Source organism: Lentilactobacillus buchneri, assembly GCF_018314255.1.
GTDB classification, from domain to species: domain Bacteria; phylum Bacillota; class Bacilli; order Lactobacillales; family Lactobacillaceae; genus Lentilactobacillus; species Lentilactobacillus buchneri.
Genome location: NZ_CP073066.1, coordinates 115,343 through 230,685, shown reverse-complemented (window position 1 = coordinate 230,685; position 115,343 = coordinate 115,343). Strand labels below are relative to the sequence as shown.

Annotated in this window: 113 protein-coding genes, 3 tRNA genes, 1 other RNA gene, 1 riboswitch and 1 other annotated feature (2 of these 119 running past the window's edge); of the genes, 94 read left to right on the top strand and 23 right to left on the bottom strand. The window is 44.3% G+C overall.

Going from position 1 to position 115,343, the window contains the following annotated elements; genetic code table 11:
* Together nrdE and nrdH are read right to left on the bottom strand one after the other, a co-directional pair.
* Positions 1–1,000 carry the 5' portion of a class 1b ribonucleoside-diphosphate reductase subunit alpha gene (gene nrdE / locus KE627_RS01225; protein WP_056939122.1) on the bottom strand. It extends 1,166 nt beyond the left edge of the window, so 1,000 of the gene's 2,166 nt are visible here — the first part of the coding sequence; it begins with the start codon at positions 998–1,000; the stop codon falls past the left edge of the window.
* Positions 1,001–1,102: 102 nt separating this feature from the next.
* Positions 1,103–1,333 (bottom strand): glutaredoxin-like protein NrdH, encoded by a 231-nt coding sequence (gene nrdH / locus KE627_RS01220; protein WP_013728176.1) that lies wholly within the window; start codon positions 1,331–1,333, stop codon positions 1,103–1,105.
* A 159-nt stretch (positions 1,334–1,492) separates the two neighbouring features.
* On the opposite strand from nrdH, the gene KE627_RS01215 reads away from it, so the two are divergent.
* The 17 genes from KE627_RS01215 (at position 1,493) to KE627_RS01135 (ending at position 13,874) form a co-directional block, all read left to right on the top strand.
* Positions 1,493–2,104, top strand: a complete 612-nt coding sequence (locus KE627_RS01215; RefSeq protein ID WP_013728175.1) for a class I SAM-dependent methyltransferase — start codon at positions 1,493–1,495, stop codon at positions 2,102–2,104.
* 9 nt (positions 2,105–2,113) lie between these two features.
* On the top strand, positions 2,114–2,611 hold the full coding sequence (tadA, locus tag KE627_RS01210) for a tRNA adenosine(34) deaminase TadA (protein WP_013728174.1): 498 nt from the start codon (positions 2,114–2,116) through the stop codon (positions 2,609–2,611).
* Between the two features lie 16 nt (positions 2,612–2,627).
* Positions 2,628–2,714, top strand: an RNA gene (ffs, locus tag KE627_RS01205) — signal recognition particle sRNA small type.
* Between the two features lie 164 nt (positions 2,715–2,878).
* Complete coding sequence (dnaX, locus tag KE627_RS01200; RefSeq protein WP_013728173.1) at positions 2,879–4,681, top strand: DNA polymerase III subunit gamma/tau; 1,803 nt, start codon at positions 2,879–2,881, stop codon at positions 4,679–4,681.
* A gap of 15 nt (positions 4,682–4,696) precedes the next feature.
* Positions 4,697–5,008, top strand: coding sequence for a YbaB/EbfC family nucleoid-associated protein (locus KE627_RS01195; RefSeq protein WP_013728172.1), 312 nt, complete (start codon positions 4,697–4,699; stop codon positions 5,006–5,008).
* A 24-nt stretch (positions 5,009–5,032) separates the two neighbouring features.
* Positions 5,033–5,632, top strand: coding sequence for a recombination mediator RecR (gene recR / locus KE627_RS01190; protein ID WP_013728171.1), 600 nt, complete (start codon positions 5,033–5,035; stop codon positions 5,630–5,632).
* Positions 5,633–5,655: 23 nt separating this feature from the next.
* Positions 5,656–5,922: a YaaL family protein gene (locus KE627_RS01185; protein ID WP_013728170.1), complete on the top strand. Its 267-nt coding sequence runs from the start codon at positions 5,656–5,658 to the stop codon at positions 5,920–5,922.
* 84 nt (positions 5,923–6,006) lie between these two features.
* Positions 6,007–6,657 carry a dTMP kinase gene (gene tmk / locus KE627_RS01180; RefSeq protein ID WP_013728169.1) on the top strand — a complete coding sequence of 217 codons (651 nt, stop codon included), beginning with the start codon at positions 6,007–6,009 and terminating at the stop codon, positions 6,655–6,657.
* 2 nt (positions 6,658–6,659) lie between these two features.
* Entirely contained in the window at positions 6,660–6,986 is a 327-nt protein-coding gene (locus KE627_RS01175) for a cyclic-di-AMP receptor (protein WP_013728168.1), read from the top strand.
* Between the two features lie 11 nt (positions 6,987–6,997).
* Positions 6,998–8,008 (top strand): DNA polymerase III subunit delta', encoded by a 1,011-nt coding sequence (holB, locus tag KE627_RS01170; protein ID WP_014940152.1) that lies wholly within the window; start codon positions 6,998–7,000, stop codon positions 8,006–8,008.
* Between the two features lie 22 nt (positions 8,009–8,030).
* A complete protein-coding gene (locus tag KE627_RS01165; RefSeq protein WP_013728166.1) occupies positions 8,031–8,363 on the top strand; it encodes a DNA replication initiation control protein YabA in 333 nt (110 codons plus the stop codon).
* A gap of 10 nt (positions 8,364–8,373) precedes the next feature.
* Positions 8,374–9,249 carry a 16S rRNA (cytidine(1402)-2'-O)-methyltransferase gene (rsmI, locus tag KE627_RS01160; RefSeq protein ID WP_013728165.1) on the top strand — a complete coding sequence of 292 codons (876 nt, stop codon included), beginning with the start codon at positions 8,374–8,376 and terminating at the stop codon, positions 9,247–9,249.
* A gap of 15 nt (positions 9,250–9,264) precedes the next feature.
* Positions 9,265–10,038: an acyl-[acyl-carrier-protein] thioesterase gene (locus KE627_RS01155; RefSeq protein WP_013728164.1), complete on the top strand. Its 774-nt coding sequence runs from the start codon at positions 9,265–9,267 to the stop codon at positions 10,036–10,038.
* A 2-nt stretch (positions 10,039–10,040) separates the two neighbouring features.
* Entirely contained in the window at positions 10,041–10,763 is a 723-nt protein-coding gene (tsaB, locus tag KE627_RS01150; RefSeq protein WP_014940149.1) for a tRNA (adenosine(37)-N6)-threonylcarbamoyltransferase complex dimerization subunit type 1 TsaB, read from the top strand.
* Entirely contained in the window at positions 10,747–11,322 is a 576-nt protein-coding gene (gene rimI / locus KE627_RS01145; protein ID WP_041805912.1) for a ribosomal protein S18-alanine N-acetyltransferase, read from the top strand. Before tsaB ends, rimI begins: the two co-directional genes overlap by 17 nt.
* A 19-nt stretch (positions 11,323–11,341) precedes the next feature.
* Positions 11,342–12,373, top strand: a complete 1,032-nt coding sequence (gene tsaD / locus KE627_RS01140) for a tRNA (adenosine(37)-N6)-threonylcarbamoyltransferase complex transferase subunit TsaD (protein ID WP_056939123.1) — start codon at positions 11,342–11,344, stop codon at positions 12,371–12,373.
* Between the two features lie 229 nt (positions 12,374–12,602).
* Entirely contained in the window at positions 12,603–13,874 is a 1,272-nt protein-coding gene (locus KE627_RS01135; RefSeq protein WP_211772861.1) for an ISL3 family transposase, read from the top strand.
* Positions 13,875–14,044: 170 nt separating this feature from the next.
* Here the strand turns inward: KE627_RS01135 and KE627_RS01130 are convergent, their stop codons facing one another.
* On the bottom strand, positions 14,045–15,994 hold the full coding sequence (locus KE627_RS01130) for an ABC-F family ATP-binding cassette domain-containing protein (RefSeq protein WP_153152550.1): 1,950 nt from the start codon (positions 15,992–15,994) through the stop codon (positions 14,045–14,047).
* Between the two features lie 187 nt (positions 15,995–16,181).
* Here KE627_RS01130 and KE627_RS01125 point away from each other — a divergent pair, with 187 nt between their 5' ends.
* From KE627_RS01125 to istB, 6 genes are all read left to right on the top strand, one after another.
* Positions 16,182–16,814 carry a redox-sensing transcriptional repressor Rex gene (locus tag KE627_RS01125; RefSeq protein WP_014940146.1) on the top strand — a complete coding sequence of 211 codons (633 nt, stop codon included), beginning with the start codon at positions 16,182–16,184 and terminating at the stop codon, positions 16,812–16,814.
* A gap of 226 nt (positions 16,815–17,040) precedes the next feature.
* Complete coding sequence (gene groES, locus KE627_RS01120; RefSeq protein WP_172874422.1) at positions 17,041–17,325, top strand: co-chaperone GroES; 285 nt, start codon at positions 17,041–17,043, stop codon at positions 17,323–17,325.
* A 93-nt stretch (positions 17,326–17,418) separates the two neighbouring features.
* Positions 17,419–19,041 carry a chaperonin GroEL gene (groL, locus tag KE627_RS01115; RefSeq protein ID WP_013728157.1) on the top strand — a complete coding sequence of 541 codons (1,623 nt, stop codon included), beginning with the start codon at positions 17,419–17,421 and terminating at the stop codon, positions 19,039–19,041.
* A 301-nt stretch (positions 19,042–19,342) separates the two neighbouring features.
* Positions 19,343–21,184, top strand: coding sequence for an APC family permease (locus KE627_RS01110; protein WP_013728156.1), 1,842 nt, complete (start codon positions 19,343–19,345; stop codon positions 21,182–21,184).
* Positions 21,185–21,559: 375 nt separating this feature from the next.
* Positions 21,560–22,783, top strand: a complete 1,224-nt coding sequence (istA, locus tag KE627_RS01105) for an IS21 family transposase (protein ID WP_056939303.1) — start codon at positions 21,560–21,562, stop codon at positions 22,781–22,783.
* A gap of 9 nt (positions 22,784–22,792) precedes the next feature.
* Complete coding sequence (istB, locus tag KE627_RS01100; protein WP_003555349.1) at positions 22,793–23,530, top strand: IS21-like element helper ATPase IstB; 738 nt, start codon at positions 22,793–22,795, stop codon at positions 23,528–23,530.
* 11 nt (positions 23,531–23,541) lie between these two features.
* Here the strand turns inward: istB and KE627_RS01095 are convergent, their stop codons facing one another.
* On the bottom strand, positions 23,542–24,303 hold the full coding sequence (locus tag KE627_RS01095) for an LrgB family protein (RefSeq protein ID WP_133286503.1): 762 nt from the start codon (positions 24,301–24,303) through the stop codon (positions 23,542–23,544).
* Positions 24,304–24,321: 18 nt separating this feature from the next.
* A complete protein-coding gene (locus KE627_RS01090; protein WP_013728154.1) occupies positions 24,322–24,774 on the bottom strand; it encodes a CidA/LrgA family protein in 453 nt (150 codons plus the stop codon).
* Positions 24,775–25,034: 260 nt separating this feature from the next.
* Here KE627_RS01090 and KE627_RS01085 point away from each other — a divergent pair, with 260 nt between their 5' ends.
* Positions 25,035–26,126, top strand: coding sequence for a glycosyltransferase family 4 protein (locus KE627_RS01085; protein ID WP_014940144.1), 1,092 nt, complete (start codon positions 25,035–25,037; stop codon positions 26,124–26,126).
* A 93-nt stretch (positions 26,127–26,219) separates the two neighbouring features.
* Here KE627_RS01085 and KE627_RS01080 read toward each other — a convergent pair whose 3' ends face one another.
* Positions 26,220–26,900 carry a YigZ family protein gene (locus tag KE627_RS01080; protein WP_013728152.1) on the bottom strand — a complete coding sequence of 227 codons (681 nt, stop codon included), beginning with the start codon at positions 26,898–26,900 and terminating at the stop codon, positions 26,220–26,222.
* Between the two features lie 48 nt (positions 26,901–26,948).
* Here KE627_RS01080 and KE627_RS01075 point away from each other — a divergent pair, with 48 nt between their 5' ends.
* The 27 genes from KE627_RS01075 (at position 26,949) to whiA (ending at position 56,691) form a co-directional block, all read left to right on the top strand.
* Positions 26,949–28,271: an ATP-dependent helicase ComFA gene (locus tag KE627_RS01075; protein ID WP_013728151.1), complete on the top strand. Its 1,323-nt coding sequence runs from the start codon at positions 26,949–26,951 to the stop codon at positions 28,269–28,271.
* A gap of 170 nt (positions 28,272–28,441) precedes the next feature.
* A complete protein-coding gene (locus tag KE627_RS01070) occupies positions 28,442–28,960 on the top strand; it encodes a ComF family protein (RefSeq protein WP_225424173.1) in 519 nt (172 codons plus the stop codon).
* Positions 28,961–29,082: 122 nt separating this feature from the next.
* Entirely contained in the window at positions 29,083–29,649 is a 567-nt protein-coding gene (gene hpf / locus KE627_RS01065; RefSeq protein ID WP_013728149.1) for a ribosome hibernation-promoting factor, HPF/YfiA family, read from the top strand.
* Between the two features lie 288 nt (positions 29,650–29,937).
* Complete coding sequence (secA, locus tag KE627_RS01060) at positions 29,938–32,301, top strand: preprotein translocase subunit SecA (RefSeq protein ID WP_056938701.1); 2,364 nt, start codon at positions 29,938–29,940, stop codon at positions 32,299–32,301.
* Positions 32,302–32,379: 78 nt separating this feature from the next.
* A protein-coding gene (gene prfB, locus KE627_RS01055; RefSeq protein ID WP_013728147.1) for a peptide chain release factor 2 occupies positions 32,380–33,502 on the top strand; the annotation gives its coding sequence in 2 pieces (ribosomal slippage) (positions 32,380–32,457 and positions 32,459–33,502; 1,122 coding nt in all).
* A gap of 255 nt (positions 33,503–33,757) precedes the next feature.
* Positions 33,758–34,918 (top strand): PDZ domain-containing protein, encoded by a 1,161-nt coding sequence (locus KE627_RS01050; protein ID WP_013728146.1) that lies wholly within the window; start codon positions 33,758–33,760, stop codon positions 34,916–34,918.
* A gap of 10 nt (positions 34,919–34,928) precedes the next feature.
* Entirely contained in the window at positions 34,929–35,654 is a 726-nt protein-coding gene (locus KE627_RS01045; RefSeq protein ID WP_056938702.1) for a response regulator transcription factor, read from the top strand.
* Positions 35,641–37,032 (top strand): sensor histidine kinase, encoded by a 1,392-nt coding sequence (locus KE627_RS01040; protein ID WP_013728144.1) that lies wholly within the window; start codon positions 35,641–35,643, stop codon positions 37,030–37,032. The genes KE627_RS01045 and KE627_RS01040 overlap by 14 nt, the downstream gene beginning before the upstream one ends.
* Before the next feature lie 193 nt (positions 37,033–37,225).
* A complete protein-coding gene (locus tag KE627_RS01035; RefSeq protein ID WP_056938703.1) occupies positions 37,226–38,110 on the top strand; it encodes a phosphate ABC transporter substrate-binding protein PstS family protein in 885 nt (294 codons plus the stop codon).
* 2 nt (positions 38,111–38,112) lie between these two features.
* Positions 38,113–39,042, top strand: coding sequence for a phosphate ABC transporter permease subunit PstC (gene pstC, locus KE627_RS01030; RefSeq protein ID WP_056938704.1), 930 nt, complete (start codon positions 38,113–38,115; stop codon positions 39,040–39,042).
* Positions 39,039–39,929, top strand: a complete 891-nt coding sequence (pstA, locus tag KE627_RS01025) for a phosphate ABC transporter permease PstA (protein ID WP_013728141.1) — start codon at positions 39,039–39,041, stop codon at positions 39,927–39,929. Before pstC ends, pstA begins: the two co-directional genes overlap by 4 nt.
* 10 nt (positions 39,930–39,939) lie before the next feature.
* The gene (gene pstB / locus KE627_RS01020; protein WP_056938705.1) at positions 39,940–40,755 is read left to right on the top strand and encodes a phosphate ABC transporter ATP-binding protein PstB; all 816 of its coding nucleotides are present in this window, start codon (positions 39,940–39,942) and stop codon (positions 40,753–40,755) included.
* A gap of 11 nt (positions 40,756–40,766) precedes the next feature.
* The gene (gene pstB / locus KE627_RS01015) at positions 40,767–41,525 is read left to right on the top strand and encodes a phosphate ABC transporter ATP-binding protein PstB (RefSeq protein ID WP_013728139.1); all 759 of its coding nucleotides are present in this window, start codon (positions 40,767–40,769) and stop codon (positions 41,523–41,525) included.
* 11 nt (positions 41,526–41,536) lie between these two features.
* A complete protein-coding gene (gene phoU, locus KE627_RS01010; RefSeq protein ID WP_013728138.1) occupies positions 41,537–42,193 on the top strand; it encodes a phosphate signaling complex protein PhoU in 657 nt (218 codons plus the stop codon).
* An 88-nt stretch (positions 42,194–42,281) separates the two neighbouring features.
* Positions 42,282–42,611, top strand: coding sequence for a PspC domain-containing protein (locus KE627_RS01005; protein WP_013728137.1), 330 nt, complete (start codon positions 42,282–42,284; stop codon positions 42,609–42,611).
* On the top strand, positions 42,612–42,959 hold the full coding sequence (locus tag KE627_RS01000; RefSeq protein WP_013728136.1) for a phage holin family protein: 348 nt from the start codon (positions 42,612–42,614) through the stop codon (positions 42,957–42,959).
* A 56-nt stretch (positions 42,960–43,015) separates the two neighbouring features.
* A complete protein-coding gene (gene hprK / locus KE627_RS00995; RefSeq protein ID WP_013728135.1) occupies positions 43,016–44,038 on the top strand; it encodes an HPr(Ser) kinase/phosphatase in 1,023 nt (340 codons plus the stop codon).
* Between the two features lie 12 nt (positions 44,039–44,050).
* Positions 44,051–44,887 (top strand): prolipoprotein diacylglyceryl transferase, encoded by an 837-nt coding sequence (gene lgt / locus KE627_RS00990; RefSeq protein ID WP_013728134.1) that lies wholly within the window; start codon positions 44,051–44,053, stop codon positions 44,885–44,887.
* A 26-nt stretch (positions 44,888–44,913) separates the two neighbouring features.
* Entirely contained in the window at positions 44,914–45,930 is a 1,017-nt protein-coding gene (locus tag KE627_RS00985) for an NAD(P)H-dependent glycerol-3-phosphate dehydrogenase (protein WP_013728133.1), read from the top strand.
* 22 nt (positions 45,931–45,952) lie between these two features.
* A complete protein-coding gene (gene galU / locus KE627_RS00980; RefSeq protein WP_013728132.1) occupies positions 45,953–46,849 on the top strand; it encodes a UTP--glucose-1-phosphate uridylyltransferase GalU in 897 nt (298 codons plus the stop codon).
* 79 nt (positions 46,850–46,928) lie between these two features.
* A complete protein-coding gene (trxB, locus tag KE627_RS00975) occupies positions 46,929–47,882 on the top strand; it encodes a thioredoxin-disulfide reductase (RefSeq protein WP_013728131.1) in 954 nt (317 codons plus the stop codon).
* Between the two features lie 86 nt (positions 47,883–47,968).
* On the top strand, positions 47,969–48,619 hold the full coding sequence (locus KE627_RS00970) for a YfbR-like 5'-deoxynucleotidase (protein ID WP_013728130.1): 651 nt from the start codon (positions 47,969–47,971) through the stop codon (positions 48,617–48,619).
* 123 nt (positions 48,620–48,742) lie between these two features.
* Positions 48,743–50,749 carry an excinuclease ABC subunit UvrB gene (gene uvrB, locus KE627_RS00965; RefSeq protein WP_013728129.1) on the top strand — a complete coding sequence of 669 codons (2,007 nt, stop codon included), beginning with the start codon at positions 48,743–48,745 and terminating at the stop codon, positions 50,747–50,749.
* Between the two features lie 20 nt (positions 50,750–50,769).
* Positions 50,770–53,646 carry an excinuclease ABC subunit UvrA gene (gene uvrA / locus KE627_RS00960; RefSeq protein ID WP_013728128.1) on the top strand — a complete coding sequence of 959 codons (2,877 nt, stop codon included), beginning with the start codon at positions 50,770–50,772 and terminating at the stop codon, positions 53,644–53,646.
* A gap of 181 nt (positions 53,647–53,827) precedes the next feature.
* The gene (rapZ, locus tag KE627_RS00955; protein WP_013728127.1) at positions 53,828–54,712 is read left to right on the top strand and encodes an RNase adapter RapZ; all 885 of its coding nucleotides are present in this window, start codon (positions 53,828–53,830) and stop codon (positions 54,710–54,712) included.
* Positions 54,712–55,716, top strand: a complete 1,005-nt coding sequence (locus KE627_RS00950; RefSeq protein WP_013728126.1) for a gluconeogenesis factor YvcK family protein — start codon at positions 54,712–54,714, stop codon at positions 55,714–55,716. Before rapZ ends, KE627_RS00950 begins: the two co-directional genes overlap by 1 nt.
* Positions 55,717–55,746: 30 nt before the next feature.
* Positions 55,747–56,691, top strand: coding sequence for a DNA-binding protein WhiA (whiA, locus tag KE627_RS00945; protein ID WP_056938707.1), 945 nt, complete (start codon positions 55,747–55,749; stop codon positions 56,689–56,691).
* Between the two features lie 120 nt (positions 56,692–56,811).
* On the opposite strand, the gene KE627_RS00940 is transcribed toward whiA, so the two are convergent.
* Together KE627_RS00940 and KE627_RS00935 are read right to left on the bottom strand one after the other, a co-directional pair.
* On the bottom strand, positions 56,812–57,888 hold the full coding sequence (locus tag KE627_RS00940; RefSeq protein ID WP_013728124.1) for a zinc-dependent alcohol dehydrogenase family protein: 1,077 nt from the start codon (positions 57,886–57,888) through the stop codon (positions 56,812–56,814).
* Between the two features lie 169 nt (positions 57,889–58,057).
* Entirely contained in the window at positions 58,058–58,651 is a 594-nt protein-coding gene (locus KE627_RS00935) for an ATP-dependent Clp protease proteolytic subunit (protein ID WP_013728123.1), read from the bottom strand.
* A 226-nt stretch (positions 58,652–58,877) separates the two neighbouring features.
* Here KE627_RS00935 and KE627_RS00930 point away from each other — a divergent pair, with 226 nt between their 5' ends.
* Positions 58,878–59,810 carry a VOC family protein gene (locus KE627_RS00930; protein WP_013728122.1) on the top strand — a complete coding sequence of 311 codons (933 nt, stop codon included), beginning with the start codon at positions 58,878–58,880 and terminating at the stop codon, positions 59,808–59,810.
* A 244-nt stretch (positions 59,811–60,054) separates the two neighbouring features.
* Positions 60,055–60,501, top strand: coding sequence for a GNAT family N-acetyltransferase (locus KE627_RS00925; protein ID WP_013728121.1), 447 nt, complete (start codon positions 60,055–60,057; stop codon positions 60,499–60,501).
* A gap of 173 nt (positions 60,502–60,674) precedes the next feature.
* Here KE627_RS00925 and KE627_RS00920 read toward each other — a convergent pair.
* A tRNA-Arg gene (locus KE627_RS00920) sits at positions 60,675–60,746 on the bottom strand.
* Between the two features lie 262 nt (positions 60,747–61,008).
* Between KE627_RS00920 and gap the strand changes: the two genes are divergently transcribed.
* The 10 genes from gap (at position 61,009) to smpB (ending at position 73,338) form a co-directional block, all read left to right on the top strand.
* Positions 61,009–62,019, top strand: coding sequence for a type I glyceraldehyde-3-phosphate dehydrogenase (gene gap / locus KE627_RS00915; protein WP_013728120.1), 1,011 nt, complete (start codon positions 61,009–61,011; stop codon positions 62,017–62,019).
* Between the two features lie 102 nt (positions 62,020–62,121).
* On the top strand, positions 62,122–63,336 hold the full coding sequence (locus KE627_RS00910; RefSeq protein ID WP_013728119.1) for a phosphoglycerate kinase: 1,215 nt from the start codon (positions 62,122–62,124) through the stop codon (positions 63,334–63,336).
* Positions 63,337–63,466: 130 nt separating this feature from the next.
* Positions 63,467–64,225 carry a triose-phosphate isomerase gene (gene tpiA / locus KE627_RS00905; RefSeq protein WP_013728118.1) on the top strand — a complete coding sequence of 253 codons (759 nt, stop codon included), beginning with the start codon at positions 63,467–63,469 and terminating at the stop codon, positions 64,223–64,225.
* A 102-nt stretch (positions 64,226–64,327) separates the two neighbouring features.
* Positions 64,328–65,647, top strand: coding sequence for a phosphopyruvate hydratase (gene eno / locus KE627_RS00900; RefSeq protein ID WP_056938708.1), 1,320 nt, complete (start codon positions 64,328–64,330; stop codon positions 65,645–65,647).
* Between the two features lie 95 nt (positions 65,648–65,742).
* On the top strand, positions 65,743–67,785 hold the full coding sequence (locus tag KE627_RS00895; protein WP_056938709.1) for a MucBP domain-containing protein: 2,043 nt from the start codon (positions 65,743–65,745) through the stop codon (positions 67,783–67,785).
* A 44-nt stretch (positions 67,786–67,829) separates the two neighbouring features.
* Positions 67,830–69,359, top strand: a complete 1,530-nt coding sequence (locus KE627_RS00890) for a ClC family H(+)/Cl(-) exchange transporter (RefSeq protein WP_013728114.1) — start codon at positions 67,830–67,832, stop codon at positions 69,357–69,359.
* A gap of 84 nt (positions 69,360–69,443) precedes the next feature.
* Entirely contained in the window at positions 69,444–69,680 is a 237-nt protein-coding gene (gene secG, locus KE627_RS00885) for a preprotein translocase subunit SecG (protein ID WP_013728113.1), read from the top strand.
* Between the two features lie 74 nt (positions 69,681–69,754).
* Entirely contained in the window at positions 69,755–70,501 is a 747-nt protein-coding gene (locus tag KE627_RS00880) for an alpha/beta hydrolase (protein WP_013728112.1), read from the top strand.
* Positions 70,502–70,516: 15 nt separating this feature from the next.
* A complete protein-coding gene (rnr, locus tag KE627_RS00875) occupies positions 70,517–72,844 on the top strand; it encodes a ribonuclease R (RefSeq protein WP_013728111.1) in 2,328 nt (775 codons plus the stop codon).
* A gap of 20 nt (positions 72,845–72,864) precedes the next feature.
* The gene (smpB, locus tag KE627_RS00870; RefSeq protein ID WP_013728110.1) at positions 72,865–73,338 is read left to right on the top strand and encodes an SsrA-binding protein SmpB; all 474 of its coding nucleotides are present in this window, start codon (positions 72,865–72,867) and stop codon (positions 73,336–73,338) included.
* Positions 73,339–73,388: 50 nt separating this feature from the next.
* Here the strand turns inward: smpB and KE627_RS00865 are convergent, their stop codons facing one another.
* The gene (locus tag KE627_RS00865; protein ID WP_013728109.1) at positions 73,389–73,958 is read right to left on the bottom strand and encodes an LURP-one-related/scramblase family protein; all 570 of its coding nucleotides are present in this window, start codon (positions 73,956–73,958) and stop codon (positions 73,389–73,391) included.
* A gap of 109 nt (positions 73,959–74,067) precedes the next feature.
* Between KE627_RS00865 and KE627_RS00860 the strand changes: the two genes are divergently transcribed.
* From KE627_RS00860 to KE627_RS00845, 4 genes are all read left to right on the top strand, one after another.
* The gene (locus tag KE627_RS00860; protein WP_013728108.1) at positions 74,068–74,760 is read left to right on the top strand and encodes a uracil-DNA glycosylase; all 693 of its coding nucleotides are present in this window, start codon (positions 74,068–74,070) and stop codon (positions 74,758–74,760) included.
* A gap of 29 nt (positions 74,761–74,789) precedes the next feature.
* Positions 74,790–75,764: a phosphate acetyltransferase gene (gene pta / locus KE627_RS00855; RefSeq protein WP_013728107.1), complete on the top strand. Its 975-nt coding sequence runs from the start codon at positions 74,790–74,792 to the stop codon at positions 75,762–75,764.
* A 74-nt stretch (positions 75,765–75,838) separates the two neighbouring features.
* Positions 75,839–76,309 (top strand): tRNA (adenosine(37)-N6)-threonylcarbamoyltransferase complex ATPase subunit type 1 TsaE, encoded by a 471-nt coding sequence (tsaE, locus tag KE627_RS00850; protein WP_056938710.1) that lies wholly within the window; start codon positions 75,839–75,841, stop codon positions 76,307–76,309.
* A 21-nt stretch (positions 76,310–76,330) separates the two neighbouring features.
* Positions 76,331–76,825 carry a GNAT family N-acetyltransferase gene (locus tag KE627_RS00845; RefSeq protein WP_013728105.1) on the top strand — a complete coding sequence of 165 codons (495 nt, stop codon included), beginning with the start codon at positions 76,331–76,333 and terminating at the stop codon, positions 76,823–76,825.
* A gap of 174 nt (positions 76,826–76,999) precedes the next feature.
* Here KE627_RS00845 and KE627_RS00840 read toward each other — a convergent pair whose 3' ends face one another.
* Entirely contained in the window at positions 77,000–77,533 is a 534-nt protein-coding gene (locus KE627_RS00840) for a 3'-5' exonuclease (RefSeq protein ID WP_056938711.1), read from the bottom strand.
* 143 nt (positions 77,534–77,676) lie between these two features.
* Here KE627_RS00840 and murB point away from each other — a divergent pair, with 143 nt between their 5' ends.
* The 3 genes from murB to KE627_RS00825 are packed head-to-tail and all read left to right on the top strand — an operon-like array spanning position 77,677 to position 81,483.
* Positions 77,677–78,588: a UDP-N-acetylmuramate dehydrogenase gene (gene murB / locus KE627_RS00835; protein ID WP_173667609.1), complete on the top strand. Its 912-nt coding sequence runs from the start codon at positions 77,677–77,679 to the stop codon at positions 78,586–78,588.
* A 13-nt stretch (positions 78,589–78,601) separates the two neighbouring features.
* The gene (locus KE627_RS00830; protein WP_056938712.1) at positions 78,602–80,722 is read left to right on the top strand and encodes a cation:proton antiporter; all 2,121 of its coding nucleotides are present in this window, start codon (positions 78,602–78,604) and stop codon (positions 80,720–80,722) included.
* A gap of 11 nt (positions 80,723–80,733) precedes the next feature.
* Positions 80,734–81,483 carry a tyrosine-protein phosphatase gene (locus KE627_RS00825; protein ID WP_013728101.1) on the top strand — a complete coding sequence of 250 codons (750 nt, stop codon included), beginning with the start codon at positions 80,734–80,736 and terminating at the stop codon, positions 81,481–81,483.
* Between the two features lie 51 nt (positions 81,484–81,534).
* Here the strand turns inward: KE627_RS00825 and KE627_RS00820 are convergent, their stop codons facing one another.
* Positions 81,535–82,188 carry a DUF1361 domain-containing protein gene (locus tag KE627_RS00820; RefSeq protein ID WP_013728100.1) on the bottom strand — a complete coding sequence of 218 codons (654 nt, stop codon included), beginning with the start codon at positions 82,186–82,188 and terminating at the stop codon, positions 81,535–81,537.
* A gap of 179 nt (positions 82,189–82,367) precedes the next feature.
* Between KE627_RS00820 and cdaA the strand changes: the two genes are divergently transcribed.
* From cdaA to KE627_RS00770, 10 genes are all read left to right on the top strand, one after another.
* The gene (cdaA, locus tag KE627_RS00815; protein WP_013728099.1) at positions 82,368–83,210 is read left to right on the top strand and encodes a diadenylate cyclase CdaA; all 843 of its coding nucleotides are present in this window, start codon (positions 82,368–82,370) and stop codon (positions 83,208–83,210) included.
* Between the two features lies 1 nt (position 83,211).
* On the top strand, positions 83,212–84,177 hold the full coding sequence (locus KE627_RS00810; protein WP_056938713.1) for a CdaR family protein: 966 nt from the start codon (positions 83,212–83,214) through the stop codon (positions 84,175–84,177).
* Positions 84,178–84,219: 42 nt separating this feature from the next.
* The gene (glmM, locus tag KE627_RS00805) at positions 84,220–85,569 is read left to right on the top strand and encodes a phosphoglucosamine mutase (RefSeq protein WP_013728097.1); all 1,350 of its coding nucleotides are present in this window, start codon (positions 84,220–84,222) and stop codon (positions 85,567–85,569) included.
* A 265-nt stretch (positions 85,570–85,834) separates the two neighbouring features.
* Positions 85,835–87,652 carry a glutamine--fructose-6-phosphate transaminase (isomerizing) gene (glmS, locus tag KE627_RS00800; RefSeq protein ID WP_013728096.1) on the top strand — a complete coding sequence of 606 codons (1,818 nt, stop codon included), beginning with the start codon at positions 85,835–85,837 and terminating at the stop codon, positions 87,650–87,652.
* A 311-nt stretch (positions 87,653–87,963) separates the two neighbouring features.
* Positions 87,964–89,469: a glycoside hydrolase family 73 protein gene (locus KE627_RS00795; RefSeq protein WP_013728095.1), complete on the top strand. Its 1,506-nt coding sequence runs from the start codon at positions 87,964–87,966 to the stop codon at positions 89,467–89,469.
* A 90-nt stretch (positions 89,470–89,559) separates the two neighbouring features.
* The gene (locus tag KE627_RS00790) at positions 89,560–90,339 is read left to right on the top strand and encodes a glucosaminidase domain-containing protein (protein WP_056938714.1); all 780 of its coding nucleotides are present in this window, start codon (positions 89,560–89,562) and stop codon (positions 90,337–90,339) included.
* Positions 90,340–90,444: 105 nt separating this feature from the next.
* Positions 90,445–91,518 carry an ABC transporter ATP-binding protein gene (locus KE627_RS00785; RefSeq protein ID WP_056938715.1) on the top strand — a complete coding sequence of 358 codons (1,074 nt, stop codon included), beginning with the start codon at positions 90,445–90,447 and terminating at the stop codon, positions 91,516–91,518.
* Between the two features lie 201 nt (positions 91,519–91,719).
* Positions 91,720–92,028, top strand: coding sequence for a hypothetical protein (locus tag KE627_RS00780; RefSeq protein ID WP_014940101.1), 309 nt, complete (start codon positions 91,720–91,722; stop codon positions 92,026–92,028).
* A gap of 90 nt (positions 92,029–92,118) precedes the next feature.
* A tRNA-Asn gene (locus tag KE627_RS00775) sits at positions 92,119–92,190 on the top strand.
* Between the two features lie 114 nt (positions 92,191–92,304).
* Positions 92,305–92,376 (top strand) — tRNA-Asn (locus tag KE627_RS00770).
* Between the two features lie 179 nt (positions 92,377–92,555).
* Here the strand turns inward: KE627_RS00770 and KE627_RS00765 are convergent.
* Entirely contained in the window at positions 92,556–92,864 is a 309-nt protein-coding gene (locus tag KE627_RS00765; RefSeq protein WP_056938716.1) for a DUF960 domain-containing protein, read from the bottom strand.
* Positions 92,865–92,938: 74 nt separating this feature from the next.
* Positions 92,939–93,763 carry a LicD family protein gene (locus tag KE627_RS00760; RefSeq protein ID WP_013728090.1) on the bottom strand — a complete coding sequence of 275 codons (825 nt, stop codon included), beginning with the start codon at positions 93,761–93,763 and terminating at the stop codon, positions 92,939–92,941.
* A gap of 136 nt (positions 93,764–93,899) precedes the next feature.
* Between KE627_RS00760 and KE627_RS00755 the strand changes: the two genes are divergently transcribed.
* From KE627_RS00755 to KE627_RS00725, 7 genes are all read left to right on the top strand, one after another.
* On the top strand, positions 93,900–94,370 hold the full coding sequence (locus KE627_RS00755; protein ID WP_172874420.1) for a MarR family winged helix-turn-helix transcriptional regulator: 471 nt from the start codon (positions 93,900–93,902) through the stop codon (positions 94,368–94,370).
* Between the two features lie 93 nt (positions 94,371–94,463).
* The gene (locus KE627_RS00750; RefSeq protein ID WP_056938717.1) at positions 94,464–95,519 is read left to right on the top strand and encodes a YdcF family protein; all 1,056 of its coding nucleotides are present in this window, start codon (positions 94,464–94,466) and stop codon (positions 95,517–95,519) included.
* Positions 95,520–95,939: 420 nt separating this feature from the next.
* Positions 95,940–96,191, top strand: coding sequence for a GlsB/YeaQ/YmgE family stress response membrane protein (locus tag KE627_RS00745; RefSeq protein ID WP_013728087.1), 252 nt, complete (start codon positions 95,940–95,942; stop codon positions 96,189–96,191).
* A gap of 31 nt (positions 96,192–96,222) precedes the next feature.
* Positions 96,223–96,789, top strand: coding sequence for an alkaline shock response membrane anchor protein AmaP (gene amaP, locus KE627_RS00740; protein ID WP_013728086.1), 567 nt, complete (start codon positions 96,223–96,225; stop codon positions 96,787–96,789).
* Positions 96,790–96,802: 13 nt separating this feature from the next.
* Entirely contained in the window at positions 96,803–96,985 is a 183-nt protein-coding gene (locus KE627_RS00735; protein WP_013728085.1) for a hypothetical protein, read from the top strand.
* A 19-nt stretch (positions 96,986–97,004) separates the two neighbouring features.
* Positions 97,005–97,445 (top strand): Asp23/Gls24 family envelope stress response protein, encoded by a 441-nt coding sequence (locus KE627_RS00730; RefSeq protein ID WP_014940095.1) that lies wholly within the window; start codon positions 97,005–97,007, stop codon positions 97,443–97,445.
* An 18-nt stretch (positions 97,446–97,463) separates the two neighbouring features.
* On the top strand, positions 97,464–97,874 hold the full coding sequence (locus KE627_RS00725; RefSeq protein WP_013728083.1) for an Asp23/Gls24 family envelope stress response protein: 411 nt from the start codon (positions 97,464–97,466) through the stop codon (positions 97,872–97,874).
* A gap of 74 nt (positions 97,875–97,948) precedes the next feature.
* On the opposite strand, the gene KE627_RS00720 is transcribed toward KE627_RS00725, so the two are convergent.
* From KE627_RS00720 to KE627_RS00710, 3 genes are all read right to left on the bottom strand, one after another.
* Positions 97,949–98,116, bottom strand: coding sequence for a hypothetical protein (locus tag KE627_RS00720; RefSeq protein ID WP_013728082.1), 168 nt, complete (start codon positions 98,114–98,116; stop codon positions 97,949–97,951).
* 16 nt (positions 98,117–98,132) lie between these two features.
* Entirely contained in the window at positions 98,133–98,495 is a 363-nt protein-coding gene (locus KE627_RS00715; protein WP_013728081.1) for a hypothetical protein, read from the bottom strand.
* Between the two features lie 150 nt (positions 98,496–98,645).
* Positions 98,646–99,203, bottom strand: coding sequence for a cysteine hydrolase family protein (locus tag KE627_RS00710; protein WP_013728080.1), 558 nt, complete (start codon positions 99,201–99,203; stop codon positions 98,646–98,648).
* A 373-nt stretch (positions 99,204–99,576) separates the two neighbouring features.
* Between KE627_RS00710 and KE627_RS00705 the strand changes: the two genes are divergently transcribed.
* Together KE627_RS00705 and KE627_RS00700 are read left to right on the top strand one after the other, a co-directional pair.
* Positions 99,577–100,938, top strand: coding sequence for an amino acid permease (locus KE627_RS00705; RefSeq protein WP_013728079.1), 1,362 nt, complete (start codon positions 99,577–99,579; stop codon positions 100,936–100,938).
* 74 nt (positions 100,939–101,012) lie between these two features.
* Positions 101,013–101,924, top strand: coding sequence for a magnesium transporter CorA family protein (locus tag KE627_RS00700; RefSeq protein ID WP_013728078.1), 912 nt, complete (start codon positions 101,013–101,015; stop codon positions 101,922–101,924).
* 113 nt (positions 101,925–102,037) lie between these two features.
* Here KE627_RS00700 and KE627_RS00695 read toward each other — a convergent pair whose 3' ends face one another.
* Together KE627_RS00695 and KE627_RS00690 are read right to left on the bottom strand one after the other, a co-directional pair.
* Positions 102,038–102,391: a hypothetical protein gene (locus KE627_RS00695; protein ID WP_013728077.1), complete on the bottom strand. Its 354-nt coding sequence runs from the start codon at positions 102,389–102,391 to the stop codon at positions 102,038–102,040.
* A 127-nt stretch (positions 102,392–102,518) separates the two neighbouring features.
* Complete coding sequence (locus KE627_RS00690; RefSeq protein ID WP_013728076.1) at positions 102,519–103,223, bottom strand: hypothetical protein; 705 nt, start codon at positions 103,221–103,223, stop codon at positions 102,519–102,521.
* 122 nt (positions 103,224–103,345) lie between these two features.
* Positions 103,346–103,429: riboswitch (SMK box riboswitch) on the top strand.
* Here KE627_RS00690 and metK point away from each other — a divergent pair.
* The 3 genes from metK to KE627_RS00675 all read left to right on the top strand — a co-directional run bounded on the left by metK (position 103,427) and on the right by KE627_RS00675 (position 107,642).
* Entirely contained in the window at positions 103,427–104,617 is a 1,191-nt protein-coding gene (metK, locus tag KE627_RS00685; protein ID WP_013728075.1) for a methionine adenosyltransferase, read from the top strand. Its footprint overlaps the riboswitch before it by 3 nt.
* Positions 104,618–104,767: 150 nt before the next feature.
* Complete coding sequence (locus tag KE627_RS00680; protein ID WP_035181568.1) at positions 104,768–106,039, top strand: ISL3 family transposase; 1,272 nt, start codon at positions 104,768–104,770, stop codon at positions 106,037–106,039.
* Between the two features lie 124 nt (positions 106,040–106,163).
* Entirely contained in the window at positions 106,164–107,642 is a 1,479-nt protein-coding gene (locus tag KE627_RS00675; protein ID WP_211772860.1) for an MDR family MFS transporter, read from the top strand.
* On the opposite strand, the gene mnmM is transcribed toward KE627_RS00675, so the two are convergent.
* Positions 107,639–108,211: a tRNA 5-(aminomethyl)-2-thiouridylate-methyltransferase MnmM gene (mnmM, locus tag KE627_RS00670; RefSeq protein ID WP_014940090.1), complete on the bottom strand. Its 573-nt coding sequence runs from the start codon at positions 108,209–108,211 to the stop codon at positions 107,639–107,641. The genes KE627_RS00675 and mnmM overlap by 4 nt on opposite strands.
* Entirely contained in the window at positions 108,208–108,849 is a 642-nt protein-coding gene (locus KE627_RS00665) for a phosphatase PAP2 family protein (protein ID WP_013728073.1), read from the bottom strand. The genes mnmM and KE627_RS00665 overlap by 4 nt, the downstream gene beginning before the upstream one ends.
* Positions 108,850–108,939: 90 nt before the next feature.
* Positions 108,940–109,141, top strand: a binding site (T-box leader).
* Positions 109,142–109,210: 69 nt separating this feature from the next.
* Here KE627_RS00665 and leuS point away from each other — a divergent pair.
* Together leuS and KE627_RS00655 are read left to right on the top strand one after the other, a co-directional pair.
* Positions 109,211–111,631, top strand: a complete 2,421-nt coding sequence (gene leuS, locus KE627_RS00660) for a leucine--tRNA ligase (protein WP_056938743.1) — start codon at positions 109,211–109,213, stop codon at positions 111,629–111,631.
* A 156-nt stretch (positions 111,632–111,787) separates the two neighbouring features.
* Positions 111,788–113,464 carry a DUF5776 domain-containing protein gene (locus tag KE627_RS00655; protein ID WP_056938744.1) on the top strand — a complete coding sequence of 559 codons (1,677 nt, stop codon included), beginning with the start codon at positions 111,788–111,790 and terminating at the stop codon, positions 113,462–113,464.
* 60 nt (positions 113,465–113,524) lie between these two features.
* On the opposite strand, the gene KE627_RS00650 is transcribed toward KE627_RS00655, so the two are convergent.
* Both KE627_RS00650 and KE627_RS00645 read right to left on the bottom strand, forming a co-directional pair.
* Positions 113,525–114,478, bottom strand: a complete 954-nt coding sequence (locus KE627_RS00650; protein ID WP_056938745.1) for an alpha/beta hydrolase — start codon at positions 114,476–114,478, stop codon at positions 113,525–113,527.
* Positions 114,475–115,343, bottom strand: the 3' portion of a protein-coding gene (locus tag KE627_RS00645; RefSeq protein WP_013728069.1) for an acyltransferase family protein. 160 nt of this gene lie beyond the right edge of the window; the window shows 869 of its 1,029 coding nt (coding positions 161–1,029); its start codon lies off the right edge, out of view; the stop codon is at positions 114,475–114,477. The genes KE627_RS00650 and KE627_RS00645 overlap by 4 nt, the downstream gene beginning before the upstream one ends.

The window sequence follows — 115,343 nt, the reverse complement described above, 5'->3', positions numbered from 1 at the left end:
TCTTGTCATTGGCAACCAAATTATCATATTCCTTGGTAATGTCGACGTAAGAGAATGGCACGCCGTATTCACGTTCAACATCGTAGGGGCTGAATAAGTACATGTCAGCATCGGCTTTAATCAATTGGTAGAATTTATCGGGAACGGTCACTCCCAATGATAAAGTCTTCAGGCGGATTTTCTCGTCGGCGTTTTCCTTTTTGGCACCCAAAAATTCGATAATGTCTGGATGAAAGACTGAGAGGTAAACGACTCCGGCACCTTGACGCTGACCCAACTGGTTGGAGTATGAAAAGCTGTCCTCAAGTAATTTCATGACCGGAACCACACCGGAAGCGGCACCTTCGATATGTTTGATTGGGGCACCGGCTTCACGAAGATTGGAAAGGTTAATTCCAACGCCACCGCCAATTCTTGACAGCTGCAGGGCCGAATTAATCGTCCGGCCAATCGTATTCATATCATCGGTGGTTTGAATCAGAAAACAAGATACAAATTCGCCACGATTTTCCCGGCCGGCGTTCAAGAAGCTTGGTGTGGCCGGTTGGTAACGCTGGTGGACAATTTCGTCGGCCAAATCCATTGCCAACTGCTCGTCACCGTCAGCGAAGAAGAGGGCGTTAGCGGCGACCCGATCCAGGAAGCTTTCCAGATATAAATCATTGTCGTTGGTTTTCAAAGCATATTGGGCGTAGAATTTGTAGGCTGCCATAAATGATTTAAAGTGGAAATCCTGATCGTTTAAGTACTGGTACAGTTTTTCGACAAAGGATAGTTGATATTTATGAATAAAATCGGCTTCGTAATAGTTGTTTTTGATCAGGTAATCAAACCGATCGCTGAGACTGTCAAACTTCATTAAGTTTGGCTGAACGTTTTCTTTTAAAAAGGCCTCGAGGGCTTCCTTGTCTTTTTGCAGTGGAATCTGCCCGTTGACGGGGATGTTAATTTCGTTGTTCAAATCAAAGTAGGTAACATCCTTAAGGTTGTGAAGTGACATATTTAGTACCACGCTTTCTTATAATTGCGAATAAAAGGGGCGAGACCGTTTGTGGTTTCGCCCGCTAATCTGAAATCAATATGTTAGAATGGATGAAGGCAATTAGCCGGCAATCGATTGGAGCTGATCAGGTCGAAAGCCGCTGAATGCTTGCTTACCATCAACATCGACAACGGGGACAGCCATGAACCCTCGTTGTTTCAGGTAATCAATATATTGTGGTTGCTCGTTGATGTTGTGTTCCTCAAATTGAACGTTGTGTTCTGAAAGGTAACGTTTTGTCATTTTGCATTGCATACAGTTGTTCTTTGAATATAGTGTGATTTTAGCCATTGTTAACACTTCCCCTGTTTCGTTAAAATTTAATTTATGATTCAAGTTTACACTAAATAGTGTGAAATGCAACGATTAAAACACAATATATTGTGACAAAACTAATTGTAAGCACCAAATATAGATAACGATTATAAAAGATCATTTTAGGAGAATTTTATGTCAGAACAATCATTTTATTATTCAAAGAATCCCAACGTTGAATCCGATCCGATTACATGGAACTTTGCGTTGCTTGGAAACAACTTAGTGTTTACTTCAGATAACGGTGTGTTCTCTAAACATACGGTCGACTACGGCAGCCGGGTGCTGGTTAATCATATTAATTATGACCTTATTCCTGACGGCAAACTGTTAGATATGGGAACCGGGTACGGTCCAATTGGCATTTCAATTGCCAAAGCATTTCCGGATCGGCAGATTGATATGATTGACGTCAATGAGGTGGCCTTGGCGCTTGCCAAAAAGAATGCCGACGCTAATCGGGTTGATAACGTTCATATTTTTGAAAGTAACATATATGAAGCGATTACTGATCAGTATGCTGCCATCGTGACCAACCCACCGGTGAGAGCCGGCAAGAAAGTTGTCGATGCCATGATCTCCGGGGCAGTCGATCACTTAGTTGATGGCGGCACCTTGACGGTGGTTCTTCAAAAAAAGCAGGGCGCACCATCTGCCAAGAAATTGATGACCGAATTATTTGGTGACTGTCAGATTTTAAAACGGGACAAAGGTTACTACATTCTTCAAAGCATCAAGAAATCGTGAGGGTTCGAAATGTTTCAAGCTGATAGTCGTTTTATGAAAGCTGCACTGATCGAAGCAAACAAGGCCTATCTAATCGGTGAAGTGCCGATTGGCGCCGTGGTCGTCCATGACGGGACAATTGTCGGGCGTGGTCACAATCTAAGAGAACATTTAAATGACGGTACGGCCCATGCTGAAATTTTAGCAATCCAAGAGGCTTGTCGAACACTGCGGAGTTGGCGGCTGATTGATTGCGATCTTTATGTGACGATTGAACCGTGCTTGATGTGTGCCGGAGCGATTATTAATTCGCGGATTGAAAATGTTTGTTTTGGCTCTCGTGATCCCAAAGCCGGCGCAACCAGAAGTTTATATGCAGTGTTGGAAGATTCCCGATTGAATCATCAAGTCAACGTTGTTGAAGGGCTTTATGCCGATGCGGCATCGCGGATCATGAAAGATTTCTTCAAGGCTGCGCGTAAGAAAAGAAAGAATAAGGCTGGCAATTCTGAATCATTTAAGTTATGATAGATATTGCCGCAAGGCCCTGAGGCAAGGGTCGGGTTACGAACTGTGTCAGGTCCGGAAGGAAGCAGCACTAAGTATCATCAACCTTGTGCCTCTTGTACATAGAACTTTTGCTCTCAGCAACTTTGCTGGGGGCATTTTTTTGGAGAAATTTCTTGAAAGTCAGACGGTCGTTGATTGCACTCTGGTTGGATTCATCATATAATTATTTAGACGTTTCATTGAACGATTTTAAGAATTTGGCATTCTATTTTGGAGGATTTGGTAATGAGCTATCAAGCATTATATCGGGTTTGGCGACCACAAAGATTTGATGAGATCGTCGGCCAGTCGATTATCACCAGAACATTAAAAAATGCGCTAATTACTAAACAAACGAGTCATGCCTATTTGTTTACCGGTCCTCGGGGAACAGGTAAAACTTCGGCAGCCAAAATTTTTGCCAAGGCAGTGAACTGTCACTACTTAAAAGATGGTGAGCCCTGCAACCAGTGCGAGACTTGTAAAGCAATTAATGAGGGCAGTTTAAATGATGTCATTGAGATTGATGCCGCTTCCAACAACGGTGTTGAAGAAATCCGGGATATCCGGGACAAGGCGAAATACGCCCCAACTCAGGCTGATTACAAAGTCTACATCATCGATGAAGTTCATATGCTTTCAACGGGGGCTTTCAATGCTCTGCTAAAAACGCTGGAGGAACCACCGGCTAACGTAATCTTTATTTTAGCAACCACTGAACCGCACAAGATTCCGGCAACGATCATCTCCAGGACACAAAAATTTGACTTTAAGCGGATTAAACCTCAGGATATTTTGGAAAGAATGAAATATATCCTTGATCAAAAAAAGGTTGAGTACGACGACAAAGCCTTGAAATTAATTGCCAAAGCTGCTGAGGGCGGGATGCGGGATGCCTTGAGTATCCTCGATCAGGCGATGTCTTATGGTGACAATAAAATTACTTATGAGAACGCCTTACTTGTGACCGGCAGCGTGACCAATGAATTATTAACCACCTATATGCAGCAGGTGGTCAACAAGGACACCAAGAGCGCGTTGATCACCATTCAAAAAATATTGGATGAGGGTAAAGACGCCAGCCGGTTCATTGAAGATTTGACCAGTTACTGCCAGGATATTCTGTTGTATCAACAGGACCCCGGAATCGTTGAAGAAATGGAACTGGGGATCATTGATGACCAGTTCAAGACCTTAAGTGGCCAGATCAGCGATCAAGCCATTTATCAGATGATTAATGAATTGAATGCGATTTCTAATTCATTGCGGTTTACCGCTCATCCAGATGTTTATCTGGAGGTCTTGACGGTCAAAATTACCCATTTGGATGCCACAAATCAGCCCAAGGCCGTTTCAGCACCACAATCACAGCAGTCGGCTAAAACGGCCGCGGCCCCGGAAGTTAATGCGGAAATTCAACAATTGACGCAGCAAGTTGCCGAACTCAAGGCGGAAGTTGCCGATCTCAAACGGGAATCGACACCTCAGTCACCAACAGTCAGCACGCCGGAGCCTGCCAAAGTCAGTGAGGCTCACTCAATGGACAATCACATTGAGCTGGCTAAAATCTATCCAATTTTGGGTAAAGCCACCCGGAAACAATTAAATCAATTTAAATCAGTTTGGCCGGACTTGATGGATGCCTTGTCGGTGACCCAACGGGCTGTCATGCACGTGTCATCGCCGGTGGCTGCCAGTGCCGGCGGAGTAATTGTTGCCTTCGAATACCCATTTTTGTATCAGAAGGCTCAAGGCGACACTGATTTGAAGGATGCTCTTGAAAACAATTTGGATCGTATTGTGGGAAAAGCCCCTCAAATTGTGTTTGTTCCGGAAAATCAGTGGCCCGATATTCGCCGTGAGTATTTGGCCAGTCACAAAGACAAGATAAAAAAGGCTGGCTCCCAATCCAAAGAAGCAAACGACCCAAAAGCTGAACCGGCTGATGACGATCCGGAACCGACAAAAGAAGAGCCGGACAGTCAACCAGTCGTTAAGAAGGCTGCCGAACTTTTCGGCACCGACATTTTAGATATCAAAGATGATTAATTGGAGGAAAAGAAAATGATGAACGGTATGAACATGAACAAGATGATGAAGCAAATGAAAAAGATGCAAAAGCAACTGGGTGAAGAACAGGAGAATCTTAAACAGCAGGAATTTAAGGGCGTTGCCCCGGATAACATGGTTGAAGTGACCTTTGGCGGTGACAAAAAGATGAAGGATATCCAGATTAAGCCGGAAGCCATTGATCCCGATGACCCCGAAATGTTGGGGGATTTGGTATTAGCTGCTGTTAATGATGGTCTTTCAAAGGTTGATAAAGCGACTGAAAGCACCATGGGTAAATACACCAAAGGGATTCCGGGAATGTAGTCCGCACGAAAAAAAGGGGAAAGTATGCAATATCCTGAAGCAATTGCAAAGTTAATTGATAGTTATATGAAGTTACCGGGAATCGGGAGTAAGACAGCTACCAGACTTGCTTTTTACACCGTCGATATGAATGAAGATGATGTCAAAGCGTTTTCAAAGGCGCTGGTTGCCACCAAGAACGACCTTCATTACTGTTCGATTTGTGGTAATCTAACCGATGAAGATCCCTGTGAAATTTGTCGTGATAAAACCCGTGATCAATCAACCATCCTAGTGGTGGAAGAACCCAAAGACGTGATGGTAATGGAAAAGGTCCAGGAGTACCACGGCCTTTATCATGTTTTGCATGGGGTACTGTCACCAATTGAAGGCAAAGGACCTGAAGACCTTAATATTAGTTCACTGATCAAACGACTCCAGCAAAATAAAGCCGTTAAAGAAGTGATTGTGGCCACCAATGCCACCCCGGAAGGCGAAGCCACTGCAATGTACTTGAGCAAGTTGATTAAACCCGCTGGGATCAAAGTGACTCGTTTGGCTCACGGATTATCCGTTGGATCAGATATCGAATATGCTGATGAAGTCACGTTGTTTAAGGCAGTCCAAGGACGGACTGAAATTTAATTTGACAAGGTGGGATTTTTCGAATGTTTTTTAATCGATTAAGACGGCAAAATGTTAAACGTGAATACGACGATCGCTTGTTGGAGTTAATCAACAATTTGAAAGAAGAGTGGGATCATGCTGCTCAAACCCAAGAAGCGGTTGCTGACAGTGATATGGAGATGGAGCAGGAAACTGCGTTGGCCCGTCAAAAATATTTCTTCATATATAAAGAGGCACGAATTCGAAAAATTAAGAATTACCAAATTCAGCCCTCGGTTATCAGTTATGATCATGACAATTTTGAATAATCCGGACCATATAAGCGTTGGCTGAATCGACAGGCAAACGAACAGCAAGTACAATTAATTTAAATTAAAAGTGAGGAAATTGTTTTGAATGGTAAGTTTATAACCTTTGAAGGGCCGGACGGCGCAGGCAAAACTTCCGTGATGAATCGCGTGATTGAAGTTTTTAACCAGGAAATCGGCGATCAACTTTTGGTCACCCGAGAACCCGGTGGCAATAAAATCTCGGAAGAAATCCGCAAAGTCATTCTCGACCGTGAGAATACTGAGATGGATTATCGAACGGAAGCCTTGCTTTATGCGGCTGCTCGTCGCCAGCATCTGGTTGAAACCATTTTACCCGCACTCAAACAGAATAAATTGGTTCTGTGTGATCGTTATGTTGACAGTTCAGTAGCTTATCAGGGGGCCGGCCGTCAGATCGGTATGGCACAAGTTGCCAAGATGAATGAGTTTGCAACGGAAAAGTTGTTACCGTTCAAAACGATCTACTTTGATATCCCGGTTGACGTTGGCCTGGATCGGATCGCCGAACACCGCGACCGCAGTAAAATTGACCGGTTGGATGTTGAAACCAATGAATTTCATAAACGGGTTCATGAGGGTTATATGAAGGTCCGTGACGAAAATGCCGACCGATTTATCAGTATTGATGCAACTCAACCGATTAATCGCGTCGTTAATGATACAATTAAGATTATCCACCAAATTGCCAGTGAGTATTTTAAGGAGAGTTGATTATGAAATTAGTCATTGCGATCGTTCAAGACAAAGATGCCAACAAGTTGCGATCAGTTTTCGTTGCTCACGATATCATCGCAACCCGATTCTCGACCACCGGTAGCTTTCTGCGAGCAGGAAATACCACTTATCTGGTCGCCGTTGATGATTCAAAAGTTGATATAACTTTGAAACTAATCAAAGAAACCTGTTCCGCTAGACAACAATTTATGACACCGCCGGTCAGCTTGAACGGTGATACGGCAGAACATACCTTTCCAATTGAAGTTCAAGTTGGTGGCGCTACGGTTATGATTTTGCCAATCGAAGATTTTAAACAGTTCTAGAAGGGAACGTTATGGAACACGATATTGTTAACGTTGCTCAAACTAAACAGCCGACCATCTTTACCCAATTCATGAATTTAATCAAAAACAATGAATTGTCACACGCATACTTGTTTACCGGCGAAGATGGTGCCGGCCAATTTTCAGTCGCAATGGGAGTTGCCATGCGGCTTTTTTGTACGAATGTTCAAAATGGCATGCCCTGTGGAAAATGTGCCGAATGTGTGCGAATCATGAATCATGATCATCCGGATGTTGTCATCACCGAACCTGATGGTCAAAGTATTAAGGTTGACCAGATTCGCCACGTTAAAAGTGAATTTACCAAAAGTGCCATGGAGGGATCCAAAAAGGTTTTCATTATTTCAGAAGCCGAAAAAATGACCACTGGGGCAGCTAACAGTCTCTTAAAGTTTATCGAAGAGCCTACCGGAAACGTGGTTAGCTTTCTGATCAGTCAGAATCGCAATCTGGTTCTGCCGACAATTATTTCCAGAACTCAGGTTGTGGAATTTCCCAGCCTAAGTAAAAAGCAGATGGTCCAAGAATTACAGAATAGTGGTGTCAAGCCGAGTGAAGTCAACTTAATGATTTCCATTACCAATAGTTTGGATCAGATTAAAGAGCTGTCCAAAGATGATTGGTTTGCCTCGATGCAGCGGCTTTTGGAAAAATGGTTTACCTATTTGGTCAAAGAAAACAACATGGCAATGCCTTTCATCCAAATGTCTTTGATGCCTCTAATTACCAACAAGGACCGTCAGCGGATTGTTATTTCCATGATGCTGAGTTTGTTTGACGATGTCTTGGAAATGAAATACGGGACTTTGGCGGATGATCGGGTGAAGTATCCGGCGATTCTTGCACAGACCAAATTGGCGGCCAATCAGTGGAATAACGATCAACTGTTAACCATGCTTGACGAGCTGCTTGATATGAATAGCCGGATGGCAGTTAACGTCAATTTTCAAAATATAATTGAAGCTTTGACACTAAAGATACTCGCAATTGGGCAATCATAGTTTACTAAAGGGTGATAAAATCGTGGACAGTCAAAACTTATATGATGAATTAAAAGAAATGGATACACAGCTCAGTGCGAGTGCTGAAAATTTTTCTCACCTGCATGAATCACTTATTGGGTTGATGGAAAAAAACGCTGAGCTGGAGATTGAAAATCAGCATTTGCGCGATCGGATTAACGAAATAACCGAAAAAATGGACAATAATTCGCCACGTTTGTCAAAATCTCGCAAGAATCTCGAAAAACTGTACAATGAAGGATTTCATGTCTGCAGTTCTTATTACGGTAAGCGACGGGAGAACGGTGAAGATTGTATTTTCTGTACGGACATTATCTATGGCAAACGCGATTAAGAGGTAAACAGTGGACACACAAAAGAGTTTTGACACATTAAGTGAATATGGCACGCTGTACTTGGTTCCAACGCCAATTGGCAATCTGGATGATATGACTTTTCGTGCGGTTAAGATTCTCCAGTCTGCAGATTTGATTGCGGCTGAAGATACCCGCAACACACAGAAACTGTTGAACCATTTCGATGTTCAAACCAAGCAGATCAGTTTTCATGAGCATAATACTGCCGAGCGGATTCCCGAGTTGATTAGCAAACTCAAGCAGGGAATCACGATTGCCCAGGTGAGCGATGCCGGGATGCCGTCGATTAGCGACCCGGGCCATGAATTGGTGGTTGCCTGTATTCGTGAGCAGATTAACGTTGTGCCGCTGCCTGGCGCCAACGCCGGGATCACTGCTTTAATTGCTTCCGGGCTTTTGCCGCAGCCATTTTATTTCTATGGCTTCTTATCAAGAAAGCCGAAGGAACAGCGAGCAGAAATTGATGAGCTCCGTAACCGAGAAGAGACAATGATTTTTTACGAGGCCCCGCACCGATTGAAAAAAACTTTGAAGAATTTATCGACTCAGCTCGGAGGGGATCGTCAGGCAGCTCTCTGCCGTGAGTTGACCAAAAAGCACGAAGAATTCATTCGCGGAAACCTTGATCAGGTCAATGAATGGGCCAATTCAACTGAAATTCGCGGAGAATTTGTTATTATAGTGTCAGGAAATGCCCATCCACAAACGCAGGGTGATGATCCGCTTGCCGGGATGAGCGTTGATCAACAAGTTGACTTTTACATCGAAAATGGCTTGAGCGTTAATGAAGCAATCAAAAAGGTTGCCAAAGATCATCATTTAAAAAAACAGGTCATCTATAATCAGTACCATGACATCAAATAGAAAGAAGGAATGTCCATGCCTGCTCACAGTTTTAGCGAATTGCATACGATTCCGTTTTACGAGTGTAACGTCAACAACCGGATTTCAATTCCAATGTTGATCAATATTTTGATTTTGGCGTCCGAACACCAGAACGAAAATTTAGGCCTTGATCAAACTTATTTAATTGATCATTATGGAGTTGGCTGGGTGGTTACTTCTTACTCAATTCATATCACTCACTTGCCACGCAAAGATTCAGTCGTCAAAATGACAACCCGAGGCACGTCATATAATCGTTATTTTGCCTTTCGGGAATTCTGGCTGCACGATCAAGCTGGCAACGAGCTGGTCAAGGTGGAGAGTATCTGGGTGTTAATGAACGAACAGACCCGCAAAATTACGCCGATTGACGAAACGATTATTGCCCCATATCAGTCGGAGAAGGTTAAACGGGTTCCCAGATTGGCACGTCCTGAACGAATTGAAGCGACTGATGATGTTAGCGCAAAGGAATACCAAGTTCGTTGGAGCGATATTGATTTTAACGGCCACGTCAATAATTCCAGGTATCCGGAGTGGATGTTGGATTCATTGCCAATGGACTTTTTGAACCAACACGAACCCGCGAACATTGATATCCGCTTTGAGAACGAGGTTAAGTATGGCAATCGGGTCACCAGCTCAGTGCTTGTTGATTCTTCAGATAATGCTAAAATTAAAACAGTTCACGAAATTAAATCAAATGATGTTCTTTCAGCAAGTGCCACAATTGTTTGGAAGGATATTAAAGCAAAGGGTAACGATTAATAATGAAAATCTTAGCAATTAACACCTCAAACCAACCACTTTCAGTTGCTGTTTTGGATAATGACCAACTGTTGGCGCAAACAACCATCACCACTCATCGCAAACATGCCGAATTCTTGATGCCGGTTATTGAAGACTTGGTGCAAAAGGCCGATTTGAAGCCAACTGATTTGGATCGGGTGGTTGTCGCTGCCGGCCCTGGATCATACACCGGCATTCGGATGGCTGTCACGGCAGCGAAAACCATTGCAAGCACCTTGGGAATCGAGCTGGTACCAGTTTCCAGCTTGTTAAATCTTGCCTTGAATGTTCAAGAAGAAGATGTGCTGATCAACCCGATTTTTGATGGCCGGAATCAAAACATGTTTACGGGATTATACCGCTACCGAAGTCGTCGGATTCAAACCGTGATCGAGGATCAGCACACCAATCTAACAAAATGGTTGGAAACCGTTAGCCGTTACGATCAACGGATTATCATTTTAGGGGATACCGATCCATTTGAAAGATCGATGCGCGACGTTCTGCATAACCGTCTGGTGGTTGCCAATCCTTATTTGGGAATTCCCAGTGCGACCTTACTGGGCTTGTATGGATTGAGTCAGTCACCAGTACCAGTCGTTGATGCGGTTGTCCCACGATATTTGCGGTTAACCAAGGCTGAGGCTGATTGGAAAAAATTACATCCTAATGAGGATACGCATGACTATGTTGAAAAAGTTTAAAGAGTGGTTTAACCAACAATTTTATAACAAAGAGGTTCAGCTTCGCGAGAGATATCTCGACATCAAAAACCACGATGTAGAAATTAATGGAACTGAGTACTTTTTGGCCAAGGCAATGATTCCGGATATTCCCGAGATTCTGGGGATTGAGCGGGCGGTTTACGGTGGCCAGACCCCTTGGGATGATCGGGCCTTTCGAACCGAACTGATGCGCAAAACGGATCGCCTATATTTAGTGTTGCGTCGAAACGACTGGCTGGTAGCGTTTATTGGCTGCTCGCTAAACGATCATACTAAGGACTGTCATATTACCAACGTTGCGGTTGCCCCAAATTTCCAGAATCATGGCTTGGGGTATTTTTTGGTGACAACAATTATCAAAAAGGCCCGTCAATTGGAATATGCCAAGGTGACGCTTGAAGTGCGCGTCAGCAACACCCGTGCACAAAAATTATATCGGGATATTGGATTTGTTGATAACGGGATTAAAAAAGATTATTACTTTAACGATCGTGAAGACGCTTTAAATATGGTTTTGGACATCACCAAAATCGGTTAAAAGGGATGGGATGAATTAAGTGGCTAGAGATTTAGTACTTGCTTTTGAAACCAGCTGTGATGAAACGTCGGTCGCAGTGATTGAGAATGGCAATCGAATACTTTCAAATATTGTTGCAACGCAAATCAAGAGTCATCAACGCTTTGGCGGAGTTGTTCCTGAAGTTGCCAGCAGACACCATATCGAGCAGATTACCGGCTGTATTGGGGATGCATTACGTGAGGCGGACGTTTCTTATGATGAACTGACTTCAGTGGCTGTTACATACGGTCCTGGCTTAGTCGGTGCGCTTTTAATTGGTGTTACGGCCGCTAAGGCGGTTGCCTGGGCGCACAATTTGCCGCTTGTTCCAGTGAATCATTTAGCTGGGCACATTTACGCTGCCCGGCTGGTCGAACCCATTGAGTTTCCAGCAATGGCCTTGGTTGTTTCTGGTGGGCACACAGAATTGGTTTACATGCCTGAGGAAAACCAATTTCAAATTATCGGTGAAACTCGTGATGACGCAGCCGGTGAGGCTTATGATAAAATTGGCCGGGTTTTGGGGATTAACTATCCGGCTGGCAAGCCAGTTGATGAATTAGCTCACAAAGGTCAGGATACTTTTCATTTTCCACGAGCAATGGATGCTGACGATAATTTTGACTTTAGTTTCAGTGGGTTGAAGAGTGCCTTTATCAATACGGTGCACCATGCTGATCAAATTAACGAGGAATTGAGTTGTGAAGACTTGGCCGCTAGTTTTCAGCAAGCCGTTGTTGACGTCTTGGCTGACAAAACCAATCGCGCGCTCAAAGAATTTCCGGTCAAACAATTAATTCTTGCCGGTGGGGTTGCTGCCAATCAAGGTCTTCGGGAGCGGTTAACCAAAGAGGTTGCCACGTTTGCCGATACCAAACTTGAACTAGTGCCACTGTCTTTGTGTGGCGATAATGCTGCTATGATCGGTGCTGCTGGTGAGATGCTGTATCGGCATGGTGTTCGTGGTGATGCCACTTTAAATGCAGATCCGGGTTTGGAGTTTGATTGGCTGGCAGATGAGGCTAAATAATTGCCAATTTTTTGAGGTGATTATGAAATCGTCAGCGATCCTGTGATGAAGGATAATTCAATACTTAGATCAAAAGCAGGCTCTACAATATTTGTTGTTGGTAATAGATTTTTATCTATTACTGATGACAGATTTTTTGTTTTTCATTAGAATAAAAAAAGCGGACATTTCCTGTCCGTTCATCAAAACCAACAACCACGAAGATTTTAGAGAAAGAAGGAAATGCCCTATGTCAAATGATACTACGAAAATGTTGTTAGGAATAGATGATGAACACTTAAAAATTGAGAATGGCAAAATAGGTGATGATGGGGTAATCAGATTAAATGGATCACTGAACTATTCTCCCAAGGCCTGCCGCAATTGTGGGGTTATTAATGATCACCAGATCATTGGCTATGGTTGGCGGAAGACCACCATTAGATTCGCTAAAACATTGGGCAGCACGGTTATCCTATGCCTCAATCGGCGAAACTTTCACTGTAAGGCTTGTCATACCAACTTCCTGGCGCAGACGAGTGCAGTGCCGAAGCACTGCACGATTTCAAATACAACCCGGAAACAATGTTTAGAGAAGTTAACGGAACCAGTGAGCCTCAAACACATTGCCAATGAATTGTCCACTTCGGATTCATTCGTTGGTCGGCAGCTCTTGCGCGCTGAACACGACTTTCAAACCAACTGGCACTACTTACCCAAAGTTCTCCTCATGGACGAAGTTAAAAGTACTAAGAGCGCCACCGACGCGATGAGCTTTGAATTTATGGACGCGGAAACCCACGAATTGATTGACCTGTTGCCCTTTAGAACCATCTATCAGCTTCAAAAGTACTTCCAACATTATGACCAAGCCGCGCGAGAAAATGTGAAAATTATCGTCACCGATATGAACTATACCTATCCCAAATTGGTTGGGCAGATCTTCCCGAACGCCATCGTTGTCATCGATCCCTTCCACCTGGTTAACGCTTTAAACCGGGCTTTTAATAAGACGCGAGTGCGTCTCATGAAAACCCTGGCCACTTCCTCACGCCAGTATCACGCCTTGAAACGCTATTGGAAACTATTATTAACGCCGGCCAATCACCTTAACTACGAGGCTTTCCGTAAGTGGACAAACTTCCCTTATCCGGCAACTGCCGCGGATGTGGTTGATGCTTTACTGGACATTGATCCCGAGCTCAAGCAAACTTACGACGTGATGAATCGGTTACGTGAAACCATCAAAAACCGCGACTGGCCCAACTATAATCAAGCCTTTCACCACCTGCAGGGGTGCTCGGAAGAGATGTTGGCAGCCCTCCAAACCTTGGCGGCTCATCATGATGAAATTGGCAACACTTTCACCCACCACTACACCAACGGGCCATTAGAAGGTTCAAACAACAAGATTAAAGTCATTAAGCGCACTGGATTTGGTTACCGAAACTTCTTCAGATTCCGGCTAAGAGTGCTGTTCGCTTTTCGAGTTCATACAAAAAGAGCCCTAATCACCAAGTGATTAGAACTCCAATATTTTGTTCACCAACAACAGTTGACGAAGAACCCAAAAGCAGCCTGAGCAGAAGGATAAAATCCTTTTACTCAGGCTGCTTTTTAATTTAGTGGGTTGTCGCCAATTGTTCAAGTAGACAATGTGAATCGGATATCTTTTGCCTTTGGTGAATTATGTTACTCATTATCTTCGAGCTTCAAACTGACCGTTTCCCAACTGGACTCTGTTTCTGTGATTTGGGCAGTCACCTGATCGAGCTGCTGTTGAAGATCTTGCAACTTTCCCAGGTCGTTAAAGACGTCCGGCTTCGTCATTTCTGCTTCAATTTGATCCTTTGATTGTGTCAATTCATCAAGTTTGGTTTCCAGAGCCTTGACTTCTCTTTCAAGTTTGCGATGTTCTTTTTGGGTTTGCTTATTAATCTCGTAGTTCTTTTTATCGGTGGTCGGCACAGCAACTGGAGTCGGTTGGCCCGCTGCCTTCTTTTCAGCCTCATGAGCCTTGATGGCTTCTTGCTCATCTTTTTTGTCGACATAATAATCATAATTCCCAAGGTAAAGGGTGGTGCCATGTCGGGACAATTCAACGACCGCCGTGGCAATTTTGTTGATAAAATAACGGTCATGGGAAACAAAGAGAATTGTGCCGTCGAATTGATTGAGGGCTTTTTCCAACACTTCTCGGCTGTCGATATCCAAGTGATTGGTGGGCTCATCCAACATTAAAAAGTTGTTGTGCTGCATCGCCAACTTGGTTAGGAGCAACCGGGCCTTTTCACCGCCGGACAGATCATGGACCATCTTGCTCACGTCGTCACCGGAGAAAAGGAAGCTCCCTAGAATGCTTCTAATATCGCCTTCCGGGGTCGTTGGGTGATCATCCCATAGTTCCTCAAGAACGGTTTTAGAGGCATGTAGTGAGGCTTGTTCCTGGTCGTAGTAACCGGTATCGACGCCAGTACCAAACTGCGCCTTGCCCTTTAAAAATGGAATGATGCCCAAGATGCTTTTTAAGAGCGTCGATTTGCCGACACCGTTTGGACCAACAATTGCGATCGCTTGGTGACGTTTAACGTCCAGATTAACCGGCTCACAAAGAACCGTGCTGTAGCCAACCGCTGCGTTGGTAACATTCAGGACGTTATTGCCGCTTTTGGATTTTGGTGAAAATGAGAAGCGGGCAGTTTTTGAATCAGCCGTCGGTTTTTGCAGCTTATCCATTTTTTCGAGTTGTTTTCGGCGGGCCTGCGCCTGTTTGGTGGTCGATGCTCGAACGATATTTTTGTCAACGAAGGTCTGCAGTTTTTGAATCTTAGCCTGCTGCTTGTCATATTCTTTCCATTCTTGTTCAATCAACTGGTCTTTTTTCTTGGTGTAGTCCGTGTAATTACCAGTGAAGTGGTGGAGGGTACCTTGTGACATCTCGTAAACCTCAGTGACAATTCTGTCTAGGAAGTAACGGTCATGTGAAATGATCAGAAGGGCACCACTATAGTTTTGAATATAACCTTCCAGCCAAGTGATCGTTTCCACATCCAAATGGTTGGTTGGTTCATCTAATATTAATAATTCGGGCTTTTCCAGTAACAATTTGGCCAAGGCAAGTTGAGTCTTCTGGCCGCCTGACAATTCATTAATTGGCCGATCGTAGTCAGCTTCCCCGAATCCAAATCCGTGGAGAACACCACGAATTTCAGCGTCGTACCCATAACCATTGTGCTGTTCAAAGTCGGCACGGATATTGTCATATTGTGAGGAAATCGTTTCATATTCTTCGGTGTTGGCGTCAACGCCCAAAGAACCCATTTGTTTTTCCAGAGCGTGAAGCTTTGCTTCCTGCTCTTTTAGACTGGCAAAGACCGATGCCATTTCAGCATAAATGCTTTTGTCTGAATTGAGTCCGGTATCCTGGGCCAAATAGCCAATCGACAGATTCTTTTTAGTGCTGATTTGGCCGCCGTCGACAGATTGTTCGCCGATGATCATTTTAACCAGTGTCGACTTGCCGGCACCGTTACGGCCAACCAGTGCGACACGGCTTTTTTCTTGAATGGCCAAATTAACTTTTGAGAAAATAGTTTCGCCATTGAATCGTTTGGTTAGATCTTGTGCTTGTAAGATTATCAAGTGTTTGGCCACCTTTCATTTTGTAACTACCAACAATCAATTTTATCATAATTTACACGATTTCAGGAATTATTTGTAAGTAATATTTGAAATATATTTCACAAGATGTCATCTTATGGTAGAATGAGATGTAAATAGGAATTCACAAAGTTCTTTTAACTAAAATGACAAATAGGAGGAAATTTTCTTGACAGCTGAAAATATTCCACGCGCAACCGCTAAACGATTGCCGATATATTACCGATACTTAAATATTTTACACGATACAGGAAAGCAACGAATTTCATCAACGGAATTGGCCGAGGCGGTGCAGGTGGATTCAGCAACCATTCGTCGTGACTTTTCCTATTTTGGTGCTTTGGGCAAGCGGGGTTATGGATACGATGTTGATAACCTGCTTTCGTTTTTCAAAACGATCTTGAATCAAGAGCATCTGACCAACGTGGCTTTGATCGGAGTCGGCAATTTGGGCCATGCGCTCTTGAACTTTAATTTTCACAAAGACGGCAACGTTCGAATCTCTGCTGCTTTTGATACCGACGACAAGATTGTGAACACAATTGAAGACGGTGTTCCTGTCTACCCGATTGAGGAACTTTCACATCAACTGCATGATCAACAGATCAAAGTCATCATTTTGACCGTGCCCTCAAAAGTCGCTCAGTCCATCGCGGACGATGCTGTCGCCGGCGGGGTAAAGGGTGTCTTGAACTTTACGCCAATTCGGCTTCAGGTTCCTGAAGATGTCCTGGTTCAAAATGTTGACTTAACTAATGAATTGCAAACTTTGATTTATTTCATCGAAAACTTTGGCAAGTAAAATATCGAACAAATTAATGAAGAAAAGACCGGTGATCCTGAAAACGCCGGTCTTTTCTTATGCGCTCATTTACCGTCGGCAAGGCAATCTGCAGATAAATTCACCAAGAAATGCGCAGAAATCCTTGCAATTGGTCTGAAAAAATAATATATTATACACAGTGATTAGCACTTTTATCATGTGAGTGCTAATGTTGCTAAAAATTGTTGCAAACGGAGGGACTAACGTGTTAAAACCATTAGGAGATCGCGTAATTATCGAAACTGAAAAAGAAGAAGAAAAGTCGGTTGGCGGTATCGTTCTTGCTGACAATGCAAAAAAGAAGCCGCAAGCCGGTACAGTTGTTGCCGTGGGTGATGGCCGTGTACTTGATAATGGTACCAAGGTTGCACCTGTTGTAAAAAAGGGCGACAAGGTTATGTTTGATAAGTACGCCGGAACCGAGATTGAGGATAACGATCAAACTTATCTCGTTCTTCATGAAAAAGACATCGTCGCAATTGTCGAATAATTATATTTTAACAAGATAATTGCTAATAAGTGAATCATTTGAATCATTCAATGAATCAATAATCAAAAATATTTTTTTGAGGTGAAATTTGAAATGGCTAAACAAGTAAAGTTTTCTGAAGATGCCCGTAGCGCAATGCTCAAGGGTGTTGATAAATTAGCAGATACGGTTAAGGCAACGATTGGACCTAAAGGCCGCAACGTTGTTTTGGAACAAAGTGCCGGTACACCGACAATTACCAATGATGGTGTTACCATCGCCAAATCAATTGAATTACCGGATCATTTTGAAAACATGGGTGCCAAATTGGTTTCTGAAGTTGCTTCAAAGACCAATGACGTTGCTGGTGACGGAACAACCACTGCCACAGTTTTAACTCAAGCAATTGTCAATGAAGGTATGAAGAACGTCACTGCCGGTGCCAACCCAGTTGGAATTCGTCGTGGTATTGAAAAGGCTACTAAAGCCGCTGTTGATGCCCTTCACAAAATGTCGCATGATGTTAAGACCAAAGATGATATTGCTCAAATTGCTTCAATTTCATCTGCCAACACCGAAGTTGGTAAATTGATTGCCGATGCAATGGAAAAAGTTGGTCATGATGGTGTTATTACCATTGAAGAGTCACGTGGTGTTGATACCAGCTTGGACGTCGTTGAAGGAATGCAATTTGATCGCGGCTACATGTCACAATACATGGTTACCGACAATGACAAGATGGAAGCCAACTTGGACAATCCTTACATTTTGGTAACTGATAAGAAGATCACCAACATTCAAGACATTTTGCCATTACTGCAAAAGATTGTTGAACAAGGTCGTTCACTCTTGATCATTGCTGATGACATTGGCGGTGAAGCTCTGCCAACTCTTGTATTGAACAAGATGAGAGGAACATTCAACGTCGTTGCTGTTAAGGCACCTGGATTTGGTGACCGTCGTAAGGATCAACTCCAAGATATCGCCATTTTGACCGGTGCAACCTTGATTACCGATGACCTTGGTTTGAACTTGAAGGATGCAACCCTTGAACAACTTGGTCAAGCTAACAAAGTTAACGTTACCAAGGATTCAACCACGATTGTCGACGGTTCCGGTTCAAACGATGAAATTGCCAACCGAGTTGCTGAAATTAAGACCCAAATCGAAAAGACGACTTCAGACTTTGACCGTGACAAGTTAAAGGAACGTCTTGCCAAGTTATCAGGTGGAGTTGCCGTGGTTCGTGTCGGTGCCGCTACCGAAACTGAATTGAAAGAAAAGAAGTATCGCATTGAAGATGCCTTGAATGCGACCCGTGCTGCCGTTGAAGAAGGATTCGTTCCTGGTGGTGGAACTGCCTTGATTAACGTCATCCCAGAAATTGCCAAGTTGGATGCCGAAGCTGGCGGTGATGAAGAGACTGGTATTCGCATTGTTCTTCGTGCCCTTGAAGAACCTGTTCGTCAAATCGCTGAAAATGCCGGTGTTGAAGGCTCAGTGATTGTTGAAAAGCTCAAGGACGAAAAGCCTGGAATTGGCTACAATGCTGCCAATGGTAAATTTGAAGATATGATCAGTGACGGAATCGTTGATCCTACCAAAGTTACCCGTTCAGCACTTCAAAATGCTGCTTCTGTTTCAGCCTTGTTGTTGACCACCGAAGCTGTTGTTGCTGATGAGCCTAAGAAAGACGCACCAGCTGCTCCAATGCCACAACCTGGTATGGGTATGTAATGAAGCGTTAAATCGTTGATTTGAATGAAAGTATTGTACAATAAGCATCGATTCCAAATCGGGATTGGTGCTTATTTTGTGCTTGCGAATTAATCAATTCAATATTAAAGTAGTTAGCATGTGGCTTAGATCATATTTTGACTCTGAGTGCACAGCTGACGGATATTTTAGCTTGTCTGGATGGTGATTTGCTGTGAGCCCATTCAGACATACATATCAAGACTTGTTTTTAGTTGTCAGAAGGACTATCATTTTATGGTTCACAAGAATGGTAGATTATTAAATAAAGGAGTAACTATTTATGTGGCGCTATCTCAAACGGCTCCTTATTGGAAAGCCATTAAAGACCACTGATGAGGGTGGTCAATCTTTAACCAAATTTAAAGCACTGGCTTTACTATCATCCGATGCGCTCTCGTCAGTTGCATATGGTACTGAGCAGATTACGACCATTTTAATTACGCTGTCTGCAGCTGCATTGATGTATCAAATTTGGGTTGCAGCCCTCGTTTTGGTTCTGTTGGCTGCCATTACCTTGTCGTACCAGCAAATTATCCATGCTTATCCCTCTGGGGGCGGGGCTTACGTGGTTGCCAGCACCAACTGGGGTGAGCAGGCCGGCCTGATTGCCGGCGGCTCTTTGCTGGTCGATTATATGCTGACCGTGGCCGTATCAACAACTTCAGCGACTGAAGCCATTACATCAGCTATTCCGTCATTATATTCACATGGGGTGTTGATTTCCTGTTTGATCGTTGTGGGCATTATGCTCCTCAACCTTCGAGGAATCCGCGAATCTGCTTCGTTTTTGACGTTGCCAGTGTATTTGTTCATCATCATGATTATCGCGATGATCATTTATGGCGGTTATAACATTGTAACCGGCAACATCGAATATCATGCGGCTGCTCATATTGGGGCACCTGTTGAAGGCATGACTTTGGTCCTGTTCTTCCGGGCCTTCTCATCTGGATCATCTTCATTGACCGGTGTTGAAGCGATCAGTAATGCCGTCCCTAATTTTAACAAACCCAAGAGTAAAAATGCTGCGGCGACCTTAGCCATCATGGCGACCATCTTGGCCTGCTTCTTTGGCGGGATTACCTTCCTGAGTTACTACATGGGCATTATGCCAAACAGCCACGAAACAGTCCTTTCACAAATTGGTGAAACTGTTTTCGGCCATGGCATTGTCTACTATATCCTCCAATTATCAACTGCCATGATTTTGGCGGTTGCTGCCAACACTGGATTCTCAGCATTTCCAATTTTGGCTTATAACTTGGCTAAAGACAAGTTCTTACCTCATGCCTATCTCGACAAAGGGGATCGGTTGGGGTACTCTAACGGCATTATTTCCTTAGCCGTTGGTGCGATTGTCTTAATTCAAATCTTTGGTGGCCGGACCAATTCACTGATTCCATTGTATGCCGTAGGTGTGTTCATTCCATTTACGTTGTCACAGTCCGGAATGATTATCCATTGGCGGAGAAATCGGGGCAAGAATTGGCAGCTGAAGTCGGTTATCAACTTCGTTGGCGCCTTTATTTCACTGACGTTGGTTACCTGCCTGTTTTTACTAAGATTTCCAAATGTTTGGCCTTATTTGATTGTTATGCCGATTCTTTTGAGGATTTTCTACAAGATCAATCATCATTACAAGCGGGTTGCCGAACAGCTGCGGGTGGTTGAAGAGAATACTGAAATTGCGACAACTCACCATTTTGACGGTTCGACTGTCATTGTCCTGGTAAGCGGGGTCACTCGGGTGACTGCCAATGCTATCAGTTATGCCCAATCGATTGGTGATTATGTCATCGCAATGCACGTTTCTTTTGACTCCAACCCTGAGAAGGAACACAAGACGTCTGAGCAGTTCAAGAAAGATTTCCCGGATGTCCGATTCGTTGATATTCATTCATCCTATCGGTCCATTGCTCAACCAACCTTACGTTTCTGTGATGTCATTGCCAAGCGGGCAGCTGATCGAAACTATTCGACCACTGTCCTGGTACCACAATTTGTGCCAAGACATCGTTGGGAAAATGTCCTGCATAACCAGACTAGTTTGAGATTAAGAGCAATTTTAAATTCACGACAAAATATTATTATTTCCACTTATAACTACCATCTGCGTGAGTAGTTAAATGAAACGATACAGGCCATCCATTAGACAATAACGGATGGCCTGTTTTAGTGTGTTTTTAACCGCCTCGTTCCGGTTTCACCAGGATTGTGGGCAATTATCTTGAAAGACACGAAACGTGCTTAGGGGAGGGATAATTGGGTTTGAGTAGTCGCCTAACTTCGAGAAAAATATGTAAATAAAAAGATCGCCCAAATGGACGATCTTTTGATCTCGCAAGGAATTAGTGAGCGATTCCCATGAAGTTGGCAAATGTTGGAACAACGATTGTAAAAGGCACCCGTAAAATGTAGGAAAACGGCAGGTTAGAACTGTTGGTTTTCCTACATTTTTTGTATCATGAATCACATCAGAGTGTAGGAGGAATTTGATGTGAGACGTGATTTAAGAGAAGGAGTGACGATTTACGTGACTGAAAATATTAAGCCTAACTTCGCCGAGATTGCCCGGCAATATAATGTTGATTATCGAACCGTTAAGAAAGCCTATGAGGAAGTCAAAGCTGGACTTAAGGGCCGACCAAGTGGTCGACCGAAACGGCCAAGTTTACTGGATCCATTCAAGCAAACCATCGATTCAAAGCTTGAACTAAATTGTTCGGCTGCTTCAATTTTTAAATTTATCCAGAAGAAGGGCTTTACCGGCAGCTATACCCTCGTGAAAGATTATTGTCGCCAAACCCGCCGAGAACGAGTTAAGAAAGCTACCATTCGGATTGAACATTCCCCTGGTCTCTCTGCTCAAGTTGACTGGAAAGAAGAAATGGCCCTAGTGAGCAGCGAGGGTGAGCTGTTTAAATTCAATATTTTCTTGTATGTATTGCCTTATTCAAAACTCAAATATATGACACTAACCTTTGATCGGAGCCAAGATACCCTCTTTTTTTGCTTACACGACGCTTTCCTTCATACCGGAGGTATTCCGACGGAAATCTGGTTTGATAATATGAAAACCGTTGTGGATCATACAAAATCCCAGTTTGGCCACGCTGTCTTTAACGAACGGTTCCACGAATTCTGTAAAGATGCCGGTTTCACACCAATTGCTTGTCGACCATTCAGACCACAAACTAAAGGTGCAGTTGAAGCCCTTGCTCGCACGGTTGAACGTTTACGGCCATACAATACTGAATTTGCTGATGGAACTGAGCTAATCGAACTAGTTCATATGCTCCGAGATGATCTAAATCATGAAACTTCGCAGGCCACGGACGAAGTCCCGTACCTGAAATGGTTAGACGAAGAAAAAGAGTACCTTCATCGCGTTCCAGTTAATCTCCTTGAACCATACTTCGAAGAAAACATTACCCGTGTCGTTTCGAAGGAGGCCATGATCAATTTCCGCAAATGTAAGTACTCAGTAGATCCGCGATACATTGGTTGTACGGTTGCTGTTGAAATCTCCAATGATGAGCAGCGCATCCACATTTATTATAACGGAGAAGAAATTCGTACGCACTCCATAACTACCAATTCGCTGAATTATGACCCCCAAGATCAGTTCAATATCCTCAAATCTGATTTGCTTAAAGGGCGGACAGATGAAGACATTTCAGCTTACATTCGTGAACATATGACTGATTACGACAACTTATAGGAGGCTACCATGACCACTAATAATCAAATTCTTTTAAATAATCTTGAGCGCTTAGGGTTAAACAAAATCCGTGAATACTTGCCGAATTACCTTGATCAAATTCACACTGATAATCTGTCATTAACTGAGGCGCTAATTGATTTAACTAATTCGGAACTCCAGAATCGACACGAAGGTCAGATTGCACGGGCCATTGGCCGTGCTCGGTTCCCCAATACAAAATCCCTAGATACATTTGATTTTAGCTTTCAACCCAGTATTAATCGCCAAGAGGTTCTGGAATTCCAGAATCTGGCTTTTATGGAAAAGTCTGAAAACTTAATCTTTATTGGCAATCCGGGAGTCGGTAAAACCCACTTGGCAATTAGTATTGGGATTGAGGCCTGTAAACAGGGCTGTCGGGTTCTCTTTATTAATTGTCATGAGCTGTTGATTAGATTGAGAGCAGCTTACGAAAAAGGACTGCTTGATCGATCTCTAAGCCGCTATTCGCGCTATGACCTATTAATTATTGATGAAATTGGGTATTTGCCAATTGGTCACCAAGAAGCTAACCTCTTATTTCAGCTAGTCAATGCCCGCTATGAAAAGCATTCAACGATCATTACCAGCAATAGTGATCTATCCGCTTGGGTTGATATTTTCCAGAACCCAACTGTGACAGCAGCCATTCTCGATCGCTTGGTTCATCATGTTCACGTAGTGAAGATCACTGGTAAATCTTACCGATTACGTGGCCTCAAGTAACTGCCGAAAACCTACATTTCTTTCTGCCGAAAACCTACATTTTTAAACTGCCCTTGACAAACGATGTCAACAACGATTGAAATGATAACAACCGCGATGGCAGCCATCGCACCAGATACAGAACTTAACTGAATGGCCTTTGCTGAACCAACAGTGTGTCCGGCAGTACCTAATCCAAGACCTTGACCAATTGGTTCAGTCAAGTGGAATATCTTGATGAGCCATGTTGCCAAAGCGTAAATCAAGACGGCGTTCAAGATACATGCCATAGCAGTAACGGCAGGAGTACCTCCGATAGCACCAGAGATAGGCATTGCAATAGCGGTAGTAGCAGCTTGTGGAAGCATTGAAGCGATTCCGTTGTTGTTCAAGCCGATGAGCTTTGATACATAGTAGATGATGAACAGTGAGATGAACAAACCAATAATTAATGATAGCAGAATCTCTAACCAGAATCGTTTAACAATATCGTTACGTTTGTACAGAGGAACGGCAAACGCAATGGTTGCTGGGTTCAAGAACCAGAAAATGATATCTCCACCTGGTTTGTAAGCGTTGGTGTAGAACCAAGTAACGTCAACACCGAACATCTTAGCCATCAACCAGAGGATGAAGATTCCAAGTACCATTCCAACAAACAGAGGTTGGAATAAGAAGAATCCTTTACCAATCTTGAATAGCCATTGACCAAACAAGAAAACCAACAGTGACAAGCAGATACCAAAAATTGGTGTCCCTAAATACGCAATAATAGTTGTTTGTGTAGCAGACATTTATATTCACCCCTTTAATTACTTTTTCTCGACGTCTTCACTAACTGTAATATCGCCATGGAAAACGGTCTTTCTGATCCAGATAAAGAATGATGTGGTGTAAGCAACAACAACAAGTAAGACAACCGTTGAAATAATAATAGCAACAATAAGTTGTACACCTTGAGCCTTCATGATATCAAGAGATGCGGTCAATTGAATTCCTGAAGGTACAAATAGAAATGCGATCATTCCGATCATAAATGTAGCAAATTTATCAACCCATTCAACTTTGACGATGTGGAAAGTTAATAGGAGATAAAGAATAATTAAACCAAGAACTGGGGTTGGAACAGGGAACTTTGGTGCGACTGCTACCAACCATGCTGAAATTAAACTGGAAACAAACAATACCGCGGCGAAGATACCCATTTGAATAAGAATGGGCGCATCTTTCGTCTCGGCTTGTGTAGTATTTGTTTTGTCAGCCATGATAAAAACTCCTTCCGTTTGTGAAATATAAAATAATTGAACCTGTTGTCTTACAATCTCTAGTATAAATGTTTTTGTGAAATATGACAATTGAAAACGTTGGCAAAATTTAAAAATGTGAAAATTCACACAATTGGTCCGTATTAATTATTTGAGTAAGCTCCTTTACTTTGTGAGTCAGACATACCTTGTTTTTATGAATTGTCATTTGTATAATTGAATTAATATTGATTTGGAAGGAAATAAGTGAGGTTACAATTTTGAAATTCGAGATCATTGTGTCTTTATTTGCTACCATGATTATTTCTGCAGTCTTAACCCCATTTATTCGGAAACTTGCTTTTGCTGTTGGGGCAGAGGACCGGCCAAACAAACGGCGGGTTAATAAAATTCCAATGCCAACGATTGGTGGGTTGGCAATTTTTATTGCCTACACCTTTACGACCATGATTTTATTGCGGGATCAGTTCCCAACCAAAATTTTGTGGGGGGTGTATGGCGGGGAAGTCATCATTATTCTCACTGGGATAATAGATGATATTTTCGTCTTAAAGCCCCGGCAAAAAGTTTTGGGGATTTCAATTGCCGCGCTGTGGGTTTACTTTACAGCCGGCGTTAAAATGACCACCATTACCTTACCGTTTATCACAATCCACCTTGGTTGGCTGAGTTTGCCGGTAACTTGGATTTGGATTTTGGCAATCACTAACGCGGTTAACTTGATTGATGGATTGGACGGCTTGGCCACTGGGGTTGCAATTATTGCCCTAACCACCATGGGAATTACCGCCATGTTCTTCTTGAACGTCGGTAATATTTTCGTTGCCATCATGATTTTTACCCTGGTCGCCGCTTGCATTGGCTTTTTGCCTTATAACTTTTTCCCGGCAAGAATTTATTTGGGCGACACCGGTGCGTTGTTTATTGGATTTATGATGTCGGTCTTTTCGCTGTTTGGCTTAAAGAACGCCACCTTCATCACGCTGCTAATCCCAGTGATGATCTTGGGTGTGCCGATTACTGATACCGTATTTGCCATTTTTCGCCGGTTGTTAAATAAGGAACCGATTACGCATGCCGATAAGCGACATTTACATCACCGTTTGATGCAAATTGGTTTGACCCATCGGCAAACGGTGTTGGTGATCTATGGAATTGCCCTGATTTTTTCGTTTATCTCACTGCTTTATCCGATTTCAACCTTGTGGGGCTCGATTCTGCTGACAATTGCCGTGTTAATCGGCCTTGAATTGTTTGTGGAAACGATTGGCCTGGTTGGAGAAGATCGACAGCCGCTGTTGAATGGCATTAAGAAATTGGTTAAAGATACGACCAGTAAAAATAATCATTAGTATCATAAAAAGTCTGCCAAATCTTTGGCAGACTTTTTTATATCGATCACTGGAAAGTTTGAGGCAGCTGCATCTGTTGCACGATTTGATAACTCAGTCAGAATGATCCTCCTTGGTTTCGTCATGTTGTCTTTTTTCACGAGAATAGGGGACCTCAAAGATTTGATGTCCGCCTTTTTGATATGCAAATTGATCACTTAACAAATTGGTAATCTGAGTGATCAAGGAATCAAAATCCTCGTCACTGACTGCCACGACCACTTGGACTTTGGCGGTATAGGCTGTCTCTTCGATTGGAATCGATTGGCTTTCCAAGAAATACTTTAGTTTATCGAATTGATTGTAATCAATTGTCAGCGTTATTTTCTGTTTATTTACCAGTTTGACGATCCCTAATTTATCAATCGTTGTCGATGTCGCGTTGCTATAAGCCCGAATCAAACCGCCGGCGCCAAGCTTAATGCCGCCGAAATATCGGGTCACCACTGCTAAAACATTATGTAACTCGTTCATTTTGAGAACTTCCAAGATGGGGACCCCGGCGGTTCCGGATGGCTCGCCATTGTCGCTTTCGCGTTGAATGTGGTCATCGTCACCCAACATGTAGGCGTAGCAATTGTGGTTGGCTTTGGTATTGTCTTTACTCACCTGATCAATGATTTTTTTTGCCTGGTCCTCGTTATCAATTCGTGCCATCGTGCAGAGAAAGCGGGATTTTTTAATTTCGATTTCATGGGTACCGTTTGATTTAATTGTCAGTGATTCATTTTTCAAAAAGGATTCCTCCAGTATTTACGTAATTAGTGATTGAGGTGATGATCTATGATTAATGATCTATCAGAGTTGTATGGCCGCCAAATGCCACAGCGTGATCTGGCCGCGACACTGCAAAATTCACCGGACATTCGCTTACGTCCGGCCATCAGTGATGACCATGGATTGAAATGTGGTCGCTGCGGGTCAAAATTGCGCCATTCACTTGCCAGTTTACCCAATCACCACTTTTATTGCTACATTTGTATTCAAATGGGTCGGGTGGATACCTTGTCGCCACTGGCTTATTTGGAAGAGCCAAATCATTTTACTGAGAATCCGGATCCATTATCCTGGTCCGGGCAGCTGACCCAATTACAAAATGAGTGTGCCGACAAAGTGATTGAAGTGTTTCAACAACGCCAACGTCACTTGTTATGGGCAGTGACGGGAGCCGGCAAGACGGAAATGCTGTTTAAAGGGATTAGCTGGGCAGTTTCAAATGGTTTGCGAGTCGGGATTGCTTCGCCGCGGGTGGACGTATGCATCGAACTGTTCCCACGAATTCAAGCCGCGTTCAATCAAGTTTCAATCGTGTTACTGCATGGCAAGAGTGAGCAGCGGTACCAATACAGTCAGATTACCATTTGTACGACCCACCAACTGTTACGATTTTACCATGCCTTTGACGTCCTGATTGTCGACGAGGTGGATGTCTTCCCATATTCTGGTAACCCAATGCTTCATTTTGGTGTTCAAAATGCGATTAAACCCGCTGGGGCAACGCTGTATTTAACGGCGACCCCCGATCAGGCACTGTTTAAAGCAATTTCTAGAAAACAGTTGTCGGTCAGTTATTTACCAATCAGGTATCATGGACACTATTTACCGGAAATCTCGGTAATTCGGGTCAAAAATCTTAACGAGCAGCTTCAATCTGGCAAACTGCCTCAAAAAATCTTGCGGATGGTGGCTGACTTGGTAGCAGAAAAGCAGCGGTTCTTACTGTTCGTTCCCCACATTAAAGACTTGGGTCAAGCGGCAGCTGCCATCAAGGCTGCCGGGATAGCAGCGAAATTCAAAACGGTGTATTCTGCTGATCCCGAGCGAATTGAGAAAGTGGCCTTAATGCGCAGTCAACAACTGGATTTTTTGATCACAACGACGATTTTAGAACGGGGCGTGACCTTCCCAGGCATTGACGTCTTGGTATTAAAGGCAGACAGTGAAATTTTTTCGGCGGCTGCACTCGTCCAAATCGCTGGTCGGGTGGGTCGAAATAGTGATCGGCCGACGGGACAGGTCCTCTTTTATTGTGAATCTAAAACGGCCAACATCAAATCCTGTGACCGCCAGATTAAGCTGATGAATCGAAAGGCGGCTCAATTATGAAAGCCTGTTTATTGTGTGGCTCCAGACTGAGACAGGAAATCCCACTTGCAGACTTGATTCGGTTAACCCCACTGCAGAAACGGGCGATCTGTGAGGCGTGTTCCGCCACTTTTTCCGCGCTTAATCTGCTACCAACTTGTTCCAGTTGCGGTCGACGGCGAACAAATGATATGAGCGATCCCTGCTATGATTGTCTGCGCTGGGAGAAGGACGGCCAATTCAAATTTATCAACTCGGCGATGTACGAATATAATCCGGCAATGAAAGATTACATGAAACGATACAAGTTTGCCGGTGATTACCGATTACGGAAAGTTTTTTCCGATCAAATTCATGAGCAGTTGAAGAAGCAATCTGCGATCATTGTGCCAATCCCGGTGGGGAAGGACACCGTGGCCACTCGGGGCTTTAATCAGGTGACCGGGCTGCTGGAAAATGACCGCTATTTAAACCTCTTAAGCGTCAGATTCGACAAGAAAGCCATCCGCCAGTCGGCGAAAAACCGTCAGAGTCGGTTATTGCTTGATCAACCGTTTGAAATGATTGAATCACAAAAAAATCAGGTTAAAAATCGGGCCGTTTTATTGGTTGACGATGTGTATACAACCGGGACAACCATTAGGCATGCGGCCGCTTTGATCCAACAAGCCGGGGCAGCTTCCGTGAAAGGATTTACCCTTGCTCGATAAAGAAATCCAGACCCAATGATTGTTAAAATTCGAACTTTCAATTATACTAAAGTTGTAGCCAGTAATGAAAGTGATTTCATTAGTGGACCATTAAGCCTTTAATGGTGAAGGGAGAGAACGCTATGCTAATTTTTAACATTCGTGGTGAAAACATTGAGGTAACCCAGGCGATCCGGGATTATGTTGAAAAACGGATCAGTAAACTGGAGAAATACTTTGAAAAGGACATGAAAAATACTGCTCATGTCAATTTAAAGGTTTATCCAGATAAGCAAGCAAAAGTTGAGGTAACCATTCCTTTGCCATACTTAACTTTGAGAGCCGAAGAAATGTCCAACGATTTGTACGCAAGTGTTGATCTGGTGACAGACAAACTCGAACGTCAAATTCGTAAGTACAAGACCAAGGTTAACCGCAAGTCTCGTGAAAAAGGATTTAAGAATCTTGAATTTGCACCTGCTGCAGATACTTCTGCCAGCGAGTCAGATTCTGATGACGAATCCAAATTCCAGGTTGTTCGTACCAAGCAACTGGCTTTAAAGCCGATGGATAACGAGGAAGCCATTCTTCAAATGGACATGCTGGGGCATGATTTCTTCATCTATGAAGATGCAGAAACTTCAGGCATCAACATCGTCTACCGTCGTAATGATGGCCGTTATGGCTTGATTGAGACCGGCGAAGAATAATTAAGTTAATCAATTAACGGGCATGCGTATTATGCACCGTCAAAAGAATGGGGATAAATTGCAGCTTAATTTATCCCCATTCTTTTTCGTTTCCGGAAACATTTGTGAACCAATCTGATCGTTTAACCTTTCATATCTATTCAAAATGTATTATCATGGTTAAATGCCGCTGATGCATTGTTTTTTGTGTTTTCATGGGCGGCCTAAAATGTTACACTAAATAAGTATGTAGTCCACAAATACTAAGAACAATTTGATCAGTATTTTATTTTAGAAGGGAATTTACTAATGGCTAATATTTTAAGAACATGGGTTGAAAGTGATACACGCGAACAAAAGCGGCTCAGTAAAATTGCCGATAAAGTTGGTTCGTATGCTGAAGAGTATCGTCAACTCAGTGATGAAGAATTACAAGCCAAGACACCGGCATTTAAGAAACGCTATCAAAATGGCGAAACACTCGATGATTTGCTTCCGGAAGCATTTGCCGTTGCCCGTGAAGGCGCAAAGCGTGTCTTAGGCTTGTACCCATTCCATGTCCAAATTATGGGTGGAATTGTTCTTCATGAAGGAAATATTGCAGAAATGAAAACTGGTGAAGGTAAGACTTTAACTGCCACCATGCCGGTTTATTTAAATGCACTTGCAGGCGAAGGGGTTCACGTGGTTACTGTTAACGAATACCTTTCCCAACGTGATGCCACTGAAATGGGCGAGTTATATAATTGGCTCGGCCTGACAGTTGGCGTTAATACCACTGAAAAGGATGCCGATGAGAAGCGGGAAGCCTACGCTGCCGACATCACCTACTCAACCAACGGAGAAATCGGTTTCGATTATCTGCGTGACAACATGGTTGCTTATAAGGAACAAATGGTTCAACGTCCTTTGAACTTCGCGATTGTCGATGAGGTTGATTCAATTTTAATTGATGAAGCCCGAACACCATTGATTATTTCTGGTCAATCAAGCGGCACTTCCGACCTTTACCAACGGACTGACAGATTTGCCAAGACGTTGTACGAAGGCGATGATTTCAAGCTTGATCTGGAAACCAAGACTGTTTCATTGACCGATCAGGGAATCGAAAAGGCTGAGAAGTACTTCAACTTAAAGAATCTTTATGACACCGACAATACTGCCTTGACCCACCATTTGGACCAGGCTTTACGGGCCAACTTTATCATGCTTCGTGATAAGGATTACGTGGTTCAAGATGATGAGGTCAAGATTGTTGATTCCTTTACCGGACGGATCATGGAAGGCCGTCGATTCTCAGATGGTCTTCACCAAGCCCTTGAAGCAAAAGAAGGCGTCACGATCAACGAGGAAAGTAAGACAATGGCTACCATTACTTACCAAAACCTCTTCCGGATGTATAAGAAGCTCGCCGGAATGACTGGTACTGCCAAGACTGAAGCTGAAGAATTCCGTGAGATCTATAACATGGAAGTTATTTCGGTTCCAACCAACAAACCGGTTGTCCGGGTTGATCATCCAGATGTTTTGTATCCAACTTTGGAAGCCAAATTTGAGGCCGTTGTCAACAAGATCAAGGAGCTTCACAAAAAGGGTCAGCCAATGTTGGTTGGTACTGTTGCTGTTGAAACTTCTGAATACTTATCACAACGACTTGATGAAGAAAAGATTCCCCACGTGGTATTGAATGCCAAAAACCACGCCAAGGAAGCTGAAATTGTTGCCAATGCCGGCCAACGTGGTGCCGTTACAATTGCCACCAACATGGCTGGTCGTGGAACCGATATCAAATTAGGACCCGGAGTTGTTGAACTTGGCGGCTTAGCTGTTATCGGGACCGAACGACATGAGTCACGACGGATTGATAACCAGCTGCGTGGCCGTTCAGGACGTCAGGGTGATCCTGGTTTGTCACAGTTCTATTTGTCACTTGAAGATGACTTGATGCGTCGTTTTGGTTCTGAAAAGATCAAAAACTTCCTGGAGCATTTAAATGTTGAAGGTGAAGACGCGGTTATTCGTTCAAGAATGATCACGAAGCAAGTTGAATCAGCTCAAAAGCGGGTTGAAGGTAACAACTACGATTCACGGAAGAACGTTTTGCAATACGATGATGTTATGAGACAACAGCGTGAAGTGATTTACGGTGAGCGTCGTGAAGTCATTGATGAGCAAAAAGATTTGAAGTGGGTCATCATGCCGATGATCGAACGGACCATCAATCGAATCGTTGATTTGCATACCCAAGGCGAAAAAGAAGATTGGGATCTGCAAACCATCTTGGACTTTGCCATCAGTGCGATGGTCAGCCCAGACCAAATTTCTCTAGAAGATTTCCAAGGCAAATCAGCTGACGAAATTAAGAGTATGCTGATGGATCTGGCAAACAAAGAATACAAAGAAAAGCAAGAACAACTCTACGATGAATCACAAATGCTTGAATTCGAAAAGGTTGTTATCTTGCGAGTTGTCGATTCCCACTGGACTGATCACATTGACATCATGGATCAATTACGTCAATCAATCGGTCTTCGTGGTTATGGTCAACAAAACCCATTGGTTGAATATCAGCGAGAGGGTTACAAGATGTTTGAAGAAATGATTGCCGATATCGAATATGACGCAACCCGTCTGTTCATGAAGGCTGAAATTCGTCAAAACATGCAACGTTAATATGTATTGGAAAGAATCCGGCAATGACGATTGTTTGGATTCTTTCTTTGAATTGGAACAAAATTAGAGGAGAGTAATATGTCATTTGAATTGAGTGAAGCAAAAAAACAAATCGCTGAAATGCAAAAAGCCATCGATGGTTTTGGGAGGTCACTTTGACCTTGATGCCTTAAGTGAAAGCATCGCAATTAATGAGTCGAAGATGGCTGAGCCGGGCTTTTGGGATGACCAAGAAGCCGCTCAGAAATTGATTGATCAAACCAATCAATTAAAAACCAAACGCGACAATTTCGTCGGCCTCAAAAATAAACTCGATGATCTAAAAGTTACTTTGGAATTGATCGAAGAGGATTCTCATTCCGGGATGGAGGGGGAATTTGAGACTGATGAAAAGCAGCTTAAAACTAAACTGGACCGCTACCAGTTGAATCTGTTGCTTAACGGCAAATATGATCATAATAATGCCATTTTGGAAATCCATCCCGGAGCTGGCGGAACCGAAGCCCAGGACTGGGGTTCGATGCTGCTGCGAATGTATACCCGTTGGGCAGAAGCCCATGGGTTCACCGTGCAGACCTTGGATTATCAGGTCGGTGACGTTGCCGGTCTGAACAGTGTTTCACTATTAATCAGCGGTGAAAATGCCTATGGTTATTTAAGGTCCGAAAAGGGGATTCATCGATTGGTCAGGCTGTCGCCATTTGATTCAGCCGGTCGGCGACACACGTCATTTGCATCCGTTGATGTGATGCCTGAATTAAATGATGACGTCTCAATCGATATTAACCCGGATGATTTACGGATTGATGTTTATCGGTCCAGCGGTGCTGGTGGGCAACACATTAACAAGACTTCCTCCGCCGTTCGAATCACCCATTTACCCACTGGAATCGTGGCTGCCAGTCAGGCACAACGATCACAACTTCAAAACCGGCAAACGGCAATGAACATGTTGAAGTCAAAATTGTATGAACTTGAAGAAGAGAAAAAGGCCGAAGAAAAGGCCAAAATTGAGGGTGAACAAAAAGACATCGGCTGGGGCTCTCAAATTCGTTCCTATGTCTTTCACCCATATTCGATGGTCAAAGATCACCGAACCAATTACGAAACTGCCAATGTCAACGGCGTGATGGATGGTGATTTGGATCCGTTCATCAACGCCTATCTGCAATGGCAATTAAGTCAGAAGAATCCAGACTAATCGGTTATTAAAGCCGCGTTTGCTTTAGCCCGGTGCGAATCAACGAGAATGATACGATCAGGCCCTTGACGCCACATTGCGTTAAGGGCCTTTTTTTATCAACGACAGGATGATTGGAGAACCCTACCAAGCACCCAAAGTCAGCAACTGCCGGTTAAGCCACCATCTTGATTAGCCTTTCGGATTTCAAATCAGCTTAAATCAGCTGTCAATAAATGATATACTAGCCTTATAATTATTGGTGAGGAAGACATAATGAAATTTTTGATTGCTTGTGGTTTTTATGGATTGCAACCCGCCTTGTGGATCGGGGTTATCCGCAGTTATTTAATTCATACGAGGCGGCTTAAGAAAGAGCGGGGGATTTTTAACTCCGCCATTTATGAGGATTTTTATGAAGGTCGACATTTTGTCAGAATGGGGCTGATCTTTGGGATACTGGCCTCCGTCGTTTTAGGTGGCTTTTTAAGCATTTCACTGGAATGGTTGATCATTTATGAAGGCTTACTGCTGGTTTCGCTCACGCTGATTCCTTGGTGGCTGCTGTCGGTGACTGTTGCCGGTATCGCCAGTTTATTGACGCTGGGATTGCCAAATATATCAGAATTGCGACCGCTGCTTCATTGGTTTGAAGGACTGGGAATCAACTCAACAACTGTGGCCCCGCTCAATTTGTTGATTTTATTTGTGGTCATTATCTTGGCAAACGCCGTTTTCTTGAACGTTAACGGTGGTCGATTTGATTCACCGACCTTGGTGCGCAACCAACGAAACAATAAAACGGCCGTTTATAAATTTAACGAATTAACGATTTTTCCGTTCCTGCTGTTTGTTCCCGGAGACTGGATCCATACCAGCTTACCAATGATGCCGCTATTTCAAGTACACAATCATTTCTACGCGTTGTTATTGGTGCCAATTCTGATTGGACTTAAATTTACCGTCAAAAGAAGTGTTCCCAGGGCCTTATTTAAAACAATGAGTCACGGTATTTACTTACTGGCAGGGATTGGTGTCTGCCTGGCAATTGCCGGCTACTTCATACCGCACCTCATTTTACCCGCTGTGGTTATCCTGTTGTTGGGCTACTATTTGATTCTTGGGCTTGCCAAACACCGTGACAATCAGCAGTCGTTTGAATATAGTGAAGTGATGGATGGTGTCCGGGTAATTGGCATTCAACCGGAAACCCCAGCCGCCAAGATGGATCTCAAAGTTGGCGATGTGATCCTTGAGGTCAATGGCATTTCGGTGACTGATGAAGATTCTTTTTATCGCGCGCTCAGCACCAACTCAACTTATTGTCGGTTCAAAGTTCGCGATCGAAACGATCAGTTGAAGATGACCGAATCGGCGATCTTCAAGAATTCACCTCATGAAATTGGGGTCAAAACATATACACAGCTTAGTCATTAGGAGGGCTATCGTGAAAAAAGTGCTTGTAGTTGACGACGAACCAGCAATTGTTACTTTATTGGAATATAACTTGAAGCAAGCCAATTTTGAAGTTCAGAGTGCTACTAACGGAGTCGATGCGCTTTCAATGGCTGAAAATGGCCAATTTGACATCGTACTTTTGGATTTGATGTTGCCTCAGATGAGTGGGGAACAAGTCCTCAAGCAGCTGCGGATGGACCGAAACGACACACCGGTGATTTTATTAACTGCCAAAGATACCGAATTTGATAAGGTCTTTGGCCTCGAGATGGGTGCTGACGATTATATTCCCAAACCATTTAGTCCGCGAGAGGTCATTGCGCGGATTAACGCGGTACTTCGTCGGTATGAGAAGAGTGCTGCTGCATCCGAAACGCCAGCTACTAAATCAGCTGAAAATGTCGAAACCACTGGGCCGTTTACCATCGACCACAAAAAATACCGTGTGAGCGCTGATTCGAAAAACTTAAAGTTAACGCCGAAGGAATTTGAATTGATGCAGTACTTGGTCAGTCACGAAAATCAAGTGCTTAGTCGTGACCAATTACTCCAGGGTGTTTGGGGCTTTGACTACTCAGGTCAAAGCCGGATGGTCGATATTCAAATTGCCCATCTTCGTGAAAAGATCGAACCGGATCCAAAACGGCCGAAATATCTGCGAACCGTTCGCGGATTTGGTTATGAGTTCTCCACGGGGGATGATGACGCTGAGTAAAATCTATAAACAAATTTTAACCGTTGTAATCTTAAGCATTGCCACACTGGCCGTGCTTTTTTATGGTTTTACGAGCGGCAATTTGGGCTGGGCTGACCTGGCCCTGTTATTGGCCCTGGTCGATGCCATTGCCGGGATTATTCTCATCATTCAATACCGCCAGCATGATAAGCTGCTCAAACAACTCCAGATAATGACGGAAAACATTGTTCATCACCAACCGGCGGTGCCGCTTTTCGTTGAACCCGACAACCCACTCAAAGGCGTTGCCGACCAGCTCAACGAACTTCAAAGCAGGCAGCAGGACGAAGGAAAGAGTATTCGAAACAGCAACGCTGAACTAATTACGATTCTTTCCAGCCTTCCAGTCGGGGTGATGGTAATTGATTCAACTCACGATGTGATTTTCGCCAACCATAAAATGTCCGTCATGCTGGGACGAGATATTTTGACTCAGGTTCATCCCTATACCCAAGACATCCGCAATTATCAACTACTGTCTTTAATTGAGAATGTTTATGACAGTCACAAGTCTCAGCAAGAAGAGATTCAAAGCGTCGGGGCGACATCTGTTACCTGGGATACCAGCGTGGTGTTCAATCAACTCGAAAACGATTTTCACATCCTGGTGATTATGTATGACATCTCAGATATTATTAACGTCAAACAGATGCAGATTGACTTTTTGCGAAATGCCAGTCACGAACTCAAGACGCCGATTACTGCCATCTCCGGATTTACCAAAACTCTGCTGGGTGGGGCGATGGACGATAAGAAGAGTTTGGTGGAGTTTTTGAAAATTATTGATCAACAAAGTGATCAGCTGGCCTCGCTGGTTCAAGACGTACTGACGATTTCCCATATTCAAAACGGTACTAATTATCATTACAAACCGTTGGCCTTGCATGATTTCATTGATGCGGAGCTTGCTTCATATCAATCAATGATCCAAGGCAACCACGTTGCAATTCATAATCAAGTCCCGGAACACGTTGAAGTCATTGCCGACACCACCACGCTCACGCGGATTTTACGCAATCTGGTCAGCAACGCGGTTAAATATAATCGCCCAAATGGCGAGGTTAACATTACCTATAGTGACAACGACAGTTATTGGCAGCTCCACGTTTCCGATACCGGAATTGGGATTGCCCAAAAAGACATTTCCAGATTATTTGAACGCTTCTATCGCGCAGACGACTCCCGGACGAAGCAGAAGGTCAGTGGGACCGGCTTAGGCCTTTCAATCGTCAAGGAAATGGTCGATGCAGTTGGCGGCACGATTGATGTTAAAAGTCAGCGGGGTGTTGGCTCGACTTTTACCGTGAACTTTCCGATTGTCAAGGATCGTGACCAGCCCAACACACAAACAGACTGATTTTTGCTGAATTTCAACCAAATATTTACATTTTCAAATCAATCAAGCCGGGAGCATCTCCGGCTTTTTTGCGTTCCTTCAGCCATTAATTATCAACACCCGGTTATCTATTTACAAAACATTTACATTTGTCCGGTCAAATATTTACATTGGTTTAATACAATGGTACTTGAAGATTCAAGGAGGAATTGAGATGCGAAAACGGACGATCGTTAAACTGTTACTGTGTGTGGTGGTAATTGTTGCCGGAATTGGTGCTTACAATGCCCGCAGCAAGACCTCAACCAATCAGCAATCAATCACCGCTGTTGGTTCAACTGCGCTCCAGCCGCTGGTTGAAGCGGCCAGCGAACAATATTCTGCTGATCACGCTGGCATTTTCATTAATGTCCAGGGTGGTGGATCTGGAACCGGGCTGAGTCAAATCGAGTCCGGTGCCGTTCAGATGGGAAATTCGGATTTGTTTGCTGAAGAAAAGGCGGGGATTAATCCCGCCGGCTTGGTCGATCACAAAATTGCTGTTGTGGGAGTCGCTCCGATTACCAATGACCGCGTCGGGATTAACAACCTGAGTACCGCCCAGTTGATTGCGATTTTTACTGGGAAATACACCAATTGGAAACAGCTTGGCGGACCCGACCTGCCGATTACTTTGATCAACCGGTCTCAGGGGAGCGGAACCCGGGTAACCTTTGAACAATATGGTCTTAAAGGCCATGAAAGTGCCACCGCCCAGGAGCAGGATTCTTCAGGAACTGTCCGCCAGATTGTCTCATCAACGCCGGGGGCTATCAGCTACGTCTCATTTGGCTACTTCAACAAGAGCATTCATCCATTAAGCGTTGATGGGATTAAGCCCACGGAACAAAACGTGATGGACAATAAGTGGAAAATCTGGTCCTATGAACACATTTACACCCGTGGGAAACCCACCGGATTGACTAAAAAATTCTTAACTTACTTGAAAAACGATCATATTCAAACGACCCTCTTTAACAAACTAGGTTACATCTCTGTGAAAGATATGCATTACCAGAGAACCTGGCAGGGCAAAATTACAAAAGGATCGGGGGAATAATCGTGCAAAATGAAAAATTAGCCAAACAACTGATGAAAAAATCTAAAACGGCCCGTTACGAACGATTTGGGCATCTGCTCAGTCTTTCGGCGCTGCTGCTGATTATGGCGATTGTGCTTGGCATTATTGTCTTCGTTGCCAGCAAGGGTCTGGCCACCTTCTTCAAAGATGGTATTTCTGTCAAAGACTTCTTTACCGGTACGTTGTGGAATCCCGGTACCAAGACTCCCGGCGGGCACCAAGCCGTCGGCGCGTTGCCCATGATTGTCGGCTCTTTTCTTGTGACGATTCTGGCTGCTTTACTGTCGACGCCGTTCGCCATCGGGACTGCGGTGTATATGACCGATATTTCTCCTAAACGGGGAGCTAAAATTCTTCAGCCGGTAACCGAATTACTGGTCGGAATTCCCTCGGTTGTCTATGGCTTTATTGGCCTCTCAGTAGTCGTTCCTTTCGTTCGAAATACGTTTGGCGGCAGTGGGTTTGGTATCCTATCCGGGACCTTTGTCCTGTTCGTGATGATTCTACCAACCATTGTATCAATGACTGTCGATTCCCTCAGGGGCGTTCCCAAGTTCTATCGCCAAGCCTCACTGGCCTTGGGTGCTACCAAGTGGCAGACCATTTGGAAAGTCGTCTTAAGAGCCGCCACACCAGGGATTTTGACTGCCGTGGTTTTTGGAATGGCCAGAGCCTTTGGTGAAGCCTTAGCCGTTCAAATGGTGATTGGAAATGCAGCTTTGATGCCGCAAAATTTAACGTCACCGGCTTCCACGTTAACCTCTGTTCTAACCGCCGGCATGGGGAACACCGTCATGGGATCGCTTCAAAATGACGCTCTCTGGTCACTGGCACTGGTTCTGTTAGTCATGTCACTGTTCTTTAATTTATTAGTTCACATGATCGGTCGGAAAGGGGCGTTTAAGAAATGAATCGAACACAAAAGCAAAGCCGATTTGCCATTGCCTGTTTAAAAGCCGTTGCTGGCTTTGTGGTGGTCATCTTAGCCTTTTTGATCGGCTATATTTTTATCACCGGACTGCCCAATATCAGTTGGCATTTCTTAACGTCCCCGGCCAAAGCGTTTAATGCCGGCGGCGGAATTGGCATTCAGCTATTTAACTCATTTTACCTCTTGGTGTTAGCAATGTTGATTTCTCTGCCAATTGCACTTGGCGCGGCGATTTACCTCAACGAATACGCCAAAGATAACTGGTTTACCGCTACGATCAAGACTTCAATTGAAATTTTGAGTTCCTTGCCTTCTGTGGTGGTTGGACTGTTTGGTTTCTTATTGTTTGTCGTTCAGTTCAACTATGGTTTCTCAATCATTTCAGGTGCGTTGACTTTAACGATTTTTAACTTACCACTGTTAACCAGAAATATTGAAGATTCACTTTCCAACGTTTCCGATGACCAGCGCCAAGGCGGTTTGGGCTTGGGACTTTCCAAATATGAGACGATTATTCACATTGTCGTTCCCGCTTCACTGCCTGGAATTATCAGTGGAATCATTCTTTGTTCGGGACGGGTTTTCGGTGAGGCGGCTGCCTTGATCTATACTGCCGGTCAAAGCGCCCCAGCGTTGAATTTTGCCGATTGGAACCCCTTTAACATTGATAGCCCATTGTCGCCGTTGCGGCCGGCTGAAACATTGGCCGTTCACATTTGGAAAATCAACTCAGAAGGAATCATGCCTGATTTGACACAGGTTTCCTCCGGTTCAGCGGCTGTCCTGGTCCTGGCAATTTTAATCTTTAATTTGTCGGCCAGATGGATTGGCCGGAAGGTATTTGAACGAATGACTTCAGTAAAGTAGGTGGCTGAAAATGCAAAACACAACTGAATTAAATAACAAACCCAAGCGGTTTATTTATGATTTTAATCCCGAAGAAAATGACATTACGATGCAGACCAAGGATTTGGAAATCTATTATGGCAAAACTTTAGCAATGCACAACGCGGATTTGAAGTTTAGAAAAAATACCATTACGGCCTTGATCGGGCCTTCAGGATCGGGTAAGTCAACCCTTTTACGGGCCCTTAATCGGATGAATGATGGCGTCGCCACTGTGAAAGGTGAGATTCTTTATCAAGGCGTCAACATTAATCAGCCCAAGATCGATGTTTATGAGGTCCGGCGCCGAATCGGGATGGTTTTTCAACGACCGAATCCATTCGCCAAATCAATCTATGACAACGTGACTTTCGCGCTCCAGCGACGAGGAATTCATGATAAGAAAACCTTGGATCAAGTGGTGGAAACCACTTTAAAACAAGCGGCTGTCTGGGATCAGGTCAAAGATAGTTTGAATAAAAGTGCCCTTTCCTTATCCGGTGGGCAGGCACAACGGGTTTGTATTGCCAGAGCCTTGGCGGTTCAACCGGATGTGTTACTGTTGGACGAACCGGCCAGTGCCTTGGACCCGGTTTCAACGCAACAACTGGAAGCGACTTTACGTGAACTTAAAAAGGATTATACAATTATCATTGTGACCCACAACATGCAGCAGGCAGCCCGTTTGAGTGACTACACGGTCTTCTTCAACATGGGTGAGGCCATTGAGTACAACAAAACCAGAAAGGTCTTCACGCGGCCGAAAGTACAGATGACAGACGACTATGTATCAGGAAACTTTGGTTAGGAGGAACAATCATGGCAACACCAATTATTTCAGCAGACAATTTGGATTTATTCTATGATGATTTTCAGGCACTTTACGGAATTCATTTGGATTTCCTGCCTAACCAAATTTCTGCGCTGATCGGCCCATCAGGCTGTGGAAAGTCAACATTTCTGCGTTGCTTGAATCGCATGAATGATATGATCGATGGCGTGACAATTACCGGAACGGTTCAATTTCACGGAGAAAATATTTATTCTCCGCAAACAAATCTGGTAGAATTGAGAAAGTCGATTGGGATGGTCTTTCAACAGCCCAATCCGTTTCCATTTTCAGTCTATGATAATATCACCTATGGTTTGCGGATCGCGGGACTTCGTGACAAACAAAAATTAGATGAAATTGTTGAAAAAAGTTTGAAGCAGGCGGCTGTTTGGGATGAAGTCAAAGACAATCTGTACGATAACGCCCTGTCGTTTTCCGGCGGGCAGCAACAGCGAATTTGTATCGCCCGGGTGCTTGCCACTTCACCATCAGTTATTTTGATGGATGAGCCGACCAGTGCATTGGACCCGATTTCCAGTGCCAAGATTGAAAATACTTTGCTTGAGTTGAAAAAAGATTATACAATAATAATCGTTACTCACAACCTGCAACAGGCTTCCCGAATTTCTGATAAGACAGCGTTCTTTATGGAAGGCAGAGTGGTTGAATATGATGACACAACTAAGATGTTCGTGAATCCTGAGGAAAAACAAACGGAGGATTACGTTAGCGGACGATTCGGATAGGAGAGAAGCTTATGGGGAAAGTTTTTGATGAAGAGATTATTACGTTAAAGGCGGATTTTATGAAATTGGGGGCACTGGTTGGTGAAGCCGTGACCAACGCCGGGCAGTCGTTTGTCGACCATGATATTCAAAAGGCGGAAACGGTGATCACCAACGACCACGAGATTAATCACCTCCAGATTCATATTGAAAAGCGGTCATTTGAAATGATTGCGCTGTATCAGCCGGTCACGGGGGACCTCCGGGAAGTGGTCGGAATTTTAAAAGCCGTCACTGATTTGGAACGAGCCGGTGACCATGCCCGAAACGTCGCTCGATCGGTGATTGATATTAAAGGCAAGCAGCGGATCGCTTCAGTGGAAGAGATCATTGCCACAATGTCTCAAGAAGTCAGCGAGCAGTATGCCGATTCAATTGAGTCCTACGGTGATGCCGATCAGGACAAAGCCAAGCGGACCGCGCAACAGTACGATAAAAAAATTGACCAGCTTTATAACGACATTGCTTCTCCCAGTTACCAAGCGATGGCCAAGGATCCAGAGATTGTCAGTTCAGCGATTATTTATCTAAACGTTGCCAAAGATTTAGGCCGGGTGAGTGATTACAGCACGAATATTTGTGAGTGGACGGTTTATCTGGCAACCGGAAAAATTATTGAATTAAATTAAGAATGGTTGATATTTTGCACTGCATACTTGATTGCAGTGCCTTTTTTAGATAATCTTAAGCTAGAAGTTTTATTGTGGAGGCATGAGGATGAATAGTCATAAAAAATTACGGCGTTCCAGTACCAATCGGGTGATTTCCGGCGTGCTTGGAGGAATTTCCGAGTATCTGGACTGGAACGCTGTCTTGGTTCGAATCTTGTATGTGGTCTTGGCGTTTACGCCCGGGATCAACGTGGTCGCAATTATTGGTTATATCATTATGATGTTCACAATTCCCAGTGATACACCTGGTAGTGGATCGGCCTTTGACCAATTCAAAACCACCTTATCCGGCGGAACTTCTAACGACAAATCCAGAAAAGTCATTCATAACGTCGAAGAAAAAGACGTTCATGATGACAAGAAAAGGGGTCAATAATTGAGATTTTTAACCAATGTCTTGGTCGATACGATCCTGTTTGTTGCGATCAGCGGCTTTTTCCCCGCCAACTTCTACGTTGCCAGCGTGGGCATTGCTTTTGTAGCGGCGGTGGTTTTAGCCGTTTTGAACTGGTTGGTCCGACCGATTATTACGATCTTGTCTTTGCCGATTAACCTTTTAACACTGGGATTATTCACATTTGTCATTAATGGGTTGATGCTTGAACTGACGGCGACGATTGTTGGGGCTAATTTCAGATTCTCATCATTTTGGGTCGCAATTGGCGTGGCCATTCTGATGTCTGCGGTCAGCTGGATCATTGCTGAATATTTCCGCAAGCCATAAGGACTTGTCAGGCTCAAAGTGATAAAATTATATTGATTAATTGAGGAGGGATGTTCTTGACTGAAAGTGTAACGGTTGCTGATTTGGTTAAAAACGCCAGGCTGGATGTCTATTATGGGAAGGAATACCTTGAAGAAAGGACCATTTCCACTGCTGATATTTCCAGACCGGGCCTAGAGCTAACCGGGTTCTTTAATTATTACCCTGTCAAACGAATTCAGCTGTTGGGCATTACTGAAATTTCATATTCCAAGGGGATGTCTCATGAAGAGCTCCTCGATGTGATGCAGCAGATGTGTCAACCACAGACGCCGGCGTTCGTGGTGTCCACCCAACTGGATCCGCCGGAAGAATTGCTGGAGGCCGCAAAAGAACAGCACATTCCCGTCCTCGGTTCCAAATTGACGACGTCTCGAGTTCTCAGTAACATGACTAATTACCTCGACGATAAATTAGCAGAACGCAAGTCGCTTCACGGCGTTTTGGTCGATGTTTATGGATTGGGAATCCTGATTACCGGTGACAGTGGAATCGGCAAGAGTGAAACGGCGTTGGAACTGGTTAAACGTGGTCACCGGCTGATTGCCGACGATCGGGTAGAGGTTTACCAACAAGATGAACAAACCTTGATGGGGACCGCCCCTGCGATTCTCCGTCACTTACTGGAAATTCGGGGAATTGGGATTATCGATGTGATGACTTTGTTTGGCGCCGGTGCTGTCCGCAGTCAGACAAAAGTCGCCTTAATTATTCATCTGGCCAACTACACCAAGGAAGCCAAGTTTGATCGTTTGGGCAACGGGACTCAGAATGTCCATATTTTTGATGTCGATGTGCCGAAAATCACGATTCCCGTTCGAACCGGCCGAAATTTGGCGATCATCATTGAAGCCGCTGCCATGAACTTCCGTGCCCAAAGTATGGGCTATGACGCGACTGAAACCTTTGACCGTAACTTGAATAATTTAATCAAGGTCAACAGCAAAAACGACGAAAAGCATAAAGAAGAACAGGAACATCTTGAGGAGAAAAATAAAGATCTCATCGATGGTCGTGACAAAGATTCAGATAAAAAATAGGAGATCGTTATTTTGACAAATTTATTGAGCTTAGCCCTCAACCCGATCGCCTTTAACCTGGGTCCAATTGAAGTCCACTGGTATGGTATTATCATTGCCAGTGGCGTGATTCTGGCGGTTTGGTTGGCGGTCCGCGAAGGCGATAAACGTGGGATTAAAGCCGACGATATTTACGATATGATTTTGTGGGCGTTGCCCGCTGCGCTAATTTGTGCGCGATTGTATTACGTCATCTTCCAGTGGTCTTATTACAAAGATAACCCTGGTGAAATCATCAAAATCTGGGACGGTGGTATTGCCATTTATGGTTCTTTAATTGGTGCGATGATTGTGGTGATCCTATTTTGCCGCCACCGCTTCATTCCGGTTTGGCTGATGTTGGATGTTGCCGCACCAACAGTTATTTTGGCACAATCAATCGGCCGTTGGGGCAATTTTATGAATCAGGAGGCCTTCGGTCAGGTAACATCTTTGAGCTTTCTGACTGGGCTTCATCTGCCACATTTCATCATTACCCAGATGTACATTAGCGGCGCGTATCGGCAGCCGACCTTTCTCTACGAGTCGCTGTGGAGTTTCTTAGGCTTTTTGGTGCTGATAACCTTGCGGCACAATTCCCATCTGTTTAAACGTGGCGAAGTCTTTTTAACCTATGTCATGTGGTATTCTTTTGGCAGATTCTTTGTCGAAGGCATGCGGACTGACAGTTTGATGCTTGGCGGCCTTCGGGTATCGCAGATTCTTTCAATCATTTTATTTGTTGGTGCAATCGGAATCATCATTTATCGTCGATTACGCCAGCCACATAATCCTTGGTATTTAGAGGGTTCCAAATTAACAGTTAATTGATCATTTACTAATAAAGGAGATTTATCATGGCTAAAAAAGTTGCAGTGCTTGGTGCAGGTTCTTGGGGGAGTGTTCTTGCCAGTTTATTGGACGAGAATGGGTCAGACGTCAAATTATGGTCGTATAACCCGACACAAGTTAAGGAACTTAACGAACAGCATACCAACACAAAATACATCAAGAATTTCACGTTCTCAGATTCACTGGTGGCTACCAATGATTTGAAGGACGCCATCGATGGTGTTGATTACATCTTATTCGTGGTTCCCACCCAGGTAACCCGTTCAGTTGCCAAACAAGTTGCAGAAATTTTGGCCGACCGGAATCAAAAAGTGAATATCATCCATGCTTCAAAGGGAATTGAAGAAAAAACTTACTTAAGATTATCTCAAGTTCTGGCTCAAGAAATTGATCCTAAGAACCGCAAATCAATTTCAGTTCTGTCCGGCCCCAGCCAGGCTGAAGATGTCGTGACCCATGACATTACTTTGGTCACCGTTGCCAGTGATAGCGACCAAGCTGCCACTGAAATTCAAGGCTTGTTCATGAACAACTATTTCCGTGTTTATACCAGTGACGACGTCATTGGCGTCGAAATTGGCGCTGCTTTGAAGAATATTATTGCTTTGGGCGCCGGTGCCTTGTATGGGTTGGGCTACAAAGACAACGCCAAGGCGGCCTTGATGACCCGTGGGTTAGCCGAGATTTCCCGCCTTGGAACGTCGTTTGGGGCTAACCCGTTGACCTTTATCGGTTTGTCGGGCGTTGGCGATATTATTGTAACCGCCACCAGTACCAACTCCCGTAACTGGCGGGCTGGTAACGAATTAGGCAAGGGTCATTCCCTGGATGAAGTCATTAATAATATGGGAATGGTCATTGAGGGAATCGCGACAACTCGGGCTGCCTATGAACTTTCCAAGAAGCGCGGTGTTGAAATGCCAATTACTTCGGCAATTTACCACGTTTTATATGATCATGCTGATATTAAAGAAACGATTAACCAACTGATGACCCGTGAAGGCCGTTCAGAAATTGAATAACTCAGAGAAGGTGAAGCTCACTATGACCAGAAAAGTAACCAAAGCAGTCATTCCGGCTGCCGGTTTAGGAACCAGATTTTTACCGGAAACCAAGGCACTCCCAAAGGAAATGCTGCCGATTGTTGATACACCGACAATTCAGTTTATTGTTGAAGAAGCCAAACAGGCGGGGATCAAAGACATTGTGATTGTCATCGGTAAAGGCAAACGCTCAATCGAAGATCACTTTGACTCGAATCCCGAGTTGGAAATGAACTTGGAGGAACGGCACAAGAACGATATTCTTGAAACCATTCGCAAGACCAACGACATGAATATTTACTTCATTCGTCAGTCTCATCCCCGTGGGCTGGGTGATGCAATTTACACCGCCCGCAGTTTCATTAGCAATGAACCGTTTGTGGTCATGCTTGGTGATGACGTGATGCAGGACAAAGTGCCACTGACCAAACAATTAATGGAAAGCTACCAGCAGACTGGAGCTTCCACATTAGCAGTGAAGAAAGTTGCCCACAAAGATATCTCCAAATATGGGGTCATCGATCCCTCTGAAGAGGTCCGCCCAGGCTTGTTCAACGTTAAAAAGTTCGTTGAAAAGCCAACGCCAGAGAAAGCGCCCAGCGATTTAGCGATTATTGGCCGCTACTTGTTGACGCCTGAAATCTTCGGCATTTTGGAAAACGCCAAACCGGATAAAACTGGTGAAATTCAACTGACATCTGCAATTGACACCTTGAACCAGACACAGCGGGTCTTTGCTCATGAATTTAAGGGTGAACGATTCGATACCGGGAACAAATTAAGCTGGCTCAAAACCAACATCATCTTTGGCCTGCGCCATCCGGAAATTTCTGATGGTTTGCGAACTTATCTCAAAGATTTAGGCGCCCAATTAACTGAAGAAGACAAAAAGAAGTAAGTGTATCTACTGGACAGACTTACTTTTTCATAGTAAATTAACGTGTAAGTAAAATTTGGTAATTAAAGGGAGGATCCATATGGCTAAACAATATGATGTCGTGATTATTGGTGCCGGCCCCGGCGGCATGACAGCTGCTCTATATGCTTCACGAGCCAACCTGTCAGTTGCAATGATCGATCGGGGAATTTATGGCGGCCAGATGAACAACACAGCTGCCATTGAGAACTATCCTGGTTTTAAATCAATCATGGGTCCAGATCTCGCTCAGAATATGTACGACAGTTCAATTAACTTTGGTGCGGAATACGTTTATGGAACCGTCAGTGCTGTGGAAGATCACGGTGACTATAAGATCGTCAAGACCGACGAAGACGAAATCCAAGCCAAAGTGGTCATCATCGCAACCGGTTCCGAATATAAGAAATTAGGGATCCCCGGAGAACACGAATACGGTGGCAAAGGGGTTTCGTACTGCGCTGTCTGCGATGGGGCCTTCTTCAAGAACAAAGAAGTCGTCGTTGTCGGCGGTGGAGATTCTGCGATTGAAGAAGCCTCTTACCTCGCTGGAATCGTTGATCATGTGACAGTTATTCATCGCCGTGACCAACTGCGTGCCCAAAAGGTTATCCAAGACCGGGCATTCGCCAACGACAAGATTGATTTTGTTTGGAATTCCAACGTCACGGAAGTTTTGGGTGACGATAACAAAGTTACCGGCGTTAAAGTAGTCAATAACCAGACAAATGAAGAATCAGTTCTTGAGACGTCTGGGGTCTTTATTTACGTTGGTCTGCTGCCAATGACCGATGCTTTTAAAGATTTGGACATTACTGATGAAGATGGCTGGATTCAAACCAACGATCAGATGGAAACGTCAATTCCTGGTATTTATGCCATTGGTGACGTTCGACAAAAGGATCTTCGTCAGATTGCAACAGCTGTTGGCGAAGGTGGGATTGCCGGTCAACAAGCATTCAAGTATGTTGAATCATTGGCTGACACATCAAAGTCCAGTGTTTCGGAACACTAATTTAATGATTAATCAAAGGGAGGCCGCGTACAAACAGTTGTTTTGTTCACGGCTCTTTTTGCGAGGAAAAGGACGGGGAATTATCAATGGGAATGCATCAGTATTTGGAAAGTTTAGACGAGTTGGAATTGATCAATCGAGCACCTGGCTACTTTAAATTCGAACAGCATTCGGTTGCTGCCCATTCATTCAAGGTAACTGAAATTGCCCAATTTTTAGGTGACGTCGAGGAAAATGCCGGCGAAAAAGTCGACTGGCGCGGGTTGTATGAAAAAGCCCTCAATCATGATTATACCGAGCGGTTTATTGGTGACATCAAGACGCCGGTCAAGTATGCAACACCCAAGCTGCGTTCAATGCTGGCTGATGTGGATGATAAATTGACGGAAAACTTTGTCCAAAATGAAATTCCGGATGAATTTCAAGATGCCTACCGAAGACGTCTGTCGGAAGGCAAGGATGATAGTTTGGAAGGCCGTATTTTAGCGGTGGCCGATAAAGTTGACCTGTTGTATGAATCCTTTGGCGAAATTCAAAAAGGTAATCCCGAGGAAGTCTACCCTGAGATGTATAAAGAGAGCCTCTCAACGATGCTGGAGTACCGTGATATGCATTGTGTTCAGTATGTTTTGACGAAAGTCATTCCGGATATGCTGGCCGAAAACTTTACGACTCAGGATAAATTAAGACGGCTCACCCGCAAAGTTTTAAAAAAGGAAGACAATTCCAAGGAATAATGATTGGCGAAAGTATGTTCGTATGGTAAAATAGCGTTGAATAGTGGGCTGAAACAAAATATGATTTTGCTTGCAGCCCTTTTATGTTGTGTCATTTTGGTATAGAGGTTAGGGGGATTCAAATTGATTGAACGTGAAGCAGATCGAAAATTTGATCTAGTATCCAAATATAAACCAACTGGTGATCAGCCTGATGCAATCAAGAAGTTAGTGGCAGGTATTAACGAAGGCAAAAAAGCCCAAATTTTAAAAGGGGCTACTGGAACTGGGAAGACTTTTACCATTTCCAATGTGATTGCCCAGGTCAACAAGCCAACTTTGGTCTTATCGCATAATAAAACCTTAGCTGGCCAGCTGTATGGTGAATTTAAAGAGTTCTTCCCCCACAATGCCGTTGAATATTTTGTAAGTTATTATGATTATTATCAACCGGAGGCCTATGTCCCATCCAGTGACACTTACATTGAAAAGGATTCGTCGATTAATGATGAGATTGACCAGCTACGCCACTCGGCAACCAGTTCCTTACTGGAGCGTAACGATGTCATCGTGGTTGCCTCAGTTTCATCGATCTTTGGGTTGGGTGATCCATCCGAATATCGAAATCACGTTGTTTCATTGCGGGTTGGCCAGACAATTGAACGGGATCATTTTCTCCGCCAATTAGTTGATATTCAATATGACCGCAACGACATTGATTTTCAGCGTGGTCGTTTTCGAGTTCATGGGGATGTTGTTGAAGTTTTCCCGGCATCCTGGGATGAACATGCCTTTCGAATTGAGTTTTTTGGCGATGAAATTGACCGGATTCGCGAAGTGGATACTTTAACTGGTGAAGTCATCGGCGATCGGGATCATATTGCGATTTTCCCGGCGACTCACTTTTTAACCAGTGATGACGTGATGAACGTTGCACTACCAGAGATTAAAGACGAGATGGACAAGCAGGTTGCCAAGTTTGAAAAAGAAGGCAAATTACTGGAAGCACAACGGTTGAAGCAACGAACTACTTACGATATCGAAATGATGCGTGAAATGGGCTACACGAGCGGGATTGAGAATTATTCACGGTTTATGGACCGCAGAAAGCCGGGGCAGCCGCCGTTTACGCTGCTTGACTTCTTCCCTGACGATTTCTTGTTGGTCGTCGACGAATCTCACCAGACAATGCCGCAGATTCGGGGGATGTATAATGGTGACCAAGCTCGAAAGCAACAGTTGGTCAACTACGGGTTCCGGCTGCCAAGCGCACTGGACAACCGGCCACTGACATTGAGCGAATTTGAGCAGCACGTGCATCAGGTGGTCTACATGTCTGCCACTCCGGGGCCTTATGAGCTGGATCAAACCAAAGATGTGGTTAACCAGGTCATTCGACCAACCGGTTTACTGGATCCAACAATTGACGTCCGACCGATTATGGGGCAAATGGATGATTTGGTTGGTGAAATCAATAAGCGGGTTGACAAGCACGAGCGGGTCTTTGTGACCACTTTGACCAAGAAAATGGCCGAAGATTTAACTGATTATCTCAAAGATTTGGGGATCAAAGTGAAGTATCTGCATTCTGATATTAAGACTCTTGAACGAACTCAAATCATTCGCGACTTGCGGCTTGGTAAGTTTGACGTCTTGGTCGGTATTAACTTGCTGCGGGAAGGAATTGATGTTCCCGAAGTTTCCTTGGTTGCAATTTTGGATGCCGATAAGGAAGGCTTCCTCCGTAATGAGCGTTCGTTGATCCAAACTATCGGCCGGGCATCCCGGAATGAACATGGCGCTGTGATTATGTACGCGGACACCGTGACCGATTCAATGAAGGCGGCCATTGACGAAACCGCTCATCGACGGGCCATTCAAATTGCTTATAACAAGAAACATGGTATTACGCCAACCACCATCGTCAAACCAATTCGTAACTTAATTTCGATTACCAAAGGCTCGGATGATGCCGGCGAAAAGGACGACTTTGTCGAAAGTGATTTTGAACAAATGAGTAAGAAAGATCAAAAGGATATGCTGGCTCGTTTGACGGAAGAAATGCGTGACGCTGCCAAAAAGCTTGATTTTGAGCAGGCTGCTACTTTGCGTGATACAATTATTGAATTAAAGGGTCAAACGAGTAAGTAATCTAAAGGAGATTATGCATATTGGCAATGGATAAAATCGTCATTCGTGGGGCACGTGCCCACAACTTAAAAAATGTGAATGTGACAATTCCAAAAAATAAACTGGTTGTCATGACTGGCTTATCGGGCTCGGGGAAAAGCTCGCTGGCCTTCGATACACTTTATGCGGAAGGCCAGCGCCGATACGTTGAAAGTTTGTCATCATACGCGCGTCAATTTCTGGGGCAAATGGATAAGCCGGATGTCGATTCAATTGATGGCTTGAGTCCAGCAATTTCGATTGATCAAAAAACCACTTCCAAGAACCCTAGGTCGACGGTTGGAACGGTCACTGAAATCAATGATTATTTTCGACTGTTGTGGGCCCGAGTGGGGGTACCAATCTGTCCCAACGACGGCTCGGTGATTTCCAGTCAATCAGTTGACCAGATGATCGACCAGATCATGAAACTGCCTGAGAGAACAAAATTGCAGATTCTGTCACCAATCGTACGTGGGAAAAAAGGTCAACACAAAAAGATTTTTGAAAAGATCAAGCGTGAAGGCTTTGTTCGGGTACAGGTTGATGGCAAAACCTATGATATTGATGAAGCACCGGAACTCGATAAAAATAAGAACCATGACATTAATATTATTATTGACCGAATTATTGTCAAAGATGGCATTAATAACCGATTGTCAGATTCATTGGAAGCTGCTTTGCGCCTTAGTGGCGGTTATGCCGTCGCTGATTTTTTGGGCGAGCGCGATCCACTGATGTTTTCAGAACACTACGCCTGCCCAATTTGCGGATTCACAGTCGGTGAACTCGAACCACGGCTGTTTTCCTTTAACTCACCGCTGGGCGCTTGTCCCGACTGTGATGGTTTGGGAATGAAGCTGGAAGTCGATGAAGATTTGGTGGTTCCTGATCGAACCAAGACTTTGGCCGAAGGGGCTCTGGCACCTTGGAATTCTGCTAGTTCCAAATGGTATCCGAATATGCTCAAGCAGGTTTGTGATGCTCAAGGCATCGACATGGACGTGCCATTTAACAAACTGCCGAAGAAACAGCAAACCTTTGTGTTATACGGTTCAAAGACCAAATCATTCCATTTTGTCCTCCAAAGTGACTTTGGCGGCATCCGTGATGTTGACGGCCCGTTTGAAGGGGTTGTCAATAACGTCGACCGGCGCTATCACAACACCAGCAGCGACTTTACCAGGGACAATTTAAGTCAGTATATGACCGAATTAACTTGTCAGACCTGCCACGGCTATCGTTTGAACCGTCAGGCATTGGCTGTTAAGGTTGGCAAGCATAACGTTGCCCAAATTTCAGCTCTTGATGTCACAGCAGAATTGAACTTCTTTAAATCGCTGACATTTGGTGAACAGGATACAATGATTGCCAAATCAATTATCAAAGAAATTACTGATCGACTGACTTTTCTAAGAAATGTTGGGTTGGATTACCTGACCCTCTCACGTTCCGCTCGGACTTTATCAGGCGGGGAAGCTCAGCGAATTCGCTTGGCAACTCAGATTGGTTCAAATTTGACGGGCGTTCTTTATATTCTTGACGAGCCCTCAATTGGGCTGCATCAACGGGATAATGACCGACTGATTGCCTCCCTCAAGAAAATGCGCGATTTGGGCAATACCCTGATCGTGGTCGAGCATGATGAGGATACCATGCGGGCTGCCGATTATATCGTCGACATCGGCCCGGGTGCCGGTCAGCAAGGCGGTCGGGTAATGGCCGTCGGAACACCCGCCGACATTGAAAAAGTACCGGAATCGATCACCGGCCAATACCTCTCAGGCAAGCGGTTTATTCCGGTTCCAGATAAGCGCCGCAAGGGAAACGGTAAGGAAATTCGAGTCACTGGTGCTGCTGAGAACAACCTCAAGGATTTGACGGTTGATTTTCCGCTCGGCAAGATGGTTGTGATGACAGGTGTCTCCGGCTCCGGTAAGTCGACTTTGGTCAATGATATTTTGAAAAAGGCCCTTGCCCAGAAACTCAATCATAATTCCGAGAAGCCGGGTAAATACAAGTCCATTTCTGGTTATAAAAATATTGAAAAAATTATCGATATTGACCAAACGCCAATCGGTCGAACACCGCGTTCCAACCCAGCCACCTATACCGGTGTGTTTGACGACATTCGCGGCTTGTTTGCCAATACCAACGATGCCAAACTTCGGGGCTTCAAAAAGGGCCGCTTTAGTTTTAACGTTAAGGGCGGTCGCTGTGAAACCTGTCATGGTGACGGCATCTTGAAGATTGAAATGAACTTTCTGCCAGACGTTTACGTTCCTTGTGAAGTATGTCATGGCAAGCGGTACAATGCCGAGACCCTTGAGGTTGAATACAAAGGCAAGAATATCGCCGATGTATTGGACATGACCGTTGACGAAGCCGTGGACTTTTTCAGTGCCATCCCTAAAATTTCTCGCAAGCTTCAAACAATTAAAGACGTTGGTTTGGGATATGTTCATTTGGGCCAGCCGGCCACAACTTTATCTGGTGGGGAAGCCCAACGAATGAAGTTGGCTTCTGAGCTGCATAAGAAGGCCAATGGCCAAAACTTCTACATTCTCGATGAACCAACCACCGGTCTTCATAGTGAGGATATTCGGCGATTATTAGGCGTCCTTCAAAAGCTGGTTGATCAAGGCAATACCGTTTTGATCATTGAGCACAACTTGGATGTCGTTAAGAGTGCCGATTATCTGATTGATTTGGGACCGGAAGGCGGCGATGGTGGGGGAACGGTCGTTGCGACCGGGACTCCCGAACAGTTGGCCAAAGTCCCTGAGAGTTACACTGGTCAGTACCTTAAGCCCGTCCTTGAAAGGGATAAGAAATTGACCAAGCAGGCTGAAAAGCAGGCAGTCAAAGCAAGTAAATAATTTGGTTGAGCCATTTCAATGAACTGATTGGAAGTGGCTCTTTTTTGCTGTCTGAAGTTGCCCCATTACTGCTAGAATGCTCACTGGGTCGGGGACAAGTATCTCCGGGTGTTTCTTTCATTCACATGACACACCCGGTATGTTATACTGGTTGAAGTTCGTTATACGAAAGGAAATCATTATGGCTGTTAACAACCAATTCGTCATCATCACCGGAATGAGTGGTGCTGGTAAGACCGTTGCCATGCAAAGCTTTGAAGATTTGGGGTATTTTTGCGTCGATAATATGCCGCCAACCTTGCTGCCAAAATTTAAAGAATTAATCCGCATGGAGCGGGATATTAATAAAATTGCTTTAGTAATGGATTTGCGGTCACAGGTCTTTTACGATGAAATCATCGATATGTTTAACGATTTAAAGAAAAATGATGACAATAATGTTGACATCATTTTTCTTGATTCATCTGACCAAAAACTCGTTTCCCGATACAAAGAAACGCGTCGGGCTCATCCGCTGGCTCGTAATGGACGCGTTATTGACGGTATTAAAAAAGAGCGTGAATTGTTGGCCAACGTCAAACAGGCTGCTGACTTGGTTGTCGATACCACCAATATGGCGCCCCGGCGGTTACGTGAAGAAGTTTTCCACAATTTTGAATCAACTGATGAAACACATACTTTCCACGTGGAAGTGATGTCGTTTGGTTTCAAATATGGGCTGCCGTTGGACGCTGACATTGTCATGGACGTCCGATTCCTGCCCAACCCATATTATGATGCCAAAATGCGTTACAAAACCGGCCTTGATAAACCAGTTCGCGATTATGTCATGAACTCCCAAGGGGCCAAAGAATTTTATCAAAAATTATTGGATATGATGGTCTTCACACTGCCCGGTTACCAAAAGGAAGGCAAGGCCAGCTTAACTATTGCGATCGGCTGTACCGGCGGGCAACATCGTTCTGTGGCAATTGCCCAACAGCTGGCAAATGACTTGAAAGATCAGTATCCGGTGAACATCACCCATCGGGATATTGACCGCCATAAAACAAAGGAGGGTAACTGATGCTTGACGCACTTCATACGCACCAACCGCGAATTGTCGTGATTGGTGGGGGAACTGGGCTGCCAGTTATCCTCAAAAACTTACGAAATCGACACGTCGACATTACTGCAATTGTCACCGTCGCCGATGATGGTGGTTCTTCTGGTATCTTGAGAAACTACATTAACGTCGTTCCGCCTGGCGATATCCGGAACGTTATGGTGGCACTATCGGAGATGCCTGAGTTGTATTTGGATTTGTTTCAATACCGATTTCGAAGTTCAGACCAATTCTTTGCCGGTCACGCTTTGGGCAATTTGATTATTGCAGCACTTTCAGAGATGAAAGGCGGTATTTTTGATTCCGTCCAGATATTGAGTGACATGCTCAAGGTGGATGGCCATATTTATCCGGCTGCCAACGAGCCCCTGGAATTAAACGCCGAATTTAGTGATGGCACGACAATGAGCGGTGAATCTGAAATTACGGCTGCCGGCAAATTGATTAAGCGCGTTTGGGTCGAGACGACTGATGATTCTCATAAACCAGAGGCGGTTCATCAAGTGATTGATGCGATTATGAACGCTGATCAGATTGTCTTGGGCCCTGGAAGTCTGTTCACCAGTATTTTGCCCAACTTAATGATTGAAAACGTGGGTGAAGCCTTACGACAAACCAGCGCCGACATCGTCTATATTTGTAATATCATGACTCAAAAGGGTGAAACTGAGAACTTCACCGAAGCCGACCATGTTCGGGTCTTGAATCGCCATTTAGGGATGAATTTTATTAATACCGTTTTGGTGAACATCAAAGAAGTGCCGGCTGAATACATTGACCACCAAAAATGGAATGAAGTCTCCCAGCCGGTTAAACATGATTTTGCCGGATTGCGGGCCATGGGCTGTCGGGTTATCTCAGCCGATTTTCTGGAATTAAAGGATCGCGGTGCCTTTCACAATGGTCAAGAGGTCGCTGACGAATTGATCAATTTACTGGGTCGATCATTGGACGACCATAAGTAGGCCAGTCACTCAAGAAATGGAGGGGATTAAATGTCATACGCAAGTGAGGTCAAAAAGGAACTAACCTCTTTGACCGTTCACCGGGATAATGCCAAGGCTGAATTAATGGCCTTGATTCGAATTAATGGCTCCCTTTCAATATCCAATCATCACTTTGTGTTAAACGTTTCATCCGAAAATCCGGCAATTGCCAGGCGGATGTACAAGCTGCTTTCAAAGTTCTACGGGATCACTGGCGAGCTCAGTGTTCGTCGTAAAATGAAGCTGAAAAAGAATAATTTATATATTTTACGAGTTGAAAATAAGGCAACCCAGCTGTTGGATGATCTGGGCATTTTTGATGGTGCTTCAATCGTTGAACGGGTTCCAAGTCATATGCTGACAGAAGATTCGCAAATCCGCTCATATCTGCGGGGAGCCTTTTTAGCCAGCGGCTCTGTTAATAACCCAGAAACTTCCAGGTATCATTTGGAAATCTATTCCCTGTATGAAAATCATAACGAAATGGTTGCAGAAATGATGAACAAGTATCACCTCAAAGCCCGGACTACGCAACGGCGAAGCGGCTACATCACTTACTTGAAAGAGGCTGAAAAAATTGCCGACTTTTTGCAATTGATCGGTGCGACCAGCTCGATGCTGAAATTTGAAGATATTCGGATTGTTCGCGACATGCGCAACTCCGTGAATCGACTGGTTAATTGTGAAAACGCCAACCTCAACAAGGTTGCCAACGCTGCCAGTAAGCAGATTGAAAATATCAAACTGATTGACGAGATGGTCGGATTAAATAAACTGAACCCTAAGCTGGCCCAAGTTGCCCGGGCGCGCTTGAAACATCCCGAAGTCAGTTTGAAAGAGTTGGGCGACTTGGTGGAGGGTGGACCAATTTCCAAATCCGGGGTTAATCACCGATTGCGAAAGATTAACGAATATGCCGGCAAGCTGGCTCAGGGACTGACCCCTGAAGTTTAGTTTTGACCAAGCTAGTAAAGTTTCAACACATTTTTAAACCTAAAAAAGATTCTAATTATTTCGCTGTGAAATAGTTAGAATCCTTTTTGAATCCAATCATTTAACTGTTAATGACAGAGGTTAGCCCTCACTGACTCTTAAAACACAGGCCCCACGAATATCACCTTTGGCAATATATTTCAGTGCCTCGTCAGCTTTGGCCAACGGATATTCAGTGACCTCCGGATGGATATTGAGTCGATCAGCCAATGTCAGGAACTCTTCACCATCCCGGCGGGTGTTGCTTTCGACACTGGTGAGATTTTTTTCATGGAAAATGTGACTTGGATAACTCATTTGCGGAATATCTGTTGAGTGGATACCGGCCATTGCCAACGTGCCACCTGGTTTCAGCGCTTCCATGGCTTTTGGAACCACGTCACCCACCGGTGTGTAGTTGATTGCCGAATCCAGCTTAACGGGTGGCATATCATAGGTTCCTCTGGCTGAGGCCGCTCCCAGCTGCAGGGCAAATTTCCTGGCATCTTCACCACGGGTTAAAACGTGAACCTCGATGCCTTGTTTCATTGCAATTTGGGCGGTTAGATGAGCCGAGCCACCGAAACCATACAGGCCCAAGGTGCCGCCTGCAGGGACGTTAGCCCGTTCATATGCCCGATAGCCGATGATTCCGGCGCAAAGCAGTGGGGCAGCCGTCAGTGAATCAAACCGGGCCGGAATCCGGTATGCGAAGCCTTCCGGAACAGTGACGTATTCTGCATAGCCGCCATCATGATCCCAGCCGGTATAAAGTGAGTTGGGGCAGAGATTTTCTCTCCCGGACCGGCAATATTCACAAACCCCGCAAGTCCAACGTAACCAAGGAATCCCAATCCGATCGCCTAATTTAAATCGACGGGTTTCAGCACCCATCTGAACGACCCGACCAACGATTTCATGACCGGGCGTCAAATGTTCCTTATGAACCGGCAGATCGCCTTCAGTTACATGGAGATCCGTGTGGCAGACCCCGCAAGCGATGACCTTGACCAAAACTTCGCCTCGTTTTGGTTTTGGCACCGGCTTGGTGGTGTAACGTAAAGGAGAAACCGCACCGTTAATTGAACCAGGCTTAACAATTTCCCAGGCCTTCATCTCAGTGGGGATTGATTCATCAGCAGTTTGTTTAACTTGTTCTTTTGTTTGATTAACATCCATATTAATGGCCTCGATTCATCATTCATCATGTTAATTTTTTAACTAACTTCACCTATATTCTAGTCGGTCATCAACCGATTATCAATCAGGTGGATTATGTAAAAAAAGCAGCCCTCATAAAATGAGGACTGCTTTGAAAGGCATCACACAATTCAATTAACGAATTGAATTACTGCTTTTCGGAACTGCTGGTCATAATGCCATCCAAAAGGCCATAATCAACAGCTTCCTGGGCAGTGAGGTAATTATCACGCTCGGTGTCTTTGTTGATCTTCTCAATTGGTTGACCGGAATTCTCAGCTAAGAGATTGTTGATCATCTTACGAGCTTTGAGAATTTCTTCAGCAGCAATTTCAATTTCAGTTTGTTGACCTTGAGCACCACCAGAAGGTTGGTGAATCAAGACTTGGGCATGTGGCAGAGCAAATCGCTTACCCTTTGCTCCAGAAGAAGCAAGGACAGAAGCCATTGATGCGGCCATTCCCATTACGATCGTTTGAACGTCTGACTTAACAAAGTTCATGGTATCGTAAATGGCCATGCCTGAGGTGATCACACCACCAGGTGAGTTGATGTAGAGGTAAATATCTTTTTCTGAGTCTTGAGCATCCAAGAAAAGTAATTGGGCGATAATCGCATTAGCCATGTCGTCTTCGATAGGGCCTGATAACATGATAATTCGGTCTTTTAGCAAACGTGAATAAATATCATACGCACGTTCACCGCCTGCGGATTGTTCAATGACGGTTGGCACTAAATTCATTCAAGATGCCTCCTTATAGGTTTTATGAAAGATGGCTTACGCCAAGTTCATGTTAATATGATAGTTTATTGGTCAAAAAAGGTCAAATGTTTTGCTCACATCAAATCATTAATTTTTACGGTCAATCTTCATCAGTCTTTGATAAAGAAATGCTTATAATAAGAAAGCGGATTCATTCGTGATACAATAACAGTAATCAGCAAATACCGAGTCGGGAGGATATACTATGAGAACTCATCATATTTCACTGTTAACCAGAGATGCTCAACAAAACATTGATTTTTATACCCGGGTTTTGGGGATGCGCCTGGTAAAAAACACCGTCAATCAGGAAAATATCCGCATTCGTCACTTATTCTACGGTGACTATCTCGGAACACCGGGGTCAGTGGTGACATTTTTTGTGGTGCCATTATTAGGCCATCGGACTGACGGTAAGCATTTCTTCAATAATATCAAACTTTCGATTCCAACCGGGAGCACTGATTTTTGGAAGAAACGGTTAACCGACCATTCAGTGACCGTTCAAGATATTGACCATGGTCTGGTATTCGCCGACCCTGATGATGTGGAAGTTAAATTATTGGAGACGTCAGAAGTTTTAACCGATATGCGGGTGGTTCCTGATAATGGGATCCCCGCTGAAAAACAAATTACGCATTTAATGGGAACAGAACTCCACGTGCCGGATCCTGAAGCTACCAGTGCCTTTTTCCATAACTGGTTGGGCATTCCGGTAGAAAATAATGTTGTCCAATTGGAGGACGGCCAGTCCATTGAATTATTTGAAAGTGACCAGCAAGATGTCCGGACCCGGTTTGGCCGGGGCAGTATCGATCATTTTGCGATTCAAGCCCCAACTAACGCGGCCTTGTTCAAATTCTGGGATATTGCCAAAGAACAGCACTTAAACATTGAAGAGTATGCCGATCGTGGCTGGTTCAAGAGTCTGTACGTCCGCGATCCTGGTGATAACCGGGTTGAAATTGCCACGACGACTCCGGGGTTCAGTCTCGAAGAACCCATTTTGACGATGGGGCAGGGACTGTCATTGCCACCGAAATTTGAGTCCCAACGTCAAGAGATCATGGACTTCTATGCTAAAGAAGGCGTTGATTTTACCGAAGGTGTTCGAGAGCCAACGTCCGTCCCGGATTAACCAGGGGTTGTTGAATTGCGAAGAAAAGATTAACCATCAAAAAAAGAGGTTCAAGGATTAAGCTTGGACCTCTTTGTTGTTTGTGAAATCAAGCCGACCATTGAAAGGACCAAACCGTCAAGAAACATCCCATGACTTACCTGAGATATTTTGGGACTTGATTTGGCACTCCAGAAGCGATAAATGGAATTGTTTGGCATAGGAACAGACACCCTAGTCAGTTTGCATGAAAGTGAGAAAGAGAATGAAAATTGTCGAAGAAACCAAGGTCAGTCCCAAATTGGTGAAGGACTTGTTGACGGTTTGGGAGAGTTCCGTCAAGGCGACCCATTTATTTTTGACAGATAACGAGATTCAAAAGATTAAGAAGGTCATTCCGGAAGCTATTGGCGGCGTCCAGCATTTAATCGTGATTGAAAACGACAATGGGGATCCGGTTGGCTTCATGGGAATTAATGACCGAATGCTTGAAATGTTGTTTATCTCAAATCAATACCGTGGTAAGGGTTTGGGCAAACGACTATTGGATTATGGGATGGAGCAGTATTCGATCGACCAGCTTGGTGTGAACGAACAAAACCCACTTGCGCGCGGATTTTATGAGCACATGGGATTTGAAGTTTACAAGCGCACGGAATTTGATGAACAGGGCAATCACTTTCCAATTCTGTATATGAAAAAAGCGGAATGACGATCAAGCTGATTGCTTACAAAAAAACAGCGGGGCATCTGCCTCACTGTTTCGCTGATTAAAATTGCTTTGTGTCCACTGAACCTAGTTTCACCACTAACACAATTACCTATGTGTCAAAAATGACCTAATGAAACATGAATCCTTGCTTGCGATGGGTCAGTGAAATCTGATGCGCCCGGGGGGAATCGAACCCTCATTTCAAGAACCGGAATCTTACGTGCGATCCATTACACTACGGGCGCAACTTCCTATACCAATATACTAGAAAGTGAGAACTTTTTCAAGAACAAAGAAAAATTGATTGTGAAAACGCTTACTAAATCCATTTGCATTGCAATTCTCCCGCGGTCTGCTATACTCGAATTTGGGTAATATTTTATGGTTACTCGATGCATACTTTGAACTTTCGTTCACAAGGGTGCTGACTTTGTTTTCATTTCATGGTACGATTAACGTGTACTGTGTCTTAATATTTTCTTATTTCCTAAAGGAGGAAAACTTAGTATGACTGTAAAGATTGGTATTAACGGTTTTGGCCGAATTGGTCGTTTGGCTTTCAAGCGGATCCACGAATTACACTCCGACGAGATTGAAGTGGCTGCAATTAACGATTTGACCACTCCATCAATGTTGGCTTATTTATTGAAGTATGATTCAACCCATGGACGTTTCCCTGGTGATGTTTCAGCAACTGACAAGGGTATCGTCGTTGACGGTAAAGAAATTCCTGTTTACGCAGAAAAAGATGCTTCTAACCTTCCTTGGGTTAAAAATGACGGTGTTGACTACGTACTTGAATGTACTGGTTTCTACACTTCAGAAGAAAAATCACAAGCTCATATCAAAGCTGGTGCAAAGCGTGTCTTGATTTCAGCACCTGCTGGTCAAATTAAGACTGTTGTTCCTGGTGTTAACTTGGATGAATTGAACTCAAACGATGTCATCGTTTCAGCTGGTTCATGTACCACTAACTGCTTGGCACCAATGGCTTACTTCATGAACAAAGACTTTGGTATCAAAGTTGGTACTATGACGACTGTTCACGCATTCACTGCTTCACAACAAATTCTTGATGGTCCTAAGACTAAGAAGAAGCGTAACAACCGTACGGCCAGTGCTAACACGATTCCTCATTCAACTGGTGCTGCCAAGGCTATTGGTTTGGTTATCCCAGATCTTGCCGGCAAACTCCAAGGACACGCACAACGTGTTGCTGTCGTTGATGGTTCATTAACTGAATTAGTTGCAGTCCTTGACAAGAAGGTTACTGCTGACGAAGTTAACGATGCTATGAAGAAGCACACCGCTGACAACCCTGCATTTGGTTACAACGCTGACGAAATTGTTTCATCAGATATCATTGATGATTCACATGGTTCAGTATTTGACCCAACTCAAACTGAAGTTACTACTGCCGGTGACAGCCAACTTGTTAAGACTGTTGCTTGGTACGATAACGAATGGGGCTTCACTTGCAACATGGTTCGTACCTTGTTGAAGTTCGCTTCACTTTAATAATTAATTGTAATTGGCGGAGGAGGGTGGCCTTCTCCGTCTTTTACTATCTCGCTATGTTCTCTAGATCACAAATCAAATCGATTTTGGGAGGTTTCCAAATTGGCAAAATTAACAGTTTCTGATTTAAATCTCGAAGGAAAGAAAGTTTTGATGCGTGTCGACTTTAACGTTCCGATCAAAGACGGCGTTATTGGTGACGATAACCGTATCCAAGCTGCTTTACCAACCATTAAGTACGTTTTGGACCACAAAGGCAAAGCAATTCTTTGCTCACATCTTGGCCGAATCAAAAAAGAAGACGACAAGAAGGGCCTTTCATTACGCCCAGTTGCAGAACGTCTTTCCAACTTATTGAACAAGCCGGTTATTTTCGTTCCCGTTACTGAAGGTAAACAGCTTGAAGACGCTATCAACAAAATGGAAGACGGCAGTGTTCTCTTATTTGAAAACACTCGTTATGAAGATGTCGTTAATGGTGAATACGTCAAGCGTGAATCCGGTAATGATCCTAAATTAGGTGAATACTGGGCTTCACTTGCCGACGAATTCATTAACGATGCTTTTGGTACTGCTCACAGATCCCACGCCTCAAACGCTGGAATCGCCGAAGCAATGCACAAAGACGGCAAGCCAGTTGCTGCTGGTTTCTTGATGGAAAAAGAAATTCAGTTCTTAGGCGAAGCTGTTAACAATCCAAAGCGCCCATTTGTTGCTATTCTCGGTGGTGCCAAAGTTTCTGATAAGATCGGTGTGATTGACAATCTGCTCGATAAGGCAGACAAGATCATCATCGGTGGTGGAATGACTTACACATTCTATGCAGCCAAAGGAATCAAGATTGGTGACTCATTGATCGAAAAAGACAAGATTGATGTTGCCAAGAAGATCCTTGAAAAGGGTGGCGACAAGATCGTTCTCCCAACTGACAACGTGGTTGCTAAAGAATTTAAGAACGACGCAGAACACAAAGTTGTTGCCGGTGACATTGATGACGGCTGGATGGCTTTGGACATTGGTCCTAAGTCAATTGAAGACTTTGAAAATGTTCTTAAAGATGCTAAGACCGTTGTTTGGAACGGACCGATGGGTGTCTTTGAAATGCCTAACTACGCCCAAGGAACCCTTCGCATTGGTAAGTTCCTTGGAACGTTAAACGATGCGACTACAATTGTTGGTGGTGGTGATTCAACTGCCGCTGTCAAACAATTAGGCGTTGCTGACAAATTGACCCACATTTCAACTGGTGGTGGTGCTTCACTTCAATATCTTGAAGGTAAAACACTCCCTGGTATTGCAGCAATTGACAACAAATAATTGACGAAGAGCTTGCTATTTAGCGAGCTCTTTTTCTTTTACTAAAAATTGGTATAGGAGAAAAATGTGGCTTTTAAATTCTCTTTTGGTTACAATGGCATTAAGCTAAAAAATGTAAAGGATGATTCTTATGAGAATTCCGTTCGTTGCGGGTAACTGGAAAATGAATTTATCAGTCGCTGAAGCAGTCAAATTTCTTCAAGCCATCGAGGGTAAATTACCCGATCCTAAGATAACCGAGACCTGTATTGCGGCTTCGCCACTCTTTTTGGAGAGCATGGTCGAAGAAAATGGTGATTCACCACTGATTATCTCCGCTGAAAATTGTTTTTATGAAGACGAGGGCGCATACACCGGGGAGACCAGCCCCAAAGCGCTTGCCGAAATGGGCGTGACCCACGTTATTATTGGTCATTCAGAGCGTCGTAAGTACTTTAACGAAACCGACGACATTATTAATAAAAAGGTTCACGCTGCTTTTCGCAACCAATTAACACCAATCATCTGCTGTGATGAAACGATGAGCCGGCGTGAATCCGCTGATCGAATTTCCTGGGTGGTCAGTCAAGTGACCAACGCCCTTAAATCGATTACCCCGCAACAAGCTGAGAAGATCATTGTTGCTTACGAACCCAGTTGGGCAATCGGCAGCGGCAAAACCGCCAGCAGCGATGAAGCCGAAGAGGGTTGTTATTTAATTCGTCAAACCATTGCTGATTTGTATGGCGATGATATTGCCGATCAAGTCCGAGTTTTGTATGGCGGCAGTGTAAACGACGAAAACGCCGATGACATTCTGTCACAGACTGATATCGACGGTGTTTTGGCCGGTGGTGCCAGCTTAAAACCGGATTCATTCTTAAAGCTTGCAAACTTTTTACAAAAATAGTTAAATTCGCTGATTTATGTTGAAACTTCGGCGAGAAACTAATAGAATTGAAGTTGAACCTTGTACAAAAGGTCACAACTTTCGCTAAGGAGAGAAAAAAACATGTCAATTATTTCTGATATTTATGCTCGTGAGGTTCTAGACTCTCGTGGTAACCCAACTGTTGAAGTTGAATTGTATACTGAAGCAGGTGCAATGGGCCGTGGAATCGTTCCTTCAGGTGCTTCAACTGGTGAACACGAAGCTGTTGAACTCCGTGATGGTGACAAGGATCGTTACATGGGCAAGGGCGTTACCAAAGCCGTTGACAACGTTAATAACATCATCGCTAAAGAAATTGTTGGCTACGATGTTACTGACCAATTGGCTATTGATAAGGCTATGATCGAATTGGACGGTACCCCCAACAAGGGTAAGTTAGGTGCCAATGCGATCTTGGGTGTTTCATTAGCTGCTGCTCGTGCTGCTGCTGACGAATTGGAAGTTCCATTGTACAACTACCTTGGTGGTTTCAATGGTCACTTGCTCCCAACACCAATGTTGAACGTTATCAATGGTGGTAAGCATGCCAACAACAAGGTTGATTTCCAAGAATTCATGATCATGCCTATTGGTGCTCCAACCATCAAAGAAGCTATTCGTTGGAGTTCTGAAACATTCCACAACTTGAAGAACTTGTTGAATGAACGCGGATACTCAACTGCCGTTGGTGATGAAGGTGGATTTGCTCCTGACTTGAAGAACAACGAGGAACCATTTGAAATCCTTGTTGAAGCTATTCAACGTGCAGGCTACAAGCCAGGTAAAGACATTGCCATTGCCTTTGACTGTGCAGCATCAGAATTCTACAACACCGATACTAAGAAATATGATTTAAAGGGTGACGGTAAGTCATACACTGCTGATGAATTTGTGACTTTGCTTGAAAGCATCGTTGACAAATACCCAGTTATTTCAATCGAGGATCCTCTTGATGAAAACGAATGGGCTGATTGGCAAATGGCTACTAAACGCCTTGGTAAGAAAGTTCAAATCGTTGGTGATGATTTGTTTGTTACCAACACTGATTACCTTAAGAAAGGTATCAACATGGGCGTTGCCAATGCTATCTTAATCAAGCTTAACCAAATTGGTACTTTGACTGAAACTGTCGAAGCTGTTGAAATGGCCAAAGAAGCAGGCTACACTGCAATCATTTCACACCGTTCTGGTGAAACTGAAGATACCACGATTGCTGACTTGGTTGTTGGCCTCAATGCCGGTCAAATCAAGACTGGTTCAATGAGCCGTGGCGAACGAATTGCCAAGTACAACCAATTGATGAGAATTGAAGACCAACTCGGTGACGTTGCCGATTACAAAGGAATTCACTCATTCTACAACTTGTCAGAACAAGCACGTCAAGACATCTTAAACAAGTAATTTGAAAAAAGTCGTGAAAGCGACTTTTTTTGTACATAAAACGCCTCCATTTTTGCGTATCTAACTCTTAGATCACAAATAATGGAGGTATTATTTTGAAAAAAACACTTTTATTATCAGTTTCGTTAGGCGTGCTGGGATTCGCCAGCCCACTGGTGCATGAGCAGATTGTTGGTGCTGAAACCAGTCAAACAGCTACCCAGGAGTTTCCTGACAAAATTACCATCCACCAACAGTTTCAAGTTAGAAACATCCGTGGTGACAAGTCGGTGCTTGACAAACAAGCCACAGTCAAGATGTACATTGATAAGAGTAAGTCGTCAACCTTTAGTGCCCCGGACAACGTTCCACATTACCATCCGGTCGTTTCCGAAGTGCATTATTCTCCCGGAATGGTGGTTAACTATATGGCAGAAGATGCTGTGGTGACCATCAAGTACCTTGATGAAAATAACCAACCAATTCAGGACAACAAGGTTTTCAATCAAGCAACTATCTTTGGTACCTACCGCCTTAATAAAAACGAATTTGACGTTTCAGGTTATGAACTGCTCAATTCAAAGGATATCAACGGAAAAATCAAAGAGACCAACTGGGATGTGACCCTCAAATATAAGAGCCTTAATCCATTGATTGCTGCGGATAAGTTGGCTAATGTGGTTGTACCAGACCAGCCAGAACCTGGTAATTCCAAGTCTGGTGAAACTGGGCAGACAAGCGAACCAATTCAGCTCGTTAGTGAAAAGCCCATGAGCGAGTCTGCTTCAAGGCCGGTGGTTTCAACGACTGCGACAACTGACATGCAACCATCACCAAGTACACCGAGCGAGGCTGGCAATCGTGTCGTTCCATCCGTTACCCAAACAGAACCAGTGCACCAACCGGATGTCAAACCAGCCGAAACGCCCGATAAAGAAGTCAAGGACGCTACCACTTCCAAGTCCGGCCCCAAACATGATGATAAAAAAGTGAAGGTAGTGGGTGCCACAGGGGCTGAAAACGGCCAATTAAACTCACCAGTGGCGGCGCCGGGAACCAAATTGCCGGATCCTGAACCCAAAACCCAGCCCGCCACTAAAACCAATGGGGCGTCATCATCATCTGATAAAGAGACTGGTGCCACTAAACCTGAAAGCAAAAAGGAAGGCGCAGTTGCAGATTCGTCGACTAATGCAAAGTCGACATCATCCGTTCAGTCCGAAACCGGCAAAAAATCCAGATCATCCAAGCCGGTAGAAACCACAGCCGAATCACTCAACCCCGATGAAAAAGTGCAGGAAATTTCAAAAACGTCTGCGAAGCCGTCTGAAAAGCCAGCCGACCTTCCTGGTAAAACCACAGATCAATCCGGCTCCACAAAGAACACAGTTAAGACTTCCGAATCTGATTCAAAAGACTCAGAAAAACCGGTCGTTCAAACAAAACCCAAAATTCCGGAAATCAACCAGACAAAGGTACCCGAAAAATCAACCGATCATCAGGAAAAGCAACCAATGACCACAACCTATCAACTCCATGGGATCGACACTCACGGCCACTTACTCTTCAATAAAGCCCTGCATCTCACTTCAGAAGAGGCCCGGGCATTCCGGTCAAAGAACGTCGAATTTTATGGCTATGAATTACAGTCCACCGACCTGGATGCAAGTTCGAAAACCCTGACATTGCATTATACTGCTAAAAAAGTCACCTTTAATATTATCAACGTGGATCAGGATGGCAAAACCATCTCTAAAGACTCAGTGGAACTTGAATATGGCCAAACCAAGACTTACACGGCCAAGTTTATTTCAGGTTATCGGGTTCAGCAACCAACCCAGGAACTGAAGGCTGACAATCTGATGCCTGAAGATGTACAATTCACTTACATCAAATTAGCCGATAAATCAAACAAGCCATTAGCTGAACCGACTGCACTCAGCTCAAAGACTGGCCACAAAAAAGGGCGTCAGTCAGCTATCAGTGGCCGGAATCCGTCTGAAACCAAAGCAAAGCGACACAACGAAGCCAAAGACGCTTCGGATGTTTCAGAAAAGCTTCCCCAAACCGGTGAATCGCAGTCCGTTGTCGGTGTTTTGTCGGGGGTGGTGCTTCTTGGCGCGTTAATCGGCAAAAAACTTTTCAAACGACTCATTTGATTATGATATGATGGATATCAGAAATCATTAAAGGATGAGCAAAATTGCAGGTAAGAGGAAGTTACAAGCTGTCTCAAGTAAAAACAATCGTTAACGGGATCGTCATTGGTGTACTCGCCGGATCGGCAGTCTCGATGTTTCGGTGGTCAATTGGCCATATGACGGATTTCATGCGCTATCTTTATATCAATTCGATCCATCATCTGTCGTTTCTACTGACGACAATTGTCATTAATGTTGCCATTGGCTTATTGGTTGGCTGGTTTCTAAAGCAGCAGCCGGATATTAAAGGATCCGGCATTCCACAAGTTGAAGGTCAATTGTTAGGTGAGGTTGATTACGGCTGGTGGGCGATTCTGTGGCGGAAATTTGTTGGTGGCATTTTGGCGATTGGAAGTGGTTTATATCTCGGTCGCGAAGGTCCCTCAATTCAGTTGGGGTCAACTTTGGGGCAGGGAGTTGCCCATTTCACCAAACAAGTTGGGTTTGATCGCCAAGTGCTCATTTCCAGTGGTGCCGCTGCTGGCTTAAGTGCGGCTTTTAACGCCCCAATTGCCAGTACGCTGTTTGTTTTGGAAGAGATTTATCATAACTTTTCCACCAATATTTGGATTGTTTCGCTCACATCTGCGGTCACTTCTGACATGGTTGCGACGTATGTTTTTGGCCTCAAGCCGGTTTTATACATGCGAAGTACGCCACTGCCACTCAAATATTTTTTGTGGGTTGTCATTTTAGGAATTGTCCTTGGCGTGTTGGGCCGGTTATATCAGATGGTTATTCTTCGGATGGGAAAGTGGTATCGGCATACTCATATTCCCTGGTACTTCAACGGAATTATTCCGCTGTTGTTGGTGATCCCAATGGGAGCGTTTTTCCCGCACTTGTTGGGTGGCGGGAGTGACATTATTCTGAGGTTGAGTTCGGCAAATTATCCAACTCTGATTTTATGTCTTTATTTCATAATTCGGTTTGTTTTCTCGATGCTTTCATACGGGAGTGGCCTTCCCGGCGGCATTTTCCTGCCAATTCTTTGCCTTGGTGGTTTAATCGGCGCGATTGTCGGCAGTATCGCTGTCAATCTTGGGTTGATGAATCCACTGTATTTCTCGAGTTTCATTATTATGGGGATGGCCGGATACTTTGCGGCAATCAGTAAGGCCCCTTTCACGGCAATTCTTTTGATTACAGAGATGGTTGGGACTCTGACCCATCTCCTTGGCCTGGCGGTCGTGTCTTTAATCGCATACGGCGTCTTAGACCTGTTAAACGGCAAACCGGTCTATTACTCGATGCTTCAGCAGCTCCTGAAAGTTCAGACCAAGATGAATTTGGGTCGAACTGCTGAAATTATGGAAACCGTGTATGCCGGTTCACAGATGGATGGCAAAATGGTGCGTCAGATCAAATGGCCAATGGGGTCACTGCTGACCAAGATTCAACGAAACGGTGTCGAAATTGTGCCTGCTGGCGGCACCTTGATTCGATGGGGCGATACATTGTTCATCAACGTCTCAACTAAAAATCAGCACGCGATCACCCAGCAAATTATTACCTTAACAACAGAAACTTAATCCCAAAAGGTAGCGAATTCTGCTATAATGTGTTAGTTTAGTAAGAGTAGTATTAAGCCGATTTAACGGTAGGAGGCTATCAACGTGTACAACTTTTTGTTAACATTATTGCTGATCGACTGTGTTTTAATTACAATCGCAGTGTTAATGCAACCATCAAAGACTAATGACGCCATGTCCGCCTTAACTGGTGGGGCCGATGACTTGTTTGCAAAGCAGAAGCCACGTGGCTTTGAAGCATTCATGCAAAAAACTACACTTGTTTTAGGGATAATTTTCTTTCTCTTAGCACTTGCATTAGTTTGGATATCATCTCATTAGTATTCAATCCTCCTGTTTAAATGCAGGGGGATTTTTATTATAATTGAATGGGTGGACATGAAAGGATGGGTGCTATGCAAACACCAGTCAAATCTTTTTATTTTGAACACGGACCGAGAGCAATTATTCTGTTGCATGCTTTTGCCAGTGGCCCGGTTGACGTTCGAATGCTCGCGAGGTATTTGGAGCGTCAGAATTATACCGTGTATGCGCCAATGTTTACTGGCCATGGGACGGCTGATTTTACCGATATCCTGATTCAGGGAACGCCCGAGCGTTGGTGGAACGATGCCAAACGGGCCGTCCAGTTTCTAAAGGACAGGGGATATACCCAAATCAGTATCTTTGGCATCTCGCTGGGCGGTATTTTTGCCGCTAAAACGCTGGAGAATGATCCGACTTTACTCGGCGGCGGTTCGTTTGGATCACCAATTGTTCGAAAGCGTCAGTTTAGTGTTCATAATACCTTTATGCAAATGGCCAAAGCCAATTTTGTTCAGTATGATACCAATGAAGCGATTATGAATTCAAAACTCAAGTGGCTTGACGAAAATATTGATATACTATTAGGTAAGATTGCTGATTTCACAGTTGGTGTGGCGCAGGATTTACCTAAAATCACCCAACCATACTTCATCGGTCAGGGGTTAAGCGATGAGATCGTGAATCCTGAAAGTGCCAAGTCTTTGAGGGATGGATTGGTGAACAGTCGGGTCAGTTACCACGAATACCCCAACGCCAGTCACATGATTACCGTTAATCCTGCTCACAAGCAGCTTGAGGCTGATTTAACCGAATTTTTAACACAACTTTATGAATAATAAGAGGAATATAGATTGCAAGATAATGATTTGAAAAATCAAATAGAAAACGTTCTCCGAACCTATCCGGATAACGTGTTTACTGTCGAGAAAATTGCTGACGTCCTGAGATCGCATGGTTCAGCAGCCTTTAAGCTGATTGTTCAAGAATTGGCTTCTTTGGAACGCGATAAAGTCGCCGTTGTGACTGAAGACGGCAAGTTTCAATTGAATCCTGATAAACAACAATTAAGTGGTATTTTCCACGCTAATGACAAAGGGTTTGGTTTCGTCACTTATGATGAAAATGCTCCAGATGCTTACATTGCGCCCGATAACACCATGAATGCACTGAATGGTGATACTGTGGAAATGGAAATCGTCCGGCCTGCACAACCGGGATCCGATCGGGGCCCGGAAGGCAAAGTCACTAAAATTGCCGAACACAAATATACCCGCGTGGTTGGACCGTTTGAAAAGACTGATGATGACAAAGGATACATTGGTCAATTAACCCTCAACGATAAGAAAATTGCCAAGTACAAATTTTATATCAACGACGTCGGGCTGAAGCCAACACCTGGTGAAGTGATCACTGCTCAAATCACCGAATACCCATCTACCAAGCACCCTGATTACATGGTGGGGATTGCCGATGAAGTTATTGGATCAGTTGATGACCCAGGAATTGACATTTTACAGATTGTTTATGCCCATGATATTCCCGCTGAGTTCCCTGAAGATGTCATTCAGGCTGCAGATGCCATCCCAGATCACGTGACTGAAGCCGAGAAGATTGGCCGAGAAGATATTACTGATCAGGATTTGGTGACCATCGACGGGGAATCTTCTAAAGATTTGGACGATGCGGTTACCGCTTGGAAACTCCCCAATGGCAATTATCATTTAGGGGTTCATATCGCTGACGTGAGCCATTATGTTCAACCCGGCAGCGCCATTGACAAAGAAGCATTCCGTCGTGGGACTTCCGTTTATCTGACTGACCGTGTGATTCCAATGCTGCCAAGACGTTTATCCAACGGAATCTGTTCGCTGAACGAAGGCGAATTACGATTATGTATGAGTTGTGAAATGGAGATTGATCCATCCGGCAATATCATCAAGCATCGGATTCACCCGAGTTTGATGCGTTCAACCGCCCGAATGACCTACACAGCGGTTAACAACATTTTGGAATCCCACGATCAAAAAACCATGGACCGTTACGATAAATTGGTTCCCATGTTTGAAACCATGGGTGAGCTGCACAAAATTTTATACAAGCATCGAAAAGCGCGTGGGGCAATTGACTTCGACGATAACGAAGCAGAAATTATCGTGGATGACAAAGGCCACCCAATCGATATTAAGCTGCGGGTTCGTGGTACTGCCGAGCGGATGATTGAATCATTCATGCTGGCCGCGAACGAAACGGTTGCCAAGCACTACTATGAAAAACACGTTCCCTTTATTTACCGGGTCCATGAAACGCCGGATGCCGATCGGATCAGAACCTTCTTTGAGACGTTGACTGCATTCGGGATTAATGTGAAGGGTGATCCAGAGCATGTGACCCCAAAGACTTTACAAAATGTCTTGAAAAAAGTTGCCGGCAAGCCTGAAGAAATGATGGTTTCAGTGATGCTGCTGCGGAGTTTGAAGCAGGCTCGTTACGCCGATCAGTCTTTGGGACACTTTGGGTTGGCAGCACCGTTCTATACCCATTTCACATCGCCAATTCGGCGTTATCCAGATACAATGGTTCATCGATTGATTCATTATTATCAAGATAACGGGATTAACGATGAGACCAAGAAACGTTATGCCAACGTGTTGGATGAAATTGCGACGACGACTTCTCAATACGAACGTCGGGCCGTTGATGCCGAACGTGATACCGATTCAATGAAGAAAGCTGAATATATGAACGATCACATCGGCGAAGAATTCGATGGGGTTGTCAGTTCAGTTATGAAATTTGGTCTGTTCATTGAGTTGCCAAATACGGTTGAAGGCTTGGTTCACATCAGCCGAATGAATGATGACTACTATCAATACGTGGAACAATTTATGGCCTTGGTTGGTCGAAATACTCGGCGAACCTACAAGATGGGTCAGGCAATCCGAGTTAAAGTGGTCAATGTTGACGTCAAGCAGAGTGCCGTTGACTTTGATATTGTTGATCCTGAAAAGACGCCACAAAGTAACATGTTGCCAAAGCGGACTTATCATAATAATAACTACCATGGCAATAATGAGCGCCACGGCAATTCGAATAACAATTCCCGTTCCAATCACGCCAACAACAACCGTGGGAGAAACAACCATGGCAACAACGGACATCGGAACCATAATAAACATTAAGCTGTAAGCGAGGTGATTTGATGGCCAAAGGCAAAAAGCAGCATAATAACGATAATTTGATGGCGCAAAATAAAAAAGCTCGTCATGATTATTCGATTTCCGAAACCTACGAAGCTGGAATTGTGCTGACAGGTACCGAAATTAAATCGATTCGTGCTCGGCGAATTAACCTAAAGGATGGCTTTGTTCAAATTCGAAACGATGAGGCCTACATGATGAACGTTCACATCAGTGAGTACGCTGAGGGGAACCAATTTAATCATGATCCGCTGCGCAATCGAAAGTTGTTGCTGCACAAAAAGCAAATTCGCAAATTGGCTCAAATTACCCAAGACAAAGGGGTCACAATCGTTCCTTTAAAGGTCTACCTCAAAAATGGTTTTGCCAAAGTTTTAATTGGGGTAGCAACCGGTAAGCATGAGTACGATAAGCGTGAAACCATCAAGCGACGTGATCAAAAGCGTCAAATTGAACGAGTTATGAAACATTATTAATCAAGCTCAAACAAAAAGCGATGAAATCAATTGGCAAGCTGCCGACTGATTCATCGCTTATTTTCATTGTGGAGGGTCGAAATGTTTTCACTTTCAAGATTTGGTTTGACGGGTGCTTTATTCAAAACACCCAACTTCAATCGGGAAGCATGTGCCAACGAGGGATGATTGAGAATAGCCGCAATGGCAAGCACCAATGGTTCATGATTGGTATTGTCTACATCCATGATCCGAATGACTTGATCGGACTGACTGTATGACTTGATTGTCGCAATCCGCTGGCGTCCGTGCATGATTCGGTAAGTTTGTTTGTCCTGGTTACCGGCAACCAACCAATTAATGCCGTTGATAAAAATCGTTGTGTAGTGCATCGTAAAATGGATCACGGAACCGCCCACAAATTGGTCCAGGTAATACAAATCAAATTTAGGCGTCATGCCCAGAGATTGTTGACGGACGGTTGCCACGACTTCACCTGAAATTGAGTAAATTGAAAAAGTGTCGTCAATCAAGCCCCACTTGCCGACAATTAAATATTTTGTGTCTCGATATTGATCGGTGACCTTAGTCGAACGGGTGTGATCCAGTTCGGTTAAATTCAACTGTAATTTTCGACTCATAGACGCATTTCCTTTACTTGTATTATTTTCATTTTAACACGTTCTGAAATTATTTACGCTGGTGTTATTTTAAAAATGGTATGGTAGAATAAAACGTGAGGTGTTGGGAATGAAACCGTTTATAAAAAATGACTGGTGGGATGTTTTAAAGCCCGAATTCGAGAAAACTTATTATCAGCAGTTACGCCAATTTTTGATATCAGAATACAAGACGCAATATATTCATCCTGATATGAATCACATTTTTGAGGCGTTTCAGCTGACTCCTTTCAGCAAGGTGAAGGTCGTGATTTTGGGACAGGATCCCTATCATGAGCCTCATCAAGCCCAGGGATTGAGTTTTTCTGTCATGCCGGGCGTTAAAATTCCGCCGTCACTTCAGAATATTTATAAGGAGCTTCAGTCTGACCTCGGAATCAAACCGGTTGAACACGGTGATTTGGAAAGCTGGGCCAAACAGGGCGTATTACTGCTGAATTCAGTTTTGACCGTTCGCAATGGTCAGGCCTTTTCCCACAAAGGGAAGGGTTGGGAGCAACTGACTGATGCGGCGATCCAAAAACTGTCCGCTCGTGAGAAGCCCGTTGTCTTTATTCTGTGGGGGAGAGCTGCCCGGGATAAAATTGCGTTGATTGATACGAAAACCAACGTGGTGATTCAATCGGCCCATCCCAGTCCGTTGTCTGCTCATCGAGGATTCTTTGGTTCAAAACCATTTTCAAAGACCAATGAAGCACTGGAAGCAATGGGCGAGGAGCCGATTAACTGGCAGCTGCCGGAAAAGGTATCGCAAACATCTTAGACTGATTTTGTAGAATTGGAGGATTTATCATGGAATTATTTGAAAGTCTTAAGCAAAAGATCAAGGGCAAAAACATTAGTATCGTTTTCCCAGAGGGTGACGATGTCCGAATCCTTGGTGCCGCCAGCCGTCTGGCAAAGGACGGACTGGTTAATCCAGTGATTCTGGGGGCTAAAGACACCGTTGAAAAAGTTGCTAAAGACGCTGACATTGATTTGGGGAACGTTGAAATTATCGACTACCTGAACCAACCAGCGGATCAAATCGATGAAATGGTTGCAGCTATCGTGGAACGTCGTAAGGGCAAGACCGATGAGGCCAAGGCGCGCGATTGGCTGAAGGATCCAAATTACTTTGGAACCACATTGGTCTACATGAACAAAATCAACGGGATGGTTTCAGGTGCCAATCATCCAACTGGCGACACGGTTCGTCCAGCTCTACAAATCATTAAGACCAAGCCCGGCGTTAAATTAATCAGTGGTGCTTTCATTATGCAAAAGGGTGACGAACGATACTTATTTGCCGATTGTGCTATCAACTTGGACCCAGATGCCAATGCCCTGGCAGAAATTGCCGTTGAAAGCGGCAAGGTTGCCAAGACCTTCGATATTGACCCTAAAGTGGCGCTGTTGAGCTTCTCGACCAAAGGCTCTGCCAAGGGTGATATGGTCACCAAAGTTCAAGAGGCAACCAAATTAGCTCAAGAACAGGCACCTGATATGGCAATCGATGGTGAAATGCAGTTTGATGCCGCATTTGTCCCAACGGTTGCCGAGAAGAAGGCACCGGGTTCAAAAGTTGCCGGTAAAGCTACGGTCTTTGTTTTCCCTGAATTACAATCAGGCAACATTGGCTACAAGATTGCCCAACGCTTCGGTGGTTTTGAAGCCATTGGTCCAATTCTTCAAGGATTGAACAAACCGGTTTCCGACCTGTCACGAGGCAGCAATGAAGAAGACGTTTATAAAGTTGCTATCATCACAGCGGCTCAAGCATTATAATAGAAATAATTAAACAGGGTAGGATTGCGGTGGTTGTTGCGTCGCAATCCTTCCTTTTTGAATGAGGTGATTAATTGACGAAGACGATAACTGTTCACTCAGCAGATCAAACCATGGCGATCGGTGAAAAATTGGCCGCATACTTGGCGCCACAAGATTTGATTTTGCTCGATGGTGATTTGGGAGCTGGGAAGACCACCTTTACCAAAGGACTTGCCAAAGGATTGGGGATTACGCGACCAATCAAGAGTCCCACATTTACCATTATTCGCGAATATCAAGACGGCCGAATTCCGCTGTATCACATGGATGTGTACCGACTTGAAGAAGGCGGTGGCGATGATCTGGGCTTGGAAGAATATTTTAATGGCGACGGGGTCAACGTGGTCGAATGGTCAAAGTTTGTTGCCGACGAACTACCGGATGACTATCTTCGGATTATTTTTCGGCGGGATGATTCTGAGGGCGACAACGTGAGAACGCTGACTTTTGAAGCCACCGGGCACCGTTTTGAACAACTAATTGATGATATATTTTCAGAATAACAGTGGAAAGCGAGCAATGATGTGGCAGAAGAAGTAGACTTTCGGTTAGCAGAACCGAGTGACGGTCAGGCAATTTTGGATTTGTTGAAGGTTCTTCAAGGCGAGTCCGATACGTTTTTGGTCGATTCTGATTTGGATGACATTACCGCAGCCGACGAAGCCCAACAAATTAATTTGATCAATCACTCTCGGACCAATTTGATGGCGGTTGCCACCTATGGCTCCGAATTGATTGGGATTGTGACCGTTGACAGTATCGATAATGGGGCCGGTGAAGTCGGCGTGGCTGTGCTGGCGGGTTACCAAGGTTACTCGATTGGCACCAACTTGATGGAACTGGCCATTGACTGGGCAACAGATTTTAGCTCGCTTGATCAACTGGTGCTGACTGTTTTCTCGAAGAATGAGCCGGCCATTCATGTTTATTACAAAGTTGGCTTTCACGATACCGACGTGTACTTTCAAGACGGTCGTGAAGTTGTGAGAATGGCCTTGGATGTCCCAAAAAAGGATTGAAGCCTTGAGTGACGTGGTTGCTTATTGCAACTAAGACCGCCACTTTTTTATTAAACGGACGTGATGACTGGTTGATCTCAGGCACTTAATGAAATAACGCAACCATCCCTAATCTTGGAATGGTTGCGTTATTTTGTTGAATGCTGGGATGAAACTAAGTTCGTTCCAATCTCTTTAGATTGCTTTGACAAATGGCCGCAGCATTTCACTGCCAAATTGGGCCTGTTCGGTTAATAGAATATTGGCACAGGCAACACTATCGTCCAGCGCGTTATGGTGATGTTCCAAAACGATGTTGAGCTTATCGCAAAGGGTGTTAAGTTTGTGATTTTCCAACGTCGGGTAGAATTGCTTGGAGGTCCTTAACGTGTCCAGTGTCAGGTAGTGCGGCGGTTGAACTTCATAACGTTCCAGTGTTCGTTTCAAGACGCTGTTATCAAATGATGCATTGTGGGCAATCACCAATTTATTGGCTGAAAACAGCGGCTGAATGTGGCGCCAAACTTCCGGAAAGGTCGGGGCATCGACAACATCACGTTCATGAATGCCATGGACGTTGATATTTCGCCAACTAAAGTCCATTTCCGGATTGATTAATGAATAAAATTCATTGGTAATTTGATTATCCCGAACGATGGCCAGGGCAATTGAACATGCGCTGGCTCTTTTTGCGTTTGCGGTTTCAAAATCCATCGCAACAAAATTCATATTTTTCACCTCAAGTTAATCACATTGTACAAAGAACCCCGTGAAAACGCAACCGGAGTGCTTTCCGGCTATTCCGCCCCATAGATAACTTGTTTCGTGGTAAAATTAATGTATATGTTGTGAAACCGAGGAATTGAAAAATGATGCAATCAAAAACTGTTGTAGATTTATATCCCAAAATTGAGATTTTGATAAATGAACCTTTATCCAAATACACCCACACATTGACTGGCGGTCCGGCAGATATTCTTGCCTTTCCTAAATCGATTAAAGAATGTCAAGAAATGCTGGATTATGCCAACGAGCAATCGCTCCCGGTCACTGTGGTTGGCAATGCCAGCAACTTAATCGTCAAAGACGGCGGCATTCGTGGCCTGACAATGATTCTGACCAAAATGAACCGGATTTCGTCACATGAAAATGAGGTCGTCGCGGATGCCGGAGCTGCCTTGATTGACGTGACCAAGGCTGCCCAAGCCCATTCGTTAACTCACTTGGAGTTCGCAGCGGGGATCCCCGGAAGCGTTGGTGGAGCGGTGTTCATGAACGCCGGTGCTTATGGCGGTGAGATCGCCAACGTTGTCAGTGGGGCTGAAGTCTTGACACCCGACAACCACATTATTCACTTGAATCATCAAGAACTGGATTTCGGTTATCGGCATTGCAGCGTCCAAGAAAACCAGCAAATCGTCATTTCGGCGACCTTCTCTTTGGAAGTCGGCATTGCCGACAAAATTCAAAAGCGGATGGATCATCTCAATGCTCTGCGGGCCTCTAAACAGCCGTTGGAACTGCCGTCCTGTGGAAGTGTCTTCAAACGGCCAACCGGCTATTTTGCTGGTAAACTGATTCATGATGCCGGACTTCAAGGCTTCCAGATCGGCGGCGCTCAGGTTTCAATGAAACATGCCGGCTTTATCGTTAATGTCGATGGTGCCACTGCCACTGATTATTTAAACGTCATCGCCCATGTTCAAAAGACCGTTTACGACAAATTCGGCGTGCATCTGGAGACGGAAGTCAGAATTATTGGTGAAGACCCCAAGTCAAACTAGGAGTTGGTAATGCGTGCACATTCTTGAAGCGGTCATTCTGTTAATGACGTTGGTTGTTTTTTCCAACGTTGTTGACCATTTTGTTCCAGCGGTTCCGGTTAGTTTAATTCAAGTTGTTTTGGGACTGGGAGCCGCTTTAATGATGCGGGTGACCATTCCGCTTGAAACTGATTGGTTCCTGTTATTATTTATCGCGCCGTTGCTGTTTAACGACGGGCGCAGGTTCCCCAAGCAGGAGTTGTGGAAGTTGCGGGGACCAATATTGGCCAATGCAATTGTATTGGTTTTTTTGACGACAATTTTAGGCGGCTTGCTGTTTCACTTAATTATTCCAACTATGCCGTTTTCGGTCAGTTTTGCGCTGGCAGCGATCCTGTCGCCGACCGACCCGGTTGCCGTGCAGTCGATTTCCAAACGGGCAAAGCTTCCGGAAGGAATTTTACACATTGTCAGTGGCGAAAGCCTGATCAATGATGCCAGCGGCCTGATTGCCTTTAAATATGCAATTGCAGCCACGGTCACCGGCGTTTTCTCCATTAAAACGGCCGCCATTGACTTTGTTTATATCAGTATTATGGGCTTCGTCAGCGGTCTGGTCATTATGGGGCTGATTTTGATGATTGAAAACTGGCTGTATCGACAGGGAATCAACGATGTCATTTTTAGCACGGTCCTGCAGGTCACAACGCCTTTCGTGGTGTACCTGGTGACCGAAGAATTCTTGCATGCTTCTGGTGTAATTGCGGTGGTTGCCGCCGGGATCATCTTCCACTTTTACGGAACGGCACCGGATCGCAGTCAACCTGAGCTCAAATTGGTCAGTGAAAAAACCTGGGACATTATTATCTATACCTTAAACGGGATTGTCTTCTTAATTCTGGGGATTGAACTGCCGTTAGCAACCACCAATGTGATTCAAAATAACAAGATTAATACCTTTGCTGCACTGGGAATTTCTTTTCTAGCCTGGCTGATTCTCTTGGCCATTCGAGTTGTCTGGATCTACGCCTACCAAGCGGTCAGCAGTATTCGCTCCCGAAAAATCAAATCAATTCAAACCAAGCAAATGCCCACCTTTAAGGCGGCGCTGTTGGCAGGATTGTCTGGCGTTCGGGGGGCCGTTACCATGGCCGGAGTTTTATCGATTCCCATGACGATTGATAATGGCAGTCCGTTTCCGTCCAGATCACTGGCGTTATTCGTTGCTGCGGGAGTGATCATCATTTCACTGGTCGTGGCCACCGTCACCTTGCCACTGATTTCTGAAGATAAGGCACCACTGTTGACCCGAGCCAACTCAACCGATGATCCGGATGAAATTGATACCAGTTCGGCCGACAGCGATGCGGAATACATTTCTGAAGATGAGGCCCGCGTCTATATCATGAAATTGGCAGTTCAACGAATTGAAGAAGAACGGCGGCCCAATAATCAAAAAGAGGCTTTTGACTTAATTCTCGATTATCAGTTTCTGATTCGAAGGCTGGAATTAAAACTCCAAGATAAAAAAGAAATGGACTCCATCATTGCTGATGAATTGGCACTTCGAAGGGTTGCGCTTCGTGGTGAACGGGCCGCAGTGCAGAAATTATTCGACGACCCAAAAATTTCCAAAACGGCCTTCTTGATTGCCAGTGCCAAACTGCAGCGTTTAGAAAATCGGATGATCCGCTCGGTTGGTCGGAAAGTCAAACTTGGGCATGGGACCGCGCGGAATTTCATTAAACTGCGGAATCGCGTCTCCTTGTGGTTGATTCGGCGCAAAACGAATGAAGATATTTCCGATGAGCTGGCCCTGATTCAACGGGAACAGGCGAAGGCGGCTATCTCAGCATTATCCGACTACTTTGCCCGTGACGATATTGACAATCAACGGTTTGACAGTCAGTCGGTTTATCATTTAATTGTGCATTATCGAAATCAGATTGAGCTGGCCAAGGATCATTCCAAAAAGCAGATCAATGATCAGGCGATGAACTACCAGAGCTTGAGAATTAAGGCCTTGGCTGCCGAACGTGAAGGCGTGCAGGTGCTCCTCGAACAAGGCAATATTGACTGGTCGATGGCTGCCCACTTAAGACAATATATTAACTATTCTGAAACAGTTTTGATTATGGATTATCAAAACGAGTAGGGGGACTTCAAATGAATGACAAAGGGTTAGTGAACTTCAGAGACATCGGCGGAATCAGAGTTCCTTCAGGGAAATTGCAGTCAGGATACTTTTTTAGAAGCGGTCAAATTGCTGGGATCAGCCAGGAACAAACGGCCTTCCTGCAAGACCAGTGCCGGATCCGGGATGTTTACGACTTTAGAAGTACGGATGAAGTCAAACAAGCACCGGATAGTGCGATTTCTGGTGCCAAATATTACCATATTGATATTTTGTCTGATAAAACGTCCAATGGGGCTAGTCTGGGGGCGATGATTACCGACGGCAACAAGGTTCATGAGAATATGCTTAAAACTTATGAATCAATTGTTTTAAGTCAGTCTGCCCAACAGGGGTATCATGATTTCATGACGGACTTGCTGGCAGATGATGCACCGATCCTATTTCATTGCTTCGCTGGAAAAGACCGAACCGGCTTTGCAGCGGCCGTGATTTTAAAGGTGGCTGGCGCTGACGATCAACAAATTATGGATGATTATCTGCTGACTAATCAACTGCGGGTCAAGGCCAATGAAGATTTGCTCAACCGGTTCAAAAATGAAATGAATCAGCAGCAATTGGACAACCTGCACACAGCCTTGCTGGTTGATGCCGATTATTTACGCCACGCCAACGATGTTTTGCTGGAACACTTTGGCTCATTTGATGGGTATTTGAAAAATGGGTTGGATCTGCCCAGCGATTATGTTGCGCGGTTTAGAGAAAAGTTCGTGACGGATTGATATTGAGGCAAATAAAAAGGGATGAACCGTCGAATTACGGTAGCATCCCATTTATTTTGATTGTGGTTTTTGAATGAGTTTGAGTGTGTAGTAGAATACCAGTTGAACTGCCGTTAATAAAACAATAAACACAATTGCCGGTCGGCTCCACATGTTCAATAACGGTCTGATAAATAATTCCGGGGTTAAGAACAAGTAAATCGTGTGAATCCGCAAGAAACGGCCAATGAAGATCCCGATTGATGCCAGAATGGTGAGCGCCACAATGACGGCGTGTTTGACCAACAGATTGTGGGCATGGAACCTGGCTGTAATCGCATCGCCAACCTTATCCAAGCCCCAAAGCCCGACCAAAGTTGAGAAAATGGTTGAAATCAATAGCAGCGCAAACTTGAACCACATCACATCGTCAAGTCTTAGCAATCCGTTGACACCATAAGGATTCAATAGCGATAAGTGGAATAAATCTGTCAGCAGGTAGGGGGTATTTGGATAAAACAACAGCCAGACGATGATCAGCACCCAAAACAGCAGGCCGTTTTTGGGTTTGCCAACGTCAATGTGGAAGCTGAGTTCAATTGGAATAAATGCCAGAAACGTATTTAACACTAAAAAGTTAAACGGGGGTTGTTTTAAATATGAATATAGTAGGGCGATCCAGACCAGAAAGAGTGCCCGGACCAGCCATTTTGTTTTTGCGTTCACGTTAAAACCCCCTATCAATATATAATTAAACTATTTTTCGCGAAGAAATACCATCAATACTTGATCGATCCGGTCATTTTTAATGTTTTATTTAAACATCGTCACAAATTTTAATCGATTATCAGTTTGACAGGCGACAATGATATAATATTTCTGAAAACTAATTAGGGGAGAGCGTAATGAACTGGTCAGATATTTTTACGATACATAACTTGACGAGCCTGATTGATATTTTGGCCGTTTGGTTTCTAATTTATAATTTACTTTTGATTGTCCGAGATACCAAGGCAGTCCAGCTTTTGCGCGGGATTGTCCTGATCTTGGTGGTTAAAATTATTAGTGCTTATACTGGGCTCTCCACTTTGTCTTGGATCATGGATCAGGTGATTAATTGGGGTGTTATTGGGCTGATCGTCATTTTCCAACCGGAAATTCGTCGGGGCCTGGAACACCTTGGCCGTGGGTCCATTTTTGTCAAAGGGCGCAAGGAAAACGAAGATGCTCAAAAGATGATCACCGCTTTGGATCGGGCAATTCAATATATGTCCAAACGGCGAATTGGGGCCTTGATTACCTTACAGATGAATACAGGTCTGGAAGAATATATTGAGACTGGAATTGCGTTGGACGCTGATGTGAGTGGTGAATTGTTAATCAACATTTTCATCCCGAACACCCCACTCCACGATGGGGCTGTCATCATTAAGAATAACCGGGTGGCCGCTGCCGCAGCTTACTTACCGCTTTCTCAAAGTAACCTGATCCCCAAGGAATTAGGGACGCGTCACCGGGCGGCCGTTGGAATCTCGGAGTTGACAGATGCGATGACAGTGGTTATTTCAGAAGAGACCGGTGAAGTGTCAATCACTCAAAATAACGAATTACTCCGTGGGATGACACGGGATGACTACCTGAAATACTTCAAAGATCAATTGTTTACCGATGAAGATGATCAGACCCACCGGACATTTCTTAGTACGGTATCCGGCTTTATTGACAAGCATTTCAAAGGGGGACGGTAATATGCGACAATGGCTCTTAAAAAACTGGGCATATCGTTTGCTGTCGCTGTTCTTTGCCATCCTGTTATTCATGTATGTTGGCAGTACCCAATCCAGCACAACCAGCAATCAGTCCGGCAACACCAATTCAACCTCACTGACCTCAAACCGGACCCAGACATTTTCAGTTCCGCTTTCTTTAACCGTGAATAGTAACAAATATTTTGTGACCGGTTATCCGCAGAAGGTCAAAGTTCATCTCACCGGCCCATCCGCGTTGGTGACCACCACTGCGAATACACAAAACTTTAAAGCCTACGCGGACCTCTCCAAATTGGGAGTGGGGACACATACCGTCAGGATTCAGCAGGACGGTTTAAATAATGATTTGAGATATCGCTTCGAACCAGCTACAATTAAGGTTGATATTCAGCCGCGGGAAACTGTTTCGTATCCATTGACCGTTAAATACTCTCAACGAAATATTGCTTCGGGATATCAGGCAGGCGAGGCCAACGCTGATGTGAAGAACGTCAAGATTACCGGTGCGTCAGATCAGATTAACCGGATTAAGTCGGTTGTCGCTCAGCTTAACGTTCCGCAAAATGCCAAGTCATCAATTTCCAGTCAGGCAATTATTGAAGCCCTCGACGCCAAACAAAACACGGTTAACGTGGTGATTACCCCGGCTACCGCAGATGTCACGTTACCAATCACGCCGGGCAATAGTAAAGAATTGCCGATCAGACTGGAACCAAAGGGTGTCACTGATGACAACGAGAGCTTTACGCTGACTTCGGCAACCAAGCGGGTTCGGGTATTTGGGACCAAGGCGGAGTTGGCCAAGCTGGCCTCTGTCAAAGTCGAAGTCGACACCAGCGATGTCACCAAGACTAAGACCAAGCAGGTGACGTTGGATCCTAAATTAAACGACGTTAAAGGATTTGATCCAGAGCGGATTTCGGTCAAAATCACCAGAAATAACTAACAAATATTTAAAATATTTAAACTGAAATGAGGAATTTTTAACATGAAGTATTTTGGTACTGACGGCGTTCGCGGTATCGCGAACAAAGAATTAACCCCTGAGTTGGCCTTTAAGTGCGGCCGAGCCGGCGGTTATGTGCTGACCCACCATTCAGAACGTAAACAGCCTCAGGTTTTGGTTGCACGAGACACCCGAATTTCCGGGCAGATGCTTGAAGAAGCCTTGGTTGCCGGCCTGCTTTCGGTCGGAATTGAAGTGTTGAACCTGGGAATCGTCACGACACCCGGAGTTGCTTACCTGGTTAGAAATCAGGAAGCTGATGCTGGTGTCATGATTACGGCTTCACACAACCCGGTTGAATATAATGGTATCAAGTTCTTCGGTGCCGATGGTTACAAATTGTCCGACGAACTGGAAGAAGAGATTGAGGGCATCCTGGAAAGGCCAGAAGACATTCTGCCCCGCCCAGCCGCCGATGGCTTGGGAGTCGTTGGGGATTATCTTGAAGGTAGTCAAAAGTATATTCATTTCCTTGAGCAGACAATTTCTGAGGACCTTTCCGGCATGAAGGTTGCCGTGGACGCTGCCAATGGTTCCACCAGCAAGCTGGTCACCACATTGTACGCCGATTTGGGCATTGAATTTGAAACGCTAGCCACTAATCCAGACGGCCTTAATATCAACGATCATGTTGGATCAACTCATCCGGAGCAGCTGCAGAAGTTTGTCTTGGATAAAGGGGTTTCCGCTGGAATTGCCTTTGATGGCGACGGTGACCGTTGTATCGCAGTTGATGAGAACGGTAAGTTGGTTGATGGTGATGCTATCATGTACATTTGCGGTAAATACATGGCTGAACGTGGCCGCTTGAAGAAGAATACCATTGTGACGACCGTCATGAGTAATATGGGGATGTATAAGGCGATGGAACGTGAAGGGATGACCAGCGTGAAGACCCAGGTTGGGGACCGTTACGTCGTCGAAAAAATGAATCAGGACGGCTACAATTTGGGTGGCGAGCAGTCCGGTCACATCATCTTCTTGGATTTCAACACCACCGGAGACGGCATGCTGACCAGTTTGCAACTATTATCAGTCATGAAAGCCACCGGTAAGAAATTGTCTGAACTGGCCGGCGAGATCAAAAAATATCCGCAACGCTTGATTAACGTTAAAGTAGCCGATAAGAAACACGCTTTGGACAATGACAAGGTTAAAGACGTGATCGCCCAAGTTGAAGAAGAAATGCATGGTGATGGCCGCGTCTTGGTTCGTCCCAGTGGGACCGAACCCCTACTTCGAGTCATGACCGAAGCACCAACACAAGATTTGGTTGATGATTACACCAAACGGATTGCAGATGTTGTTCGTGACGAAATGGGAATTGAATAGTTTAGACATTTTTTCAGAGAATCATTTATTTAAATATGATTTTAAGCAGATGTTGTAAGTAAAACGAAAGTTTACTGCAACATCTTTTTATTTTGGTCTCTTCTCAACTGCCAAAGTTGATATATCAATTTTTAAGATTTGGTATACCATTTGACATCTTTTGTTGACTTTTATCTCGAAGTTAGGTATATTATACGTGTTATATAAATATATAGAGTTCATATTCTGTATATACCAATTTATGAAATTTGAGGAGAATACTAAAATGTGTGGAATAGTTGGAGTAACTGGAAATGATAATGCTGTTTCAATTTTATTGGAAGGGCTTGAAAAACTTGAATATCGTGGTTATGATTCCGCTGGTATTTATGTCAACGATTTAAATGGCAACGACTATCTGGTGAAGCGTAAGGGCCGCATCTCCGAACTCGAAGCTGCCGTTGGACCGGAAGTTCACGGTTCTGTTGGAATCGGCCACACCCGCTGGGCTACCCATGGGGTTGTGAGCGTTGACAATGCCCATCCACAATATTCTGAAGACCACCGTTTTTACTTGGTTCACAATGGGGTCATCGAAAACTACAAGGAATTAAAAGCCAAGTACTTGAGCAACACCACCTTTACCAGTCAAACCGATACTGAAGTGGTTGTTCAATTGGTTGATCGATTTGTTCAAACAGAGGGGATGACGACTAAGGAAGCCTTCTTGAAGACTTTGAGTTTACTTGAGGGATCTTCATATGCCTTCTTATTGATTGACAGCACAGATCCTGAAACTTTGTACGTTGCCAAGAACAAGAGCCCACTTTTGATCGGGGTTGGTGACGGCTGCAACGTGGTCTGCTCGGACGCTTTGGCCATGCTGAATGTGACCCATGACTTCCTTGAATTACATGACGGTGAAGTGGTGACAATTAAGCCTGATTCAGTTGACATTGAAGACCGTGACGGCCACAAGGTTCAGCGGGACACTTTCCATGTTGACATGGATGCTCAAGAGACTGATAAAGGACCATATCCTTACTATATGTTAAAAGAAATTGACGAGCAGCCAAACGTGATGCGGAAATTGGCCTCCCTTTACACTGAAGAATCCGGCAAGCCAAACGTTGATTCACAATTGATCAATGCAATGAAGGAAGCCGATCGTTTGTACATTGTGGGTGCCGGAACCAGTTACCATGCCGGACTCGTCGGAAAGAAATTATTCGAAAAGTTAGCCCATGTGCCAACCGAAGTTCACATTGCTTCTGAATTTGCCTATGACAATCCGCTGTTGTCCAAGAAGCCATTCTTTATCTTCCTGTCACAAAGTGGTGAAACTGCCGACAGTCGTGAAGTTTTAGTGAACGTCAATGCCAATAACTATGAGAGCTTGACGATTACCAACGTTGAAAATTCAACGCTCTTCCGCGAAGCAACTTACACGATGCTACTGCACGCCGGCCCTGAGATCTCTGTGGCCTCAACGAAGGCTTACACCGCGCAAATTGGGGTTGAAGCGATTCTTGCCAAGGCGTTGGGTGAAGCCAAAGAGCAAACGATCGCCGAAGAGTTTGATATTCGCCAGCAATTAGGATTGGTCGCAACCGGGATGCAGGCAATTATTGATGAGAAAGATGTCATCGATGATCTCGCTAAAAAGTATTTTGTTCCAGCTAACCGGGCCTTCTATATTGGGCGGGGAATTGACCAAACCGTTTCATTGGAGTCTGCCTTGAAGCTGAAAGAAATTTCATATGTTCAGGCAGAAGGCTTTGCATCCGGTGAATTGAAGCACGGCACGATTGCCCTGATTGAAGAAGGGACGCCGGTTGTCGGAATCATTACGCAAAAACGAACCGCTAATTTAACCCGCAGCAATTTGCAGGAAACTGAATCACGGGGTGCGGCAACCTTTACCATCGTTCGTAAGGGTTTGGCCGAGGAAGATGATACTTTGATCATTCCAGACGTCAATGAGTTGATCACACCGCTGCTCAGCGTGGTCCCTGCACAACTGATTGCTTATTATACAAGTTTGAACAAGGGACTGGATGTTGATCGTCCACGTAACTTGGCTAAGAGTGTCACTGTTGAGTAAATTTGAATAGCGTTTCTATAGAGGACAGGCAGAGAATGCTTGTCCTTTTTGTTTATCAATCATTTTTTGATGAGGCATGCCATGAAACAGACACATACTGGACAAATCGAGACATTGTCCAAAAACTTTCTTGATATCTCAAAATGGTAGTTTCTTTTTTTGTTTTCAAACAGAAAATGATATATTATAAGAGTTGTTAAAGTTATTAAGAAAGTCTAAAGCTTCTTTGGCTAATTAATTCTATTTAGGGCTTCATTTTTTCTCTGTTATCTAATATGATAGGGATGTGGCCTAAACGGAGGTGTGGATCATTGAATAAAATAATTAAGCATGGACTAACTGCCTTACTTGTTACGGGGATGGGGGTTTTATTCACAGCATTTTCTGCCCAAAGTACATACCAACAAGCTTATGCTTCCACAGCAAGCAGTTTTATCTCAAAATATAAAAATGACGTTACCAAAGCTTCATCGAAGTACAACTTATACGGGTCGGTCATGATGGCTCAGGCCGGATTGGAAAGCGGCTGGGGGCAAAGTCAGCTGACGATCGAAGCCAATAATTTCTTTGGAATTAAAGGCGCTTACAACGGTGCCTCGGTTTCGATGCCGACGACCGAATATAATAGCAATGGTCAGATGATTAATACCACTGCCAATTTTAAAAAGTATCCAACCGCGTACGCTTCTTTTGCCGACAATGGGTCCACTTTAAGAAACGGCACCAGCTGGAACCCCAAGTATTATTCCGGTTCTTGGAAAGAGAACGCGGCAACGTATCAGGACGCTGCAAATGCCTTGACTGGTAAATATGCGACAGCGCCGGGATATGGTCAGTCGTTGATTACAGTTATCCAAACCTATAATTTGGATCAGCTGTTTGGCGAGACCGGGGATGGGTCGTCAGCATCATCGTCGACCTCTGCTTCGTCATCATCTGCAGCATCGAGTTCAACAGCAAGCAGTTCAAGTGCCAGCTCAACAACTGCTTCGTCTGCCACGACTTCGACGCCTACAGCACCAAAACTTGCCAAAGTTAAATACTACAAAGCCTCAGGCAAAGATTTGGTACCACTTTCCAGTAAATACAAGAAATATTACGTATATAATCATGTGAAGGGGTCAACCACCTCTGAGAAACGTTATACTTGGTCACAGCTGGGTGTTAACAGTCGGGTTCAAGTCTACCTGGATATGCGCGGAGTCAAGACTAACAGCTCAACTAACTGGTACCGTCTACGCTTCTATAGCAATGCCAAAGCCAAAAAGTTCTGGGTTAGTGCTCCGGCATTGTCATTTGCCACGACCTATTCTGGAACGGCAACTGGTGCGTTAACGCCAAGTAAAACTTCCTCGGGGTACATCTATAACCACATTGTGGGTTCCAGCTATCTGTCAAAACCGGTTAAAAAGGTAAAGACGATTGCGGCCGCCAACAAAGGTTACAACGTTAACAAAACCGCGCTTCAAAAGACCACCAAGGGGCTGGTTCTCTGGTATCGGATTGCGGACGGCAAGACAAAGGGTTGGATTAAAGCTTCAGATGTAGTATCATATCCTGGATCGGTTGCGGTTGTGAACCACAAGGAGACCAAGTCGATTTCTAAGAATGCCAATTCGACTTATTTGTACGATCATGCAAACTCGACGGGGAATTTGCAGAAGCATTACAAGCTCAATCAGGTTGATTTACAAGTTGGCACTAAGGTGACAGTCGATAAAATTGGCTATAAGGTCAGCGACCATTCACTTTGGTATCGAATCTCAACGCCTAATTCTTCAACCAAATATTGGGTTTCCAGTGCCTTTTTATCATAATTGAATATGGAAACAGCCGATGTTGTTGACCATTCGTCGTAACATCGGTATTGGGAGGTTTTTAGCATCATTAAGCAATTCAAACATGTCATGATGAAAGCCCTAATCGCCACGGTTGCGGTTACCGGCTTTTGTTTTGTCCAAGCAAACCACTCGCATGCCAGCGTGGAAACCGACTTCATTAATCAGCTGAAAACGCCGGTGGTGAAGATTAGTAAGGCTAACCATCTCTATCCATCCGTGATGATGGCCCAGGCAATCGTTGAGAGCGACTTTGGCCGTTCCGAGCTATCATTGGACGCCAACAATTACTTCGGGGTTAAAGGCGCTTATAATGGCCAATCTGTGACTATGAGTACCGGGGAATATACCTCCAAGGGAAAGCATTATATGACTGCGGCGGCTTTTAAAAAATATCCAAGCGTTGAAGCCTCAATCAAAGATAATGCTTATCTGTTACGCCACGGGACATTGTCCGATCCAAATTATTATGAGGGCACCTGGACGACGAACGCCATTTCTTCCAGTGATGCCGCCATGGCACTGTCATTAACTTATGCCACTGATATGAATTACGGTAATAAATTAAATGCAATTATCACCAAGTATGATTTAAACAAACTTGATGGATCTGTCAGCACCGGGGACATTGGTTCTAAAATTGATGCCTCTCTCAACAAGCAATTAGCTGGTGACTCCAAAAAATCAGCTTTAATTCGAGCAGAAAATTCACGTTCCAAAATTAACAGTATTCCAAAGCGGATTATTCCCAACTTTGTTTTTAACGACAAGGGAGCAGTCGCCATCAATCAAGGCGACGCCGTGATCCAATTTAATAGTTTGCCTTTGCAGCACGTTGTTCGCCGATAGATGTTTAAGGGTTCGCAAAGTTTATTTGGGAATCCTTTTTTCAGTTGCAAAGTTTGTTATAATGTTACTCGTGAATTTAGTCTCTCTTAAATTAGGAGCGGAGCAATGGAAAACGATTATAAAGTAAAAGTTGAAAATGTTACCAAAGAGTATGAATTATTCAAGACGCAGTCTGAAAAATTACGCTCATTCTTTTCGATTACCAAAAAACAGGTTCCTCATTTTTGGTCATTAATGGGGGTCTCTCTGACGGTTAAACCAGGAGAAACCCTTGGCCTCATCGGAGTTAACGGGTCCGGAAAATCGACGATTTCCAATATCATTTCCGGAATTATCCCCCAAACCACCGGTTATGTTGACGTTCGCGGGGAAACTTCGATTGTGGCAATTCACGCCGGCTTGAGGAGCAGTTTGACAGGCCGTGAAAACATCCGTCTGAAATCCTTGATGCAAGGGTTAACCAATGAAGAAATTGACAAATTAATGCCTGATATCATTGCGTTTGCCGATATCGGCGATTTTGTTGACCAGCCGGTTAAGAGTTATTCAAGTGGTATGCGCTCCCGGCTTGGGTTTGCGATTGCCGTCCACATTAACCCGGACATTTTGATCATTGATGAAGCCTTATCCGTTGGTGATGATACATTCTACCAAAAGTGTGTCGATAAAATTACCGAATTTAAGCAGGAAGGCAAGACGATTATCTTTGTCAGCCATTCTCTCAAACAGATTGAAATGTTGTGTGACAAGGTTGCTTGGATCAACTATGGTGAACTCAAAATGGTTGGTGACACTAAAGAAGTCACCCAGAAGTATCGCGAGTTCACGCAGTGGTTTAAGAAGTTAAGCAAAAAAGAAAAACATAAGTTTGAAACTGAACGCAAGAGTGTTCAGAAAAATTTCAGCATTAAAAATTACCAAAAGCAAATCACTGAACAGGAACAAAATGCTCACCCGGATGAGAAGGATGTTCCCGCTAAGATTCATAAACGTTTTTACGGCTCGGTCATTAGCGAAAAAATGTCAGTTTGGAATCAATTATTGACCTGGGCTGTGTTGATTGTGGTGGTCTTCTTCTGCTTGGTTAACGTTTCCGGCCATTCAGTCGAGCACGTGATTAATAATCCTTCTGCGATTGTTCATCCATCGCACACGCTTCATCTGCCGGGTAAAGAATGACTTTCAGGTTGCCAGACGATTGTTTGGCAACCTTTTTTCGAAATTTAGTTGACAGCGCTTTCAATATTGAGTATATTATGTTCGGGTACTAAATAAATACCTTCTAATCAATTCTCTTTCTCTCTTAAAAAACTGACGTCTTTATAACGTCAGTTTTTTATGTATAATGTTCTTCGTGAGTAAATAAGGGGAGGTCACACGTTGAAGAGTCATGAAGTATTGACACTAATTGAAGAAATTACCAGAAACGATGGCAGCAAGTATATTGAGATCAGCAATATGGTGCAGAATGGTCGGGCAGAATTGGCAGCTGAGCGAGGTTTTATTAAGCAGGTCAGGATCTTACAGCTTAATATCCCACATTCTCCTCACGTGGCCAAATATGAGCAATATATTAACGAAAATTATACGATGCCGACTGAAGATATGGATCACTTTGAAGAATGGCACAAAACCCCGGAAATGCAGAAAGAAGTCGACATCATTCTTAAAGAAAATCACATTAGTTAGTGGATTGATGAAATTTAGATGATAAAATAGTTTGCATATTTTCGCTGGATATGATATAAATATATATGTCGTTTTTAAAGAAAATATTTTTGCTCCGTAGTTCAGTGGTAGAATAATTGACTGTTAATCAAGAGGTCGCTGGTTCGAACCCAGCCGGAGCAGTAAAGATCTTCCGGGGTCTGTTGATCCCCCAAAATCTTTTTTTATGCAATTTTGTAGTTGTCAGTCACTCTTAGATATGATATATTATCTAAGTGGTCGTTAAGTAAATATTTTTGCTCCGTAGTTCAGTGGTAGAATAATTGACTGTTAATCAAGAGGTCGCTGGTTCGAACCCAGCCGGAGCAGTTACACAAAGAGTAGGCAATTTGCCTGCTCTTTTCTTTTTATCATTTTTTCATTTGGAAGTCTGGTTATTTAATCTTTAATCTAACCAATGTCCCTTAAGTGGAATGATTTTCTCAGGGCATTCAAAAAGACCTAACCGAAAAAACTTCCGGTCAGGTCTTACAACACGCAAAGTAACTTTATAAGTTGATTTCAGATGGGGTCGCAATGATTTGCCGGTCACCACTGTCATAGACGACCAGGGATTTTGGATAACCATTGTCGTAAGGATATGGTGAATCAGAAGTTGCCACCAATTCATTTCCTTGAATGAAATCATAGGACAAATTGCCATCGTTATTAACTAAATTAAATGTGATCAGATTTGATAATTGGAAAACGCCTTGCAGGTCGTTATCGATGATGTACCAAACGTTATCAATTGCCTCATCGGGTAATGATGAAACGATCGTGTAGCTGGCGAATCGGGATTCATTGGGATTAAACATTCATAACACCTTCATTTCTGCATTGCTTGTCATATGTAACCTACCAAATTAATCAAGTCAACGCAAGTAATTAGTTAGAGTTCAAACTCTTGATTATCAGTGATTAAACGGACAATGTGCTTTTCAGTTCGGGCATTTTCCGGCGGCAGCGTCATATAATCGCCATAGATCTTGGTCAAGATGCCATCGTAGTCAGCTGGGACCCGAATATAAGTGTCCTCAAATGGCAACACAATCGTATCATTTAGTTGGTCCAGGCTCAGAATTTCTTTTTCATAGGCATATTGTGAGGCGAGATTCTTGACGTTCATTAACGCCGCTTTGTCGTTATACATGGTCATGACGCTTTCGCGTTGTTTTTTGAAATCTTCTGCCGTCTCTGCCTGCTCGGCAGAAAGGGAGGCATGAAACTTGCGAATTGGATTATCGATCACGTTATAACGCAGTTTCAAATAAATTCGGCTGTCGAGTCTTCGCATGTCCAAAATTTGCCGCCGTTGACGGGCAGGAGAGTCTGGAATTCGATCCAAGGGGAAGATGTCCAGGAAAACGCCTTTCCGGGCGTTGTTAACGTTGTTCTTCTCCTCAATGAAGGTATTCCTATCCAATAGTTTGGAATAGCTCAGAGCGTAATTCTCGTCCGTCCATGGGGTTTGAAGAAAATAGTGAGTCCCTTTAAGGTCTTTCTCAGCCACTTTCAAAAATTGCTCGTAATCTACCCGCAGCATGCCGACGTCCATATCATCGTCCCAGGGAATGAACCCCTGATGGCGAACAGCCCCCAGCATTGTCCCACCCAAAGCAATGTAATGGATGTGGTGTTGGTGGGTAATTTTGGCAAATTGTTTGAAAAGATCCAGTTCTACTTGGTGAATTAGTGAAATTGCATCATCAGCCATAAATATCAATCCTTTTTTGTTATGTCATAATTATAAAGCATAATGCCATAAAACGATAAAGTTAATCCATTTAGTTGCGACACTGGTTACTAAAATATATAATTAAGGTGATATAAGGTTTAATAATTAAAGGGGAATGGTGACAGATATGAGTAAAACAAATCAGGATCTATTAAAAGAAGCAATCGACGTTTATTTGTCGTCACTTAAATACTTAGATAACTTTGTTTCTGAACCCGCAACTAAGTACGGATTGTCGTTTGAACAATACTTAATTTTGCATACAATCGCTGAAAAACAAAACGTCTCATTGATGGATATTGCCAGTGAACGGCGAGTAACCCGAAGCGCAATCTCGCGCCAAATCAAAGTTCTATTACAGCATGATTATATTTTCCAAAAACCAGCGGAAAGTGATCGCCGCCGACTTTATTTACATTTAACTCCAACCGGTGAGCAAACCGAAAAGCACGTCAACGATTTGATCACCAAACGCTTTGACAGCTGGATCAGCCGTTATGGGGACGACAAGGTCAGAGCCATTTTGAAATTTATTAAGGAATTCGCTGCAGAAGAAATGAATAGCAAGGATTACACCAACAAATAGCATTCTGGGATCCATCTGGACCGGGGCAAAACTGAGGCTTTGCTGCCGGCCTTTTATTTGTTGAATTAGTTGAATTCAAAAGGGGGAACGAGTATGTGGATGGTGGCTTTGACAGGCGTCGTTTTTGCCGTTTTGACGGTGGCTTTAGGTACATATTTGATCAAGAACCGAAACACGTCGGTTCTTGGTTGGCTGGCCAATTTGGATTTACTGGCATTATTGGCCCTCCTGGTTCAATTATTTGAGGTGTTTGGCGAAAAATATAATGCGTTGGTGATTGCCGTGGCCGTCGCAATCGTTGGTCTGGCCGTTATTTTGGGATTAATTTTGAGTTTTATTTTCTGGTTTATCAACGCAATCGTCGTTTGGCGAAAAGAAGGTTATAGTCTCAGCGGGTCGTTGACGTTAATCGTCGGGATCGGCGTTGTCCTCATTGATGTTTTGATTTTCTTTAACCCAATTGACCTGCCAACGCCGATTCAAGCGTTTGTCATGACTTTTTTGACGATGCTGATTGCTTATATTTTGCTGACTGTGTGGAATACGTTGTCTTCGATGCTGTTGTATCAATTATATTTTCCCCGGAGCAATAAAGATTACATCATCGTTTTGGGAGCTGGATTGGTTGATGGACACAAAGTCGGTCGCCTGCTTGGTGGTCGCATTAATAAAGGAATCGCATTTTATAATCAACAAATCCATCGAACCAACAAGCGCGCCAAATTGGTCTTTTCGGGCGGCCAGGGTGGTGACGAGTTACTCCCTGAAAGTGTCGCCATGCGTGACTACGCCTTGGAACATGGTGCCAGAGGGGCAGACACTTTGATTGAAGACCAGTCAGTGAATACTTTTCAAAATATGAAGTTTTCAAAAGCCTTGATTGATAAAGATGCCGGTTCGACTAATCATAGAATTGTCTTCGTTACCAGCAATTATCATACTTTGAGAGCCGGTATCCTTTCTCGGGAAGTTGGTATGCATGCTTTTGGGATCGGGTCGAAAACCCCATTTTATTACCTGCCGAACGCAGTCATTCGTGAATACCTGGCCCTGGTTGTCATGCATAAGAAATTTCATTTGGTGATGCTCGGCTTGATGTTGGTCGCCTCAGTGATTGTGGGGGTGCTGGCAGGGCTTGGAATTGCTTAATGTTTGGATTGAGGAGTTGACCGTTTGGTTGACGCCTTTTTTGTTGGTTCAGGCAAACGTGTTCCCCCAAGCAGCAACCTGCACATAAGCCAACTTCCGGCGAAATCAAACTCGATTTCCCCGCAAGTCAGCTTATGCTCCGGTTGCTAACCGCTCGGACTCACACTCTAAACGTGTTCGACAAGCCAGCTTTCTCCGCTTAGTCCGATAACAGCAGTCAACGCAAAACCAGCGTTAACTACTGTTATCACCCTAATGCTCCGACGGCATTAGTGCCTAGTAGCTAATCAGCTTGCCTCACACTCTTTTCATCTTTTCTTCACACCTTATTCACACAATAAGATATTAATTATTATAAAATATAACTATAGCAAGGGAGCTATAATTTCCACAATACTATTTGTAGAAAGGATGATTATCATGTTTAGTTTACTCTGGACACTTATCATTGGTGGCATCATTGGCGCACTTGCAGGAGCGATTGCCAGTCGTGACATGCCCATGGGCTGGATCGGCAACATTGTTGGTGGCCTGATTGGCGCCTGGCTCGGAGAAGCAATTTTTGGTTCCTGGGGGCCTCAATTAGCTGGGATGGCAATTTTACCGGCCATTGTCGGAGCTGTTATTTTAGTCCTGGTCGTTTCAATGGTGACTCGGGGAATGGCACGTTAAGGTTACCTCTTTTAAGAAAGGAGGTTGCAAATTGAATAAGTTCTCAAGATTAATGATCTGGATTGTCAGTCTGATTGGGATTGCCCAATCAGTTTGGCTGGTTGGGTTAGTCATTCCAATCGACTATTTGTCACCAGTCGTGACTCAGACAATTCAAACGGATACTCCTTGGATGATGATTGGTGCCGCGATTGTATCCGCGGTCGTCGCCCTAGTCAGTCTGATGATGTTGATAATGGCAATCTTTGCGCCAAGGAAGGCCGACCAGCTGCGATTTGAGTCCCCACACGGCAGACTGAGTATTTCCAAGTCAGCGGTTGAAAAGATTTTGCAGAATCGAATTATGACGCAAAACAACGTCAATCATGTGACTGTCAAATTGCGATTGAGGACTCGGAATCGGGTGGTTCGCGTTAGCGTCAACGCCGTTGATAAACTCAACCAAGATCTGGTCAAACTGGGTGAGGAAATTCAGAACAATGTCGTGGATGAGATCCAGCAGTTGATGGATGTTGAAGTCAAGAAAGTGCGGGTCAAAGTGACCCCGTTTGAAGCTTCAAGCAGACGCGAAAAAGCCAGTCGCCCACGAGTAGTTTAGGAGGAGGATGTCGATGAATGCAATTATGTACGGAGCCGTCTTCGGAATGGTCGCAGGCGTCGTGTGGGTCTTTGGCGGCCTCAGCGGCATGCTGACGGTGTTGGCACTGACCTTGATTGGTGCCTTGATCGGGACCGTTATCTGGAAGTTTGGCGGGCTCAAGCGCTTAATCAGCCAATTAGTGAGTGATGATTAAATAACGGAAGGAAAGTGAGATGACTGTGATGGATGCAACGATTCAAAAATCAGATTTAAACAAGAAGTTAACCTTTGAAAACTCGGTAATTGAAAAAATTGCCGGACTGGTTTCCAGAAATGTGGACGGGGTCCTGTCGCTTGATGGCGGGATGATGAGTGAATTAGCGGATCGGTTCTCAAAAACCACTGATCCGACAAAGGGGATTGACGCCGAGGTTGGTGAAAAACAGGTTGCCTTGGACATGGAAGCTACGATTGAATATGGCGCCGACGCCCGGCAGATCTTTGATGAAATTTGCAGCCGGACCCAAAAAGCCATCAAGAATTATACCGGTTTGGACGTTGTTGAAATTAATTTAAATATTAACGATGTTCTGACCAAAAAAGAATGGGAACAGCAAAGTACCCGAAAGAAAGACGATATCGCAAACACTGTCAATGATGACAGGGTGGAATAGCCAATGGAGGGAAAAACCATGACACAAGAAAACAGCAGTGTAGCAACCGTATTAACTTATGATGACAGTGTGTTAACCAAGATTGCCGGTAATACCGTTCGTGATGTGGATGGGGTGCTGTCTTTAGAGGGGAACCTGATTGATTCGGTCACTGATCGTTTCAGTGACGAGACGGATCCCTCAACTGGGGTGAAAGTAGATTTAGACAACGATGATAAAGAAGTTAAATTGGCAATGGATGCAGTCTTGGAATATGGCAAATGCATCCCAACGGTCTTTAACAAAATTACCACTAAATTAACTCAGACAATCACCGAAATGACCGATTTGAAGCCAACCGAAATTAAAATTCACGTGAAGGATTTACAGACACGGGATGAATTTCTAAAAAAGAACCAGAAAAAAGATAAGGGTGAGAAGAAAAAATAATTAAAGACCATTTTGATCAACCAGACAGCAAAGGGGCTGCGACAGATTTGTCGCAGCCCCTTGTGGTTGTCGTCTTAACTATGCGATTGTTTTCGATTCAGGATCTTTTTGATTGTCAGCATGATGGTTAAGCCAATTGCTAACACCGCCAAAGTGATTGCGAACGGACGGTTGTTGGTTACGGTCATCAAAATAAAACCAATCGCGATGGTGATCAACATGGAAATATCAAAATGAGACATTTTGCCACCTCACTTACTAAGCCATGGCCTCGTCTTCCTCAAGCTCCAACCAAAGGGCCAGCGCCGTTGGGTTGAAGTCCGGCCAACTGGAAATATGTTCATATCCGCGCGCCAAAAGCGAGCTTTGCTTTCGTTTTTTAAGGTCATCAAAAATCGTTAATGCAAACAGGTTATCTTCAAGGTCGGTGATAACGGTTCCCAATTTGTGCTGCCACTCGGCAACCAGGTCCTGGTAGATCAATAATTTCCGGGCATTCTTGATTGTATAGTCGACCCCTTGATCCCGCAGGGTTTGTTTATAATCTTCATACTCTTGCAAAACAGATTCTTTAGCGGTTTCCCACTGGTCATTATTGTATCTGGACACTTTATTAGCCATTGTCGTTCCTCCCTAGTCCAAAATAAATTCACAAACACTAAGAAGATGGTCACAAAACAATCGTTTCATCCCATCTTCGATCGAAAATATATTTTGTCTACTGAAGAACATTAAACACTAAATCGGGAAATTTTGCAAAGCAACTCGCCATTAATCTTCCACAGTCGCTCCCAGAACATGTTCGAAGTGATCCAATGCCCAGTCATTGCCGGCTTGGGTCAATCCGGCAACGCCGCTTTTGTGAACGACAATGTTGTAGCAGAGATTATAAGCGTCGACGGCAGTGTGTAAAACGCAGATATCGCTGCAGACACCGACTAGATGAACGGTGTCAACGTGGCGTTCACGCAGCCGGATATCCAGGTCGGTGCCGGCAAAGGCACTGTAGCGGGTTTTGTCATACATATACACCTTATCATCTGCTTGATGCTCTTTAAACCAAGGTGATAAGCCACCATAAAATTCACGGCCCCAAGTACCTCGGACGTTGTGAGGTGGGAATAACTTGGTTTCAGGATGGTATGGATCATTTGGTGTATGCACATCGGTCGGTAAAATCACCCAGTCGCCATTGGCCACAAATTCGTCAGCTAATTTTAAGATATGCGGTTCAAGTACCTGTCCAGGGCCGCCACAGCTCAGCGCCCCTTTATCGGCCACAAAATCGTTGGTATAATCAATAATCAGTAAAGCTGTATGAGATTCCATAAATGTATCCCTCCATAAAGACTCGATTAAAAGTCTGATTAACTTTTATTGGCTCAAAGATACTCGATATTGGCCGAAAAATCAACTAATTTGCTGATTTAATTTGTCTTTGTTCTTCATCTGTGAACATGTGTTGACGATTTGGGGTTGACATTTAAAATATGAACCGTATACTGGTAAATATTCACAGAGAGCTGGCATTTGCTGAAAGCCAGCAACTAAAATGGCAATACTTAATGGCGGCAGCCTTATCTGCAATAAGAGGCAATACATATTGTATTGTGGAACTTGGGTGGAACCGCGTTGAAGAACGCCCCTGGTACTGTAATAGGTACTGGGGGCGTTTTTAATGGACATTTTTAAGGAGGACACTATGGAAACGAAGGATCAAACAAATTCACTATCGCGTTCACTAAAAAGCCGACACATTCAGATGATTGCGATTGGCGGGGCAATTGGAACCGGGCTGTTCTTGGGGTCCGGTTCGGCCATTCACACTTCAGGGCCATCAATCATTTTATCCTACTTGATTGTCGGGATCTTTTGTTTCCTGCTGATGCGGGGGATTGGTGAATTGCTGCTGTCAGATACCAGCAAACATTCATTTCTTGATTTTGTAAAAATGTATTTGGGTGACCGCTGGGAGTTTGTGACCGGCTGGACTTACTGGTTCTGCTGGATTAGTTTGGCAATGGCCGATTTGACTGCCACCGGAATTTATATCAAGTTTTGGTTTCCCGGAGTTCCCCAATGGATTCCACCGCTGATTATTCTCTTATGTCTGTTCGCCGCCAATCTGGTCAATGTCGGATTGTTTGGTGAGATGGAATCCTGGTTTTCGATGATTAAAGTCGTGGCAATTATTCTCCTAGTCGTGGTCGGAGTAGGACTCGCCGTGTTCCATGTAAATGTTGACGGCTCGACGGCTTCGTTCAGCCAGCTGGTCAGCCATGGCGGCTTTTTCCCAACTGGCGCCCACGGGTTCTTGATGTCATTTCAAATGGTGGTGTTTGCCTTTGTCGGCATTGAAATGGTTGGGTTGACGGCCGGCGAAACTGACGATCCCAAAGCCAATCTGCCAAAGGCGATTAACAGCTTACCAATTAGAATTGGTTTATTTTATATTGGCTCGATGATTGCGGTCATGAGTGTTTACCCTTGGAATAAAATCACCACGACCGCCAGCCCATTCGTTCAGGTGTTCTCGGGAGTGGGAATTGTGGGGGCTGCCGGGATTTTGAATTTTGTTGTTTTGACTGCCGCAGTCTCCGCCACTAACAGTTGTTTATTCAGTACCAGCCGGACGATGTACGCGTTGAGTATGGGTGGGAATGCTTCGTCATTTTTAACCAAATTGGGGCGCAACGGCGTTCCAAACATTGCCCTGAACTTCTCAACCGCCTTTCTGTTAATCATCGTTGTTTTGAACTACTTTATTCCAGCAGGGGTCTTCAACCTGGTTTCAAGTGTTTCAACCATTAACTTTGTCGTGGTGTGGGTGGTTTTAATCATTGTCCACATTAAATATCGCCGAGCTCATCCGAAGGGCAGTGAGGTCTTTAAAATGCCTGGGTATCCGTTGAGTGATTATTTGACACTGGCATTCTTTGTCTTCATTCTTGGATTCCTATTGGTGAACAGCTCAACGCGGGTGGCGATGGTCATTTCCTTGATTTCAATTGGCTCGATGCTGGTAATTTACCAGGTGATCCAACGGCGTCATGGCGGCAGGTAGTTGGGGATTGAAATTGCTTTCGGAAAAAATTAGACTTTAGTTATTCATAAAATGACGATTGAAGAGGCAATTCCATGATTAAAATTCATAAGTTTGACACTTACACCTGGGTCGAGGCAATTTCACCAACTGAAGACGAATTAAATGACATTACGATTGACTATCGGGCACCAGCCAAGTTCAAAGGCTATATGCTGGATCGTCATGAGCAGCCACGGGCCACTTTTGATGATCTGTCAGGGTTTAGTGCACTGGTGGTCAGGGCAATTGCGGATCCTAAGCAAAGCCGAATGCTCACATCGCCGATTTTTCTGGGATTCAGTAATTCCCTGCTGATTACGGTGTGTCACGCCCAAGAGCAGGCTAAGCTGGTTTCAGACCATTCCAAGTTGGCATATGACAGTGTTGCCGAGCACATTTTGGCAATCCTGTTTGCATTGATTTCGCCGTTCTTTGACAAATTGGACGAGATCAGTCAGAAAGCCGAGAAGTTGGAAGGGATGCACAACCGGGCAATCAGCAACCACAGTTTGGATGAATTGGCAGCACTAAAGACCAGTCTGGTCTATCTGCGCTCGGCCACGGCAGGCAACTTGATCGCCCTGCAGGAGTTACAAGCCACCATCAAGGATAACTTGAAGATGTCCCCCGAACTTGCCAGCAAAACCAATGAATCCATTGGTGACCTGTTAATTGAATACAAACAGTGTCAAACCATGTTTGATGTGGTCGGCGACGTGGTTCGGGAAACCGAGTCGGCATTTGGGAATATTTTGAATAATAAATTGAACCAAACGATGCAGTTTCTGACGATTTGGTCACTGATTCTAGCCATTCCGCCGATTGTTTCCGGGTTTTATGGGATGAACGTTAAACTACCATTTGCAGGTCGTGGGGAAGCTTGGTTCTATACAGTCGTTTTAACGATGGTAATGGTCTTATTGATGATTGTGTATATTAAGAAGGATCGCCGCTTCAAGAAATAGAACATAGCTGAAAGCCGCTTCGTGGATTTTTCGGTATACAAAAAGCTCGTCATTCAAGATGACGGGCTTTTTGTATGATGCAATTTGCAAATACCGACGGGTAAGTTTCACGACTACATCGCAAAAACGTGCTTGCCGGAATCATATCGTTTGAGTGCGTTCACAGCCTCAGTAATGTTACCTCGTAAAATATCATTATGGTCAATGTCGATTATTTTAAAGTTCATCAGCAGTTCGTCGGGGAGATCATCGATGATGCGCCTGTCCATCAAAATGATGTCGGCACATGGCTTGGTAGCATCGAAGAAATGGTCGGGAATAATATCAACGGATGGTTGCAGTGAATTTAATTTTTCTTTGAGTCGATCACAAAAATGTTGAATGAGGACATCGTCAACAATGGGATTCCCAGTTAATGAGGGTTGTATTTTGCCTACTCGGATATCACCAACTACTTTAATGTTCACGCTTGTCACCGTCCTTGTCGAATTTATCAATCAACGCCATACTACACGATTGAATGAAGGTGGGTGACAAAGTTGGTGATTCTTTTCTTAAAATTAACCATATTAACAAAATTATAATAAATGAACCTTAAAAACAGACCAGCATTGAAAACAACAGGAAGGAAACCGTCGAAACATTGGCCCGTTTTTCAAAATTACGGAAATTAACCCGGGATTCAAAATAAGCGTAGAATGCCAGAATGCCAGCGATAAGAATGATTTTAACAAATGAGATGTTGAGTGTGAGACACAACATTAAAATCAGCACCGACACGATCATTATGGACAGCTGATTGTTTTGCTTCATAAAGGCGTAGTAGGAAAAGAAAATATTCGCGAAAATCATCAGGGTGATATACATCAGTGAGACCAGCGAAAAATAGTGATGGTAGGTCGTTGTGAACAACAAGACAATTCCGGTTCCGGAAATGAACCCATAAATAATCCAACGACAGTGAGGTTCATCGATTAAATTAGAGACTAACAGCAGGTTGGCGAGCAAAAAGCCGATCAGAATCAGCCAGACGTTAATGCTTGGCGTATCGAGGTACAGCGACGCCAATAAGATACCCAGCAAAATATCGGTTAAGATGATCATGACGGCATTTTTGCGTGGTCGGCTAACAACGGTCAATAAAACGGCAAACACGAACCCGATCACCAAGAGATGCAGAAGACGCGGATTGACGAAAAATCCCTTTAACGAGATATTGGCAAATAGCATCCAGATAAAGACCATGCTGACGGCGCGCAGTCCTGATTGAATTAAAATGGAGCGGTCAAATTTTAACAAATCCTCAACTTCCTCACATTTTTAATAGCTAATTATAAAAATAATCCTACTGGTTTTCTGTCAGATGGTCAATGGACAGCTGAAAATAAGGCTTGAAAAGCAAATCAAATATGATAAGATTGTAGAGTTATGAGTTCCCGATAGGATTCACGTGATGCGTGAAGAAGCCTTGTAACCTTAAAAAATAATAGGGGGAAAATAGAATGCGCGAAAAACATTTATTTACTTCGGAATCAGTTTCAGAAGGCCATCCGGATAAAATTGCGGATCAGATTAGTGATGCAATTCTGGATGCCTTGTTAGCAAAAGACCCGGATGCTCGGGTAGCATGCGAAACCTCAGTCACCACCGGACTGGTGTTTGTTTTCGGTGAAATTTCCACGACTGCTTATGTGGATATTCAAAAAGTCGTTCGCAACACGATTAAGCGAATCGGCTATGCCGATGGCCGTTACGGCTTTGATGGTGATTCATGTGGTGTTATCGTTGCCCTTGATGGTCAATCACCTGATATTGCCTTAGGTGTTGATGACGCTTTGGAGCAACGTGAAGGCAATACCGACCCGTTGGATCAAATCGGTGCCGGTGACCAAGGCCTCATGTTTGGCTATGCCATTGATGAGACACCCGAGTTAATGCCGTTGCCGATTTCATTAGCCCACAAGCTGATGAGAAAGCAGGCAGACTTGCGTAAGAGTGGCGAGATTGGTTATCTGGGACCGGATGCCAAGGCTGAAGTCACCGTTGAGTATGATGACAACGCCAAGCCGGTCCGAGTTGACACGGTCGTCTTAAGCACTCAGCATGACGATGGTGTCCGATTGGATCAAGTTCGGACCGATGTGATCAACCAAATCATCAAACAGGTGATTCCTGCCAAGTATCTTGACGACAAGACCCGTTATCTGGTTAATCCAACCGGCCGGTTTGTCATTGGTGGTCCTCAAGGGGATGCCGGGTTAACCGGACGTAAGATTATCGTTGATACCTATGGTGGTTACGCCCACCATGGTGGCGGTGCCTTTTCAGGAAAGGATGCTACCAAAGTTGACCGTTCGGCGAGTTATGCGGCGCGATACATTGCTAAGAACATTGTTGCCGCCGGTTTGGCAAGCGAAGCTGAAATCCAGTTGGCATATGCCATCGGGGTTGCCAAGCCCGTTTCAATCGACATTAATACATTTGGTACCGGTAAAGTGCCTGAAGATCAATTGATTGATGCCACGCGAGCATTATTTGATCTTCGCCCGGCAGGAATTATCAAAATGCTGGACTTAAAACGACCAATTTATGAACAGACCGCAGCGTATGGTCACTTTGGAAGAACCGATATTGATCTTCCATGGGAGCATACCGATAAGGTTGATGCGTTAAAAGACTATTTCAAGTTATAAACAGCGGTTCTACAATATCTGTTGTTGGTAATAGATTTTTATCTATTACTGATGACAGATTTTTTGTTTATCATTAGAATAAAAAAGCGGACATCTCCCGTCCGTTAACTTGCTCCCACCACAGAATTAAGTCAAGAAAGGAAATGCCCTATGTCAAATGATACTACGAAAATGTTGTTAGGAATAGATGATGAACACTTAATAATTGAGGAAGGACAAGTGGGTGATGATGGAGTGATTCGATTGGTGGGGTCCCTAAACTACACCCCCAAGGCATGCCGCAATTGTGGGATTATCAATGATCACCAAATTATTGGCTATGGTTGGCGGAAGACCACCATTAGATTCGCAAAAACATTGGGCAGCACCGTTATCCTGTGTCTCAATCGGCGAAACTTTCACTGTAAGGCTTGTCATACCAATTTCCTGGCGCAGACGAATGCGGTGCCGAAACACTGCACGATTTCAAATACGACCCGCAAACAATGCTTAGAAAAACTGACCGAACCGGTTTCGCTCAAACACATTGCCGATGAGTTATCCACTTCGGATTCATTCGTTGGTCGGCAGCTCTTGCGCGCTGAACGGGACTTTCAAACCAACTGGCACTATTTACCAAAAGTTCTCCTCATGGACGAAGTTAAAAGCACTAAGAGCGCCACCGACGCGATGAGCTTTGAATTTATGGATGCGGAAACCCACGAATTGATCGACCTGTTACCCTTTAGGACCATCTATCAGCTTCAAAAGTATTTCCAGCATTACGACCAGGCTGCGCGAGAAAATGTGAAAATTATCGTCACCGATATGAACTATACCTATCCCAAATTGGTGGGGCAGATCTTTCCGAACGCCATCGTTGTCATCGATCCGTTCCACTTGGTTAACGCTTTAAATCGAGCTTTTAATAAGACGCGGGTGCGCCTCATGAAAACCCTGGCGACTTCCTCACGCGAGTATCACGCCCTAAAACGCTATTGGAAACTATTATTAACGCCGGAAAATCACCTCAACTACGAAGCTTTCCGTAAGTGGACAAACTTCCCTTATCCAGCGACTGCCACTGATGTGGTTGATGCTTTATTGGACATTGATCCCGAGCTCAAGCAAACTTACAACGTGATGAATCGGTTACGTGAAACCATCAAAAACCGTGATTGGCCCAACTATAATCAAGTATTCCATCACTTAGAGGGCTGCTCGGAAGAGATGTTGGCAACCCTCCAGACCCTAGCGACTCATCATGATGAAATTGGCAATACCTTTACTCACCATTACACCAACGGGCCCTTAGAAGGTTCAAACAACAAGATTAAAGTCATTAAACGCACTGGATTTGGTTACCGAAACTTCTTCAGATTCCGGCTAAGAGTGCTGTTCGCTTTTCGAGTTCATACAAAAAGAGCTCTAATCACCAAGTGATTAGAACTCCAATATTTTGTTCACCAACAACAGTTGACGAAGAACCTAAACAGCTGACAAGCAAAACGCCCTTGAAAATTCAAGGGCATTTTTTTGTTTAATTTTAAAGAAAAGAGGTCATTTCATGACGAAAACAGCAACCAAAAGTAATGTAACCTTAGTAACGATTGCCCTCTTTGTGGCCACCTTTATGGCCGCAATTGAAGGGACAATTGTTTCGACTGCCATGCCGACGATTGTCGGTGACCTGCGGGGAGTTTCCCTAATGAATTGGGTCTTTTCCATTTTTCTGTTAACCAATGCAATTGCGACGCCAATCTATGGTAAATTGGCCGACAGTATTGGCCGAAAGCCAATGTTTATTGGCGGGATTTTGATCTTTGTCTTTGGGTCGGTGATGTCCGGGTTATCGCACTCGATGGTGGTTTTGATCTTTTGGCGGGCGGTTCAAGGGGTTGGAGCCGGCTCCATCATGCCGATTTCCAATACGATTATCGCCGATATTTATCCCCTGGAAAAGCGCGCTCAGGTGTTGGGCCTGAACTCGTCTGCTTGGGGAATTGCTTCTGTGATCGCGCCACTATTAGGTGGTTTCATTGTTGATCACTTGAGCTGGCACTGGATTTTCTTTATCAATTTACCAATTGGGCTGATTGTCATGTTCATGGTCCAAATTTTTCTGCATGAAGACAAACGCCACAGTACCACTAAAATGGACATTGCCGGGACGACTTGGCTGACGATGATGCTGTTGGCAGTTATGTATGCGTTCCAGTTGGTCGGCCAGGATCCGATCAACTGGCAGATCGTTGCGGTCTGCTTCTTGGTTACGGTGATCGCCACCGTCATGTTTATTCGGACAGAAAGACTGGCGGCCGATCCGTTAATTCCGATGGAACTATTTGATAATCGGACCTTCGTCGTTCAAAATATCGTGGTTTTTTTGGTCAGTGGCTTTCTGATCGGCTACGAAGTTTATCTGCCGGACTGGACCCAGGGAATTTTGGGCCTGCGGGCATCGATGGCCGGGTTTGCGGTGACGCCGAGTTCCCTGATGTGGATTGTCGGCTCATTTTTGGCCGGTAAATTGCTGGCCAGGACGTCACCTTACCGCATTATTAACCTCAGTCTCTTCTTTATCTTGGTTGGGGCCATTATTATGGTGCTGATTCCGGCATATACGCCGTTTGTGGCCTTCTTGGGGATTTCAATGATCTGTGGGACCGGCTTTGGCTTAACGGTGACAACGTCGATTATTAGCGTTCAAAATGAGGTTAAACCAACTCAGATTGGTGTGGCAACTTCCTTTAATACTTTGTGCCGAACGCTGGGTCAGACACTGATGATTTCAATCTTTGGTATCGTCATGAACACCACCATGCTGCGTGGGGTTCGGCAAACGGAACATACGTCCTTGAAAATGATGGACAAACTGATTAACCCATTGACTGCCAATCAGTTAAGTGACAAAATTTTGCCGCAGTTGCGAAATATTTTGTACAATTCCCTGCATAATGTCTTTGTGGTCGGCCTGATTCTGATTATCATTGCCTATATCTGCAATTTGTTTGACCGCAAAAATAAAAAACAGCGAATCAATTAATCGATCCGCTGAATCGCCATCAATATTGGTGGAAAATGCTGCTGATTTAAGAAGCTGTATTTCAAAACACTGTATCGTTTTTGGTCGAGTTGACTGCCAAATTCGAGGACGGTGTTTTTTTCGCGTTCGCCGCCTGGGTGACCGTAGTAGGCAACCACGACGATCACGCCATTATGGCACAAATGGTTGAGGCAGCCTTTAATCGCCGCAATCGTCGTTTCAGGGTAGGTGACAATCGTCTTATCGCCGCCCGGCAGATAGCCGAGATTGAAGATGGCGCCGGAAATCATGGTCTCGTATGGTAAAATTTCATCAACTTTGGCATGACTGATATTGTACAGGTAGACATTTTTGGTGCGAACGTGATTGGTTTTTAGAAGTGCTTTGGTATTTTCAACTGCCTGGGCTTGAATATCAAATCCATACACGGTGCCTTGTTTGCCAACTAAATTGGCTAAAAACAGGGTGTCGTGACCGTTACCCATGGTACAGTCAACGACGGTATCTCCGGAATCGACAGTTTCTGATAACAGTTCATGGCTATATTCCAATGCTGATTTGATTTTCATGAGATACCTCCTGCGAATCGATTAAATACCCATTGTGACACCATTAAGGTCACTAGGCCAAGACTCCAGCCACCCAGAACGTCACTGGCATAATGAACGCCAACATATATCCGGCTGATACCGATACCGACAATCATGATGATCAAAATCAGATCAACGATCAGCCGTTGGCTACTTCCTTTAAGCATGCGGTTGGCCAGCAAAATCAGGCTGCCGGCAACCACCATGATACTCATTGAGTGACCACTGGGGAAACTACTGCTGTGAACAGCCACCAGATGGGTCAGGGATGGTCGCGGCCGGTTAACCATGTGTTTGACCAGGGTATCAATTGGGGCTGCCAAGACGACGCCGTTAATCAACAGGAATAAGGCTGACTTGATTTTGCGAACCAAAAATAAAATCAAACCGGCACCGATTGTGAACCCCAATAGTGACTGATAATTTCCCAGCTCGGTAAAATGAATCATGAAGCTGGTTAGCGAGGGCGTTTGAAAGCTTCTGACCATGTGGCCGAAGTAGGTGTCAAAGGTATTGATCCATTCTTTATGTAAGACGACGCCGTAAGTCAGAACCAAAAAGATGACCAGTGAAACCAAACTAACGGTGCTTGAAATTTTTTGTGATTGTTTTTTCATGTTTTCAACTCCAATAATAAAATTATAGCACGCTGAGCAGTTGTTTTTTAAGACCTGTTTTGGTATGATAATAAGCAATAATTTCAATTTGTGAAAATGCAGAGACGAATTAGTAACCAACTGCCTGTTTTCCAGAAACTGAGTGGCTGCTGTGAACTCAGAACAGGTCGTGGCGAACTCATCGTCGAATGCTTGGTCGAACGAAGTAAATCAAGCCGGTTTGTCGCCGTTATTGATTCGAGAGCTCAAGTAATTGAGAATATAGGTGGTACCGCGATAAATCGTCCTATAAGAAGCCCAGTCTGGTTTCTTATGGGACTTTTTTCATTGATTGAGAAATATGAAAGGTGGAAGTTGCAAAATGGCATACAATCATGAGGTAATTGAGCGCAAATGGCAGCATTACTGGAAAGAACACAAGACATTTAAGACTGAAGAAGTTGCTGACAAAGACAAATACTATGTCTTGGATATGTTCCCTTATCCATCGGGTCAGGGCCTGCACGTTGGGCATCCTGAAGGCTACACAGCTACGGATATTATGGCTAGAATGAAGCGGATGCAGGGGAAAAATGTTCTTCACCCAATGGGATGGGATGCTTTTGGATTACCTGCAGAACAGTATGCATTGAAGACGGGGCATAACCCGCGGGACTTTACAGCTAAGAACATCAAAACTTTCAAACGCCAAATTCGTTCACTTGGATTCTCATATGATTGGGATCGTGAAATTAACACCACCGACCCAAGTTATTACAAATGGACCCAATGGATTTTTGAAGAATTATACAAACGCGGATTGGCTTATGAAGACAATATTGAAGTTAACTGGGCCCCTGATTTTATGGGTGGGACCGTTGTTGCCAACGAGGAAGTCGTTGACGGTAAGACTGAACGTGGCGGCTATCCGGTTTATCGGGTGCCGATGCGCCAATGGGTCCTCAAGATCACGGCTTACGCTGATCGATTGATTGATGACTTGGACGACCTGGATTGGCCTGAAAGTATTAAGGAACAACAACGCAACTGGATCGGCCGCTCGCGTGGTGCCAGCGTGTTCTTTGAGGTCAAAGGTCATCCTGATGACAAGGTTGAAGTGTTCACCACCCGTCCTGACACCCTGTTTGGGGCAACTTACATGGTGCTGGCTCCGGAACACGAGCTGGTTTCAAAGATTACCACCCCTGAACAAGCAGCTGAAGTCAAAGCTTATCAAGAAGAAGTTTCCCGCAAATCCGATCTTGAACGAACCGATTTGAACAAAGATAAGAGTGGGGTCTTCACTGGTGCCTATGGGATTAATCCAATGACTGGTAAAGAAGTGCCAATCTGGATTGGCGATTACGTTCTTGAATCATACGGAACCGGTGCCATCATGGCCGTTCCAGCCCATGATGATCGTGATTATGACTTTGCCAAGAAATTTGGACTGCCGATTGTTCCTGTCATTGAAGGTGGTAATACCGACGAAGCTGCCTATACGGGTGACGGTTCTCACTTCAACTCCGGCTTCATGGATGGCATGGGCAAAGATGACGCCATTAAGGCAGCCATCGATTGGTTAACTGATCATAAAGCCGGTCATGAAAAGGTCAACTACCGGCTGCGTGACTGGATTTTCAGCCGTCAACGATACTGGGGTGAACCAATTCCAGTAATTCATTGGGAAGATGGCGAAACGACGCTGGTTCCTGAAGATGAGCTGCCGCTTCGATTGCCAAAGGCCAAAGATATTCAAACCTCTGGTGGCAAGGAAAGCCCACTCGCTAACTTGGATGACTGGGTCAACGTGGTTGATAAAAACGGCCGTAAAGGCAAACGTGAAACCAACACGATGCCACAGTGGGCCGGTAGTTCATGGTACTGGCTGCGTTACATGGATCCCCATAACGACCAGGCGATCGCTTCGCCTGAAAAGTTGAAGTACTGGTCACCAGTCGACTTATACGTCGGCGGGGCTGAACATGCCGTTCTACATTTGCTATATGCAAGATTCTGGCACAAGTTCCTTTACGATTTGGGGGTTGTGCCAACCAAGGAACCGTTCCAGAAACTGGTTAACCAGGGGATGATTCTTGGAACCAACCACGAAAAGATGTCGAAGTCAAAGGGTAACGTGATCAACCCGGATGATATTGTTGATGAATATGGTGCAGATACACTTCGGGTATATGAAATGTTCATGGGCCCAATCGATGCTGCCAAGCCTTGGAGCACGGAAGGCATTCACGGGGCCTACCATTGGCTTGACCGGGTATGGCGATTGCTGATCGACGATAACAACCATCTTCGTGACCGCGTCACCACGATCAACGACGGCAAGCTGGACAAGATTTATAACCAGACGGTTAAAATCGTTTCAGATGATTTTGAACATATGCGGTTTAACGTCGGCATTTCTCAAATGATGGTCTTTGTTAACGACGCCTACAAGGCAGATTCACTGCCAATTGATTACATGGAAGGCTTCGTCAAACTCCTGTCACCGGTTGCCCCACATATTGCAGAAGAATTGTGGAGTCTATTGGGTCATGACGGCACGATTACCTATGAAAAATGGCCAACGTATGATGCTTCCAAGTTAGTTGAAAATACTGTTCAGATGGTCGTTCAAGTCAACGGGAAAGTTCGTTCACACATTAAGGTAGCCCGTGATCTTGATAAAGACAAAGTTGAACAAACTGCCAAAAGTGATGAGAATGTTGAACGCTATCTGGAAGGCAAGACTGTTCGCAAAGTGATTGTCATTCCAAACAAGATCGTTAATATTGTTGTCGGTTAACGTGATCAAGCAAACAGCTGGGGAATTGTCCTCAGCTGTTTTTGATTTGAACAGTTGAATTATTTTCAAAAAAATAAAAACATTCCGCCATTTTCTCCGTATATATATTACGAACGGGACGAGTTAAGTCGTCTTGAAAAATGTTGAAGGAGAAAGATGATGGATAAATTTGATAAAGTGACTTGGGGGAAAGCTAATAGTCTTAAATTTTGGAGCAGTTTAGTGCTCATGGCTGCCAGTGGGTTAATCATGCTGCAGGCACCGTTAGCTCACGCGGATTCCCCAGCAGCGAACATGCGCACGACTGAGTTGGGACAGCGGGTGACATTTTATGTTCAGCCGGTGTACCAATCCGATCCCAGTGGTGACTGGCAGGTGATTCCCGGAGTCAAGCCAATTAAGATGGTCGGCAATGTAGGGGGATCCTTTCAAGTACCGGTTTATAAGAACTTTGTTCCAACCACAACGATTTCTCATACAGTTCCAGATTTTCGTGCAGACTTGCAGCACCCGTTGCTGCTCAAATACAGTCAGGAAAGTACCGGCCTCTATACCGCAACGGTGAATATTAACTATATGAATCGTCAAGATAGTCACACACTGGACAGTGCCACCAAAACGTTGCATTACGCTGACCAAGTAACCATTAAGCCGAAGAAAATTCAGGGATATCAGCCGGTTGAGGCAACCTTTGAAAGCCCATATTTCACTAAAAATAACGATCAATCGGTAAACTTTTGTTTTAGAGAATTAAGGGATCTGACTTGCCTGGTAAAATTCTGGTACCAGCCAGTGAATGCTTCTCAGCCAGATCAGGCCGAGCAGGTCAAAGAAACCCGGCCAAAGCAGAACCATGCTGAGGGGTCTACGAATTCTCACGCAGGCACCGATTCAAAACTTGTGGAAGCTGCCAAACCGGTGACACAAGACAGTGGCGACACAAAGCCAGCCAGTTCGAATGTAGCGCCGGTATTACCAGTCAACTCAACTGATCAGGCGCAAAAAAGTGCTCCCCAAGTTGAAGTTAAGCAACAACGGCCCACGGTTCCTCAACCAACTTTAATAACTAAAGAACCGGTGTTTCAGGCGGCTAAACCTGTCGAGACGAAAGCTGCAAGTCTTCCGTCAGATTTGTCCCAGGTTGCACAACAATCGCCAGTGGTCCCGTCAAAACCAACGAATTCGACGAGGGTTAATGTGGCGGGAAAAAGTCAAATCTCTGTTAGTCGGCCAACAGAGAGTGTCCGCACGTCATCCCGGCCAGCGACTGATTCCCACCTGGGAGCAACCGGGGTCGCAATTTTGAACAACTCGACGCATGTAGGCCAAGCTACAATAACCCAACCGACTCCAAACAAAAAAGTCGCCGTAAAAGGGATGGCCGTCTACGCCATCAAAACGGTCGGGCTATACAGTTCCCCCAATTTTAAGGCCGTCAATCGACTTTTCCGATATCCAGCTCAAAAGCGCTATGCCCGACCCATGTTTGTAGTAACCGGCTACGCTCGTTCAGCTACTGGTAAGTTGCGGTACCGGGTACGGGATGTCAATCATCAAAGCCCTTCCCATGGCAAAACAGGCTACCTAACGGCAAACTGGACCTATGTGAGACCAGTCTATTACGCCAGTCGTCACCCAAAAATCAAAGTGATCAACCCGACCGGCATTCATGGCTATCAAGGTAAGAATTTGACTGGTAGAGTTGCCACCTACAAAATGGGCCAGACTGTCAATGTCAAACGCATGGTTCATTATCACTTGACAACGCGTTTTGTCTTAGCCGATGGTTCATATATCACAGCTAATCGTAAATTAGTGAGTGCCTTTAAATAATCAACTACATGAATGAAAAACAGCCAAAATCCGAAATGGATTTTGGCTGTTTTTGAGTTGCTATTGCATTAATTCACTCGCAGAACTATCCTGGTAATTTTTATTCCACAGGAATTCCGTTAGAATTTTATTGACGGCAATGTTGTTATTGTGCAGGGCACTGTGTTGCGCCTTTGGACCAAAAGCTTGAAATGTTTGATAAAAACTGACATGATCTCGCAAAATATAACCCAATGATAGGGCAGAAGCGTTAGTGACCACGCCATCTGAATTTGAACCATCGCCCAAGTTACCATAGATATTCAAAACCCTGGCTTGACGAGGAAAATTTTTTCTCAGCCGATAGAGTAACTTGTATTCAGGATGGATGATCTTGGGTTTACCAGTCGGCAAAATGCGATTTTTGTTGGGCGCATCATCCCATAACTGCATCAGTGGACCTGATGTCGGCTGATTAGATTTGTGATTATCCATTATCCCATCATAAGGCCCGGCGATCACACATAACTTATTGGTTCGCGGCAAATCAGACCGGTTGCCGTTCAAAAGGTTATAGTAGATTACCGCGTAAGCCCCCATGGAATGGCCGACAAAGTTTAATTGATTGACATGGTATTTCTGCTTGAGTAACTTGCAGACCTTGGTCAGCCAGCGAGCATACTGAACCTCGCCGGCGCGGTTATTGTCCATTCGGACCATAATGATTGGATTCACCATCCATGACTTAACGGTTCCAGTGACTGACAATTTTCCGTTGGCTCTCACGCGGACAATCATTCGCCTTGAAGCGGCGCCACTGACCTCTGCCGCGGAGATCATATCTTTTTCGGAACGAAGGGTGGCCCCCCAGCCGTGGACAAAGATAGTCGGCGTACTGGAGTCAATATAGTTGGCCTTGAGCTGATCCGAAGCACGCTGATCCTGCCAAATGTTAAAACCGAAGCCCAAGATGATGAGCCCGTCGATTACAAAGTAAAGTATTCGCAAGTTTCTTGAGCGCCGATAATTTATCAACTAATTGACCGCCTTATACGTGAATTCTTTATTTTTTGTTTGACATAGCCGTAGCCAAGTGACAGGATAAACGAAATTAAAACCGCCAGAATTGTTTCCATAATGGCACCATTGTAGCCAGCTTCATCGATGATATCGATGACGGCCTTGTGCAGATACATAATTCCCAATGTCTGTTGGCCCAATAATTGAACCGGCTTAATGAGGAACTGGGGCATGAATTTGCAGAAATAGTAACTGGCGCTGAAAACGACTAAACAAACAATAATCGGGATAAAAGTAATGTAGGAAACCCGAGAAATTGGAATGTGATGATAGGAAGCGTGAATGATTTTGGACTTCAGGAAGAACGCGAAGTTGAACCGGTCCATGTGCTGCATCCAAAACAACCAGACGGTAAGCATGGCTGCTGGAATAATCACCCACAGGTCCTTAACGAATTGCTGAATTTTGTGGAAATAAAGATAGCCAAATAACATGAAGAACATGGCGATAAAAGCAACATCGAAGTCCCAGGGAACGTATTTATAACTTAGGAAGTAAATGTGCTTGTAACTGGTGGAAATGATTAATGAAGCAAAGGCCACAATAATCTGTGCTTCCCGGCTTTTGACGTATGTAATGACAATCGATGTGAAAACCAGGGCCAACAGGTAAACATTAATGTACCAAAAAACACTGAGGTAGTGGTTCAGTGTCCGTCCACCATACAGTAATCGGGCAAAGTAGAAGATCGTGTACGACCAACTTTCACCTCTGATGAAGTGTGACAGTAAAATCAAAAAGCCACCACAGATTAAATATGAAATTAGCAGTGGTAAAATCCGTTTCTTGAAAAAACCGATCCAATTGTTATTGACGATTG

What these genes read in the sequence shown, in the direction of transcription:
- KE627_RS00925 (WP_013728121.1), top strand. Translation starts at nt 60,055, where the DNA reads ATGAAAATTGTCGAAGAAACCAAGGTCAGTCCCAAATTGGTGAAGGAC.
- cdaA (WP_013728099.1), top strand. Translation starts at nt 82,368, where the DNA reads ATGAACTGGTCAGATATTTTTACGATACATAACTTGACGAGCCTGATT.
- pstB (WP_056938705.1), top strand. Translation starts at nt 39,940, where the DNA reads ATGCAAAACACAACTGAATTAAATAACAAACCCAAGCGGTTTATTTAT.
- KE627_RS00665 (WP_013728073.1), bottom strand. Translation starts at nt 108,849, where the DNA reads ATGAAAAAACAATCACAAAAAATTTCAAGCACCGTTAGTTTGGTTTCA.
- KE627_RS00755 (WP_172874420.1), top strand. Translation starts at nt 93,900, where the DNA reads ATGGTGACAGATATGAGTAAAACAAATCAGGATCTATTAAAAGAAGCA.
- KE627_RS00935 (WP_013728123.1), bottom strand. Translation starts at nt 58,651, where the DNA reads ATGAATTTAGTGCCAACCGTCATTGAACAATCCGCAGGCGGTGAACGT.
- KE627_RS01155 (WP_013728164.1), top strand. Translation starts at nt 9,265, where the DNA reads ATGCCTGCTCACAGTTTTAGCGAATTGCATACGATTCCGTTTTACGAG.
- KE627_RS01075 (WP_013728151.1), top strand. Translation starts at nt 26,949, where the DNA reads ATGATTAATGATCTATCAGAGTTGTATGGCCGCCAAATGCCACAGCGT.
- holB (WP_014940152.1), top strand. Translation starts at nt 6,998, where the DNA reads ATGGAACACGATATTGTTAACGTTGCTCAAACTAAACAGCCGACCATC.
- KE627_RS00790 (WP_056938714.1), top strand. Translation starts at nt 89,560, where the DNA reads ATGATGAAAGCCCTAATCGCCACGGTTGCGGTTACCGGCTTTTGTTTT.
- pstA (WP_013728141.1), top strand. Translation starts at nt 39,039, where the DNA reads ATGAATCGAACACAAAAGCAAAGCCGATTTGCCATTGCCTGTTTAAAA.
- istB (WP_003555349.1), top strand. Translation starts at nt 22,793, where the DNA reads ATGACCACTAATAATCAAATTCTTTTAAATAATCTTGAGCGCTTAGGG.
- glmM (WP_013728097.1), top strand. Translation starts at nt 84,220, where the DNA reads ATGAAGTATTTTGGTACTGACGGCGTTCGCGGTATCGCGAACAAAGAA.
- KE627_RS00950 (WP_013728126.1), top strand. Translation starts at nt 54,712, where the DNA reads ATGCTTGACGCACTTCATACGCACCAACCGCGAATTGTCGTGATTGGT.
- phoU (WP_013728138.1), top strand. Translation starts at nt 41,537, where the DNA reads ATGGGGAAAGTTTTTGATGAAGAGATTATTACGTTAAAGGCGGATTTT.
- KE627_RS00730 (WP_014940095.1), top strand. Translation starts at nt 97,005, where the DNA reads ATGACTGTGATGGATGCAACGATTCAAAAATCAGATTTAAACAAGAAG.
- KE627_RS01035 (WP_056938703.1), top strand. Translation starts at nt 37,226, where the DNA reads ATGCGAAAACGGACGATCGTTAAACTGTTACTGTGTGTGGTGGTAATT.
- trxB (WP_013728131.1), top strand. Translation starts at nt 46,929, where the DNA reads ATGGCTAAACAATATGATGTCGTGATTATTGGTGCCGGCCCCGGCGGC.
- pta (WP_013728107.1), top strand. Translation starts at nt 74,790, where the DNA reads ATGGAATTATTTGAAAGTCTTAAGCAAAAGATCAAGGGCAAAAACATT.
- KE627_RS00840 (WP_056938711.1), bottom strand. Translation starts at nt 77,533, where the DNA reads ATGAATTTTGTTGCGATGGATTTTGAAACCGCAAACGCAAAAAGAGCC.
- KE627_RS00970 (WP_013728130.1), top strand. Translation starts at nt 47,969, where the DNA reads ATGGGAATGCATCAGTATTTGGAAAGTTTAGACGAGTTGGAATTGATC.
- murB (WP_173667609.1), top strand. Translation starts at nt 77,677, where the DNA reads ATGCAATCAAAAACTGTTGTAGATTTATATCCCAAAATTGAGATTTTG.
- KE627_RS01175 (WP_013728168.1), top strand. Translation starts at nt 6,660, where the DNA reads ATGAAATTAGTCATTGCGATCGTTCAAGACAAAGATGCCAACAAGTTG.
- KE627_RS00760 (WP_013728090.1), bottom strand. Translation starts at nt 93,763, where the DNA reads ATGGCTGATGATGCAATTTCACTAATTCACCAAGTAGAACTGGATCTT.
- KE627_RS01050 (WP_013728146.1), top strand. Translation starts at nt 33,758, where the DNA reads ATGAAATTTTTGATTGCTTGTGGTTTTTATGGATTGCAACCCGCCTTG.
- groL (WP_013728157.1), top strand. Translation starts at nt 17,419, where the DNA reads ATGGCTAAACAAGTAAAGTTTTCTGAAGATGCCCGTAGCGCAATGCTC.
- KE627_RS01195 (WP_013728172.1), top strand. Translation starts at nt 4,697, where the DNA reads ATGATGAACGGTATGAACATGAACAAGATGATGAAGCAAATGAAAAAG.
- KE627_RS00735 (WP_013728085.1), top strand. Translation starts at nt 96,803, where the DNA reads ATGAATGCAATTATGTACGGAGCCGTCTTCGGAATGGTCGCAGGCGTC.
- secA (WP_056938701.1), top strand. Translation starts at nt 29,938, where the DNA reads ATGGCTAATATTTTAAGAACATGGGTTGAAAGTGATACACGCGAACAA.
- whiA (WP_056938707.1), top strand. Translation starts at nt 55,747, where the DNA reads ATGTCATACGCAAGTGAGGTCAAAAAGGAACTAACCTCTTTGACCGTT.
- KE627_RS01090 (WP_013728154.1), bottom strand. Translation starts at nt 24,774, where the DNA reads ATGGCTGACAAAACAAATACTACACAAGCCGAGACGAAAGATGCGCCC.
- KE627_RS01005 (WP_013728137.1), top strand. Translation starts at nt 42,282, where the DNA reads ATGAATAGTCATAAAAAATTACGGCGTTCCAGTACCAATCGGGTGATT.
- KE627_RS00860 (WP_013728108.1), top strand. Translation starts at nt 74,068, where the DNA reads ATGAAACCGTTTATAAAAAATGACTGGTGGGATGTTTTAAAGCCCGAA.
- nrdH (WP_013728176.1), bottom strand. Translation starts at nt 1,333, where the DNA reads ATGGCTAAAATCACACTATATTCAAAGAACAACTGTATGCAATGCAAA.
- dnaX (WP_013728173.1), top strand. Translation starts at nt 2,879, where the DNA reads ATGAGCTATCAAGCATTATATCGGGTTTGGCGACCACAAAGATTTGAT.
- KE627_RS01215 (WP_013728175.1), top strand. Translation starts at nt 1,493, where the DNA reads ATGTCAGAACAATCATTTTATTATTCAAAGAATCCCAACGTTGAATCC.
- KE627_RS00985 (WP_013728133.1), top strand. Translation starts at nt 44,914, where the DNA reads ATGGCTAAAAAAGTTGCAGTGCTTGGTGCAGGTTCTTGGGGGAGTGTT.
- rapZ (WP_013728127.1), top strand. Translation starts at nt 53,828, where the DNA reads ATGGCTGTTAACAACCAATTCGTCATCATCACCGGAATGAGTGGTGCT.
- KE627_RS00940 (WP_013728124.1), bottom strand. Translation starts at nt 57,888, where the DNA reads ATGGATGTTAATCAAACAAAAGAACAAGTTAAACAAACTGCTGATGAA.
- KE627_RS01110 (WP_013728156.1), top strand. Translation starts at nt 19,343, where the DNA reads ATGTGGCGCTATCTCAAACGGCTCCTTATTGGAAAGCCATTAAAGACC.
- rimI (WP_041805912.1), top strand. Translation starts at nt 10,747, where the DNA reads ATGTTGAAAAAGTTTAAAGAGTGGTTTAACCAACAATTTTATAACAAA.
- KE627_RS00930 (WP_013728122.1), top strand. Translation starts at nt 58,878, where the DNA reads ATGAGAACTCATCATATTTCACTGTTAACCAGAGATGCTCAACAAAAC.
- KE627_RS00810 (WP_056938713.1), top strand. Translation starts at nt 83,212, where the DNA reads ATGCGACAATGGCTCTTAAAAAACTGGGCATATCGTTTGCTGTCGCTG.
- galU (WP_013728132.1), top strand. Translation starts at nt 45,953, where the DNA reads ATGACCAGAAAAGTAACCAAAGCAGTCATTCCGGCTGCCGGTTTAGGA.
- glmS (WP_013728096.1), top strand. Translation starts at nt 85,835, where the DNA reads ATGTGTGGAATAGTTGGAGTAACTGGAAATGATAATGCTGTTTCAATT.
- KE627_RS00720 (WP_013728082.1), bottom strand. Translation starts at nt 98,116, where the DNA reads ATGTCTCATTTTGATATTTCCATGTTGATCACCATCGCGATTGGTTTT.
- KE627_RS00675 (WP_211772860.1), top strand. Translation starts at nt 106,164, where the DNA reads ATGACGAAAACAGCAACCAAAAGTAATGTAACCTTAGTAACGATTGCC.
- KE627_RS00655 (WP_056938744.1), top strand. Translation starts at nt 111,788, where the DNA reads ATGATGGATAAATTTGATAAAGTGACTTGGGGGAAAGCTAATAGTCTT.
- KE627_RS00680 (WP_035181568.1), top strand. Translation starts at nt 104,768, where the DNA reads ATGTCAAATGATACTACGAAAATGTTGTTAGGAATAGATGATGAACAC.
- KE627_RS00825 (WP_013728101.1), top strand. Translation starts at nt 80,734, where the DNA reads ATGAATGACAAAGGGTTAGTGAACTTCAGAGACATCGGCGGAATCAGA.
- KE627_RS00705 (WP_013728079.1), top strand. Translation starts at nt 99,577, where the DNA reads ATGGAAACGAAGGATCAAACAAATTCACTATCGCGTTCACTAAAAAGC.
- pstB (WP_013728139.1), top strand. Translation starts at nt 40,767, where the DNA reads ATGGCAACACCAATTATTTCAGCAGACAATTTGGATTTATTCTATGAT.
- KE627_RS00865 (WP_013728109.1), bottom strand. Translation starts at nt 73,958, where the DNA reads ATGAGTCGAAAATTACAGTTGAATTTAACCGAACTGGATCACACCCGT.
- KE627_RS00745 (WP_013728087.1), top strand. Translation starts at nt 95,940, where the DNA reads ATGTTTAGTTTACTCTGGACACTTATCATTGGTGGCATCATTGGCGCA.
- KE627_RS01185 (WP_013728170.1), top strand. Translation starts at nt 5,656, where the DNA reads ATGTTTTTTAATCGATTAAGACGGCAAAATGTTAAACGTGAATACGAC.
- KE627_RS01070 (WP_225424173.1), top strand. Translation starts at nt 28,442, where the DNA reads ATGAGCGATCCCTGCTATGATTGTCTGCGCTGGGAGAAGGACGGCCAA.
- leuS (WP_056938743.1), top strand. Translation starts at nt 109,211, where the DNA reads ATGGCATACAATCATGAGGTAATTGAGCGCAAATGGCAGCATTACTGG.
- gap (WP_013728120.1), top strand. Translation starts at nt 61,009, where the DNA reads ATGACTGTAAAGATTGGTATTAACGGTTTTGGCCGAATTGGTCGTTTG.
- KE627_RS01135 (WP_211772861.1), top strand. Translation starts at nt 12,603, where the DNA reads ATGTCAAATGATACTACGAAAATGTTGTTAGGAATAGATGATGAACAC.
- recR (WP_013728171.1), top strand. Translation starts at nt 5,033, where the DNA reads ATGCAATATCCTGAAGCAATTGCAAAGTTAATTGATAGTTATATGAAG.
- tadA (WP_013728174.1), top strand. Translation starts at nt 2,114, where the DNA reads ATGTTTCAAGCTGATAGTCGTTTTATGAAAGCTGCACTGATCGAAGCA.
- KE627_RS00715 (WP_013728081.1), bottom strand. Translation starts at nt 98,495, where the DNA reads ATGGCTAATAAAGTGTCCAGATACAATAATGACCAGTGGGAAACCGCT.
- KE627_RS00725 (WP_013728083.1), top strand. Translation starts at nt 97,464, where the DNA reads ATGACACAAGAAAACAGCAGTGTAGCAACCGTATTAACTTATGATGAC.
- tsaB (WP_014940149.1), top strand. Translation starts at nt 10,041, where the DNA reads ATGAAAATCTTAGCAATTAACACCTCAAACCAACCACTTTCAGTTGCT.
- tpiA (WP_013728118.1), top strand. Translation starts at nt 63,467, where the DNA reads ATGAGAATTCCGTTCGTTGCGGGTAACTGGAAAATGAATTTATCAGTC.
- metK (WP_013728075.1), top strand. Translation starts at nt 103,427, where the DNA reads ATGCGCGAAAAACATTTATTTACTTCGGAATCAGTTTCAGAAGGCCAT.
- hpf (WP_013728149.1), top strand. Translation starts at nt 29,083, where the DNA reads ATGCTAATTTTTAACATTCGTGGTGAAAACATTGAGGTAACCCAGGCG.
- KE627_RS00700 (WP_013728078.1), top strand. Translation starts at nt 101,013, where the DNA reads ATGATTAAAATTCATAAGTTTGACACTTACACCTGGGTCGAGGCAATT.
- mnmM (WP_014940090.1), bottom strand. Translation starts at nt 108,211, where the DNA reads ATGAAAATCAAATCAGCATTGGAATATAGCCATGAACTGTTATCAGAA.
- KE627_RS01040 (WP_013728144.1), top strand. Translation starts at nt 35,641, where the DNA reads ATGACGCTGAGTAAAATCTATAAACAAATTTTAACCGTTGTAATCTTA.
- KE627_RS00880 (WP_013728112.1), top strand. Translation starts at nt 69,755, where the DNA reads ATGCAAACACCAGTCAAATCTTTTTATTTTGAACACGGACCGAGAGCA.
- KE627_RS01095 (WP_133286503.1), bottom strand. Translation starts at nt 24,303, where the DNA reads ATGTCTGCTACACAAACAACTATTATTGCGTATTTAGGGACACCAATT.
- eno (WP_056938708.1), top strand. Translation starts at nt 64,328, where the DNA reads ATGTCAATTATTTCTGATATTTATGCTCGTGAGGTTCTAGACTCTCGT.
- KE627_RS00710 (WP_013728080.1), bottom strand. Translation starts at nt 99,203, where the DNA reads ATGGAATCTCATACAGCTTTACTGATTATTGATTATACCAACGATTTT.
- smpB (WP_013728110.1), top strand. Translation starts at nt 72,865, where the DNA reads ATGGCCAAAGGCAAAAAGCAGCATAATAACGATAATTTGATGGCGCAA.
- KE627_RS00785 (WP_056938715.1), top strand. Translation starts at nt 90,445, where the DNA reads ATGGAAAACGATTATAAAGTAAAAGTTGAAAATGTTACCAAAGAGTAT.
- KE627_RS00765 (WP_056938716.1), bottom strand. Translation starts at nt 92,864, where the DNA reads ATGTTTAATCCCAATGAATCCCGATTCGCCAGCTACACGATCGTTTCA.
- KE627_RS00750 (WP_056938717.1), top strand. Translation starts at nt 94,464, where the DNA reads ATGTGGATGGTGGCTTTGACAGGCGTCGTTTTTGCCGTTTTGACGGTG.